This is a genomic window from Streptomyces sp. NPDC033966 (genome assembly GCF_055575955.1).
In genome coordinates, this window is record NZ_JBVIRQ010000007.1 from 252,461 (window position 1) to 365,724 (window position 113,264).

At 73.0% G+C, this 113,264-nt stretch carries 96 protein-coding genes, 1 pseudogene and 1 riboswitch (2 of these 98 running past the window's edge); of the genes and pseudogenes, 39 read left to right on the plus strand and 58 right to left on the minus strand.

Features of this window, described 5'->3' with window-relative positions:
• From ACZ518_RS21845 to ACZ518_RS21910, 14 genes are all read left to right on the plus strand, one after another.
• On the plus strand, positions 1-793 hold the 3' portion of the coding sequence (locus tag ACZ518_RS21845) for a TldD/PmbA family protein (protein WP_469114660.1). The gene continues 641 nt to the left of window position 1, outside the view; 793 of the gene's 1,434 nt are visible here — the last part of the coding sequence; its start codon lies beyond the left edge, outside the window; the stop codon is at positions 791-793.
• Entirely contained in the window at positions 790-2,142 is a 1,353-nt protein-coding gene (locus tag ACZ518_RS21850) for a metallopeptidase TldD-related protein (protein WP_469114661.1), read from the plus strand. The genes ACZ518_RS21845 and ACZ518_RS21850 overlap by 4 nt, the downstream gene beginning before the upstream one ends.
• Positions 2,139-3,086 (plus strand): ABC transporter ATP-binding protein, encoded by a 948-nt coding sequence (locus ACZ518_RS21855; protein WP_469114662.1) that lies wholly within the window; start codon positions 2,139-2,141, stop codon positions 3,084-3,086. The genes ACZ518_RS21850 and ACZ518_RS21855 overlap by 4 nt, the downstream gene beginning before the upstream one ends.
• Positions 3,083-3,877: a hypothetical protein gene (locus tag ACZ518_RS21860; RefSeq protein WP_469114663.1), complete on the plus strand. Its 795-nt coding sequence runs from the start codon at positions 3,083-3,085 to the stop codon at positions 3,875-3,877. Before ACZ518_RS21855 ends, ACZ518_RS21860 begins: the two co-directional genes overlap by 4 nt.
• 3 nt (positions 3,878-3,880) lie before the next feature.
• Positions 3,881-4,675, plus strand: a complete 795-nt coding sequence (locus ACZ518_RS21865) for an ABC transporter permease (RefSeq protein ID WP_469114664.1) — start codon at positions 3,881-3,883, stop codon at positions 4,673-4,675.
• Positions 4,676-4,742: 67 nt separating this feature from the next.
• The gene (locus ACZ518_RS21870; RefSeq protein WP_469114665.1) at positions 4,743-6,014 is read left to right on the plus strand and encodes a hypothetical protein; all 1,272 of its coding nucleotides are present in this window, start codon (positions 4,743-4,745) and stop codon (positions 6,012-6,014) included.
• A 46-nt stretch (positions 6,015-6,060) separates the two neighbouring features.
• Positions 6,061-7,011, plus strand: a complete 951-nt coding sequence (locus ACZ518_RS21875) for a hypothetical protein (protein WP_469114666.1) — start codon at positions 6,061-6,063, stop codon at positions 7,009-7,011.
• Complete coding sequence (locus tag ACZ518_RS21880; protein ID WP_469114667.1) at positions 7,008-7,319, plus strand: (2Fe-2S)-binding protein; 312 nt, start codon at positions 7,008-7,010, stop codon at positions 7,317-7,319. Before ACZ518_RS21875 ends, ACZ518_RS21880 begins: the two co-directional genes overlap by 4 nt.
• Positions 7,306-8,292: an acetylxylan esterase gene (locus ACZ518_RS21885; protein WP_469114668.1), complete on the plus strand. Its 987-nt coding sequence runs from the start codon at positions 7,306-7,308 to the stop codon at positions 8,290-8,292. The genes ACZ518_RS21880 and ACZ518_RS21885 overlap by 14 nt, the downstream gene beginning before the upstream one ends.
• Entirely contained in the window at positions 8,289-9,263 is a 975-nt protein-coding gene (locus ACZ518_RS21890; RefSeq protein WP_469114669.1) for a hypothetical protein, read from the plus strand. Before ACZ518_RS21885 ends, ACZ518_RS21890 begins: the two co-directional genes overlap by 4 nt.
• Entirely contained in the window at positions 9,260-9,916 is a 657-nt protein-coding gene (locus tag ACZ518_RS21895; RefSeq protein WP_469114670.1) for an MOSC domain-containing protein, read from the plus strand. The genes ACZ518_RS21890 and ACZ518_RS21895 overlap by 4 nt, the downstream gene beginning before the upstream one ends.
• Complete coding sequence (locus tag ACZ518_RS21900; RefSeq protein ID WP_469114671.1) at positions 9,913-10,578, plus strand: hypothetical protein; 666 nt, start codon at positions 9,913-9,915, stop codon at positions 10,576-10,578. The genes ACZ518_RS21895 and ACZ518_RS21900 overlap by 4 nt, the downstream gene beginning before the upstream one ends.
• Positions 10,575-11,288 carry an HAD family hydrolase gene (locus ACZ518_RS21905; protein WP_469114672.1) on the plus strand — a complete coding sequence of 238 codons (714 nt, stop codon included), beginning with the start codon at positions 10,575-10,577 and terminating at the stop codon, positions 11,286-11,288. The genes ACZ518_RS21900 and ACZ518_RS21905 overlap by 4 nt, the downstream gene beginning before the upstream one ends.
• Positions 11,272-11,751: a CYTH domain-containing protein gene (locus ACZ518_RS21910; RefSeq protein WP_469114673.1), complete on the plus strand. Its 480-nt coding sequence runs from the start codon at positions 11,272-11,274 to the stop codon at positions 11,749-11,751. The genes ACZ518_RS21905 and ACZ518_RS21910 overlap by 17 nt, the downstream gene beginning before the upstream one ends.
• 380 nt (positions 11,752-12,131) lie before the next feature.
• Here the strand turns inward: ACZ518_RS21910 and ACZ518_RS21915 are convergent, their stop codons facing one another.
• The gene (locus tag ACZ518_RS21915; RefSeq protein WP_469114674.1) at positions 12,132-13,463 is read right to left on the minus strand and encodes a class I SAM-dependent RNA methyltransferase; all 1,332 of its coding nucleotides are present in this window, start codon (positions 13,461-13,463) and stop codon (positions 12,132-12,134) included.
• Between the two features lie 105 nt (positions 13,464-13,568).
• Positions 13,569-15,623, minus strand: coding sequence for an APC family permease (locus ACZ518_RS21920; RefSeq protein WP_469114675.1), 2,055 nt, complete (start codon positions 15,621-15,623; stop codon positions 13,569-13,571).
• A 210-nt stretch (positions 15,624-15,833) separates the two neighbouring features.
• Between ACZ518_RS21920 and ACZ518_RS21925 the strand changes: the two genes are divergently transcribed.
• Positions 15,834-16,502 carry a potassium channel family protein gene (locus tag ACZ518_RS21925; protein WP_469114676.1) on the plus strand — a complete coding sequence of 223 codons (669 nt, stop codon included), beginning with the start codon at positions 15,834-15,836 and terminating at the stop codon, positions 16,500-16,502.
• Positions 16,499-17,161, plus strand: a complete 663-nt coding sequence (locus ACZ518_RS21930) for a potassium channel family protein (protein ID WP_267032211.1) — start codon at positions 16,499-16,501, stop codon at positions 17,159-17,161. Before ACZ518_RS21925 ends, ACZ518_RS21930 begins: the two co-directional genes overlap by 4 nt.
• A gap of 97 nt (positions 17,162-17,258) precedes the next feature.
• Here ACZ518_RS21930 and ACZ518_RS21935 read toward each other — a convergent pair whose 3' ends face one another.
• The 7 genes from ACZ518_RS21935 to ACZ518_RS21965 form a co-directional block, all read right to left on the minus strand.
• Positions 17,259-18,017, minus strand: coding sequence for a DUF3159 domain-containing protein (locus ACZ518_RS21935; protein WP_469114677.1), 759 nt, complete (start codon positions 18,015-18,017; stop codon positions 17,259-17,261).
• A 3-nt stretch (positions 18,018-18,020) separates the two neighbouring features.
• Positions 18,021-18,440, minus strand: coding sequence for an OB-fold nucleic acid binding domain-containing protein (locus tag ACZ518_RS21940; protein WP_125816976.1), 420 nt, complete (start codon positions 18,438-18,440; stop codon positions 18,021-18,023).
• 43 nt (positions 18,441-18,483) lie between these two features.
• Positions 18,484-19,170 carry a response regulator gene (locus ACZ518_RS21945; protein ID WP_469114678.1) on the minus strand — a complete coding sequence of 229 codons (687 nt, stop codon included), beginning with the start codon at positions 19,168-19,170 and terminating at the stop codon, positions 18,484-18,486.
• Positions 19,167-21,749 (minus strand): DUF4118 domain-containing protein, encoded by a 2,583-nt coding sequence (locus ACZ518_RS21950; RefSeq protein ID WP_469114679.1) that lies wholly within the window; start codon positions 21,747-21,749, stop codon positions 19,167-19,169. Before ACZ518_RS21950 ends, ACZ518_RS21945 begins: the two co-directional genes overlap by 4 nt.
• A 195-nt stretch (positions 21,750-21,944) precedes the next feature.
• Entirely contained in the window at positions 21,945-22,721 is a 777-nt protein-coding gene (locus tag ACZ518_RS21955; protein ID WP_469114680.1) for a DUF3710 domain-containing protein, read from the minus strand.
• A 1-nt stretch (position 22,722) separates the two neighbouring features.
• A complete protein-coding gene (gene dut / locus ACZ518_RS21960) occupies positions 22,723-23,262 on the minus strand; it encodes a dUTP diphosphatase (RefSeq protein ID WP_469114681.1) in 540 nt (179 codons plus the stop codon).
• Complete coding sequence (locus tag ACZ518_RS21965; protein ID WP_469114682.1) at positions 23,262-23,846, minus strand: PaaI family thioesterase; 585 nt, start codon at positions 23,844-23,846, stop codon at positions 23,262-23,264. Before ACZ518_RS21965 ends, dut begins: the two co-directional genes overlap by 1 nt.
• Positions 23,847-23,904: 58 nt before the next feature.
• Here ACZ518_RS21965 and ACZ518_RS21970 point away from each other — a divergent pair, with 58 nt between their 5' ends.
• Entirely contained in the window at positions 23,905-24,375 is a 471-nt protein-coding gene (locus tag ACZ518_RS21970) for a DUF3093 domain-containing protein (RefSeq protein ID WP_469114683.1), read from the plus strand.
• Between the two features lie 19 nt (positions 24,376-24,394).
• Here ACZ518_RS21970 and ACZ518_RS21975 read toward each other — a convergent pair whose 3' ends face one another.
• The 4 genes from ACZ518_RS21975 to ACZ518_RS21990 all read right to left on the minus strand — a co-directional run bounded on the left by ACZ518_RS21975 (position 24,395) and on the right by ACZ518_RS21990 (position 27,922).
• Complete coding sequence (locus ACZ518_RS21975) at positions 24,395-25,330, minus strand: hypothetical protein (RefSeq protein WP_469114684.1); 936 nt, start codon at positions 25,328-25,330, stop codon at positions 24,395-24,397.
• A gap of 8 nt (positions 25,331-25,338) precedes the next feature.
• Positions 25,339-25,635, minus strand: coding sequence for a DUF4193 domain-containing protein (locus ACZ518_RS21980; protein ID WP_469114685.1), 297 nt, complete (start codon positions 25,633-25,635; stop codon positions 25,339-25,341).
• A 384-nt stretch (positions 25,636-26,019) separates the two neighbouring features.
• A complete protein-coding gene (locus ACZ518_RS21985) occupies positions 26,020-27,264 on the minus strand; it encodes a sensor histidine kinase (protein WP_469114686.1) in 1,245 nt (414 codons plus the stop codon).
• A 4-nt stretch (positions 27,265-27,268) separates the two neighbouring features.
• The gene (locus tag ACZ518_RS21990) at positions 27,269-27,922 is read right to left on the minus strand and encodes a response regulator transcription factor (RefSeq protein WP_007267046.1); all 654 of its coding nucleotides are present in this window, start codon (positions 27,920-27,922) and stop codon (positions 27,269-27,271) included.
• A gap of 319 nt (positions 27,923-28,241) precedes the next feature.
• Here ACZ518_RS21990 and ACZ518_RS21995 point away from each other — a divergent pair, with 319 nt between their 5' ends.
• Positions 28,242-28,409, plus strand: a complete 168-nt coding sequence (locus ACZ518_RS21995; RefSeq protein ID WP_164720975.1) for a hypothetical protein — start codon at positions 28,242-28,244, stop codon at positions 28,407-28,409.
• A 126-nt stretch (positions 28,410-28,535) separates the two neighbouring features.
• On the opposite strand, the gene ACZ518_RS22000 is transcribed toward ACZ518_RS21995, so the two are convergent.
• A complete protein-coding gene (locus tag ACZ518_RS22000; protein WP_469114687.1) occupies positions 28,536-29,339 on the minus strand; it encodes an inositol monophosphatase family protein in 804 nt (267 codons plus the stop codon).
• Positions 29,340-29,348: 9 nt separating this feature from the next.
• Positions 29,349-30,515, minus strand: coding sequence for a ferrochelatase (locus ACZ518_RS22005; protein ID WP_469114688.1), 1,167 nt, complete (start codon positions 30,513-30,515; stop codon positions 29,349-29,351).
• A gap of 168 nt (positions 30,516-30,683) precedes the next feature.
• Between ACZ518_RS22005 and ACZ518_RS22010 the strand changes: the two genes are divergently transcribed.
• Both ACZ518_RS22010 and ACZ518_RS22015 read left to right on the plus strand, forming a co-directional pair.
• Complete coding sequence (locus ACZ518_RS22010; RefSeq protein WP_469114689.1) at positions 30,684-31,943, plus strand: MFS transporter; 1,260 nt, start codon at positions 30,684-30,686, stop codon at positions 31,941-31,943.
• Positions 31,891-33,222 carry a D-arabinono-1,4-lactone oxidase gene (locus tag ACZ518_RS22015; protein WP_469114690.1) on the plus strand — a complete coding sequence of 444 codons (1,332 nt, stop codon included), beginning with the start codon at positions 31,891-31,893 and terminating at the stop codon, positions 33,220-33,222. The genes ACZ518_RS22010 and ACZ518_RS22015 overlap by 53 nt, the downstream gene beginning before the upstream one ends.
• 7 nt (positions 33,223-33,229) lie before the next feature.
• Here the strand turns inward: ACZ518_RS22015 and ACZ518_RS22020 are convergent, their stop codons facing one another.
• Positions 33,230-34,117, minus strand: a complete 888-nt coding sequence (locus tag ACZ518_RS22020) for a hypothetical protein (RefSeq protein ID WP_469114691.1) — start codon at positions 34,115-34,117, stop codon at positions 33,230-33,232.
• A gap of 532 nt (positions 34,118-34,649) precedes the next feature.
• Between ACZ518_RS22020 and sepH the strand changes: the two genes are divergently transcribed.
• Positions 34,650-35,681 (plus strand): septation protein SepH, encoded by a 1,032-nt coding sequence (sepH, locus tag ACZ518_RS22025; protein WP_469114692.1) that lies wholly within the window; start codon positions 34,650-34,652, stop codon positions 35,679-35,681.
• Positions 35,682-35,727: 46 nt separating this feature from the next.
• On the opposite strand, the gene ACZ518_RS22030 is transcribed toward sepH, so the two are convergent.
• Entirely contained in the window at positions 35,728-36,561 is an 834-nt protein-coding gene (locus ACZ518_RS22030; RefSeq protein WP_469114693.1) for a sulfurtransferase, read from the minus strand.
• Between the two features lie 176 nt (positions 36,562-36,737).
• Between ACZ518_RS22030 and ACZ518_RS22035 the strand changes: the two genes are divergently transcribed.
• Positions 36,738-37,526 carry a VOC family protein gene (locus ACZ518_RS22035; RefSeq protein ID WP_469114694.1) on the plus strand — a complete coding sequence of 263 codons (789 nt, stop codon included), beginning with the start codon at positions 36,738-36,740 and terminating at the stop codon, positions 37,524-37,526.
• Here the strand turns inward: ACZ518_RS22035 and ACZ518_RS22040 are convergent.
• Both ACZ518_RS22040 and ACZ518_RS22045 read right to left on the minus strand, forming a co-directional pair.
• Positions 37,523-38,302, minus strand: coding sequence for an SGNH/GDSL hydrolase family protein (locus tag ACZ518_RS22040; protein ID WP_469114695.1), 780 nt, complete (start codon positions 38,300-38,302; stop codon positions 37,523-37,525). The genes ACZ518_RS22035 and ACZ518_RS22040 overlap by 4 nt on opposite strands.
• A complete protein-coding gene (locus ACZ518_RS22045) occupies positions 38,289-38,861 on the minus strand; it encodes a PadR family transcriptional regulator (protein WP_469114696.1) in 573 nt (190 codons plus the stop codon). The genes ACZ518_RS22040 and ACZ518_RS22045 overlap by 14 nt, the downstream gene beginning before the upstream one ends.
• Before the next feature lie 98 nt (positions 38,862-38,959).
• Here ACZ518_RS22045 and ACZ518_RS22050 point away from each other — a divergent pair, with 98 nt between their 5' ends.
• The 4 genes from ACZ518_RS22050 (at position 38,960) to ACZ518_RS22065 (ending at position 41,222) form a co-directional block, all read left to right on the plus strand.
• On the plus strand, positions 38,960-39,391 hold the full coding sequence (locus tag ACZ518_RS22050; RefSeq protein WP_469114697.1) for a nuclear transport factor 2 family protein: 432 nt from the start codon (positions 38,960-38,962) through the stop codon (positions 39,389-39,391).
• Between the two features lie 124 nt (positions 39,392-39,515).
• Positions 39,516-39,932 carry a hypothetical protein gene (locus ACZ518_RS22055; RefSeq protein WP_469114698.1) on the plus strand — a complete coding sequence of 139 codons (417 nt, stop codon included), beginning with the start codon at positions 39,516-39,518 and terminating at the stop codon, positions 39,930-39,932.
• A complete protein-coding gene (locus tag ACZ518_RS22060; protein WP_469114699.1) occupies positions 39,929-40,261 on the plus strand; it encodes a winged helix-turn-helix domain-containing protein in 333 nt (110 codons plus the stop codon). The genes ACZ518_RS22055 and ACZ518_RS22060 overlap by 4 nt, the downstream gene beginning before the upstream one ends.
• Before the next feature lie 214 nt (positions 40,262-40,475).
• Positions 40,476-41,222 carry a VOC family protein gene (locus ACZ518_RS22065; protein ID WP_469114792.1) on the plus strand — a complete coding sequence of 249 codons (747 nt, stop codon included), beginning with the start codon at positions 40,476-40,478 and terminating at the stop codon, positions 41,220-41,222.
• A gap of 33 nt (positions 41,223-41,255) precedes the next feature.
• Here the strand turns inward: ACZ518_RS22065 and ACZ518_RS22070 are convergent.
• The 5 genes and pseudogenes from ACZ518_RS22070 to ACZ518_RS22090 all read right to left on the minus strand — a co-directional run.
• Positions 41,256-41,363, minus strand: a pseudogene (locus tag ACZ518_RS22070) (6-pyruvoyl tetrahydrobiopterin synthase); the annotation flags it as partial.
• Positions 41,364-41,506: 143 nt separating this feature from the next.
• Positions 41,507-42,157: a thymidine kinase gene (locus tag ACZ518_RS22075; protein ID WP_469114700.1), complete on the minus strand. Its 651-nt coding sequence runs from the start codon at positions 42,155-42,157 to the stop codon at positions 41,507-41,509.
• A 60-nt stretch (positions 42,158-42,217) separates the two neighbouring features.
• Positions 42,218-43,423: an alkaline phosphatase family protein gene (locus ACZ518_RS22080; protein WP_469114701.1), complete on the minus strand. Its 1,206-nt coding sequence runs from the start codon at positions 43,421-43,423 to the stop codon at positions 42,218-42,220.
• Positions 43,423-44,019 carry a DUF5998 family protein gene (locus tag ACZ518_RS22085; RefSeq protein WP_405978225.1) on the minus strand — a complete coding sequence of 199 codons (597 nt, stop codon included), beginning with the start codon at positions 44,017-44,019 and terminating at the stop codon, positions 43,423-43,425. The genes ACZ518_RS22080 and ACZ518_RS22085 overlap by 1 nt, the downstream gene beginning before the upstream one ends.
• Positions 44,020-44,066: 47 nt before the next feature.
• On the minus strand, positions 44,067-46,853 hold the full coding sequence (locus ACZ518_RS22090; protein WP_469114702.1) for a bifunctional acetate--CoA ligase family protein/GNAT family N-acetyltransferase: 2,787 nt from the start codon (positions 46,851-46,853) through the stop codon (positions 44,067-44,069).
• 210 nt (positions 46,854-47,063) lie between these two features.
• Here ACZ518_RS22090 and ACZ518_RS22095 point away from each other — a divergent pair, with 210 nt between their 5' ends.
• Complete coding sequence (locus ACZ518_RS22095) at positions 47,064-47,345, plus strand: HPr family phosphocarrier protein (RefSeq protein WP_469114703.1); 282 nt, start codon at positions 47,064-47,066, stop codon at positions 47,343-47,345.
• A 244-nt stretch (positions 47,346-47,589) separates the two neighbouring features.
• Here the strand turns inward: ACZ518_RS22095 and ACZ518_RS22100 are convergent, their stop codons facing one another.
• From ACZ518_RS22100 to ACZ518_RS22115, 4 genes are all read right to left on the minus strand, one after another.
• A complete protein-coding gene (locus ACZ518_RS22100; protein WP_469114704.1) occupies positions 47,590-48,255 on the minus strand; it encodes a GntR family transcriptional regulator in 666 nt (221 codons plus the stop codon).
• 169 nt (positions 48,256-48,424) lie between these two features.
• Entirely contained in the window at positions 48,425-49,237 is an 813-nt protein-coding gene (locus tag ACZ518_RS22105) for a M23 family metallopeptidase (RefSeq protein ID WP_469114705.1), read from the minus strand.
• 12 nt (positions 49,238-49,249) lie between these two features.
• A riboswitch (cyclic di-AMP (ydaO/yuaA leader) is annotated at positions 49,250-49,409 on the minus strand.
• Positions 49,410-49,626: 217 nt separating this feature from the next.
• A complete protein-coding gene (locus ACZ518_RS22110) occupies positions 49,627-50,994 on the minus strand; it encodes a M16 family metallopeptidase (protein ID WP_469114793.1) in 1,368 nt (455 codons plus the stop codon).
• A gap of 20 nt (positions 50,995-51,014) precedes the next feature.
• A complete protein-coding gene (locus ACZ518_RS22115; RefSeq protein ID WP_469114706.1) occupies positions 51,015-52,364 on the minus strand; it encodes a M16 family metallopeptidase in 1,350 nt (449 codons plus the stop codon).
• A 227-nt stretch (positions 52,365-52,591) separates the two neighbouring features.
• Between ACZ518_RS22115 and ACZ518_RS22120 the strand changes: the two genes are divergently transcribed.
• Together ACZ518_RS22120 and ACZ518_RS22125 are read left to right on the plus strand one after the other, a co-directional pair.
• On the plus strand, positions 52,592-55,048 hold the full coding sequence (locus ACZ518_RS22120) for a DNA gyrase/topoisomerase IV subunit A (RefSeq protein ID WP_469114707.1): 2,457 nt from the start codon (positions 52,592-52,594) through the stop codon (positions 55,046-55,048).
• A gap of 121 nt (positions 55,049-55,169) precedes the next feature.
• Positions 55,170-57,284: a restriction endonuclease gene (locus tag ACZ518_RS22125; RefSeq protein WP_469114708.1), complete on the plus strand. Its 2,115-nt coding sequence runs from the start codon at positions 55,170-55,172 to the stop codon at positions 57,282-57,284.
• On the opposite strand, the gene ACZ518_RS22130 is transcribed toward ACZ518_RS22125, so the two are convergent.
• Positions 57,281-58,441: a CobW family GTP-binding protein gene (locus ACZ518_RS22130; RefSeq protein WP_469114709.1), complete on the minus strand. Its 1,161-nt coding sequence runs from the start codon at positions 58,439-58,441 to the stop codon at positions 57,281-57,283. The two genes, ACZ518_RS22125 and ACZ518_RS22130, sit on opposite strands and share 4 nt — an antisense overlap.
• Positions 58,442-58,455: 14 nt before the next feature.
• Positions 58,456-59,622, minus strand: coding sequence for a citrate synthase/methylcitrate synthase (locus ACZ518_RS22135; RefSeq protein ID WP_469114710.1), 1,167 nt, complete (start codon positions 59,620-59,622; stop codon positions 58,456-58,458).
• A 55-nt stretch (positions 59,623-59,677) separates the two neighbouring features.
• Here ACZ518_RS22135 and ACZ518_RS22140 point away from each other — a divergent pair, with 55 nt between their 5' ends.
• From ACZ518_RS22140 to ACZ518_RS22150, 3 genes are all read left to right on the plus strand, one after another.
• Positions 59,678-60,904, plus strand: coding sequence for a citrate synthase (locus ACZ518_RS22140; RefSeq protein ID WP_469114711.1), 1,227 nt, complete (start codon positions 59,678-59,680; stop codon positions 60,902-60,904).
• Between the two features lie 129 nt (positions 60,905-61,033).
• Complete coding sequence (locus ACZ518_RS22145; RefSeq protein ID WP_469114712.1) at positions 61,034-62,650, plus strand: ATP-binding protein; 1,617 nt, start codon at positions 61,034-61,036, stop codon at positions 62,648-62,650.
• Positions 62,647-63,348 (plus strand): DUF7342 family protein, encoded by a 702-nt coding sequence (locus ACZ518_RS22150; protein ID WP_469114713.1) that lies wholly within the window; start codon positions 62,647-62,649, stop codon positions 63,346-63,348. The genes ACZ518_RS22145 and ACZ518_RS22150 overlap by 4 nt, the downstream gene beginning before the upstream one ends.
• 7 nt (positions 63,349-63,355) lie before the next feature.
• Here the strand turns inward: ACZ518_RS22150 and ACZ518_RS22155 are convergent, their stop codons facing one another.
• The 3 genes from ACZ518_RS22155 to ACZ518_RS22165 all read right to left on the minus strand — a co-directional run bounded on the left by ACZ518_RS22155 (position 63,356) and on the right by ACZ518_RS22165 (position 67,793).
• Positions 63,356-64,948: a solute symporter family protein gene (locus tag ACZ518_RS22155; RefSeq protein WP_469114714.1), complete on the minus strand. Its 1,593-nt coding sequence runs from the start codon at positions 64,946-64,948 to the stop codon at positions 63,356-63,358.
• Positions 64,945-65,487 (minus strand): DUF485 domain-containing protein, encoded by a 543-nt coding sequence (locus ACZ518_RS22160; protein WP_469114715.1) that lies wholly within the window; start codon positions 65,485-65,487, stop codon positions 64,945-64,947. Before ACZ518_RS22160 ends, ACZ518_RS22155 begins: the two co-directional genes overlap by 4 nt.
• Positions 65,488-65,672: 185 nt before the next feature.
• The gene (locus tag ACZ518_RS22165) at positions 65,673-67,793 is read right to left on the minus strand and encodes a DNA gyrase/topoisomerase IV subunit B (RefSeq protein WP_469114716.1); all 2,121 of its coding nucleotides are present in this window, start codon (positions 67,791-67,793) and stop codon (positions 65,673-65,675) included.
• A 447-nt stretch (positions 67,794-68,240) separates the two neighbouring features.
• Between ACZ518_RS22165 and ACZ518_RS22170 the strand changes: the two genes are divergently transcribed.
• Positions 68,241-68,474 carry a DUF7455 domain-containing protein gene (locus ACZ518_RS22170; RefSeq protein ID WP_007267009.1) on the plus strand — a complete coding sequence of 78 codons (234 nt, stop codon included), beginning with the start codon at positions 68,241-68,243 and terminating at the stop codon, positions 68,472-68,474.
• Between the two features lie 234 nt (positions 68,475-68,708).
• Here ACZ518_RS22170 and ACZ518_RS22175 read toward each other — a convergent pair whose 3' ends face one another.
• From ACZ518_RS22175 to ACZ518_RS22205, 7 genes are all read right to left on the minus strand, one after another.
• Positions 68,709-69,563, minus strand: a complete 855-nt coding sequence (locus ACZ518_RS22175; protein ID WP_469114717.1) for a serine protease — start codon at positions 69,561-69,563, stop codon at positions 68,709-68,711.
• A 202-nt stretch (positions 69,564-69,765) separates the two neighbouring features.
• A complete protein-coding gene (locus ACZ518_RS22180) occupies positions 69,766-71,337 on the minus strand; it encodes an RNA polymerase sigma factor (RefSeq protein ID WP_469114718.1) in 1,572 nt (523 codons plus the stop codon).
• A gap of 393 nt (positions 71,338-71,730) precedes the next feature.
• Positions 71,731-72,672, minus strand: coding sequence for a FadR/GntR family transcriptional regulator (locus tag ACZ518_RS22185; protein WP_469114719.1), 942 nt, complete (start codon positions 72,670-72,672; stop codon positions 71,731-71,733).
• Positions 72,673-72,819: 147 nt separating this feature from the next.
• Positions 72,820-74,835, minus strand: a complete 2,016-nt coding sequence (locus ACZ518_RS22190) for an ATP-binding cassette domain-containing protein (protein ID WP_469114720.1) — start codon at positions 74,833-74,835, stop codon at positions 72,820-72,822.
• A 161-nt stretch (positions 74,836-74,996) separates the two neighbouring features.
• Positions 74,997-75,743, minus strand: coding sequence for an NUDIX hydrolase (locus ACZ518_RS22195; RefSeq protein ID WP_405978244.1), 747 nt, complete (start codon positions 75,741-75,743; stop codon positions 74,997-74,999).
• Between the two features lie 117 nt (positions 75,744-75,860).
• The gene (locus tag ACZ518_RS22200) at positions 75,861-77,837 is read right to left on the minus strand and encodes a glycogen debranching N-terminal domain-containing protein (RefSeq protein ID WP_469114721.1); all 1,977 of its coding nucleotides are present in this window, start codon (positions 77,835-77,837) and stop codon (positions 75,861-75,863) included.
• Between the two features lie 479 nt (positions 77,838-78,316).
• Complete coding sequence (locus tag ACZ518_RS22205; protein ID WP_469114722.1) at positions 78,317-79,579, minus strand: DUF4192 domain-containing protein; 1,263 nt, start codon at positions 79,577-79,579, stop codon at positions 78,317-78,319.
• Between the two features lie 124 nt (positions 79,580-79,703).
• On the opposite strand from ACZ518_RS22205, the gene ACZ518_RS22210 reads away from it, so the two are divergent.
• Positions 79,704-81,863 (plus strand): RecQ family ATP-dependent DNA helicase, encoded by a 2,160-nt coding sequence (locus ACZ518_RS22210; protein WP_469114723.1) that lies wholly within the window; start codon positions 79,704-79,706, stop codon positions 81,861-81,863.
• Positions 81,864-82,078: 215 nt separating this feature from the next.
• A complete protein-coding gene (locus tag ACZ518_RS22215) occupies positions 82,079-82,708 on the plus strand; it encodes a hypothetical protein (RefSeq protein ID WP_469114724.1) in 630 nt (209 codons plus the stop codon).
• A gap of 222 nt (positions 82,709-82,930) precedes the next feature.
• Here ACZ518_RS22215 and ACZ518_RS22220 read toward each other — a convergent pair whose 3' ends face one another.
• The 3 genes from ACZ518_RS22220 to ACZ518_RS22230 all read right to left on the minus strand — a co-directional run bounded on the left by ACZ518_RS22220 (position 82,931) and on the right by ACZ518_RS22230 (position 85,178).
• Complete coding sequence (locus ACZ518_RS22220) at positions 82,931-83,596, minus strand: hypothetical protein (RefSeq protein WP_469114725.1); 666 nt, start codon at positions 83,594-83,596, stop codon at positions 82,931-82,933.
• Positions 83,597-83,655: 59 nt separating this feature from the next.
• On the minus strand, positions 83,656-84,366 hold the full coding sequence (locus tag ACZ518_RS22225) for a ribonuclease HII (protein ID WP_469114726.1): 711 nt from the start codon (positions 84,364-84,366) through the stop codon (positions 83,656-83,658).
• A gap of 206 nt (positions 84,367-84,572) precedes the next feature.
• On the minus strand, positions 84,573-85,178 hold the full coding sequence (locus ACZ518_RS22230; RefSeq protein ID WP_469114727.1) for a TetR/AcrR family transcriptional regulator: 606 nt from the start codon (positions 85,176-85,178) through the stop codon (positions 84,573-84,575).
• A gap of 140 nt (positions 85,179-85,318) precedes the next feature.
• Between ACZ518_RS22230 and ACZ518_RS22235 the strand changes: the two genes are divergently transcribed.
• Positions 85,319-86,872: an MFS transporter gene (locus ACZ518_RS22235; RefSeq protein ID WP_469114728.1), complete on the plus strand. Its 1,554-nt coding sequence runs from the start codon at positions 85,319-85,321 to the stop codon at positions 86,870-86,872.
• A 148-nt stretch (positions 86,873-87,020) separates the two neighbouring features.
• Here ACZ518_RS22235 and ACZ518_RS22240 read toward each other — a convergent pair whose 3' ends face one another.
• The 4 genes from ACZ518_RS22240 to ACZ518_RS22255 form a co-directional block, all read right to left on the minus strand.
• On the minus strand, positions 87,021-87,935 hold the full coding sequence (locus tag ACZ518_RS22240) for an ADP-ribosylglycohydrolase family protein (RefSeq protein WP_469114729.1): 915 nt from the start codon (positions 87,933-87,935) through the stop codon (positions 87,021-87,023).
• Between the two features lie 11 nt (positions 87,936-87,946).
• A complete protein-coding gene (locus tag ACZ518_RS22245; RefSeq protein ID WP_362461526.1) occupies positions 87,947-88,606 on the minus strand; it encodes a histidine phosphatase family protein in 660 nt (219 codons plus the stop codon).
• 73 nt (positions 88,607-88,679) lie between these two features.
• The gene (locus tag ACZ518_RS22250) at positions 88,680-89,285 is read right to left on the minus strand and encodes a YdbC family protein (protein WP_469114730.1); all 606 of its coding nucleotides are present in this window, start codon (positions 89,283-89,285) and stop codon (positions 88,680-88,682) included.
• A gap of 32 nt (positions 89,286-89,317) precedes the next feature.
• On the minus strand, positions 89,318-90,163 hold the full coding sequence (locus tag ACZ518_RS22255) for an arylamine N-acetyltransferase family protein (RefSeq protein WP_469114731.1): 846 nt from the start codon (positions 90,161-90,163) through the stop codon (positions 89,318-89,320).
• A gap of 67 nt (positions 90,164-90,230) precedes the next feature.
• Between ACZ518_RS22255 and ACZ518_RS22260 the strand changes: the two genes are divergently transcribed.
• A complete protein-coding gene (locus tag ACZ518_RS22260) occupies positions 90,231-91,190 on the plus strand; it encodes a DUF1152 domain-containing protein (protein WP_469114732.1) in 960 nt (319 codons plus the stop codon).
• A gap of 134 nt (positions 91,191-91,324) precedes the next feature.
• Here the strand turns inward: ACZ518_RS22260 and ACZ518_RS22265 are convergent, their stop codons facing one another.
• Both ACZ518_RS22265 and nrdR read right to left on the minus strand, forming a co-directional pair.
• Entirely contained in the window at positions 91,325-94,207 is a 2,883-nt protein-coding gene (locus ACZ518_RS22265) for a vitamin B12-dependent ribonucleotide reductase (protein ID WP_469114733.1), read from the minus strand.
• A gap of 136 nt (positions 94,208-94,343) precedes the next feature.
• On the minus strand, positions 94,344-94,859 hold the full coding sequence (nrdR, locus tag ACZ518_RS22270; protein WP_125816927.1) for a transcriptional regulator NrdR: 516 nt from the start codon (positions 94,857-94,859) through the stop codon (positions 94,344-94,346).
• Between the two features lie 548 nt (positions 94,860-95,407).
• On the opposite strand from nrdR, the gene lexA reads away from it, so the two are divergent.
• Positions 95,408-96,199, plus strand: a complete 792-nt coding sequence (gene lexA / locus ACZ518_RS22275; RefSeq protein WP_125602045.1) for a transcriptional repressor LexA — start codon at positions 95,408-95,410, stop codon at positions 96,197-96,199.
• A gap of 159 nt (positions 96,200-96,358) precedes the next feature.
• Here the strand turns inward: lexA and ACZ518_RS22280 are convergent, their stop codons facing one another.
• From ACZ518_RS22280 to ACZ518_RS22300, 5 genes are all read right to left on the minus strand, one after another.
• A complete protein-coding gene (locus ACZ518_RS22280; RefSeq protein WP_469114734.1) occupies positions 96,359-98,329 on the minus strand; it encodes an ATP-dependent DNA helicase in 1,971 nt (656 codons plus the stop codon).
• A gap of 52 nt (positions 98,330-98,381) precedes the next feature.
• Positions 98,382-100,238: an IucA/IucC family protein gene (locus ACZ518_RS22285; protein WP_469114735.1), complete on the minus strand. Its 1,857-nt coding sequence runs from the start codon at positions 100,236-100,238 to the stop codon at positions 98,382-98,384.
• Between the two features lie 155 nt (positions 100,239-100,393).
• Positions 100,394-101,068 carry a GNAT family N-acetyltransferase gene (locus ACZ518_RS22290; RefSeq protein ID WP_469114736.1) on the minus strand — a complete coding sequence of 225 codons (675 nt, stop codon included), beginning with the start codon at positions 101,066-101,068 and terminating at the stop codon, positions 100,394-100,396.
• Positions 101,069-101,099: 31 nt separating this feature from the next.
• Complete coding sequence (locus tag ACZ518_RS22295) at positions 101,100-103,019, minus strand: IucA/IucC family protein (protein ID WP_469114794.1); 1,920 nt, start codon at positions 103,017-103,019, stop codon at positions 101,100-101,102.
• Positions 103,020-103,737: 718 nt separating this feature from the next.
• A complete protein-coding gene (locus tag ACZ518_RS22300; RefSeq protein ID WP_469114737.1) occupies positions 103,738-105,171 on the minus strand; it encodes a diaminobutyrate--2-oxoglutarate transaminase family protein in 1,434 nt (477 codons plus the stop codon).
• A 262-nt stretch (positions 105,172-105,433) separates the two neighbouring features.
• Here ACZ518_RS22300 and ACZ518_RS22305 point away from each other — a divergent pair, with 262 nt between their 5' ends.
• Positions 105,434-106,609: a trypsin-like serine peptidase gene (locus tag ACZ518_RS22305; RefSeq protein ID WP_469114738.1), complete on the plus strand. Its 1,176-nt coding sequence runs from the start codon at positions 105,434-105,436 to the stop codon at positions 106,607-106,609.
• A gap of 100 nt (positions 106,610-106,709) precedes the next feature.
• Here ACZ518_RS22305 and hflX read toward each other — a convergent pair whose 3' ends face one another.
• From hflX to dapF, 4 genes are all read right to left on the minus strand, one after another.
• Positions 106,710-108,215, minus strand: a complete 1,506-nt coding sequence (hflX, locus tag ACZ518_RS22310; RefSeq protein ID WP_469114739.1) for a GTPase HflX — start codon at positions 108,213-108,215, stop codon at positions 106,710-106,712.
• Between the two features lie 248 nt (positions 108,216-108,463).
• Positions 108,464-109,990 carry a M1 family metallopeptidase gene (locus ACZ518_RS22315; RefSeq protein ID WP_469114740.1) on the minus strand — a complete coding sequence of 509 codons (1,527 nt, stop codon included), beginning with the start codon at positions 109,988-109,990 and terminating at the stop codon, positions 108,464-108,466.
• A 277-nt stretch (positions 109,991-110,267) separates the two neighbouring features.
• On the minus strand, positions 110,268-112,343 hold the full coding sequence (locus ACZ518_RS22320; RefSeq protein WP_469114741.1) for a RelA/SpoT family protein: 2,076 nt from the start codon (positions 112,341-112,343) through the stop codon (positions 110,268-110,270).
• Between the two features lie 140 nt (positions 112,344-112,483).
• On the minus strand, positions 112,484-113,264 hold the 3' portion of the coding sequence (gene dapF / locus ACZ518_RS22325) for a diaminopimelate epimerase (protein ID WP_469114742.1). The gene runs 95 nt beyond the window's last position; only the last 781 of its 876 coding nucleotides appear in the window; the start codon falls outside the window, past its right edge; its stop codon occupies positions 112,484-112,486.

Here is a 113,264-nt window from a genome sequence, read left to right on the forward strand (position 1 = left end):
GGACAGCGGGCCCACCACCCCGCAGGACGTCGCCCGCGTGGCCCTCGGCCATGCGCACGACTCCGCACGGGCCGCCCTGCGCGGCCGCCACCGTACCCCCGTCGTCTTCGGCCCGACCGCGGCCGTCGGCTTCCTCCACGAGCTGGTCGGGCACGCCCTGGAGGGCGACAACTTCGCGATGAGCAGCGACTACATCACCGCGCTGCGCAAGCCCGGCGCGGTCCCCGACCTGCTCACCCTGCACGACGACGCCACCCTCGCCGACGGATACGGCTCGTACACCATCGACGACGAGGGCACCGAAGGCCGCACCACCGTCCTGGTGGCCAACGGGGAGATCGGCTCGCCCCTCACCTCGGTACGCGCGGCCCAGCGCCACGGCTACACCCCCACCGGCAACGGCCGCCGCCGCGACTACCGCGAACTGCCGCTGCCCCGGGCCAGCAACACCGTGGTTCCGCCCGGCACCGAAGACCCGGCCGCGCTGGCCGAAACCTCCCGCGAGGGCCTGCTGCACGTCGGCTGCCTGGGCGCCGGGATGATCAACCTCGCCACCGGAGAGTTCTCCTTCGCGGCCCTCAACTGCACCTACCTCACCCCTGACGGGCACCGTGTCCCGGTCCGCGACGTCAGCCTGTTCGGCGACGCCCTGGACACCCTGCGCCGGGCCGAGGCGGTCGGTTCGGACTTCGGCGGCGACAGCATCACCTGCGGAAAGCAGGGCCAGATGATCGGGATCGGTCTCTTCTCGCCCTCGATGCGCTACTCCGCCCTGGATTGGAGCGCGGCATGAGAGTGCTGGAGACCAGAACCGCCGAGGCCCTGGCCACCACGGCCGCCGTCGAAGCCGCTCTGCGCACGGGCGAGCACGCGTCCACCCACCTCGAACGGACCACCCGGCGCCGGCTCACCGTCGACCCGGCGGGCCGCAAGCGGCTCTTCCACGACGACGCCGGCTTCGGCGGCTTCGTCCGCCTCGGCCACGCCGGCCGGGAGCTGTACCTCAACGCCGGGCAGCTCAGTGAACAGGGAACGGCCGCCCTCCTCGCCACAGGACGCCGGCTCCTCCATCTCGGCAGCCCCCTGCCCGCCACCGAGCGGACCCCGGCCCACCACCGCGCCGCTGCCTCGGACGGCGGCTGGCAGACCACCACCGGTCGGCTCGACATGGCCTCCGCCGCCGCAGGCGCGGCCGACCTCCGTGATGCCGTCGCCGCCCGGCTCGGCGCCGGACAGCACCTCGGCGCCCTGCAGATCTGCGACCAGCTGCGCGAGTCGGTCCACGCCCACACCGCGGGCACCCCCGTCCGGGACCAGTGCTACGGGGTCGAGCTGACGGCCGTCGCCACCAGCGCCGACGGCACCCGCGCGGTCTCCGCCTCCCGGTACGCCACCGGGCTCGACGCGATCGACCCGGCCTGCCTGGGCCGCGAACTGAGCCTCATGGAGACGGGCATGTGCGCGGGCGAGCGCCCCTACGAAGGCCCCCGTGTCGTCTTCGCCCCCACCGCCACCGCCCAGCTGCTGCGCGCCCTGACGAGCACGATCCTGCTCAACCCCCTCACCCGTCCGGCGCCCCTGATCACCTCGCTCGTGGACGAGGGCCCCCGCCCCGACGCGTGCGGCGCACGCTCCTTCGACTGCGAGGGCACGGCCACCGGAGCCACCGCCCTCGTCGGCCCGGACGGCGTCCAGCACACCGTCGCCACCCGCAAGGCACACGCCGGCGGTGAGGGCGCCGAAGCGGCCACGGCCGGCCGGCTCACCGGGCACGCCTGGTGGAACCCGCTGAAGAACTTCCCCCAGCTCGGCGCAGGCAACGTCCGCCTGACCCCGGCAGGCGCGGGCGCCGGCCTGCTGGACGGCGAACGCTGCGTGGTCGTGGACGCCCGCACCCTGGGCGTCGAGGAGTTCCGCTCCGGCGGACAGCTCGCCTTCCGCCTGCTGGCCGCCCGCGCGGTGGACGGCGTCCCTCAGGAAGCCTTCCGTCCCATGTCCGTCGAGGGCGAGGCCATCGACTTCCTCGCGTCCGTCACGGCGGTCGGCGAGCACGTGTCGTACTTCCCCGGACAGATCTCCGCCGGTGGCGGATACCTGGAGATGGATCTCAGCCGGGTCACCTCGAAAGCGAGAGAACGATGAACACGCTCGGCAAGGGCCTCGAAGCCCGGGGACTCGTCCGTGAGTTCACGACCAAGGACGGCATCGTGCGCCGGGCGGTCGACGACGTCACGCTGACCGTCGGCCCCGGCGAACTGGTCTCCGTCCTCGGCCCCAACGGCGCGGGCAAGACCACCACCGTCAAAATGCTCACCGGCCTGCTGCTGCCCACCTCCGGCACCGTGCTGATCAACGGGCACGACGTCGTGCGTTCCCGCCGCCGCGCCTCCCTGGCCTGCGGATTCAGCCTCGGCGGCGACACCGGCCTGTACCCGAGGCTGACCGCCCGCCAGAACTTGGAATTCTTCGGGCTGATGTACGGCCTGCGCGGCGCGCGGCTGGAGGCCCGGGCCGCGCTGCTGCTCGACGAGGTCGTCCTCGCCGACCGCGCCGGTGACCTCGTAGGCTCCTTCTCCCGTGGCATGAAGCAGCGCCTGCACCTGGCGCGTGCCCTGCTCCACGACCCGGCCGTGCTCATCCTGGACGAGCCGTCCGCCGGCCTCGACCCCCAGTCCGCCGCCGCCATGCGCGCCCTCGTGGCACGGCTGGCGGGGGAGGGCCGCAGCATCCTGCTGACCACGCACGACATGCGCGAAGCCGAGGAACTCAGCAACCGCGTCGTGCTGATGAAGGGGGGCCGCGTCCACACCGAGTCCACGGCCGCCGAACTGCGGCTGACCGCCGCCGAACGCCTGGGACACGTGGTCAACGCCGTCTTCTCCGCCGCGCGGATCCCCGACGGGATCAGCGACTGCCCCGGGCTGATGTCCACCGACCAGAACGGCGCCGCCCTCACCCTGCGGGTGTCCGACGGGGCCGCCGCCGTCCAGTGGCTGCTCGCCACCTTCCCGGGCATGACCAGCAGCGTCGCCGTCACCCCGCCCACCCTCGAAGAGGTCTTCCTCGACATGGTGGCGACCTCATGACGGCCCTGACCCCCCACTCGGCCGAGGCCGCCGGCCGCCTCGGATGGCCCCTGCCCACCTTCCTGCGGGCCATGGCAGACCAGCTGCGGATGCACGCCTCCAGCCCCATGGCCGTCTTCTCCACGCTGGCCATGCCCTGCGTCTTCGCGTTCGTCGTGCACGCCAATGCCACCGGCGCCGCCCGCGAGACTTCCGGTGACATGGCAGTGGGCTCCGCGGGCATCGGCATGCTCGACTCGATCATCGTGCTCGTCGTCGTCAGCCTGCTCGGCGAGAAGCAGTGGAAGACGCTCTACGCGGCCCTCGGCAGCCCCGGCGGCCTCGTTCCGGTGGTCCTCGGCAGACTGACCGGCACCGCCGTCCAGTCGCTGACCGCCCTGCCGGGCACGCTGGTCGTCCTGCTGCTGCTGTTCGGCCTCGGCGACGGCTTCGACTGGGCGCGCTGGCTCGCCGGCGGAGTCCTGCTGGCCTTCGCGACCGCCTCCGTGGTGGGCCTGCTCGGCTTCGCGGTGCTGCGCTTCCCCTACTCGGCCGGCATGACGAACGGACTGACCGGCCTGGTGATGGCGCTCAGCGCGCTCATCGTCCCGCAGTCCGCCCTGCCGGGCCCGGTCCAGAAGCTCGCGCTCGTCATCCCGCAGTCCCACGTCATGGCCTGGGTCCGCGGCGGTGGTACGGGCGAACTGCTCGCCGCCCTCGCCCTGACCGGCGTCTTCTGCGGACTTGTCGTCCTCGCCGTCCGGCGGCTGGAGAGCAACGCTCGCCGCCAGGCCCTACCCCTGGAGGCGTAACCCATGGCCCCCCTCACGGAGGACCGCCAGGGCAGCGCCGCCGGCGCCGCCCTGCACGGCGCGGCGCTCTCGTACCGCGCCCTGTTCACCTGGCTCAACCCGCTCGGTTACCTCAGCTCCCGCATCGTCCGCCCGATCGGCACGGCGATCGCGTTCATCTCCCTGTCCACGCACTACGGGGCGGCCGCCGGGCGCATGCTCGTCGCCTGCAGCCTGCTGGCGGGCGCCGGCGCCGTCGTGTACGGCATGGCCCTGTCGATCGGGAACGAGCGCTCGTTCGGGACCCTGGGGATCTGGCTGGCCTCACCCCAGAACAAGCTGGCCTCGGCCTGCCAGCGGGCGCTGCCGCACATCGTGGACGGAATCGTCGGAGGACTGTGCACGTACCTCGTGTGCTGTTTGCTCTACACCACCCTGCCGATGGGAGTGGCGGAGTTCTCCGGCCTGCTGGCCGTCGGCGTACTGACCACCGCCGGTTTCGGCCTGTCGCTGTCGGCGCTCGCCCTGGTCATCGAGGACCTGTTCGTGGGGCCGAACACGGCGGAGCTGATCCTCATGATCCTGTCCGGCACCCTCGTGCCGCAGGACCGGCTGCCCGGCTTCCTGGTGCCCGTCAGCCAGGCCATGCCCCTCAGCCACGCCATGAGCGCGGTCGATCGGAGCCTCGCGGGCCGGGCATACGGGGCGGCCGTGCCGGCCGAACTGCTCGTCGGAGCCGTCTGGTTCGCGGTCGGCGTGCTCTTCCTGCACCTGGCGGTGCGCCGCGCGTCCGCCCGCACCGCGCTCGGCAACGCCTAGGGCCGTCGAGCCCGGCCTGATCCGAAAGACAGGCCCTTAGAACACCCAAGAGAGAAAAGTGAGCGACATGTCTACCTTCAGCCCCTCGGCGAACGCCTGGATCGACCCGCGCGGAGCCTTCGCGGCGACCGCCGGCCGACGTGACGGCCTGATCGTCCGGGACGGCCTGACCCCCCGTCCGCTGGCCGTCGACGAGCCCTACTTCGTGCCCTCCCTGCCGGTCGAGGTGCACTGCCACGGGCTGGGAGACGTCGACTTCTCCAACTTCGCGGAGATCGACCTCCACGCGGTCGACAAGCACGCCGCGTCCGAGGGCCTGCTGTGCATCCCCACCCTCTACCTCCAGCAGGAGCGGCTCGACGGCTTCGTGGAGTTCATGCGGGGCTTCGCCGCGCTGAAGGCCGACGGACAACTGCCGTTCATCCCCGCCATCGCCCTGGAAGGACCGCTCGTCGCCAGCTTCGGCGGCACCCCGGCCTCCTCGGTGTGGGCGCCCTCCAAGGAAGAGTGGGAGAAGCTCGCGAGCTGTGGTCCCCTCGGCCTCGTCTACATCATGATCTCCCCGGATGCCCTCCAGTCCAGCTCCTACCTCGCGGCCCAGTTCACCCCGGACCACCCCCCGCTGGAGTGGATCGTCACCCGCCTCGTCGAGAACGGCATCCGGCCGGCCCTGGGCCACTTCGCCAAGGAAGACCCGCAGATCGGCGCCGACTGCATCGAAGAAGTGCTCGCGGCGGCCGAAGCTGCCGACTGCCCGCACACCGGCGTCCGTGTGGTCACCGACCACCTCTTCAACGAGATGCCGCTGCTGATCAAGCACGCATTCCGCACCTCCAAGGCCCGCGCCAACCGCGACGCCCTGCTGGCGAGCTACGACCTGCCGTCGTGGAACCTCGCCGACCTCCACGAGCAGGTCGGCCCCGTACCGGCCGCCATCATGCGCGGCGCCCACCAGGGCCGCATCGCCGCCTGCCTGAACTTCGACGGCGAACACGTCGACTTCGCCATCGCCAAGCGCGCCATCGAGATCGTCGGCCCCCACAACATGATGCTGATGACCGACCGCAGCGACACCGCGCGCCTCGCCGGCCAGGACCTCCACCAGGAGGCCGGCAGCGACCTCTGGTACCAGGAGCAGGGCGTCGTCGCCGCCGGCACCCAGCCGATCGACCAGCAGATCGCCAACGTCAGGGCCCTGGGCGTCGGCGAGAGCGACATCTGGCACCTGGTCTCCTTCACCGCCTACCGGACCTTCTTCCCGGAGATCGACCTCACGGGAACGCAGTTCGGTCACGGCTGCCACGTCGACGCCGAGCGCCGTCGCATCGCCCTCCTCTGAGCACGGCGCGACCGCGGACCGTAGTGAAAGCAAAGCAAGGAGCACCATGATGGGGACGACGGGGAACCCCGGCGAACGCATGCACGACATACCGCCGCGGCTGCTGGCGGCGATCACCCGCTCACCGGTCAAGGCCCGGCTCTTCGGCGCGGACACCTATCTGCGCGAAGCCGCCTGGACCTTCGGCGACCACGTGGACGACGTGCTCGGCACCGCCCTGTGCGTGCTCAAGCCGGACGCCGCCGTCGGACGCCGCTACGGCACGGCCATGGAAGCGCTGCGCGACCACGGCTTCCGGCCCGTTGACGTCCTTCGGGTGCGCCACAGCAGGCTGACGATCCGCGAGACCTGGCGCTTCCAGCTCAACTTCGCCGACCGCGAGCGGATCGCCACCATGGACCTGTACCTGCGGTCCCTGGACAGCGTCCTGCTCGTCCTGCACGACGAACGCCACCGGCCGGGCGCCGTCCCCGCCTCGGTCCGGCTCGCCTCCCTCAAGGGCCCCGCCACCGCTGAGCTGCGCCGCCCCGAGCACCTGCGCGAGCGGCTCGGGGCGCTCAACGGCCTGTTCAACTTCGTGCACACCGCCGACGAACCCATCGACGTCCTGCGCGACCTCGGACTGCTGCTGGAAGAGGGGGACCGGATCCGCGTGCGCACGCGCATCCTCGCCCGCCACGACGCACGCGAGGAAGCGCGCCGGGTCTTCGACGCGATCGAGAACGCGACGCCGCCGCACGACCTCGACCCGGAACACAGCTGGCAGCGGCTGACCCGGTCCGCCGCGCCCGCCGGTGAGGCCGCCCGCGCCAGGGCGGCGGGGAGGACCGTCACCGCGACCGAACTGCTGCGCGCCGCCCAGCACTCCGACGCGGACCCGGCCGACCTTTGGGACCTGCTGTCCGTCCTCACCACGACCGTACGGTTCAACACCCCGGGCATCGAGCGGCTCTTCCCCAACGTCCTGCTCAGCGCCTGGCAGGAGGACCCTCGATGACCAGCCCCCACGTGTGCGTCTGCCACCGCGTCACCGAGGACGAGATCATCGGCTTGATCCGGAGCGGGATCACCACCGCCGACGGCATCGGCGAGCAGTGCGGGGCCGGCGAGGGCTGCGGCGACTGCCGCGAGATGGTCGACGAGCTCATCGAGGACTTCGCCGAAGACCTCACCCACGGCTCGGCCGGGGACCTCCGCCCGGACCCGGCCGAGGACCCCTCCCAGGACGCCGGCCTCGTCACGGCCTCGACGGACGGCCACGGGAGCCACCAGCACGCGCGGGCGGTGACCGGTGCCCGCCACTGACGACCACGAGCAGCCCGCACCGTTCTGGCGCACCACGCTGGAAGAGGCCGCGGCCTTCCCCCTCGCCACCGAAACCGTCAGGCAAGCCACCCCGCTGCCCCGCACCGCGGTGTACGACCTTTCCTTCGCCGGCGCCCACGGCCACCGGATCAGCGGCTGGCTCCTCCTGCCCGCCGACAGCCCCCGCCCCCTGCCCTGTGTGGTGCAGTACCTCGGATACGGCGAAGGCCGAGGCCACGCACTCGACCGGCTGCTGTGGCCGGCCCTCGGCTACGCCACCCTCGTCGTCGACACCCGCGGCCAGAGCGGCGCCGGCGGCCGCCGGGGCGCCACCCCCGACCCGGTCGGCCTGACCCACCCGCAGGTCCCCGGCTTCACGACGCGCGGCATCCTCGACCCCCGTACCTACTACTACCGCGACGCGTACACCGACGCGGTACGAGCGGTCGAGGCCGCCGCCTCCCACCCCGCCGTCGACCCCGCACGCATCGCCACCGCCGGCTGCAGCCAGGGCGGCCAGCTCGCCCTGGCCGCCGCCGTGCTGAGCCCCCTGGTCGCCGCGGCGCTCGTGGAATCACCGTTCCTCTCCGCCGTCACCGACCTGGCCCGCCTCCCCGACCGGCAGCCCTACCGGGAGCTCCTGCGCTTCGCCGAGTCCTACCCCGACCTCGCCCCGCGCGCCCTGCGGACCCTGGGCCTGTTCGACGTGGCCCGGCTCGCCGCCCACGGCCGCTGCCCGGCACTGTTCTCCGTGGCCGGGCGCGACCTGCGCTGCGCACCGGAAACCGGGTACGCCGCCCACGCGAACTACCCGGCCCAGAAGGAGCTCCTGACCTGGCCGACGGCCGAGCACGCCGCTCCCAACACCCCGCTGCGACTGGCCGAGGCCCGGTTCCTCGCGGCCGTCTTCGCCCGGCCGCCGGCCGGGGCCCGCACCCCCGCCTTCTGGCAGGAAGGACACGACCAGACATGAGTCTGCTGCGCTCCGACAGCCCGCCCGTCGACAGGCTGACCGAGGTCGGCGCCGACATCCGCGATGCCGTCACCTGGTCCCGGGAGAAGGCCGACCTGTACGCGGTCGACCAGTACTTCCGCGAGGCGTGCTGGACCTTCGGCGACATGACCGGACAGATGCTCGGCGTCGCGCTGTGCATGCTCAAGTCCGAGGCCACCGCCGGCCGCCGGCTGCGGCCCGCTCTGCGCATCCTGCGGGAAGAGGGCTTCCACCCCGTCGACATGGTGCGCTTCCGGCACGACCGGCTCACGATCCGCGAGGTCTGGCGCTACCAGTTCAACATCGCCTCCCGCGAGCGCATCGAGGCGATGGACGTCATCCTGCCCAGCACCGACACCATCGCCCTGGTCCTGCGCGACGAGCGCTGGACCCCCGGCGCCCTGCCCGCCGCGGTCCGCCTCAACGCGCTCAAGGGACCGGCCGACCCGGCCCTGCGCGGACCCGAGCACCTGCGCCACCGGCTCGGCGTCGTCAACGGGCTCTTCAACTTCACGCACATCTCCGACGAACCGGCCGACGTGCTCCGCGAGATCGCCGTGATCTGCGACGAACCCCGGCGCGAACTCATGCGCCGCCGCATCCTGGACGGGCACGACGCCCGCCTCGAGGTGCTCACCGCCTTCCAGGACCTCGAAAGCCGCCACCCCGCGCACGACTTCGACCTGGAGGCCAGCTGGGGACGGCTCGCCGAGGCCCCCGGCCCGCTCGGCGAACCCGCCCGCCGGCGCGCCCAGGGCACACCGCCGCCACTCGCCGAAATCCTCGAACTGACCCGCGCCACCCCCGTGGACAGCCCCCACCGCTGGGACCTGCTGACCGTGGTGACGCATCTGCTGACCGTGATGAACACCCCCGGCGTGACGCCCACCGTCCCCAACGTCACCCAGGCATGGCGGCCGGCCGGCCACCCGGCGGGAGCCGCCTCGTGAGCGCCGTGCTGGCCACCGTCAACCTCGGCGTCGAGCGCACCGGATCCTGGACGGACGTCGGCCGCAGCGGCATCGACAAGCGCCCCGTCCCGCACCGGGTGACGGCACGCACCTGGGGCCTGGAAGGCGACCTGGTCGCCAACCCCAAGGTGCACGGCGGCCCCGACAAGGCCGTCTACGCCTTCGCCCGCGAGGACGCCGTCTTCTGGGAACACGAGCTCGGCCGCGAGGTCCACCCCGGAAACGTCGGCGAGAACTTCTCCACCACCGGCCTGGACATCACCGGCGCCGAAGTCGGGGAACAGTGGGCCATCGGGGACGCCGTGTTCGAGGTGATCAGAGCCCGCAAACCCTGTCGCGTCTTCGCCGGCTTCTGGGACGTACCGGACCTCGTCACCCGGTTCATCGCCCATGGCGCCCCCGGCGCGTACCTGCGCGTGCTCAAGGAGGGCACCGTCGGTGCGGGCGACCCCATCGAGATCGTCAAGCGCCCGGGCCACGGCGTCACCATCGGGCTGATGCTGCGCGCCCTGACCACCGAACGGCACCTGCTGCCCCGCTTCCTCGACGCCCCGCAGATGCTTCCCAAGCACCACGAAAAGGCCCGCCAGTGGCTGGCCGCCCACCACGAGACGGAAAGTGTGACGCGATGACGACGACCACCCCGCAGCCGCTGATCGACCCGGCCCGGCTGGCCGCGCTGGACTGGAGCGACATGCCGGCCCTGCACGGCCCCATGGAAGAGCTCCTCGGCGAGCTGGTGTCCTCCCCGACCTGGCTGAACGACGCCTTCGACCACGTGCTGCGCACCCCCGAACTCCTCGCCCAGTGCGAGCGCCTCCAGGAACTCGACCGTGTCGTCCTCGTCAACGACAAGGCCAGCGACGTACGCGTACGGCTGCACGTCTTCACCGGCAGCGGCTTCGACCGCCCCCACAACCACCGGTGGAGCTTCGGCAGCCGCATCCTCCACGGCAGCTACCAGCACCACCTCTTCGGCGACTACGAGAACCTGGACACCTCCACCCGCATCGGCGCCCCCGCCCTGGTCCGCGAGGAGACCGCCGGATCCGGCTACGTCATCCGCCACACCATGGTCCACACGGTCAGCTCCGCGCCCGGCACCACCTCGCTGATCGTCCGCGGCCCCGCGGAGAAGGACCGTTTCGTGGTGATGAACCGCGACACCGGCGAGGCCTGGTGGCAGTACGGCCAGAAGGCGGAGAAGCCCGAGGACCAGGCCAAGCGGCGGCTCGGGGCGGAACGGGTCGAAGAGATCCGCCGCCTCCTGATCAGCCAGGGCTGCATCCGTTGAGCGCGCACCCGGCCGAACCGGTCGAACTCGTCATCTTCGACTGCGACGGCGTCCTCGTCGACAGCGAGCCCATCGCCGTCCGCACCCATGTCGCACTCGGGGCGGAGCTGGGCTGGCCGCTGACCGAAGCCGAGGTCATGGAGCGCTTCGTGGGCCGCTCCACCACCTCCATCGGCGAGCAGATCGCCGAACGCGTCGGCCCCGCCACCGCCCGGATCTGGGACGAGCGCTTCCGCGAGATGCACGCCCAGGCCGTCGACACCGGCCTTCAGGCCGTCGACGGGATCGAGGAAGCACTCGACGGCCTGCACGCCGCGGGGCTCGGCCCACAGCAGTGGTGCATCGCCTCCAGCGGCAGCCACGACAAGATGCGGCACACCCTGGGCCGCGTCGGCCTCTACGACCGGTTCGACGGCCGGATCTTCAGCGCCCACGAGGTCGAACGCGGCAAGCCCGCTCCCGACCTCTTCCTGCACGCCGCCCGTTCCATGGGCGTGGAACCGGCGCGCTGCGCGGTCGTCGAGGACAGCCGCTTCGGCATCCAGGCCGCCGGGGCCGCAGGCATGCGCGGCTTCGGCTACGCGGGCGGACTCACCCCCGCCGCGTGGCTGACGGCGCCTCACACGGTCGTCTTCACCGACATGCGCCGGCTTCCGGCGCTGATTGCCGTACCCCGGCAGGAGGAGACCGGCCGTGCCCCTGGAAATTGAGCGCAAGTTCCTCCTCGACGGCTTCACGCCGCCGCCCGGCGCGCACGCGCAGCCCATCGAGCAGGGCTACATCGCGATCACCCCGGACGGCACCGAAGTGCGCCTGCGCAGCATCGACGGCGCCTACGTCCTCGGCGTCAAACGCGGCACCGGCTCCCTCGCCCGCACCGAGGTCGAGTGCCCGCTCACCCGGGCGGAATTCGAGGAACTCTGGCCGGCGACGGCCGCCGCCCGTCTGGTGAAGACCCGCTACACCGTCCCCCTGGACACCACCGTGGCCTCCGTCGACGTCTACGCGGAGTCCCTCGCGGGCCTGTGTACCGCCGAAGTCGAGTTCCCCTCGCTGGAGGCGGCCGAACACTTCGCCCCGCCGTCGTGGTTCGGCCCGGAGGTCACCGGAGCCAAGCCCTACAAGAACCGCACCCTGGCCACCGAGGGCCGCCCTCCGCAGCCCGGCCTCTGAGGCCGTGGAACGCGACGACAGCGAGCACCGGCCAGGCCCCTCGCGTTCCCACTGTTGGCGTGCGATCTCACTCGAAGCCGGCGCCGGTACCCGGACAAGAGGTCGCCGAGCCGGGTCGCATCGCGCGAGCCGGCGTCTCCGGTCTCCGGTCTCATTCGGGTGAGGCCGCTCGGCGACAAGCACAGCCGGGAGTCACATGGAGGAGCACCTCGCGCGGGCGGGATCACGATCTGCCGTGCGAGGCACCCTTCCATGACCGATGGCCTACCAGGAGTCGACGACCGCGTGCGTCAAACGTGCGTCACGAGCGCCGAATCCGCGTCGGGACATCGCCCGTAACGCCCACGGCGCAGATCACGCACACTGCCCTGACGCGCAGGTCAGAGGCCCTTTCCAATGGGTTCGAGGATCGCGACGCACTCCACGTGGTGCGTCATCGGGAAGAGGTCGAAGACGCGCAGCGTGCGGACCTTGTAGCCGGCTTCCTTGAAGTAGCCGAGGTCGCGGGCCAGGGCCGCCGGGTCGCAGGCGACGTACGCGATGCGGCGGGCCGAGAGGCTCGCGATGTGGCGGACCGTCTGCTTGCCCGCGCCCGCGCGGGGCGGGTCCAGGACGACCAGGTCGCACTCGGTGATGCCGGTCTTCGGAAGGGCGGTGTCGACCTTGCCCTGTTCGATGCGGACCCGGGGGAAGTCCGCCAGGTTGTGGCGGGCGTCCTCCACCGCGCGCTTGCCCGACTCGATGCCGAGGACCGCGCCCGTCTCGCCGAGGCGCTCCGCGAGCGCGCCCGCGAAGATGCCGACGCCGCAGTAGAGGTCGAGGGCCATCTCGCCCTTGCGCGGCATCAGGCCCTGCATGACGGCCTTGATCAGGGTGTCGGCGGCCTGCGGGTGGACCTGCCAGAAGCCGCCCATGCCGACGCGGTACGTACGGCCGTCGGCGCGCTCGCGGACGAAGGGGCGGCCGTGGACGCGGTGCGTGGAGCCGTCCTTCTCCTCGACCCGGAGGACGGAGACCGGCTTGTCGAGCTCCACCAGGGGGAGGCGGCCGCCCGGGCGGGGGGTGAGGACGACCTGGCGGTCGCTGGAGCCGGAGGCGGCGATCGCCTCGACCGTCTCCATCTGGGGCCAGTCCTGCTTCTCGATGCCGAGTTCCGAGACTCCCGGGGCGGCGATCATGCAGTGGTCGACGGGCTCGATGTCGTGCGAGCGGTGCTTGCGCAGGCCCGCCCGGCCCGTCTCGTCGATCGCGAACTGCACGCGGGTGCGCCACTGCGGGACCTGGCCCGCGGGCAGCTTGTCGCCCTCGGCCGGCATGACGGTGCCGTCCCAGCCGGCCTCCTCCGGGGTGAGCCCGGCGAGCCGCTTCAGCTGCTCGGCGACGACCTCGCCCTTGAGCCGGCGCTGCGCGCCCGGCTTGGCGTGCTGCCAGTCGCAGCCGCCGCACTTGCCGGGGCCGGCGTACGGGCAGGGGGCCTCGACGCGGTCCTTGGAGGCGGTGAGGACGGTGATCGCGTCGGCGCGCAGGAAGCGGGAGTCCGCCTCGCCCTCCGTCACGCGCGCGATGACCTTCTCGCCCGGCAGCGTGTGGCGGACGAACAGCACACGGCCGTCCGAAGTGCGGGCGATGCAGTGGCCGCCGTGCGCGACGGGGCCGACCTCGACCTCGTACTCCTCCCCGACCAGTGACTGCTTCTCGTTCTGCTCGGTCATGGTGAGGGGGCTCCAAGGAAAGTGGATCGAAGAAAAGAAACGGCCGGAGGACCGACCCACCAGTTTACGTGGATCTCCTCCGGCCGTTCGCCACCGGCTCCGCGGCTACTTCGCCGCCGGGTCCTTCGCCCTCGGCCTCGGCGTGTCGACGGGGCCGCGGCGCACCGCGCCCGGAGCGTTCCACTCCTGGCGCTTCTTCGCCCGCCGCTTGGCGAGCTCCGAGGACTCCAGCTGGTAGGGCACCGAGGTGACCATCACGCCGGGCGTGAACAGCAGCCGGCCCTTGAGGCGCAGCGCGCTCTGGTTGTGCAGGAGGTGCTCGTACCAGCGTCCGACGACGTACTCGGGGATGTAGACGCTGACCGCGTCGCGCGGGTTCTCGCTGCGCAGCCCCTTCACGTACTCGACCACCGGCCGGGTGATCTCGCGGTAGGGCGAGTCGAGGATCTTCAGCGGGACGTTGATCCCGCGCCGCTCCCACTCGGCCCGCAGCGCCTTGGTCTCGGCCTGGTCGACGCTGATGCTGAGCGCCTCCAGGGTGTCCGAGCGGGTCAGCTTGGCGAAGGCCAGGGCGCGCAGGGTCGGCTTGTGGACCTTGGAGACCAGGACGATCGAGTGGACCCGGGAGGGGCGCACGCTGTCGTCGCTGGGGCCCTCGTCGGCGGCGATCTCGGTGGCGACGCGGTCGTAGTGCTTACGGATCGCGCTCATGGTGCCGTAGAAGATCAGCATGCCCAGCAGGGCGACCCAGGCGCCGTGCGTGAACTTGGTGGCGAGGACGACGACCAGCACCATGCCGGTGAAGAAGGCGCCGAAGGTGTTGATCGCCCGCGAGCGGATCATCCGGCGGCGGGCGGCCTGGTCGCGCTCGGTCTTCAGGTGGCGGTTCCAGTGCCGGACCATGCCGATCTGGCTCAGCGTGAAGGAGACGAACACGCCGACGATGTAGAGCTGGATCAGCTTGGTGGAGTCGGCGTCGTAGATCCACACCAGCAGGATGGCCGCGCCCGCGAGCAGCACGATGCCGTTGGAGAAGGCGAGCCGGTCGCCGCGGGTGTGCAGCTGGCGCGGCAGGTAGCGGTCCTGGGCGAGGATCGAGCCGAGCAGCGGGAAGCCGTTGTAGGCGGTGTTCGCGGCCAGGAACAGGACGAGGGCGGTGGCCGCGGCGAGCACCACGAACAGGAAGCTGCCGTTGCCGAAGACGGCCTCGGCGACCTGGGAGATCACCGGGTGCTGGACGAACCCGTCGCCGACCGGTACGCCGTTCTCCAGCAGGTTGGTGGCGGGTGCCTCGGTCATCTTCACGTCGGTGGCCATGGCCAGGCCGATGATCCCGCAGAACATGGTGACGGCCAGGCCGCCCATGAGGGCGAGGGTGGTGGCGGCGTTCTTGCTCTTGGGCTTGCGGAAGGCCGGTACGCCGTTGCTGATCGCCTCGACGCCGGTCAGGGCGGCGCAGCCGGAGGAGAAGGCGCGCAGCAGCAGGAAGACCAGCGCGAAGCCGGCCAGCCCCTGGTGCTCGGCCTTGATCTCAAGGTTGGCGGTCGGGGCCTCCATCGTGTCGCCCATCACGAGGCCGCGCCAGGCGCCCCACGCGATCATCACGAACACGGCGCCGACGAACACGTACGTCGGGATGGCGAAGAGCTTCCCGGATTCCTTCACTCCGCGCAGGTTCATCAGCGTGAGCAGCAGGATCATGACGATCGCCGAGAGCACCTTGTGCTCGATGACGAAATCGACGGCGGAGCCGAGATTCTCGACTCCGGAGGAAATGGAAACGGCGACGGTGAGGACGTAGTCGACGAGCAGGGCGCTCGCCACCGTGAGGCCGGCCTTGGGTCCGAGGTTGGTGTTGGCCACCTCGTAGTCGCCGCCGCCGCTGGGGTAGGCGTGGACGTTCTGCCGGTAGGAGGCGACCACGGTGAACATCAGCACGACGACCGCGACCGCGATCCAGGGGCTGAAGTGGTACGCCGACACACCCGCGATGGACAGGACCAGCAGAACCTCACCGGGGGCATATGCCACCGAGGAGAGTGGGTCGGATGCGAACACAGGAAGGGCGATCCGCTTGGGGAGGAGCGTTTCCCCGAGGCGGTCGCTGCGCAGCGCCCGGCCGATCAGGATCCGTTTGGGCACGTCGGTCAGTTTGGACACGCAGAGGATCGTAAGCGTTCGAAATGTGGCTGACGAACCCCCTGCCCCCTATCCACACCAATGCGCCTCCAATGAAGCACCTGCCTGACCCCAAATGGTCACACTGGTGACCACCCGTGTGTAGCTTGGGCCATGGTCTGAGACCCTGATTAGCCAGAGCATGCAATGAGGCTGGAAACCAGCGAGCAGCTGTCAGCCGGAAGGACGGCCGTGCACATCGTCATTATGGGCTGCGGAAGGGTGGGCTCCGCCCTCGCGCAGACCTTGGAACAGCAGGGGCATACGGTCGCCGTGGTCGACCAGGACCCCACCGCATTCCGCCGGCTCGGGGCCTCGTTCGGTGGCCGCCGCGTCACCGGTGTCGGCTTCGACCAGGACACGCTGCGGGAGGCCGGGATCGAGGAGGCGGGCGCCTTCGCCGCCGTCAGCAGTGGTGACAATTCCAACATCATCGCAGCCCGCGTGGCCCGCGAGATGTTCGGCGTGGAGAACGTCGCCGCCCGCATCTACGACCCCAAGCGCGCCGAGGTGTACCAGCGCCTGGGCATCCCCACCGTCGCGACCGTGCGGTGGACCGCCGACCAGATGCTGCGCCGGCTGCTCCCCTCGGGCGCGGAGCCGCTGTGGCGTGACCCGAGCGGCGGCGTGCAGCTCGCGGAGGTGCACACCTCCGCGGCCTGGATCGGCCACAAGGTCAGCAAACTGCAGGAGGAGACCGGCGTCCGTGTCGCGTTCCTCACCCGCCTGGGCGAGGCGATGCTGCCGACTTCGCAGACCGTCCTCCAGGAGGGCGACCTCGTCCACGTGATGATGCGCACGGACGAGATCGACAAGGTCGAGGCGGCCCTCGCCGAGGGCCCCGAGGAGGCACACGCATGAGGGTCGCGATCGCCGGAGCCGGGGCCGTGGGCCGCTCCATCGCGGGCGAGCTGCTGGAGAACGGCCACGAGGTGCTCCTCGTGGACAAGGCGCCGACCGCCATCTCGGTGGAGCGGGTACCGCAGGCGGAGTGGCTGCTGGCCGACGCCTGCGAGATCACCTCGCTCGACGAGGCGGCGCTGCAGCGCTGCAACGTGGTCATCGCCGCGACGGGCGACGACAAGGTGAACCTGGTCGTCTCGCTGCTCGCGAAGACCGAGTACGGGGTCCCGCGCGTGGTGGCCCGCGTGAACAACCCGAAGAACGAGTGGCTCTTCAACGAGTCCTGGGGCGTCGACGTCGCGGTGTCCACGCCGCGCCTGATGTCGGCCCTGGTCGAGGAGGCCGTCAGCGTCGGCGACCTGGTGCGGCTGCTGCGCTTCAGCCACGGCGACGCCAACCTCGTGGAGCTGACCCTGCCGGCCGACTCCTCGGTCGCGGGCACCCAGATCAGCGAGATCTCCTGGCCGGAGGACACCTCCCTGGTCACGATCATCCGCGGCAACCGGGTGCTCACCCCGCACGGCGAGGAGACCCTGGAGCCGGGCGACGAGCTCCTCTTCGTGGCCGCCCAGGCCCGCGAGGAGCAGCTGGAGGAACTCCTCCAGGCGCGTCGCTAGCAGCGCACGCGAAGCACGCGAAGCACAGGAAACATGGCAAAGGGGCGGGGTGACCGGATGGCCACCCCGCCCCTCCTCACGTCCTCAGGTGCCGTCCTCAGGCCCGCTTGTGGCGGCCGGACTGCCCGGACTGCCCCGGCTGCGCGGCCTGCGCGGCCTGCGCCGCCTCCTCGGCCTCGTACTCGGCGATCACGTCGATCGGCGGCGGCGCCTTCGCCAGGAAGACCCAGGTGAAGTACACGGCCAGCACCATCGGCGGCAGCTTGAGCGCGATGAGCACCCAGCCCAGCTGCGTCTCGTCACCCCACCAGTACAGCGGGAAGAGGATCGCGTACTTCGCCAGGAAGATGAGCCCCCAGGCCAGGCTGGCCTTGGTGTACGCCTTCTTGCGCCCCGGGTTGCGGGTGCGCCAGGAGAGGTTCTCCTTGAACACCGGCCCCAGGATCACCCCCAGCAGCGGGAACCCCACCAGCGCCGAGAGCGTGAACGCCAGGCCCAGGCAGACCCCGTAGATCATGCCCGGCAGGTAGAAGCCCTTGGCACTGCCCGTGAAGAGGGCGAAGGCCACGCCCACGCCGACGCCGAAGACACCGCTGAAGGCGTGCTTCACGGTGTCCTTGCGCGCCAGGCGGACGATCACCAGCAGCACCGCGACGACGCCCGCCGCGATGGCGGACATCTTCACGTCCTTGTTGATCGTGTAGATCATCACGAAGAGCAGGCCGGGGAGCATCGTCTCCACGGTGCCCCGGATGCCGCCGAAGGCGTCGAAGAGCGCCGCCTGCGTGACCGCGCTCTGGTCGTCGGCGGGCGCGGCGCCCGGGTCCGGCGTGGTCGGTTTGTCGAGTGACGTCACCGGTCAGTGCTCCTGTCCGAGTGGGCGGAGTTCGTACTTCGGGTTGAACAGCACCCGGCGGCCGTGGCTCATCGAGATGCGGCCCGAAGCGATCATGCGCCGCCCGGGTTCGATTCCCACGATCGAGCGACGCCCGAGCCAGACCACGTCCAGCGCGGCCGAGCCGTCGAACAGCTCGGCCTCCAGGGCGGGCACGCCCGCCCGCGGCCGCAGGGTGACGGTACGCAGGGTGCCGGTCACCTTCACTATCTGACGGTCGTGGCAGTCGCAGATCCGCGTGCACCCCGCGGCTTCTGCGTCCTCCTGCAGCTCCGCCGAATGCAGCTCCTCCTGGGAGGTGGACAGCCGCTCTATCATCCGGCGGAACCGGCCCGCCGGCCTGGCCGGTTTCGCGGGCTTCTCGGGACGCGGTTCAGCACTCATACAGGAAGCCTACCGGCGCCCCCGCCGCCTCTCGTAGCCCCCGCTACTTCTCGAAGCGGTACCCCATGCCCGGTTCGGTGATGAAGTGCCGGGGGTGCGAGGGGTCCGCCTCCAGCTTGCGGCGCAGCTGGGCCATGTAGACCCTCAGGTAGTTGGTCTCGGTCCCGTAGGAGGGCCCCCAGACCTCCTGGAGCAGCTGTTTCTGGCTGACCAGCTTCCCGCCGTTGCGCACGAGCACCTCCAGCAGGTGCCACTCGGTGGGCGTGAGGCGTACGTCGCGCCCCTCGCGCACCGCCTTCTTGGCGGCGAGGTCCACCGTGAAGCCCTCGGTCGAGACGACCACCTCGTCCTCGCCGGTCCCGGCGGCCGGCTCGGCCCGGCGGACGGCGGCGCGCAGCCGGGCCAGCAGCTCGTCCATGCCGAAGGGCTTGGTGACGTAGTCGTCGGCGCCCGCGTCGAGGGCCTCGACCTTCTCGTCGGAGCTGTGCCGGGCGGAGAGCACCAGGATCGGCACCCGCGTCCAGCCGCGCAGCCCCTTGATGACCTCGACCCCGTCCATGTCGGGCAGGCCCAGGTCGAGGACGACCACGTCGGGGTGGCGGGCGGCCGCGAGTTCCAGGGCTCCCGCCCCGTCGGCGGCCGCGTCGACCTCGTACTTGCGCGCCTTGAGGTTGATCACGAGGGCTCGGACGATCTGCGGCTCGTCGTCCACCACGAGCACCCGGGTCATCGGGGACCTGCTTTCTGTCGTTCGGGGAGGTCCCCGGCTTCGGTCGGTTCGGTTCCGGCGGGGTCCGGCGGGCCGCCGGAGGGCGCCGCCCGCAGGGTGAGCACCATGGTCAGCCCGCCGCCGGGGGTGTCCTCGGCGGCGAGCGTGCCGTCCATGGCCTCGGCGAAGCCCCTGGCCACCGCGAGCCCCAGGCCCACTCCCGCGCCGCGCGGGGCGTCGCCGTGCCGCTGGAAGGGGGCGAATATCCGGTCCTTGGCCTCGTCCGGGACCCCGGGCCCGCGGTCGACGACGCGGACCTCCACCCGGTCTCCGAGGAAGCTGGCCGCGACCAGGACCCGTTCTCCGGCGGGACTGTACTTGACGGCGTTCTCCACCACGTTGGCCACGGACCGCTCCAGCAGCCCAGGGTCCACCGCCACCATCGGCAGGGTCTCCGGCACGTCGAGCAGCACGCTGTCCTCCGGTACGCCGCCCAGCGCCATCGGGACCACCTCGTCGAGGTAGATCTCCCGGATCAGCGGGGTCACGGTGCCGGTCTGGAGCCGGGACATGTCCAGCAGGTTGCCCACCAGGTGGTCGAGCCGGTCGGCGCCCTCCTCGATCCCGGCCAGCAGCTCGGCCCGGTCCTCCTCGGACCACTCCACGTCGTCGGAGCGCAGGGAGCTGACGGAGGCCTTGATGGAGGCCAGGGGCGTACGCAGGTCATGGCTGACGGCGGCCAGCAGGGCGGTCCGGATCCGGTTGCCCTCGGCCAGCCGGCGCGCTTCCTCGGCCTCCCCCACGAGCCGCTGCCGGTCGAGCACCACGGCGGCCTGGGCGGCGAAGGCGCCGAGCACCCGGCGGTCGTCGGCGGGCAGCACCCGCCCGGACAGGGCCAGGGCCATGTGGTCGCCGATCGGCATGTCGACGTCGGCGTCCTCGGGCCGGTCCGCCGGCCGGGGCCCGACGCTGCCGGCCGGGGTCCAGGGCTCCACCTCGCCGGCCCGCTCCAGCAGGGCCACCGACTCCATCGTGAAGGTCTCCCGCACCCGCTCCAGCAGCGCGTCCAGGGCGGTCTCGCCGCGCAGCACGCTCCCGGCCAGGGTGGACAGGACCTCGGACTCGGCGCGCAGCCGGGCGGCCTGGTGCGTGCGCCGGGCGGCGAGGTCCACCACCGAGGCCACCGATACGGCAACCCCGAAGAACACGGCGATGGCCATGATGTTCCTGGGGTCGGAGACGGTGAACCGGTGCAGCGGCGGCGCGAAGAAGTAGTTCAGCAGCAGCGAGCCGAAGGCCGCCGAGGCCAGCGCCGGCCAGAGCCCGCCCAGCAGCGCGGCCGCGACCGTCAGCGCCAGGAAGAGCAGCATGTCGTTGGCGAGGCCGGGGTCCGCGTCGATGTTGGTCAGCAGCGCGCACAGCAGCACGGGGAGGACCATGCCGACCACCCAGCCGGCCGCGATCCGGGGCCGGCCGAGCCGGGCCGCCGAGCGGGCCACGGGAAGCCCGCGCCCCCGGGCGACCTCGTCGTGGGTGACGATGTGCACGTCGAGGTCGGGCCCGGAGTCGCGGGCGACGGTGGCGCCCACCCCGGGCCCCAGCACGTACTGCCAGGCCTTGCGGCGGCTGGAGCCCAGCACGATCTGGGTGGCGTCGACCCCCCGGGCGAAGGCGAGGAGGGCCTCGGGGACGTTGTCGCCGATCACATGATGAAACGTTCCACCAAGATCCTCGACCAGGGTCCGCTGCACCGCGAGCTCCTTGGGCGAGGCCGAGGTCAGCCCGTCGCTGCGGGCGATGTAGACGGCGAGGACCTCGCTGCCGGAGCCCTTGGCCGCCATCCGCGCGGCCCGGCGGATGAGGGTGCGGCCCTCGGGGCCGCCGGTGAGGCCCACCACGATCCGCTCACGGGCCTGCCAGGCCGAGCGGATGTCGTGGTCGCCCCGGTACTGCCTGAGGTACTCGTCGGCCCGGTCGGCGACCCACAGCAGCGCCAGCTCCCGCAGCGCGGTCAGGTTGCCCGGCCGGAAGTAGTTCGAGAGGGCCGCGTCGACCTTGTCCGGCTGGTAGATGTTGCCGTGCGCCATGCGCCGGCGCAGCGCCTGCGGTGACATGTCGACCAGCTCGATCTGGTCGGCCCGCCGCACCACCTCGTCCGGCACGGTCTCGCGCTGGCGCACCCCGGTGATCTTCTCCACCACGTCCCCGAGGGACTCCAGGTGCTGGATGTTGACGGTGGTCACCACGTCGATCCCGGCGCGGAGCAGCTCCTCCACGTCCTGCCAGCGCTTCGCGTTGCGCGAGCCGGGGACGTTCGTGTGCGCGAGCTCGTCCACCAGGGCCACGGCGGGGCGCCGGTCGAGCACCGCGTCCACGTCCATCTCGGTGAAGGCGGCCCCGCGGTACGAGAGCTCCCGCCCGGGCACCCGTTCGAGGCCGTGCAGCATCACCTCGGTGCGCGGCCGCCCGTGGTGCTCGACGAAGCCGATGACGCAGTCGGTGCCCCGTTCCACCCGGCGGTGGCCCTCCGAGAGCATGGCGTACGTCTTGCCCACACCGGGTGCCGCGCCGAGGTGGATCCTTAGCCTTCCGCGTCCCATGCGCTCATTCTCTGGGACGTTCCCGCTGTTCACGTACCGAAAGGGCGTCCGCCGGACATCCCTGACGCATCCCTGACGCGCCCGCCGGTGCCCCGGGCGCGCGAAGGCCCGCGGGCCCCGCCCCCTGGGGGAACGGGGCCCGCGGGCCGGAAAGACGCCCTCGGGCCGTGCCTTTCGGATGGGGCCGGGTCCCGGTCAGCGGACCTCGGTGATCTCCGGGCCGCGCTCCAGCTGGCCCATGCCGCCGGAGAAGCGGGAGCCCTCCTGCTCCTCGGCCGTCTGCACGCCGTCCGGCACCATCTGGGCGTCGTTCGGCAGCTTCAGGACGATTGGGTCGCGCGGGGCCATCGGGCCGTCGCCGCGGACGACGACGGTCTCCCGGAAGATCTGCTCCAGCACGCCGGCCGACTCGGGACGCACCGCGCCCTGGCCGGAGATGACGCCGCGCAGGAACCAGCGGGGGCCGTCGACGCCGACGAAGCGCACCAGCTGGGCGCCGGTCTGGCCGTCGGGCAGCGGTACGGGAACCTGCGCGCGCAGCTCCCAGCCCAGCGGGCCGTCCACCTCGTCGATGATGCCGCCCTGCTGGGTGATGCCCGAGGCGATCTCGTCGCGGACCTCGCCCCAGATGCCCTCCTTCTTGGGGGCGGCGAAGGCCTGCAGCTGCACGGCGCTGTCGTTCAGGACGACCGTGGCGGCCACGATCGCGTCACCCGCGACCTCGACGCGCAGCTCCATGCCCTCGACGCCGGGCACGAGGATGCCGCCCAGGTCGACCCGGCCGTCGGCCGGATTGCCGAGCACCTCGGAGACGTCCCACGGGCCGTCGGGCCGCGGGGCGGGGGGCAGGTTGAGCCTGCGGGGCGCGGCGGAGTCGTCGCCGGCCTGCTCGTCGGCAGCCACGCCGTTCACGACCTGCTCGGCCGCGCCGCCGTCATTGGCGGAGTCGTTCTTCTTGCGACGTCCGAACACGTCACTGTCCTTCCCGGTCGGATACGACCGAAGCGTAGCCATTCCCACCCTGCTGCTGACCAGCCCCGGATCCGGCCACGGCCGCATGACCGCCGGTGGAGCCGAACCCCCCGTCGGCCCGGGCCGAGCCGGGAAGTTCCGCCACCTCGTGGAAGCGCACCTTCTCGACCCGCTGGACAACCAGCTGGGCAATGCGGTCGAAGCGCTCGAACCGGACGCTCTCGCGCGGGTCGAGATTGACCACGATCACCTTGATCTCCCCACGGTACCCGGCATCCACCGTCCCCGGGGCATTCACGAGCGCGAGCCCGCAGCGGGCCGCCAGGCCCGAGCGCGGGTGCACGAAGGCCGCGTACCCGTCGGGCAGGGCGATGGAGACGCCGGTGGGCAGCACGGCCCGCTCCCCGGGCTCCAGCTCTGCGGCCACGGTGGTCACCAGGTCGCAGCCGGCGTCGCCGGGGTGACCGTAGGCCGGGATGGGCACCTCGGGGTCGACGCGCCGGATCAGCACGTCGACGGGAGCGTGGTTGTTCTGGGACATCAGGGGTTCACCTCGAAGGCGCGTGCGCGCCTGACCTGGTCCGGGTCGGACATCGCCGCCCGGATCTCCTCGGGCCGACCGTTGTCGATGAAGTGGTCGACCTTCACCTCGATGAAGAGCGCGTCCGCGCGGACGGCGACGGGGCCGTCCGGGCCGCCTATCCGGCCCACGGCGGTGGAGTAGATCTTCCGGCCGGCGACGGCGGTGACCTCGGCCTCCAGGTACAGCACGGTGTCCACCGGCACCGGGCGTACGAAGTCGGTCTCCAGCCGGCCGGTCACCGCGATGACGCGCAGCAGCCAGTTCAGGGAGCCCAGCGTCTCGTCGAGCGCGGTGGCCAGGAGGCCGCCGTGCGCGAGACCGGGTGCGCCCTGGTGGGCGGGCTTGACGGTGAACTCGGCGGTGACGCGGACGCCCTCGCCCGCGCGGGCCTCCAGATGGAGCCCGTGGGGCTGGCCCCCGCCGCAGCCGAAACAGTGTTCGTAGTGCGCGCCGAGGAGCTCCCCGGGTGCCGGGGCATCGGGGTGCCGGACCGGTGCGGAGGCATCGGCCGGGGGCGTCAACGCCGTGTTTCGTCCACTCACAGGCGCTGACCTTACCCGCGCGGCTACCCGCCGGTCGCCCCGTGGGAGGCTAGGTCCCATGCAGCCCTCCCCCGCGCACCACGACGAACGCCTCTCCGCCCCCCGCTCCTGGTGGGGCATAGCGGCCCTGACCGGCCTGGCGTGCGCCCTGATGCTGCTGCCGCTCGGCACCCTGCCGCTGCTGGCGGGGCTGGTCGGCGGCGCCGCGCTGACGGGGATGCTGGTGAGCTCGTACGGCTCCGCGCGCGTGCGCGTGGTGAACGGCGCGCTCGCGGCCGGCGACGCCCGGATCCCGGTGACGGCCCTGGGCGAACCCGAGGTGCTGGAGGCGGAGGAGGCACGCGCCTGGCGCACGTACAAGGCCGACACCCGGGCCTTCATGCTGATGCGCAGCTACGTCCCCACGGCGGTCCGGATCGAGGTCACCGACCCGGCGGACCCGACCCCGTACGTGTACGTGTCCACGCGCGAGCCCCAGGCCCTCGCGGCGGCCGTACGCGCGGCGAAGACCGCCGCGGCGCAGGCCTGACCGGCTCCGGCGGCAGGGTTCAGCCCCGCCCGTCCGGGCGGCGTCCCTCGATGGCGGCCCTGGTGGCCTCGGGAAGGGCCCCGGAGGGGTGCTCCAGGGGCGGCAGGGCGGGGAGGGTGTCCCACGGCACGGCACGGCTCCGCAGGTCCCCACGGACCTTCTCGGCGAGTTTCCTGGTGTCCCGGCGGTTCATGACCGCTCCGACGGCCGCGCCGACCATGAACGGCATGAGGTTCGGCAGGTTGCGGAACATCCGCTTCATGATCTGCTGGCGCAGTTCGCGCTTCATCTGCCCGCCGAGCGCCGCGTTCAGCGTGGTCGGCTTGGTCAGGTCGATCCCCCGCTCCTGGGTCCAGGAGGTCAGGTAGGCGAGGCTGCGGTCCTTCAGGGCGCCCGGCGGGCGCTGCCCGTAGACCTCGTGCAGCTCGGCGATGAGCTTCAGCTCGATCGCGGCGACCGCGGTGATCTCCGCGGCCAGCTCCGCCGGCATCGCGGGCGGGACCGGCAGCATGGCCGCGGCGCCGATGCCGGCGCCCACGGTCGAGGTGCCGTTGGCGGCCCCGGCGATCAGCTTGTCGGCCAGTTGGTCGGGACCGAGGTCCGGGAACTGCGCCCGCAGGGTCGCGAGGTCCCGTACCGGAACGCGCGGGGCGTTCTCGATGATCAGGTCGGTGATGTACAGGGCGGCGGCCTTCGCGCTCTCGCCGCCCTTGCGCACACCGTTCTTGACGGCTTGCATCCGACGCGTCCCGGACCCGCCCCGGGACTCCTCGTCCGCCACTGCGGCCGACGGCACCGCTGCGGCGGTGTCGGACGGCACCACAGTCGTTCCGAAGGACTGGCCGCCGGTGTCCGCGGGGCCCGTTTCCGGGCCCGTGGTCACCGCGCGCGCCTGCGCCTCCGGATCGCCAGATTTCCGGAAGCGTCGCTTCCGAAAGGGCGTCGAGCCGGTCACGGCCGTCCTCAGTCGCAGTCGCGGCAGATCGGCTGGCCGTTCTTCTCACGCGCCAGCTGGCTGCGGTGGTGAACCAGGAAGCAGCTCATGCAGGTGAACTCGTCGGCCTGCTTGGGCAGCACCCGGACGGCCAGCTCCTCGTTGGAGAGGTCGGCACCCGGGAGCTCCAGGCTCTCGGCGCCGTCGAAGTCCTCGATGTCGACGTTCGACGTGACCTTGTCACTGCGCCGGGCCTTGAGTTCTTCGATGCTGTCGTTGTCGACGTCGTCGTCGGTCTTGCGTGGGGTGTCGTAGTCCGTTGCCATTTTGTCGCTCTCCCCCTCTGGGATTTAGCGGTGTCTCAGCGCACGTAACGCGCGAGAGGCCGGACTTGTGCCCGACCTGAGGCGGAGATTTTGCCTCACATCAAGGTCTGTTACTCAATCGACACCCAGCCGCGTACCCGAAGGACTCCGTGGCCGGGATGTCGAGCGGGACCGTACACGGTCAGGGGGCCGTCTTGCACAAACGCCACCCCGTGTATTTCCCGCCATCAGGGGGGCCGGAAACCCGGACTTCCCGGGCTTTCCGGCCACCTTGGGGTCACAGAACGCGCATGACCCGACACTCGACACTGTGATCGATCACACAGGAACCGGCCGCCGCGGCCGTTACCGCGTTCCGCTGACGGCGAACAGGACCCGGGTGGATCAAAGGGGCAACGTGACACGCATCACGAGGCCACCGCCCTCCCGGGGCGTCGCGAGGATGCGGCCGCCGTGTGCGCGCGCCACGGAGCGCGCGATCGACAGACCGAGCCCCACACCCTTGTCGCTGCCCGTTCGCTCCGTACGCAGCCGTCTGAAGGGCTCGAAGAGGCTGTCCACCTCGTACGCGGGAACCACGGGACCCGTGTTCGAGACGACGAGCACCGCCTGGCCGTGCTGGGCCTCGGTCGTGACCTCCACCCAGCCGCCCTCCGGCACGTTGTACCGGACGGCGTTCTGCACCAGGTTGAGGGCGATCCGCTCCAGCAGCACGCCGTTGCCCTGGACGACGGCCAGCGCGCGCTCGCCGCGGATCTCCACGCCCTTGGCGAGGGCCTCGCCGCGGGCCTGGTCGATGGCGCGCGAGGCGACCTCGGCCAGGTCGACCGGTTTGCGCTCGACGATCTGGTTGTCGCTGCGGGCCAGCAGCAGCAGTCCCTCGACCAGCTGCTCGCTGCGCTCGTTGGTGGCCAGCAGGGTCTTGCCCAGCTGCTGGAGCTCCACCGGCGCTCCGGGGTCCGAGAGGTGGACCTCCAGCAGCGTCCGGTTGATCGCCAGCGGGGTCCGCAGCTCGTGCGAGGCGTTGGCCACGAAGCGCTGCTGGGCGGTGAAGGCCCGCTCCAGGCGGTCGAGCATCTCGTCGAAGGTGTCGGCGAGCTCCTTCAGCTCGTCGTCCGGCCCGTCCAGCTCGATCCGCCGGGTCAGGTCGGAGCCCACCACCCGGCGGGCGGTGCGGGTGATCTTGCCCAGCGGCGAGAGCACCCGGCCGGCCATCGCGTAGCCGAAGGCGAAGGCGATGACGCTGAGGCCCAGCAGGGCCATCAGGGACCGGCTGAGCAGGTCGTCCAGGGCGTGCTTGCGCTGGTCGAGGATGCACTGCGCGATCGCGGCGTTGAACTGGTCGATCGACTGGTCGATGCCCACGCCGGAGCAGGTGGTGCTGGAGACCTCGACCTTCTGGCCGCCGACGATCTTGAAGGGGAGCGCGTTGCCCTCCCTCAGGGCCTGGGCGGCCAGCAGGTAGATGATCGACAGCAGCAGGATCCCGGCGATCAGGAACATGCCGCCGTACAGCAGCGTGAGCCTTATCCGGATGGTCGGCCGCAGCCAAGGGAAGGGACCCTCGGGCTGGCCGGGGTCCCAGGTCGGTTTCGGTGGCGCCGCGGGCGGCGCCGGGGTCGGGGCCACCGGGTCAGATCCGGTAGCCGGAGCCGGGCACGGTCACGATGACGGGCGGCTCCCCGAGCTTGCGGCGCAGGGTCATGACGGTCACCCGGACCACGTTGGTGAACGGGTCGGTGTTCTCGTCCCAGGCCTTCTCCAGCAGCTGCTCGGCGGACACCACGGTCCCCTCGCTGCGCATGAGCACCTCCAGCACCGCGAACTCCTTCGGCGCCAGCTGCACCTCGCGGCCCTCCCGGAACACCTCGCGGCGGTTCGGGTCCAGCTTGATGCCGGCCCGCTCCAGCACGGGCGGGAGCGCGACGGTGGTACGCCGGCCGAGGGCGCGTACGCGGGCGGTCAGCTCGGTGAAGGCGAAGGGCTTGGGAAGGTAGTCGTCGGCCCCCAGCTCCAGGCCCTCGACGCGGTCGCTGACGTCACCGGAGGCAGTGAGCATGAGCACGCGCGTGGGCATGCCCAGCTCGATGATCTTCCGGCAGACGTCGTCGCCGTGCACCAGCGGAAGGTCCCGGTCGAGCACGACAACGTCGTAGTCGTTCACCCCGACGCGCTCCAGCGCCGCGGCACCGTCGTACACGACGTCCACGGCCATGGCCTCCCGGCGCAGGCCCGTGGCCACCGCATCGGCGAGCAGCTGCTCGTCCTCGACGACGAGTACGCGCACGTCGTTTCCTTCCTTCGAGCCCCTCGGGGCACACGTGTGTTGCGCCTCCATCCTGCCGGTTTCGGCCGTAAACCGGCTGTAAGGCGCCCCTGGGGCCTGTCCGGCCCCGATCCGCCGGACGGGCCCCAGGGCCCTCCGGGGGCGTGTGTACGGCGTGGAAGCGGCGTGTGGGCCCGGTGGAAGTGAGGATTCCCTCGCCTTACGAGGTTTCTGGGCCCAGGGTGCCGGGGAGGACGAGAGCACACCCCAACCACACCCTGACGCGGCGGACTGCTCCGTGCTCTCCGCCGCCGACCCACGCAGAGGGGGCGCACCCACCATGGACGCATTCACCGCGGGTCTCCTGCAGCGCATCAAGGCCACGCAGTCGGACCTCAGCAAGGCCCGTGAGACGGGCGACGACTACCTCGCGGATGTGGAACAGGCCGAGCTGGAAGACCTCCAGCGACTCGCCGCAGAACACGGCGTACCGGTTTCCGCCGCCTGACCCAACGGCACCTCCGAGCTCACAGCGCACCCACCGGGCCCCGGCCGCCGAGAGGCGGCCGGGGCCCGGTGCCGCCGGCGGCGCGCCGCCGGCCGTGCGCTCGGGCGGCCGTGCGCTCGGGGGCGGTCAGTCGTGCCAGGCCCCGGCTTCCTCCAGCAGCCGCTGGAGCGGGGCGAAGACGGCCGGGGTGGCCGCCAGCGCCAGCTCCCCCGAGGCCGGCTCCGACGGCAGCCCTCCGGTCAGGGCGCCCGCCTCGCGGGCGATCAGCTCGCCCGCGGCCAGGTCCCAGGGGTTCAGCCCGCGCTCCCAGTACCCGTCGAGGCGCCCCGCGGCGACGTCGCACAGGTCGAGCGCCGCCGAACCGCCGCGCCGGATGTCCCGCACCAGCGGGATCATCCGTCCGGCGACCTCGGCCTGGTGGGCCCGCCTCGTCTGGACGTACGCGAAGCCGGTGGCGATCAGCGCCCGGTCCAGCGGCGCGGCCGCCCGGCAGGCCAGCCGGGCGGTGCCCGACCAGGCCCCGCCGCCCAGCACCGCGTGGTACGTCTCCCCGCGCATCGGCGCCGCGACGACGCCCACCACGGTCTCGCCCAGGTACTCGGCCGCGATGGACACGCCCCAGCTCGGGAGCCCGTAGAGGTAGTTCACGGTGCCGTCCAGCGGGTCGACGACCCAGCGCACCCCGCTCGTGCCGGGGCTGTCCGCGCCCTCCTCGCCCAGCAGCCCGTCCGCGGGCCGGCGCTCGGCCAGCAGGTCGGTGATCAGCTTCTCGGCGGCGATGTCCATCTCGGTCACCACGTCGATCGGGCTGCTCTTCGTCGCGGCCACCGCCAGATCGGCCGGCCGGCCGTCGCGCAGCAGCTCCCCGGCCCGCCGGGCGGCCTCCAGGGCCACGTCCAGCAGCTCGGCCTTCAGGTCTTCCGGGATCACGCTTTCCCCCTACGCGTACGGGCTGTCCGCGCCGGCGGCGGCCGGCCGGGGCGCGCGGGCCGGGCAGCAGCCCACCGCGCACAGGTCGTGGCTCTGCCCCAGGGTGCCCACCCAGCACTCCTGCGGCCGCTCCCCGCGCTCACGGGCGGCCCGCTCCAGCACGAGTTCCCGTACCGCGCCGGCGAAACGGGGGTCGGCGCCCACGGTCGCCGAGCGCTCGGCCGGCAGGCCCAGCTCGGCGGCCTTGGCCATGGCCTCGGTGTCGAGGTCGTACAGGACCTCCATGTGGTCGGAGACGAAGCCGATCGGCACCATGACCACGGCGGGCGCGCCGTCGGCGTGCAGGGCCTCCAGGTGGTCGCAGATGTCCGGCTCCAGCCACGGGATGTGCGGGGCGCCGCTGCGGGACTGGTAGACGAGCTGCCAGGGGTGCTCGGTGCCGGTCTCCGCCGCCACGGCGTCGGCGATGACGCGGGCCACGTCGAGGTGCTGCTTGACGTAGGCCCCGCCCCCGCCGCCCTCGGTGTGGTCCTCGACCGGGCCGGAGGTGTCGGCCGCGGAGTCGGGGATGGAGTGGGTGGTGAAGGCCAGCCGGGCGCCGTCCCGGACCCCGGCGGGCAGTGCCGCGAGCGAGGCCAGCACCCCGTCGGTCATGGGCCGCACGAAGCCGGGGTGGTTGAAGTAGTGCCGCAGCTTGTCCACGCGCGGCAGCTCCAGGCCCTCTTCCGCCAGGGTGGCGAGCGCGTCGGCGAGGTTCTCGCGGTACTGGCGGCAGCCCGAGTACGAGGCGTACGCGCTGGTGGCGAGGACGGCGATGCGGCGGCGGCCGTCGCGCACCATCTCCCGCATCACGTCGGTCAGGTAGGGGGCCCAGTTCCGGTTGCCCCAGTAGACGGGCAGGTCCAGCCCGTGCTCGGCGAAGTCCTTGCGCAGGGCGTCCAGCAGCTCGCGGTTCTGCGCGTTGATCGGGCTGACCCCGCCGAAGCCGAAGTAGTGCTGTCCGACCTCCTTGAGCCGCTCGCGCGGGATGCCCCGGCCGCGCGTGACGTTCTCCAGGAACGGCACGACGTCGTCGGGTCCCTCGGGGCCGCCGAAGGACAGCAGCAGGAGGGCGTCGTAGGGGGCGGCGAGGCCTTCGGCCGCAGGCGTGTCGGGGGCACGGAGCTGGTCTGACATGCCTCGAATCCTGCCACCAGGGGTCCGCCGGGGAGAACCGGCCGGTCCGTATCCCGGACGCGGCGTAGGTAAGGTGACCCTAAGTTGAAGCGTTGATTTTTCCCCATGCGGGTGCCTTGTCGGCAGTCGTAACCTGTATGGGCCTCTGACGTCCCTTACGGAGCGACCTTGCCCAGTCCCTACCGCGCGATCTTCGCGGCCCCCGGCACCAGGGGGTTCAGCGCCGCCGGCCTCGTCGGCCGGCTGCCGATATCCATGGTCGGCGTCGGCATCCTCACCATGATCTCGGAGATGACCGGCCGCTACGCGATGGCCAGCGCCCTCACCGGCACCCTGGCCCTCGCCGCCGCGTTCGTCGGCCCCCTGGTCTCCCGCCTGGTGGACCAGTACGGACAGCGGCGGGTGCTGCGCCCCGCGACCCTGATCTCCACCGCCGCCGTCACCGGCCTGGTGCTGGCCGCCGCCAACGGCCTGCCCGACTGGACCCTCTTCGTCTTCGCCGCCGTCGCCGGCTGCGTGCCGAGCGTCGGCTCGATGGTCCGCGCCCGCTGGACCGAGCTCTACCGCGACTCCCCGCGCGAGCTGCACACCGCGTACTCCTTCGAGTCCGTGATCGACGAGGTGTGCTTCATCTTCGGCCCGATCCTCGCCATCGGCCTGTCCACCACCTGGTTCCCCGAGGCCGGGCCGGTGATCGCGGCCGGCTGCCTGCTCGTCGGGGTCTGGCTGCTCACCGCCCAGCGCTCCACCGAGCCGGCCCCGCATCCGCGCACCCCCGACGCCGACCGCGCCTCGGCCCTGCGCTCCCCCGGCCTCCAGGTCCTGACGGCCACCTTCGTGGCGACCGGCGCGATCTTCGGCTCCATCGACGTGTCCACGCTGGCCTTCGCCGAGGAGCAGGGCAGCAAGTCGTCCGCCAGCTTCATCCTGGCGATCTGGGCGGCGGGGTCCTGTATCGCCGGAGTCGTCTTCGGCCTGCTGCACCTCAAGGGCAGGGCCGAACGCCGCTGGGTACTGGGCATCTGTGCGATGGCCGTGAGTATGATCCCCCTCCTACTGGCCGGGAACCTTCCGTTTCTGGCCGTGGCGCTCTTCGTCTCGGGCCTCGCCATCGCTCCCACGATGATCACCACGATGGCCCTGATCGAAGCGCACGTACCACGCGCGAAGCTCACCGAGGGCATGACCTGGATCAGCACCGGCCTGGCGGTCGGGGTCGCGGTCGGCTCCTCGGTGACCGGTCTGGTCATCGACGCGGCCGGGGCCCAGCGCGGGTACGTGGTCTCGATCTCCTCGGGAGCGGCCGCGGCGGCGGTGGCGTTCGCGGGTTACCGCCGGCTGACGAGGCCGGCGCAAGGGGAGGAGCCTGCCAGCGATGGCGACGTCGGGGACAGCAGCAGCGAAGAACGCACCGGCCACGTGGCGTAACTGGGCGGGCAACGTCCGCGCCACGCCCGCGCGCGTGGTGACTCCGGGCTCGGTCGGGGAGCTCCAGGAGGCGGTCCGCCGGGCCGCCGGGGAAGGGCTGCGCGTGAAGGCGGTCGGCACCGGCCACTCCTTCACCGCGGCGGCCGCGACCGACGGGGTGCTCGTACGGCCGCAGGCGCTCAGCGGGATCCTGTCGGCCGACCGGGCGGCGGGCACCGTCACCGTGGCGGCGGGCACCGCCCTCAAGGACCTGAACCGGGACCTGGCCCGGCAGGGCCTCTCGCTCACCAACATGGGCGACATCATGGAGCAGACGGTCTCCGGCGCCACCGGCACCGGGACGCACGGCACCGGCCGTGACTCGGCGTCCATATCCGCCCAGATCCGCGCGCTGGAGCTGGTCACGGCGGACGGCAGGCTGATGACCTGCTCGGAGAAGGAGAACCCCGAGGTCTTCGCGGCCGCCCGGATCGGCATCGGGGCCCTGGGCATCGTCACCTCGATCACCTTCGCGGTGGAGCCGCTCTTCTTCCTGACCGCCCGTGAGGAGCCGATGCGCTTCGAGCAGGTGGCCTCCGAGTTCGACCAGCACGTCGCGGAGAACGAGCACTTCGAGTTCTACTGGTTCCCGCACACCGGCAACTGCAACACCAAGCGCAACAACCGCAGCCAGGGGCCCGCCGCCCCGCCCGGCGCGGTCAGTGCCTGGATCGAGGACGAGCTGCTCTCCAACGGCCTCTTCCAGGCCGTCAACTCCCTGGGCCGTGCCGTCCCGGCGGCCATCCCCTCGATCGCCCGCGTCGCCAGCCGCGCCCTGTCCGCGCGCACCTACACGGACATCCCCTACAAGGTGTTCACCAGCCCGCGCCGGGTGCGGTTCGTGGAGATGGAGTACGCCCTCCCGCGCGAGCGGGCGGTCGAGGCGCTGCGGGAGCTCAAGGCCATGGTCGACCGCTCCGGCCTGCGGATCAGCTTCCCGGTGGAGGTGCGCACGGCTCCGGCGGACGACATCACGCTGTCCACCGCCTCGGGGCGGGAGACGGCGTACATCGCGGTGCACATGTACCGGGGCACCCCGTACCAGGCGTACTTCACGGCGGCCGAGCGGATCTTCACCGCCCACGGGGGCCGGCCGCACTGGGGCAAGGTGCACAGCCGGGACGCGGAGCAGCTCGCCGCGGTCTACCCGCGCTTCGCCGAGTTCACCGCGCTGCGGGACCGGCTGGACCCGGACCGGCTGTTCGGCAACGACTACCTGAGGCGGGTCCTCGGGGACTGACCCCCGCTCAAGAAGTGCTGGGCGACGGCTCCCGGCCGCCTCCGGCGCCGCCGGAGCCCGGGGTCGGGCCGGGCTTCGGGGGCTGCTTCGAGGGGGTCGGTGCGGGCGTCGGCCCCGTCGGCCCCGTCGGCTCCGTCGGCCCGGAGGGGGTGGGGGCGGGGGACGGGCCCTGGCCGCCGGGCGAGCGGGAGGGGCTCGGGGAGGTCCCGGATCCCGGGGTCTTACCGTCCGTCCCGTCCTTCCCCTCCGTGCCGCTCCCGCCTTCCTCGCCGCCGGGCCCGCCGCGCCGGCCCGTCCCGCTGCCGTCGCCCTCCGGGTGCGGCTCCCGCGGGGCGGGCTTGTGGTCGGGGGCGGTGCGGGAGCCGCCCGACAGGAGGGTGCGGCCGTCGCTGCTGACGGAGGTGCCCGCGAAGGCCTCGTACGTCCCGAGGCCGCCGAGGGCGAGGGCGAAGGCGGCCCCGGAGGCCACCGCCGTGCGCTTCCAGCCCCGTACGCGGGTGCCGTGCACGGTGGCCTCCCCGAACTCCCCCGGTGGTGGGGCGGCGGGGCCCGGCTCCCCGTCGGCCGGCGGGATCTGACGGGCCCTGGGGCGGGCGCCCTCCCGCAGCTGGTCTCCGGTGCGGCGGAACAGGTGCTGGATGACGGGCCCGCCGGCGGTGGCCACCACGCTGACCACGCCCGCGCCGAGGATGGTCCCGTAGACGCCCATCGTGGAGGCGAGCAGGGCGGCCGCGACGGTGGCGAGGGAGCTGCCGGCGACCTGGGTCACGCTCAGGTCGAGCTTCCTGCGCCCCTGTTCCGCCTGTTCCGCCTGTTCCGCCGGGTCATGTGGTCCCCGCGGATCCGCCGGGTGGTCCGCCCGCGTCTGGTTCGCCGCCTTCTGACCCATCGCCATCCGCCGTGTGTCCCGCCTCTCGCGCCTCTCCTCTTCCAGCAGTTACTGACCTCTGAGCGAAATGGAAAGTTCCGTTTCTGCGGATTCTGTGAAGCAGGACACCCGAAAACGGCAGCGTCCGCAGGTGGACCCGGATGCCGACCCGATTCCGGGCAGGCCAACTGCCGCCGCCCGGGACAAGTTCGGCGGCGCGGCGGTCCACCCGGGTGGCCCGAATGGAGTACTGTGGCGAGCCCTGGGACCGTCCTTCCTTCCGGATGTCCGGACCCGGGAGAGGGGGCCGGCTGATGGAGAAGCGGCGCTCAAGACCGGTGATGCCGCGGTATCGCACGGGTTCCTGCTGCGCACAGTAACCACTTGGTCACTGTGCGTGCCCAACAGGTAACCGTGCCATAACGTCGATCAAGGGCGCATGCCCGACACGCCGGTTTAACTCGGCAAGGTTGTGGCAGGCTGCACCCGGGCAGGCCACACTCGACTAGCGGAAGCAGCGACGCACGTGACGTCGGCAGGCACCACCCGGGAGGTCCCCATGCCCGAACTGCGTGTCGTGGCCGTCTCGAATGACGGAACACGACTGGTGCTCAAGGCTGCGGACAGCACGGAGTACACGCTTCCGATCGACGAGCGGCTGCGGGCTGCCGTGCGCAATGACCGCGCACGCCTGAACCAGATCGAGATCGAGGTGGAGAGCCACCTCCGCCCCCGCGACATCCAGGCCCGCATACGGGCCGGTGCCTCCGCGGAGGAGGTCGCCCAGCTCGCCGGCATCCCGGTCGACCGGGTACGCCGCTTCGAGGGCCCGGTGCTGGCCGAGCGCGCCTTCATGGCCGAGCGGGCCCGCAAGACCCCCGTACGCCGCCCCGGCGAGAACACCGGACCGCAGCTCGGCGAGGCCGTGCAGGAGCGCCTCACGCTGCGCGGGGCCGACAAGGACTCCGTGCTGTGGGACTCCTGGCGCCGCGACGACGGCACCTGGGAGGTGCTGCTGGTCTACCGGGTGGCGGGCGAACCGCACTCGGCGAGCTGGTCGTACGACCCGCCGCGCCGGCTGGTCGTCGCCGTGGACGACGAGGCCCGCTCCCTGATCGGCGAGGCCGACGACCTGCCCTCCACCCCGGAGCCGAGCTTCCCGTTCGTGCCGAGGATCGCCCGGCTGCCCCGGGACCGGCCGCTGGACCGCGCCCTGGACCGGCAGCTGGAACGGCCCGACAACCGGCCCGCCCCGCCGCCCCCGCCGGAGCCCGAGGAGGAACGGGACACGCTGACCAGCCTGCTGGAGGCGGTCCCGAGCTTCCGGGGCGACCTGGTGGTGCCGGACCGTACGGAGGCTCCCGCCGAGGAGCAGGAGTCCGAGGAACCCCCGGCCGCGGCGGCATCGGCGGGCGCCGGCGCGGCGTACGCGGACGTGCTGATGCCGCGTACGGTGGCGGGCCACCGCGAGCGGCTGACCGGTACCACCGACCGGCAGGCCGAGGCCGACGGGGTGCGGCCCGGGCGCCGGGCGGCCGTGCCCAGCTGGGACGAGATCGTCTTCGGGACCCGGCGCAAGAAGCAGGAGTAGCCCGCGCGGCGGCGCCCCCGAGGGGGCGCCGCCGGCCGCGGACGCGTCAGGGGTTGGGACCGGTGGCCACGGGCCGCTCCGGGTCCGAGGACCACTGCGACCAGCTGCCCGCGTACAGGCTGGCCGGAATCCCGGCCACCTCCAGCGCGAGGACCTCGTGCGCCCCGGAGACCCCGGAGCCGCAGTACACGCCGACCGCCGTGTCCCCCGCGGCGCCGAGCGCCGCGAACCGGGCGCGCAGCTCCCCGGCCGACAGGAACCGGCCGTCCGGGCCGACGTTCTCGGTGGTCGGGGCCGACACCGCGCCCGGGATGTGCCCGCCGACCCGGTCGATCGGCTCGACCTCGCCGCGGTAGCGCTCGCCCGCCCGGGCGTCCAGCAGGAGACCCGTACGGGCCAGCGCGGCCGCGTCGTCGGCCTCCAGCAGCCCGAACGCTCCCGGGTTTGGCTTGAAATCGCCCTCGCGGGGGGTCGGCGCGTCGGTGGTGAGCACGCCGCCCGCCGCCGTCCACGCGGCCAGGCCTCCGTCCAGTACGCGCACGTTCCGGTGACCCGTCCAGCGCAGCAGCCACCAGGCGCGGGCGGCCGCCCAGCCGAGACCGCCGTCGTACACGACCACGGGCGCGTCGGCGCGCACCCCGGCACGGCGCATCGCGGCGCCGAAGTCCTCCGGGTCGGGGAGCGGGTGACGGCCGCCCGTCCCCGGCGGACCTGCCAGTTCGCGGTCCAGGTCGACGTAGACGGCACCGGGGAGGTGCCCCGCTTCGTAGGCGGGGCGCTGGTCGGGGCCGCCCAGCTGCCAGCGGACGTCCAGGAGGGCCGGCGGGCGGGAGCCGGCGAGCTCGCCCCGCAGTTCGGAGGCCGAGAGAATCGCAGTCATGGGCCCATCTTCCTCCCCGCCCTCGAACCCGTGTAACAAGCCCGACATCGACGGGGCGCAGTGATTCGGACATCTCTGTTCCGCGTCCCTCTCACGCGGCCGGTCGGGGCGCACGGGGTGCCGCGGAGTGCAAGCATCTGCGGGGAACAGGGACACGACGGCGGGAGACGGCTGACATGACGGAGGCAGCGGGGGCTTCGCGGCGCACGCCCGGCACACCGTGCTGGGTGAGCCTGATGGTGCACGGCCTGGGGAGCACGGAGGACTTCTACGCCGACCTCTTCGGCTGGGAGTACGAGCCCGGCCCCACCCAGTTCGGCCCGAGCGTCCGGGCCTTCCTCGACGGCCAGGAGGTCGCCGGGATCGGCGAGATGCCGCCGGACCGCCACCTTCCGGTGGCGTGGACCCCGTACTTCGCCACGGACGACGCCGACTGCACCGCAGAGTCCATCCGGTCCTGCGGCGGCACGGTCGCGGTGGGCCCGCTCGACGCGGGGGCGGCGGGGCGGATGGCGATCTGCTCCGACCCGCTGGGCGCGATCTTCGGGATCTGGCAGGCGGACGGGCACCCCGCGGCCCGCCGGACGGGGGCGGCGGGCACCCCGGTGTGGAACGAGCTGCTCACCCAGGAGTCCTCGACGGTCGGCAAGTTCTACGAGCACGTCTTCGGCCACGAGGCCGAACGGCACCCGGACGTCTCGGCCGCCTTCGACTACCTGACGCTGCGCCTGGGCGGCCGTCCGGTCGCCGCGGTCCACGGTGTCGGCCGGTCGCTGCCGCACGACCGCGGGCCGCACTGGATGACGTACTTCGAGGTGGCGGACCCCGACGCGGCCGCCGCCCGGGTGACCGAGCTGGGCGGCCGGCTCGTCACCCCGCCCCGGGAGCGGATCACGGGCCGGCTGGCCGTGGTCGCGGACCCGGAGGGGGCGGTGTTCGCGCTGGTGCGGACGTCCCGGGACTAGGCCGTGTGGAGGGGCAGCAGCTGCGGGCGCTTCGCGGTGCGGCCGTCTCCGGAGGAGGTGCCGCGCAGCCGGCGGCCGAGCCAGGGGCCGAGGAACCCGGCCACCCAGGCCGCCTCGGCGGCGACGGCCCCGACGAGCGCGCGGGGCGGCCGGGGCGGCAGCGGCTCCTTCCAGGCACCGCCGCTGCCGGGCAGCTCCAGGGCCTCGGCCAGGGCGGCGGCGATCCGGGCGTGGCCGAGGGGGCTGGCGTGCAGCCGGTCGGCGGTCCACAGCCGCGGGTCGGTGGCGACGGCCGCCCGGCCGGTCTCGGCGACCACCACCCCGTGGCGGGCGGCCGCGGCACGGATGCGGGTGTTGAGCTCGCTCACGCGCGGGCTCAGCGGCCTGGCCAGGGGGGCGATGCGCGCCACGTCGGGGAAAGTCACGGTGGCCACCCGGGCCCCGGCGCCGGTGAGCGCGGCGAACACCTCCTCCAGCTCCCCGGCCACCTCGGCGGCGTCGAACCGCGGCCGGAGCAGGTCGTTGACCCCGGCGACGACGGTCGCGACGTCCGGCCGCAGCTCCAGGGCGGGCCCGAGCTGTTCGGCGCGGACCTGTCCGGCGAGCCGGCCCCTGACCGCGAGGTTGGCGTACCGCAGCCCGGGGGCGGCGGACGCGAGGTGACCGGCGAGGCGGTCGGCGAAGCCGCGCAGGCCCACCGTGTCGTCGCCGTCCCCCAGACCCTCGGTCTGGCTGTCGCCCAGGGCGACGTAACGCAGGAAGTCAGCCTTCCGCACGGGTGATCCCCTCCCTCTTCCCGAGCACGTCGGCGGTGCGCAGGCACCAGTCCCGGTGGCCCTCCTCGAAGGCCACTCCGCGCAGGCAGGTCAGGTAGCCGCCGATCCGTTCGCCGCGCAGCAGGAACGCGTCCTCGTCCAGCTCGCCGCGCATGTCCCGCAGCAGCCCGCGCAGCGTCTCGATCTTGGCCTCGGCGGCGGCCGCCCGTTCCACGAGCTGCTCGATGACCGGGGCGGTGCCGATGCGGTCGGCGCTCTGGACCTTCACGAGGAGGTCGTCGCGGATCGAGGAGGGCTTGGACGCCGCCCCGGCGAACCGCTCCAGTTCGGCGCGGCCGGTGTCGGTGACCCGGAACAGCCGCTTGTTCGGCCGGGACTCCTGCACCACCTCCCGGCCCGAGACCAGTCCGTCCGCCTCCAGCCGCGCCAGTTCGGCGTAGAGCTGCTGGGGCAGGGCGTGCCAGAAGTTCGCGACGCTGATGTCGAAGGCCTTCGCCAGCTGGTAGCCGCTGTACTCGCCGTCGAGCAGTGCCGCCAGTACCGCGTGCCGCAGGGCCATGGCCACTCCCTCTTCCCTTTCCGTGCCAGCACCGGCACCATACTCAAAAATATGACTACTCGCATTCTTGAGTAATCACCGACAGAAGGAGGGGCCACATGGGGAACGTGGAGACCGCCGAACGCTTCCGCGCCGCCGTGGAGCAGCGCGATCTCGCCGCGCTGGACGACCTGTTCACGGAGGACATCCGGCTCTACAGCCCGGTGAAGTTCAAGCCGTTCGAGGGCAAGGCCGCCGTCCTGGGGCTCTTCGGCGTGCTGCTGCGCACCTTCGAGGACCTCCGCTACCTCGGCCGGCTGGACGGCGATGCCGAGACCACCTCGGGCGGCGGGGAGGCCCCGACGGTGATCCTGCCCTTCCGCGCGCTGGTCGCGGGCAAGCAGATCCACGGCATCGACCAGCTCCAGCTGGACGCGGCGGGCCGGGTGAAGGAGTTCACGGTGATGGTCCGCCCCCAGTCCGCCGTCCAGGCCCTGGGCCAGGCGGTCTTGGCCGGGCTGATCGCCGACGGCCTCGCACCGGAGGTCTGACGGCGGGTCACCACCGCTACGGGGCGGGCCCGCAGCCGTCTCCCGGCAAGTACTTGCTATATTGGCAAGTACTTGCCGGGAGATCGCACAGGGAGTCGCCCGGCCACCACCCGGGGGAACCGTCATGAGCGAACAGGCCGCCGCCGCCGCGGCGTTGAAGGGGGTCGCACGGATCGAGGCGGGCGCACGGCAGCGGAGCCGGTGGCTCACCGGCTACCTGTGGGTCTTCGCTGGCTGGCAGCTCGCCCTCGTCCCCGCCGTACTGCTGTGGCACGGGCGGACGGGCACGCTCGTCAGCACGCTCGCCAACGCGGTCGTGGTGATGGGGCTGTCCGCGTTCACCATGCGGCAGCCGGTGGTCCCCCGGGGCCACGGCCGCCGCCACCTCCGCGCGATCGGCGTGTGGGCCGCCGCGTACGTGCTGTCCCTCGCGCTGGGTCTCACCGTCTTCGCCGACAGCACCGCCTTCGCCGCCGCGGCCGCCCTGCTGTGCGCGCTGCCGCCCGCCGCGGCGGCCTGGCGGGAGGTCCGCGCGGCATGACACCGCCCCCCGGCAGCCCGGCCGACCGGACCCCGCACCCGCGCCACGCGCTCGCCCCGCTGCTCTCCTCGGCCGTGCGCCTGTCGATCGTGGCGGCCCTCGCACCCGTGGAGAAGGCCGAGTTCGGCTACGTACGGGACCTCGTGGAGATCACCGACTCCGCGCTGTCGAAGCAGGTCGCGCGCCTGGAGGAGGCCGGCTGGGTCACGGTCGAGAAGGGGCGGGTCGGGCGCATGCCGCGGACCTGGCTGCTCCTGACCGGGGAGGGCCTGGCCGGCTACCGGCGGCACGTCGCCGCCCTGACCGCCATCGCGGGCCCGCCGCGCTGACCGCGGCGTGTCGCCGTCCGGCCGGCCCCGCCGCGGTACGAGGATGTGGCCGGCGTTTCCGCACCTGACGGAGCGCGCCCAGGCGGCTACGCACCGCCCCGGGGAGCCGCCCACGAGTACTGTGGAAGGGTTTCCGGGGGCGCACCGGCGGATGGGGTTCACCGTGTCGACATCGAGTCACGAAACGTTCGGCGCGCCCTGCTGGGTCAGCCTCATGGCCCGGGACCTCGACGCGGCGAAGGAGTTCTACAGCGCGGTCCTCGGATGGGAATTCGGCCCCGCCCGCCTGGGCGAGGCCTTCGCCGTCGCCTTCGCCTCGGGGGTCCCGGTGGCCGGGATCGGCGCGCTGCCGCCGACGCTCAGCATCCCCGTCGCCTGGACCCCGTACTTCGCCGTGGAAGACGCCGACGTCACCGCGGCGCGCATCAGGGAGCGCAGCGGGACCGTCGCCGTCGGCCCCCTGTCCTTCGGCACCGGCCGGGCCGCGCTCGCCTCCGACCGGGACGGGGCGGTCTTCGGGATCTGGCAGGGCGAGGCCATCCCGGACTGGGGCATGGGCGGCGAAGCGGCGCCGGCCTGGCTGGAGCTGCACACCCGGAACGCCTTCGACTCGGCCATCTTCTACGGCGAGGTCCTGGAGTGGGCCTGCGACCACGCCGGCTGCTGCGAGGTCGCCTACGTGGAGGAGGACGACCGCATCCTGCTCCGCCGCGCGGGCCGGACCGTGGCCCGCCTGCACGGCGGGACGCTCGCGGAGGCTCCCGACCCGCACCTGAGGCCGCGGTGGCGCGTCCACTTCCGGGTTCCCGACCTCGACGCCGCCGTGGAGGCCGCCACCGCCCTCGGCGGCAGTACCGGCCCCACCCCGGACCCCGGCGCCTTCCCCCACGAGCGCACCCTGCGGGACCGCGACGGCGCCCTGTTCAGCATCGTCGGCCCGGCCGCACCCGGCCGCTTCTGACCCGGCCCGGGCGCGGCCCGGGCCGCGATCCCCTCAGCCGGGCCGGTACTCGGCCCAGGTCATGGGCGTCTCGGAGATCCTGACAGCCGTGAGCTCGGGGATCCGTTCCGTCCAGAGGTCGTAGATCCGTACGGCGCGGTTCTCCGCCGAGGCGGGCCCGCTTCGGCAGGCGCCGCCAGCGGTAGATCATCCGGGTTCGTCCTGCCCGTGACTCGGCGAGACCGGCTCATCCGGATGGCGCTGTACGGCGTTCACCGCGACCACGCGGGCACCGGGAAGGACGGTCAGGCGTGGTTGACGGGGAGGACGTCCGGGGAGAGGCTGCCCGCGTGGGCGGACGCGGAGGTCATCAGGCGGCGGTGGTGCCGGCGGCAGAGGACCTCGTAGCCGATCTCCTCCGCCGGGCGGTTCACGTCGCCGACCACCACCTGCGCGCCCTCGACCACCATCTGCCCGCCCACCGTACGGGCGTTGTGCGTGGCGCGGGCCCCGCACCAGCACAGGGCCTCGACCTGGAGCTGCTCGATCCGGTCGGCCAGCTCGATGAGCCGCTGCGAGCCGGGGAAGAGCTTGGTGCGGAAGTCGGTGGTGATGCCGAAGGCGAAGACGTCCATGTGCAGGTCGTCCACGACGCGCGCCAGCTGGTCGATCTGCTCGGGCGCGAGGAACTGGGCCTCGTCGACGATCACGTAGTCCGCCTTGCCGCCCGCCGAGAGCTCCCGCACCAGGTACGCGTAGACGTCCATGACGTCGGTGACCTCGACGGCGTCCGTCACCAGACCCAGGCGCGAGGACAGCTTGCCCTCGCCCGCCCGGTCCTGGCGGGTGAAGATCACGCCCACCAGGCCCCGCGCGGAGCGGTTGTGCGTGATTTGCAGAGCCAGCGTGCTCTTTCCGCAGTCCATCGTTCCGGAGAAGAACACCAGCTCGGGCATAGGAGGTACGGGACCTTTCGGGTCGGGGTGGGAGAGGAGGGCGGGGCGGAGCGGGGCCGGTCAGGTGCGGATTTCGAGCAGCGGGACCAGCTGCTCGGCCGCGGTCATGGATCCGTGCATCCCGGTGAGCGCCGACTCGTTGGGCTCGTTGCGGGAGGCCGTGATCGCGACGTCGGCCTGGGCCGCGGCGATCACGTCGCCGATCCGCCCGAGGACCCGCTCGTCGCACTCCCCCGGCGCCCCGAACCAGCCCAGCTGCAGGGCCTCCTCGCGGCTCGCGACCCAGAAGCGGTCACCGAGCACCTCGCGCCACACGGTCAGTACGTCGGCCTCGGCCCCCGGCACCGCGTACACGTGCCGGGCCCGGCCCTCGCCGCCCAGCAGGGCCACGCCCGCGCCCAGCTCCCAGTCCTCGTCGAAGTCGATCCGGGAGTCCTCGTCGAAGGGCACGTCGACCATGCCGTGGTCGGAGGTGACGTACAGGGCGGTGCGCGGCGGCAGCTGCTCCGCGAGGCGCTGCACGAGCCGGTCGACGTACATGAGCTGGCCGCGCCAGGCGTCGGAGTCCACGCCGTGGCGGTGTCCGGCGCCGTCGAGTTCGCTGAAGTAGGTGTACACGAGCGAGCGCTCGCCGGCCGCGAGCTGGATCGCCGCGAGGTCCATCCGCTCCTCGCCGGTCATCCGGCCGTGGAAGGTGCCGCCGCTGAGCGCGATCTTGGTGAGCGGGGTGGTCTGGAAGTTCGGCGCGGACACCTGCGCGGTGTGCACCCCGGCCGCGTCCGCGAGCTGGAACACCGTCGGGTACGGCTGCCAGGGCTTCGGCGGGGTCCACGGGTGCCAGCGGAGCTGGTTCATCAGCGCGCCGGAGGCCGGGTTGCGCACGGCGTAGCCGGGCAGGCCGTGCCGGGCGGGCGGCAGACCGGTGCCGACGGAGGCCAGGGAGGTGGCGGTGGTCGCCGGGAAGCCGGACGTGATCGGCAGTCCGGTGCCGCCGCGCGAGCTCGCGAGGAGGGAGGTGAGGAACGGGGCCTCGTCCGGGTGGGCCTTGATCTGCTCCCAGCCCATGCCGTCGACCAGGAACACGCAGTTCCGGTCGGCCGGTGCCAGCTCGGTGATCCCGGCGGCGAGGCCGGGGACGCCCTGGCCGGCCGCGAGGGTCGGCAGGAGGTCGGCGAGGGAGCCGGAGCCGTACTGCGGGACCGGGGCGCCCCCGAGGTCGAGCAGTTCCGGCTCGTCCTGCCAGTTCGACGGTACGGAGTACGACATCAGCGGGCGGGACCGGAGGTTGCCGCCGTCGCCTCGCTGAGCGCCTGCGCGAAGACCAGCGCCTGGCGCACCGTCTCGGGGCCGTCGCCGGCCTCGCTGACGCGCAGGCTGAGGTCGTCGGCGGTGGAGTTGCCGGTGTAGCCGTGGTCGGCGTCGCAGTTCTGGTCGCCGCAGGCGGCGGGCTCCAGGTCGATGCGCGAGACCGCGCCCCAGCCGATGGTCAGGACGACCTCGCGGGGCAGCTGGCCGGGGGTGTACGACTCCGGGTTGGCCACGACGCGGCTGAGCACCACGGAGGAGATGCTGGAGAGCTTGACCGACTCGGTGGAGGTGGTCGCGTACGGGGACGGCGAGCCGGCGTCGGCGGCCTGCTCGTCGGTGTGGCTGACGATGAACCGGTTGCCGGTCAGGACCAGCACGGTGACGTGCCGGCGCACCTCGTTGGAGTCGAAGGTGGTCTCCTGGTGGACCAGGTACGACGAGATCGGCTCGCCGCCCACCGCGGCCTCCACCGCCTCGGCCACGAGGGCCGGGTAGTAGCCGCTGCGCTCGATGGCCGCGCGCAGTCCCTGGGTCGTCGTACCGGATTTCGCCATGAGGTCCATCCTAAGGCCCGTACGGGCTCCCCCTGCCTGCCGTGCGCTCAGTAGCTCGGCAGCGTGCGCGGGCCGAGGTCGGTCCGGGCGGGCGGGTGGGCCACGCGGACGGTGGCGCTGAGTACGGAGAGGCCCTCGGTGGCGACGACGACCGGCTCCAGCGAGACCCCGGTCACTTCCGGGTGGTCGTCCACCAGCCGGGACAGCCGCAGCAGCAGCTCCTCCAGGGCGGGGGTGTCGACGGGGTCGCTGCCGCGCCAGCCGAAGAGCAGCGGGGCGGCGCGGATGGAGCGGATCAGGGCGGCGGTGTCCCGGTCGGTGGCGGGGACCAGGCCGTGGGCGGTGTCGCCGAGCAGCTCGGAGGGGACCCCGGCGAGCCCGAAGGAGAGGACAGCTCCGGCGGCGGCGTCGACGGTGGCGCGGACGACGGTGTCCACTCCGCGCGGGGCCATCGTCTGCACCACGGGCTGTAGCTCGGCCGGCTTGCCGAGGGCCTCGGTGAGCTCCTCGTACGAGCGCCTGAGCTCGGCCTCGGTGGTGAGGTCGAGGCGTACGCCGCCCAGGTCGGCGCGGTGGCGCAGGTGCGGGGCGGTGGTCTTGAGGGCGACCGGGTAGCCGAGGACCCGGGCCGCGCGGACGGCGGCGTCGGGGCTGGGGGCGGGGAGGGTGGGCAGCACCCGGATCCCGTAGCGGCCCAGCAGCCCGCGGGCGTCGGGCTCGTCCAGGGTCAGCGCGGCCCCCTCCTCGACGCCCGCCAGCAGAGTGGCGAGCCGGGCGGCGGCGCCCGCCTCGTCGATGTCCTCGTACTCGGGGACCTGTCCGGTCTCGGCGTTGTCCCGGCGCCACCGGGCGTACCGCACGGCTTCGGCGACGGCCTTCACGGCGCGCTCGGCGGCCGGGTAGGCGGGGATCCGGCCGGCCCCGTCGAGGGCGGGCGCGCCGCCGTCGGCCGGTACCTCGGCGGGCGGCGGGGGCGCTGCGGGCGGCGTGTCGCCGGCCGCGGCGGAGAGGGCTTCGACGAGGTCGCCGAGTTCCACGTGGACCACGGCGACGGGCTTGCCGGGGACCTCGGCGACGGCCTCCCGCAGCGCCTGCGCGAGGTCGTCGGCGAGCTCGCGGTCGCTCACGGACGGGATGGCGGTGACGACGACGGCGTCGCAGTCGTCGGAGGCGAGTGCGGCGCGCAGGGCGGTGCGGAAGTCGGCAGGGCCGGCGGCGGTCGTCAGGTCCAGCGGGGGCAGCGGGCGCAGCCCCTCGGTCAGGCAGGCGTCGTAGGTGAGGACGCCGAGGGACTCGGAGTTGCCGAGGATCGCCACCCTGGGGCCGGCCGGCAGCGGCTGCCCGGCCAGCAGCCGGCCGACGTCGACCAGCTCGGTGACGGTGTCGACGCGGATGACGCCGGCCTGGCGGAGCAGCTCGGAGACCGTGGCCTCGGGGAGCCGGGTGCCGGGGACGACGTGTCCGGCGGGGGTGTGGCGGCCGCCCAGGGCGACGACGACGGGCTTGGCGGCGACCGTGCGGCGGGCGAGGCGGGTGAACTTGCGCGGGTTGCCGAGGGTTTCCAGGTACATCAGGGCGACGTCGGTGGCCTCGTCCTCGTACCAGTACTGGAGGATGTCGTTGCCGGAGACGTCGGCCCGGTTCCCGGCCGAGACGAAGGACGACAGTCCCTCGCCGCGCCGCAGCAGGGCGGACAGCAGGGCGATGCCGATCGCTCCGGACTGGGTGAACAGGCCGATCCGGCCGCGCGCGGAGGCGGGGGCCGGGGCGAGGCAGGCGTTCAGCTCCACCTCCGGGGCGGTGTTGATCACCCCGAAGGCGTTGGGCCCGATGAGCCGCATCCCGTACGAGCGGACCTGCCGCACCAGTTCGCGCTGGCGGGCGAGTCCGGCCGGGCCGCTCTCGCCGTATCCGGCGGACAGGACCACCAGCCCCTGCACCCCGTGCTCGCCGCAGGCGGCCACGGCGTCCGGGACCCGGTCCGCGGGGACGGCGATCACGGCGAGGTCGACGGGGGCGCCGATGTCGGCGAGGCCGCGGTAGGCCCGTACGCCTTCGAGGAGGTCGCCCTCCATGCCGGGGGCGCGGGCCTCGTTGACGGCGTAGAGGTGTCCTCGGAAGCCTCCGTCGCGCAGGTTGCGCAGGACGGTGGCGCCCACGCCGGCTCCGGAGCGGCTGGCGCCGATCACGGCGACAGAGCCGGGGGCGAGGAGGCGCTGCACGGAACGGGCCTCGGCGCGCTGTTCGCGGGCGCGCTGGACGGCGAGGGACTCGGCGGTGGGTTCGAGGTCGAGGGTGAGGTGGACGGAGCCGTCCTCGAAGCTGCGCTTCTGCTGGTAGCCGACGTCCGTGAACACCTTGATCATCTTGGTGTTGGCGGGCAGCACCTCGGCCGCGAACCTGCGGATCCCGCGTTCCCGGGCCACCGCGCCGATGTGCTCCAGGAGGGCGGAGGCGACCCCGCGGCCCTGGTGGGCGTCCTGGACGAGGAAGGCGACCTCGGCCTCGTCGGCGGGGGCGGAGGCGGGCCGTCCGTCGGGGCCGATGCGGTCGAAGCGGACCGTGCCGATGAACTCCCCGCCGATGGTCGCGGCGAGGCCGACCCGGTCGACGTAGTCGTGGTGCGTGAAGCGGCGGACGTCGCGGTCGGAGAGGCGGGGGTAGGGCGCGAAGAAGCGGTAGTACTTCGACTCGTCCGAGACCTGTTCGTAGAAGCTGACCAGGCGGCCCGCGTCCTCGGTGGTGATGGGGCGGATCCGGGCGGTGCCGCCGTCGCGCAGCACGACGTCCGCTTCCCAGTGGGCCGGGTACGAGGGGTCCGACGCGGTGGTCATGGGGCCACCTTAAGGGGCGGTCCGGCCAGGTGTGCGGGTGCGGTGGGCGGCCCGCTGGGCGAGCGCGCGGCGAATGCGGCGCACCGGTGCGAACCAGTGCAAGCTGGGGAGGGTCGAACGGCGGTGGATGCGGGCCGAAGGTCGGTCCGAGCATTCCGGGCGGCGTGAGAGACTGGTCTAGACAACCCGTAGAACCTGAAGGGCATCACCATGGCAGAGCGCCGCGTCAACGTCGGCTGGGCCGAGGGCCTGCACGCTCGTCCCGCCTCGATCTTCGTCCGGGCGACGACCGCCTCCGGAGTCCCGGTGACCATCGCGAAGGCCGGCGGCGACCCCGTCAACGCCGCGTCGATGCTGGCGGTCCTGGGTCTGGGCGCCCAGGGCGGCGAGGAGATCGTCCTGACTTCCGACGCCGAGGGCGCGGACGCCGCGCTCGACCGCCTCGCGAAGCTGGTCGCCGAGGGCCTCGAGGAGCTCCCCGAGACCGTCTGACCCTTCGGGTCCGGTAGCCCGGAAGCCGCGGTCCCCACCACCCCGGGGGCCGCGGCTTCCGCGTTTCCCCTTCGGGGAATCTGCGAATGATGCGCGCCGGAATCGAGCCACGGGCGCGCAGAAGCGGACGCATGAAAACGGACGCACAAAAGCGGACACACAAAAGCGGACGCGTGAAGGCGGGACGCGAATTCCACCGGCGCCCGGGAGCGCCCGGATATTCCTCCGTTGTATACGGGATCTGTTAATTCGGAGCGCTCGCCGTGTTTACGGCAGGTTGCGGATTCCTCACCCTCGGCCGGTGCGCCCCGGCCGTCCGCTGCGCGTGCAGCGCGGTCAGGGACCTGGCCCGCTCCGCGTCCCCGCGCGCGACGGCGTCCACGATCGCGGCGTGCTCGGCCCAGCACTCCGCGGGCCGCACGGGGGCCTCGACCGCGTACATCCAGGCGATCTTGTGCCGGGTCTGGGTCAGCAGGGCGATCAGCCCCGGACTGGCCGAGGCCTGGGCCAGCGTCTCGTGGAACCAGCTCCCCAGGGAGCGCAGGTCCTCCCCCTGGGCCCGCCCGGCCCGCTCCCGGCCCAGCCTGACCAGTCCGCGCAGCACCTTCAGGTGGCCGTCGGTGCGCCGGCGGGCGGCCCGGGAGGCGGCGAGCGGCTCCAGCAGCATCCGCAGCTCCAGGAGGTCGGCGGCCTCCTGTTCGGTCGGCTCGGCCACGCAGGCGCCCGCGTGCCGCCGCGTGGTGACGAAGCCCTCGGACTCCAGGGTGCGCAGCGCCTCGCGGACCGGGACGCGCGAGACCCCGTAACGGCGGGCGAGCACCTCCTCGGTCAGCCGGCTGCCCGGCCCGAAGAATCCGGAGACGATATCGTCGCGAATCGCTGTGCACACCGCGTGCGCCGGAATACGCAAGGCCGGACCTCCGCTGGTTTCGGTTCGGTTTATCGTGGCCGTACTGCGACTCTATTGCAACACGCGGCAATTTTCCGAGCGGGGGCGGAAATATGAAGGATAAAACGAGGAAGGCCCCGGCTCTGTGAGCCGGGGCCTTCCTCGGTGAAGCGCGCTGTGCGGGTGCGGGTCAGATGCCCACGCCGTGGTTGCGCAGGTACGTCAGCGGGTTGATGTCCGTGCCGTACGTGGCACCGGTGCGGGCCTCGAAGTGCAGGTGCGGGCCGCTGGAGTTGCCGGTGGAGCCCGACAGGCCGATCTGCTGGCCGGCGCCGACCGTCTCGCCGACGGAGACGCTGAGCGAGAGCAGGTGCCCGTACTGGGTGTAGGTGCCGTCGTTGTGGCGGATCACGACGTTGTTGCCGTAGGCGCCGCCCCAGCCGGCCTCGACGATGGTGCCCGCGCCCACGGCGTGGACGATGCTGCCCTCGTCGGCGTGGAAGTCGATGCCCGTGTGGCTGCCGGAGGACCACATGCCGCCGCCCGCGCCGTACTGGGTGCTGACGTACGAGCCGTCGACCGGGGCGACGAAGGTGTTGAGGCGCTTGCGGGCCTCTTCCTTGGCGGCCTTCTCGGCGGCCTCGCGCTCGGCCTTCTCCTTGGCCTCGGCGGCCTCGGCGGTGCGCTTGGCCTCGGCGGCCCGCGTCTTCGCCTCGGCCTCGGCCTGCGCCTGCGCGGCGACGGCCTCGGCGGCGCTCTGCTGGGTCGCGGCCTGGACCTCGATGTCGTCCTGCAGACCGTCGGCGACGACGATCGCGTTCTGACCGGTGTCCTCCATGGACGGGCCGCTGCTGTTGTCCGCCGCGAAGGCCGGAGCGGCCAGGGTGCCGACCACGCCCGTGGTGGCGAGGGCGGCGATGCCGGCGTAGCCGGCGGTCTTGCGGCTCAGACGGCTGGAACCACGGTGCTTACCAGAACCGGCGGCACGACTGCCAAACGCCATGAAGGGGGTGATCCTTTCCTTCCCTCTCGCCTACCGGGTTAGCTGACGGGTTCGGAGCAGGAAGGTCTCCTACGGGCCTCCTCTTGCGAGGGGGTCCGATTCACCCCAGGGACACATGTGGGTCCCCGGCTCCCCAGGCTCGCGCCTGACGGGGACTCGGCGATCGCTGTCCGGTGCCGCGGATGCGGCGGGTACAAACTGACGAACAGCACGGCCGACGCTAGGCGGATCATCAGTCAATCGCCAAACAGACGAGCGCTTTTGTTGCGTACGCCACACCGCATACCTGCAACCACGCCACCAAACGGACAAAGGGGGCTCCGGTGGATGTTCCACCGGAGCCCCCTTGTCACGGGCCGGATCCCGGCCCGTCCCGGGCCTCGCGCCGCTCAGTTGGAGACGACGGTGACCTCACCGATCCCGAGGGCCAGGACGGGCTCCTCGATCTGCGCGGCGTCGCCCACCAGGACGGTGACCAGACGGTCCACCGGGAAGGCGTTCACGACGGCCGAAGTGGCCTCCGCCGTACCGGTTTCGGCCAGCCGCGCGTACAGCCGCGCCTGGTAGTCGTCCGGCAGCTCCTGCTCCACCTGGTCGGCGAGCGTGCCGGCGACCGAGGCGGCCGTCTCGAACTTCAGCGGGGCTACGCCCACCAGGTTCTGCACCGCCACATCCCGCTCGGCGTCGGTCAGTCCGCCCTCCGCAAGGGTCCGCAGCACCTTCCACAGGTCCTCCAGCGCCGGACCCGTGTTGGGGGTGTCCACCGAACCGCTGATGGCGAGCATCGAGGCGCCCTTGCCGTCGGCGGTCGAGCGCAGCACCTGCCCGAAGGCGCGGACGCCGTAGGTGTAGCCCTTCTCCTCGCGCAGCACCTTGTCCAGGCGGGAGGTGAGGGTGCCGCCGAGGCAGTACGTGCCGAGCACCTGCGGGGCCCAGACGATGTCGTGCCGGTCCGGTCCGATCCGGCCGATCAGCAGCTGCGTCTGGACGGCGCCCGGCCGGTCCACGATGACCACGCGGCCCGTGTCGTCGGCCGTCACCGGCTGGACCGGGCGGGGCGCGGCGGTGTTGCCGGTCCAGGCGCCCAGGGTGTCCGCCAGCAGGACGTCCAGGTCAATGCCGGTCAGGTCGCCGACGACCACCGCGGTGGTGGTGGAGGGCCGTACGTGGGCCTCGTAGAAGGCGCGTACGGCCCCGGAGTCGATCCGCGCGACCGTCTCCTCGGTGCCCTGGCGGGGGCGGGACACGCGCAGCGCGGCGGGGAACAGCTCCTTGGAGAGCTCCTTGGCGGCGCGGCGCTGCGGGTTGGCCAGCTCGTGCGGGATCTCGTCGAGCCGGTTGCGCACCAGGCGGTCGACCTCGCTGTCGGCGAAGGCGGGCGCGCTCAGGGCCTCGGCGAGCAGGGCAAGCGCCTTGGACAGCCGGGAGGCCGGGACCTCCAGGGAGACCCGCAGGCCGGGGTGGTCGGCGTGGGCGTCGAGGGTGGCGCCGCAGCGCTCCAGCTCGGCGGCGAACTCCTCGGCGGAGTGCTTGTCGGTGCCCTCCGACAGGGCGCGGGCCATGATGGTGGCCACCCCGTCGAGGCCCTCGGGCTCGGCGTCCAGCGGGGCCGCGAGGTTGACCTCGACCGCCACCACCTGCTGGCCCGGGCGGTGGCAGCGCAGCAGGGTCAGGCCGTTGGGGAGCGTGGAGCGCTCCGGGGCCGGGAAGGCCCACGGCTTCGCCTCGCCGGCCTGCGGCCGCGGGTGGAAGGTCATCGTGACGGCTGCGGTGTCGCTCACTGCTCCGCCCCCTCGTTCTCGTCGTGCTGCTCGGTCTCGTGGGCCTCGGCGCCGGCCAGCGGCTCGTAGACCAGCACCGCGCGGTTGTCGGGGCGCAGCCTGGCCGCGGCCACGGCCTGCACCTCCTCGGCGGTGACGTCCAGCACCCGCTGGACGGCGGTCAGGGCGAGCTGGGGGTCGCCGAAGAGCACCGCGAAACGGCACAGTTCGTCGGCGCGGCCGGCCACGGTGCCGAGCCGGTCCAGCCACTCGCGCTCCAGCTGCGCCTGCGCGCGCTCCATCTCCTCGGCCGTCGGGCCCTCGGCGGCGAACCGCGCGAGCTCCTCGTCGACGGCCGCCTCGATGGCGGGCACCTCGACGCCGCTGGAGGTCTTGACGTCCAGCCAGCCCAGCGAGGGCGCGCCGGCCAGGCGCAGCATGCCGAACCCGGCCGCCACGGCCGTCTGGTCACGGCGTACCAGGCGGTTGTGCAGGCGGGAGGACTCCCCGCCGCCCAGCACGGTCAGCGCCACGTCGGCGGCGTCGCACTCCCGGGTGCCGTCGTGCGGCAGGCGGTAGGCGGCCATCAGCGCACGCGCCGGGACCTCCTCGACGATCTCCTCGCGCAGCTGCCCGCCCATGATCTCGGGGAGCGAGCCGTCGCGCGGCGGCTGCTTGCCGTCGTGCGCCGGGATGGTGCCGAAGTACTTCTCGATCCAGGCGAGGGTCCGCTCCGGGTCGATGTCGCCCACGACCGACAGCACGGCGTTGTTGGGCGCGTAGTACGTACGGAAGAAGTTGCGCGCGTCCTCCAGGGAGGCGGCGTCCAGGTCGGCCATCGAGCCGATCGGGGTGTGGTGGTACGGGTGGCCCTCCGGGTAGGCGAGCGCGGTCAGCTTCTCGAACGCGGTGCCGTACGGGACGTTGTCGTACCGCTGGCGGCGCTCGTTCTTGACGACGTCGCGCTGGTTCTCCATGGACTCGTCGTCCAGGGCGGCCAGCAGCGAGCCCATGCGGTCCGCCTCCAGCCACAGGGCGAGCTCCAGCTGGTGCGCCGGCATGGTCTCGAAGTAGTTGGTGCGCTCGAAGCTGGTGGTGCCGTTCAGCGAGCCGCCGGCGCCCTGGACGAGCTCGAAGTGCCCGTTGCCCGGTACGCTCGCCGAACCCTGGAACATCAGGTGCTCGAAGAGGTGAGCCAGACCGGTCCGCCCCTTGACTTCGTGTCGCGAGCCGACGTCGTACCAGAGGCAGACGGCGGCGACCGGAGTGAGGTGGTCCTCGGACAGCACCACGCGCAGGCCGTTGGCCAGCCGGTGCTCGGTCGCTGTCAGGCCGCCGGAGGCCTGAGCTGTGGCCGTGTGACCCATGGGCATGTGGTCCCTTCGATCGCGATGCAGAGATTTCTGTCAGACCTGCCACTGTATGCAAGCGCACCGACGGCCGGATAAGTTCCCGGGTCACTCCCCCCGACTCCGTACGGGGGACCCCCGGGGTCGGAGTCCGCGTTGTCGGTGCCTCGGGCCACAATGGTCCGCGTCAACCACGCCAGATCCCCCCAGTACACCCCGAACCTTGGTTAAGGAGCCGCGCAGCGATGGCCCGCCGCAGCACGAAGACCCCGCCGCCGGAGGATTTCGAGGAGAAGATCCTCGACATCGACGTCGTCGACGAAATGCAGGGCTCCTTCCTCGAGTACGCGTACTCGGTGATCTACTCCCGCGCCCTGCCCGACGCCCGCGACGGCATGAAGCCGGTGCACCGGCGCATCGTCTACCAGATGAACGAGATGGGCCTGCGGCCCGACCGGGGGTACGTCAAGTGCGCCCGCGTCGTCGGCGAGGTCATGGGCAAGCTGCACCCGCACGGCGACGCGTCGATCTACGACGCCCTCGTGCGCATGGCCCAGCCCTTCTCGATGCGGCTCCCGCTGGTCGACGGCCACGGCAACTTCGGCTCGCTCGGCAACGACGACCCGCCGGCCGCGATGCGCTACACCGAGTGCCGGATGGCCGACGCCACGTCGCTGATGACGGAGTCGATCGACGAGGACACCGTCGACTTCACCGCCAACTACGACGGCCAGGAGCGCGAGCCCGTCGCCCTGCCGGCGGCCTACCCCAACCTCCTCGTCAACGGCGCCTCCGGGATCGCCGTCGGCATGGCCACCAACATGGCCCCGCACAACCTGGGCGAGGTCATCGCGGCCGCCCGGCACCTGATCCGGCACCCGGAGGCGGACCTGGAGGCGCTGATGCGCTTCGTGCCGGGCCCCGACCTGCCGACCGGCGGCCGGATCGTCGGCCTGTCCGGGATCAAGGACGCGTACGAGAACGGCCGCGGCACCTTCAAGATCCGTGCGACGGTCTCCGTGGAGGACGTCACGCCGCGCCGCAAGGGCCTGGTCGTCACCGAACTGCCCTTCACCGTGGGTCCCGAGAAGGTCATCGCGAAGATCAAGGACCTGGTCGGCTCGAAGAAGCTCCAGGGCATCGCCGACGTCAAGGACCTCACCGACCGCTCGCACGGCCTGCGCCTGGTCATCGAGATCAAGAACGGCTTCCACCCGGAGGCCGTCCTGGAGCAGCTGTACAAGCTGACGCCGATGGAGGAGTCCTTCGGCATCAACAACGTCGCGCTGGTCGACGGGCAGCCGCTGACGCTGGGCCTCAAGGAGCTGCTGGAGGTCTACCTCGACCACCGCTTCGATGTCGTGCGCCGGCGCAGCGAGTTCCGCCGGGGCAAGCGCCGCGACCGGCTGCACCTGGTCGAGGGCCTGCTCGTGGCCCTGCTCGACATCGACGAGGTCATCCGGATCATCCGCGACAGCGACAACTCCGCGCAGGCCAAGGAGCGCCTGATGGAGCGCTTCTCGTTGAGCGAGGTCCAGACCCAGTACATCCTGGACACCCCGCTGCGCCGCCTGACCCGCTTCGACCGGATCGAGCTGGAGTCCGAGCGCGACCGGCTCACCGGCGAGATCGACGAGCTGACGGGGATCCTGGATTCCGACGCGGAGCTGCGCAAGCTGGTCTCCTCGGAACTGGCCGCGGTCGCCAAGAAGTTCTCCACCCCGCGCCGCACCGTCCTGCTGGAGTCGGCGGGCACCTCGGTGGCGGCGGTCCCGCTGGAGGTCGCGGACGACCCCTGCCGGGTCCTGCTGTCCTCCACCGGGCTGCTGGCCCGTACGGCGAACGCGGACCCGCTCCCCGTCGAGGAGGGCGGCTCCCGCGCGAAGCACGACGTGATCGTCTCGCAGGTCGCGGCGACCGCCCGGGCCGACGTGGGCGCCGTCACCTCGTACGGGCGCCTGCTGCGGCTCGCGGTGATCGACCTGCCGCAGCTGCCGGACACGGCCGCGGCGCCGAACCTGGCGGGCGGCGCCCCGGTCTCGGAGTTCCTCTCCGGGCTGGAGGCCGACGAGACGGTGGTCTGCCTGCTCTCCCTCGACGAGTCCTCGCAGGGCCTGGCGCTGGGCACCGAGCAGGGCGTGGTCAAGCGGGTCGTGCCCGACTACCCCGCGAACAAGGACGAGCTGGAGGTCATCACCCTCAAGGAGGGCGACCGGATCGTCGGCGCGGTCGAGCTGCGGACGGGCGAGGAGGACCTGGTCTTCATCACCGACGACGCCCAGCTGCTGCGCTACCCGGCCGGCCAGGTGCGCCCCCAGGGCCGCCCGGCGGGCGGCATGGCGGGCATCAAGCTCGCCGAGAACGCCAAGGTGATCCACTTCTCCGCGGTGGACCCGGCCCGGGACGCCCTGGTGTTCACGGTGGCGGGCTCCCACGGCACGCTGGACGACTCTGTGCGCTCCGGCAAGCTGACCCCGTTCGACCAGTACCCGCGCAAGGGCCGGGCCACCGGCGGCGTGCGCTGCCAGCGGTTCCTGAAGGGCGAGGACACGCTGACGCTGGCCTGGGCGGGCAACGCCCCGGTCCGCGCGGCCGCGGGGAACGGCTCCCCGGCCGCGCTGCCGGCCCCGGACCCGCGCCGCGACGGCTCGGGCACCACCCTGCCGGCCGCCGTCGAGTCGCTGGCGGGAGCCGCGCTGTAGCCGTGTGACGGGGGCGGGCGGAGCGGGTGGCCGGGGTGGACGGATGCGTTCTCCGGGTCAGCCGCCCCGCCCGCCCACTACTGTTTTCCCGGTACACGCGGGTGGGGGGAGAACAGAGCTGATGACTCGTCGGTCCAGCGGTTTGATCGGCGTCTGGGCGGAGGCCCAGCGACAGCAGCAGCAGACGCAGGTGATCCAGATGCGCGAGGCGGAGCGCCGGGAGCGGGCCTACGAGCGCGAGGCCGCCCGGGACCGGCGCGAGCAGCAGGCGGCGTACAAACAGCACCGCGAGGCCGAGGCGCGTCGCCTTACCGAGCAGCTCGACGCGCAGGTGGCGGCCCTGCAGGGACTGCTGGCCTCGGGCTGCCGGGCGCCGGCGTTCCGGATGGCCGCCCTGGTGCGGGCCGAGCAGCTCCAGCCGTTCGACCCCGGCGGCCTCGGGCATCCCGTTCCCATGCCGCAGCTGGCGCAGTTCCATCAGCAGAGCGGCGGCTGGGCCCTCGGCTCGCGCGGCCGGGCGGAGCGGGAGGCCCACGACCGGTACACCCAGGCCTGGCAGGCCGCGCACGCCGCCGAGCAGGAGCGCCTGCGACAGCTGGCGGCGTACCGGCAGCAGTACGACCAGTGGGCGGTGGAGCAGCTCGCCGGGATCCGTCGGCACAACAGCGGCCTCACCGATCTGGCCGACTCCCTGCGCGCCGGCGAGCCCGACGCGGTGGTCGAGTACTTCTCGGCGGCCCTGTACGCCTCCACCGCCTGGCCCGGGGAGCTGCCCCGGCAGGTGTCGGCGGCGTACGACCCCGCGGCGCGCCAGCTCGTACTGGACTGGGAGCTGCCCCGGTACGAGGTGGTGCCGGAGGTGAAGGCCGTTCGGTACGTGCCGAGCACGGACCAGGACAGGGAGACGGCGCGGCCGGCCACGCAACGCCGGGCGCTGTACCGGGACCTGCTCGCCCAGTGCCTGCTGCTGGTGCTGCGCGAGCTGTTCGCGGCGGACGAGTTCGGCGCCCTGGACTCGGTGGTCGTCAACGGGTTCGTGGACGACCACGATCCGGTGACGGGCCGTGAGGCGCAGCTCGTACTGGCGACCGTGCAGGCGGCGCGCAGCGCCTTCTCCGCGCTGCGGCTGGAGCAGGTGAGCGCGGTGGACTGCCTGGTCGAGGGGCTCCGGGGGCAGTTGTCGGCGCGCCCTGACCAGCTGACGGCGGTTCGGGCGGGCCGCCGGCCGGGCGAGGTCGGCGGGGACATCGTCAGCCACGGCGGGCACGCCGCGGGCGGCGAGGACGAGCCCGACCTCTTCCAGATGGACCCGATCGCGTTCGAGAACCTGGTCGCGGAGCTCTTCCGGGCGATGGGCATGGAGGCGGTGACCACGCAGCGGTCGGGCGACGGCGGCGTGGACGTCGAGGCGCTGGACCCGGCCCCGATCCGGGGCGGGCGGATCGTGGTGCAGGTCAAGCGCTACCGCAACACCGTGCCGCCGACGGCGGTACGGGACCTGTACGGCACGGTCCAGGACGCTGGGGCGAACAAGGGGGTGCTGGTCACCACCTCGTCCTTCGGGCCCGGGTCGTACACCTTTGCCAACGGCAAGCCGCTGGAGTTGGTTCCCGGGGCCGAGCTGGTGGAGCTGCTGCACCGGTACGGGCTGCGGGGCCGTCTGGGCGGCGGCCCCGTGCCGGCCCAGCGGACCTCCGGGGAGGCGGCTGCGGCCGCCACACCCACCCTGGCCGATCCGTCTCCCGCCCCCGCCGACCACAACGTGCTGGGCATGTACTGGACGGGGACGGTGGCCCTCGACGTGTGCGCTCTGGTCTGCACGGGCGGCCGGGTGCTGAGCGAGGACCACTTCGTGTTCTTCAACAACCCCCGCACCCCGGACGGCGCGGTCCGCTCCCGCCCGCACTCCGCCCCCGACAAGGCGGCGGTCGAGGTTGCCTTCGACGCGCTGCCCGCGCAGGCCGACCGGCTGGTGCTGGTGGCCGCCGTGGACCCCGAGGTCAACCCGGACGCGGACCTGTCGGGCTTCACCGACGCCGGCATCCGGCTGCTGGACGCCGCGGGCGGGGAGCTGGGCCGTCTGGAGGTCTCCGACGGCCGCTCCGGCGAAACGGCCCTGGTGCTGGGCTCGTTCCGGCGGCGGGCGAACGGGGACTGGGACTTCGTGGTCGGCGGCAAGGGCTACCGCGGCGGCCTGGAGGCCCTGCTGGGCGACTTCGGCATCGAGGTGGCCTAGGCCGGGGTGTCCTGGGCCGGAGCGTCGTCCGGCCCCTCCCCGGGCGGGGTGTCGCCCTCCGCCGAGGGGTCGCCCTCCGCCGAGGGGTCGTCCCCGCGGTCCGCCGCCGCGACGTAGCGCAGGACGCCCCACATGCTCTCCGGCGGGGCCTGTCCGGGGAACTCCTCGCGGCAGGCGTCCAGCTCGCGCAGCAGGCCCGGCCCGTCCGTGCCGGAGCCGATCAGGACGAGCTGCGTGCGGCGGCGCTCGCCCCGCCCCCAGGGGCCGGGGCTGAACCTCAGGAAGCGGCCGACCGCGTGGACCTCGTACCGTTCCTGGTGGCCGGGCACGCCGAACCAGACGAATCCCTTGATCCGGTAGAGGCCGGCCGGGCGCCGGTCGAGGAAGTCGATGAAGCGGCGCGGGGACAGGGCCTGGCCGGAGGTGAACTCGACGCTCTCGTAGCGGGCGTGGGCGTGGTCCGCGTGCGCGTCGGGGCCGGCGTGGCCCTCGTCATCGGCGGCCTCCGCGATCAGGTCCTCGAAGGACAGCTGCCCCCGCGTCTCGGTCCAGGGGCGGCGGTCGAAGAGCAGTTCCGGGTCGATCCGCCCGTGGTCGGCGCCGACCAGGGGCGTCCCCGGGGCGCAGAGCGCGGCGATCTCCCCCTCGATCCGGGCGCGTTCGGCGGGGTCCACCCGGTCGGTCTTGTTGAGCACCACCAGGTCGGCGACGGACAGGTGGCGGTCGGTCTCCGGGTGCGCGGCCCGGGTCCGGTCGAACTCCGCGGCGTCGACGACCTGCACCAGGCCGCCGTAGCGGATCGCGGGGTTCTCGTTGGCGATCAGCATCTTGACCATCTCCTGGGGCTCGGCGAGCCCGCTGGCCTCGATGACGATCACGTCGATCCGGTGGACGGGGGCGGCGAGCCTGTCCAGGTACGCGTCCAGCTCGCTGCCGTCGACGGCGCAGCACAGGCAGCCCCCGCCGAGGGAGACCATCGAGTCGCCGACCTGTCCGGCCACCGACATCGCGTCGATCTCGATCGAGCCGAAGTCGTTGACGACGACCCCGATCCGGGTGCCGCCCCGGTTGCCGAGGAGGTGGTTGAGGACCGTGGTCTTGCCGGAGCCGAGGAATCCGGAGAGGACCACGACGGGAATGGGCTGGACGCTGTTCACCCGGACGATCGTAGTCAGCCCGCGACGGGTACCGGCTGCGGCGGGGTGGGTCCGGTGTAGCGCGCGGCCGGACGGATGATCTTCGAGTCGGCGGCCTGCTCCAGGACGTTCGCGCTCCAGCCCACCACCCGGGCCGCGCAGAAGGTCGGGGTGAACATCTCGCGCGGAAGCCCGCACAGCTCCATGACCACGCCCGCGTAGAACTCCACGTTGGTGTGCAGCTCCCGGCCCGGCTTCAGCTCGGCGAGGATCTCCTCCACCTGCCGTTCGACCTCGACCGCGAAGTCCACGAGCGGCCCGCCGAACTGCCGGGCGATGTCCCGCAGCATCCGCGAACGCGGGTCCTCGGTGCGGTAGACGGGGTGCCCGAAGCCCATGATCCGGTCCCCGGCCAGGACCCGCTCCCGGATCCACGGCCCGATGCGCTCCACCGTGCCGATGGCGTCCAGGGTGTCCAGGGCCCGGCTGGGCGCCCCGCCGTGCAGCGGGCCGGAGAGCGCGCCGATCGCCCCGGTCAGGCAGGCCGCGACGTCGGCACCGGTGGAGGCGATGACACGGGCGGTGAAGGTGGAGGCGTTGAAGCCGTGGTCGACGGTGGAGATCAGGTACCGCTCGACGGCGCGGGCCTTGACGGGGTCGGGCTCCTCGCCGGTGAGCATCCACAGGTAGTTGGCGGCGTACGGCAGGTCGTCGCGCGGCTCGACCGGCTCCAGGCCCTGCCCCAGCCGGTGCAGGGCGGTGAGCAGGGTGGGTACGGCGGCGCAGGCGGCGAGCGCGTCGGCGGCCCGGCGCCCGGGGTCGAGGTCGTACACCGGGCGGAAGCCGGAGCGCGCGCCGAGCAGCGAGAGCGCGGTGCGCAGGCCGGCGAGGGGGCCGGAGGGGGCGGTGGCGCCGGCGAGGGCGGGGAGCGCGTCGCGGACCTCGGCGGGCAGGTGCCGCAGCGGGGCGGTCTCGGCGGCGAAGGCGGCCCGCTCGGCGGCGTCCGCGGGGAGCGCGCCGCGGAACATCAGGTGCCACACGTCCTCGAAGGTGCGGCTCTCGGCGAGCTCGACGGCCGAGTACTGGCGGTAGTGGTAGAAGCCCTCGCGGCCCCGGACGTCACCGAGCTGGGTTTCGGTGACCACGACTCCCGCGAGACCGCGGGGTACTTCGACGGTGGTGTTCATGGATTGACCATCCATCCTTGATTGGATCGATGTCAATATTGATTGAATCAATATATGTAGGCTGTGCGTCATGAGCGAAGACGAGAGGCGGCTCACCACCCGGGAAGCCGCGCAGCTCCTCGGGGTGAAGCCCGCGACCGTGTACGCGTACGTGAGCCGGGGCCAGCTCGGCAGCCGCCGCGACGCGGTCGGGCGGGGCAGCACCTTCGACGCGCGGGAGGTGGAGGCCCTGGCCAGGCGCAGCCGACGGGAGGCCGCGGCGCCCGCCGGGGAGCTCTCCGTGCGCACCTCGCTCACCCTCATCGAGGCCGACCGGTACTTCTTCCGCGGTGTCGACGCCGTCGAGCTGGCCTCGCGGTACCCCTACGAGGAGGTCGCCGAGTGGCTCTGGACCGGGAGCCTGCCGCACGGGGCCCGGTTCACCGCTCCCCCGGAGGCGCTCGCCGCCGCCCGGAGGGCGGTGGCCGCGCTGCCCGAGCACAGCGGGCCCCTCGACCGGCTGCGGGTCGCGGTCGCCGCCGCCGCGGTGGTGGACCCGCTGCGCTTCGACCTGTCCGAGGAGGCGGTACTCGGCTCCGCGCGCTGCCTGATCCCGACGCTGGTCGGCGCCCTGCCCGAGGCGGAACCGGCCCGGGCGCCCGGAAGCGACGGCCGGCTCGCCCGGGCACTGTGGTCCCGGCTGACCGGGCTCGATCCGGACCCCGTGGCCGTCGACGCCCTGGACCTGGCGCTGGGCCTGCTGGTCGACCACGACCTCGCCGCCTCCACCCTCGCGGTACGGGTGGCGGCCTCGGCGCGGGCCCATCCGTACGCGGTCGTCTCGGCCGGGCTCGGCGCGCTGGAGGGCCCCCTGCACGGGGCGGCCGGACGGCTCGCGCACCGGATGCTGGCGGAGGTGCTGGAGCGGGGCGGCGCCACGCCCGTGGTGGCGGAGCACCTGCGCGCGGGGCGCCGGGTGCCCGGGCTCGGCCACCGGCTCTACCGGGGCGAGGACCCGAGGGCGCGGGCGCTGTTCGGGCACCTGGAAGGGCTCCCGCAGGCGGCCCCGGCCCTCGGCGCGGCACGGGACGTGGCGGCGGTGATGGCCCGGCACGGGCTGCACGCCAACGTGGACCTGGCGCTGGCCGTGCTGACGGTGTCCTGCGGAATGACCGCCGAGGCCGGTGAGACGGTCTTCGCGGTCGCCCGGACGGCGGGCTGGATCGCGCACGCGCTGGAGGAGTACCAGGAGCGCCCCCTGCGCATGCGCCCGAGCGGCCACTACACGGGCCCCCGCCCGCCCCGCCCGCTGCCCTGACCCGGCACGCCCCGCCCGGCGCCCCCGGGACGGCGCCGCCCGGCGACGGCCCCCTACCTCGTCCCGGGTGGGGCTTCTCATAGACGGGGGAAATTCCGCTTCCGCCCCCGCCGACCTACGGTGCTAGTCATGCGGTTCCTCCCCACGGGCGCTCGGCGCCTCGGGCTGCCCAGACGGGCCGTCTCGCAGATCCTGCTGACCCAGCTGGCCATCGCGGCCGGGGTCGCCGTCCTGGCGACCGGGCTCTTCCTGGCCCCCCTGAGCGGACAGCTGGACGACCAGGCGATGCGGCGGGCCCTGGCCATCGCCCAGAGCACGGCCGCGGACCCTTCCCTGGCCGCCGACCTCCTGCGGTCGGAGCCGACGGCGGACAGCCCCGTGCAGTCCGCGGCCGAGCGGATCCGCAGGGCGACCGGCGCCGAGTACGTGGTGGTCCTCGACCTCCACGGCATCCGCCGCTCCCACCCCAGCCCCGACCGGATCGGACGGCCCGTCTCCACCGACCCGAGCGACGCGCTCGCCGGCCACGAGGTGATGGAGATCGACGAGGGCACCCTGGGCCGCTCCGCCCGGGGCAAGGTCCCCCTCGTCGCCGCCGACGGGGAGGTCGTCGGCGCCGTCTCCGTCGGCATCGCCTACGACAGCGTCCGCGACCGGCTGCTCGGCGCCATCCCCGGACTGCTCGCCTACGCGGGCGGTGCCCTGGCGGCCGGTGCGCTGGCCGCCTGTCTCCTCTCCCGCCGGATCCAGCGGCAGACCCGCGACCTGGCCTTCTCCGACATCGCCGGCCTCCTCGCGGAGCGCGAGGCCATGCTGCACTCCATCCGCGAAGGCGTGATCGCCCTCGACCCGGACGACCGGGTGCGGCTCGTCAACGACGAGGCCGCCCGGCTGCTGGGCCTCCCCCCGGACAGCGCCACCGCCCTCGCCGGCCGGCCGCTGGACGCCGTCCTGGGCACCGGCCGCACCAGCGACGTCCTGACCGGCCGGGTCACCGGCCGGGACCTGCTCACCGTCCAGGGCCCGCGGGTCCTGGTCGCCAACCGGATGCCGACCGCCGACGGCGGAGCCGTCGCCACCCTGCGCGACCGCACCGAGGTGGAACGCCTGGGCCGCGAGCTGGACTCCACCAAGGGCCTGATCGACGCCCTGCGCGCCCAGGACCACGAGCACGCGAACCGCCTCCACACCCTCCTCGGCCTGCTCGAACTGGGCCTGCACGAGGAAGCCGTCGACTTCGTCAACGAGGTCGTCGGAGTCCACCGCACCACCGCCGAGCAGGTCACCGAGAAGGTCCACGACCCCCTGCTCGCCGCCCTGCTGGTGGGCAAGGCCACCGTCGCCGCCGAGCGCGGCGTCGCGCTGCGCCTCGCCCCGGCCGCACTCCTCCCCGACCGCCTGGTGGACCCGGGCGGCCTCGTCACGATCCTCGGCAACCTCGTGGACAACGCCCTGGACGCGGCGGCCGGCTCGGCCGCGCCCCTGGTCGAAGTGGACATCCGTGCGCAGGGGCGCACCGCCGTGCTGCGGGTGCGCGACAGCGGCCCGGGAATCCCCGCCGGCCGGGACGAGGAGATCTTCACCGAGGGCTGGTCGACCAAGCAGCCCGAGGCCCACCGCGAGCGCGGGCTGGGCCTGGCCCTCGTACGCCGCCTCGCGGAGCGGCAGGGCGGCAGCGCGCGGGCCGGGGCGGCAGAGGACGGAGGGGCGGAGTTCTCCGTCGTGCTCCCGGAGGCCCTGCGATGAACGAGACCCCGATCCACGTATTGGTCGTCGACGACGACATGCGTGTTGCCAGGATCAACGCGGCGTATGTGGCGAAGGTTCCCGGTTTCCGGGCCTGCGGCGAAGTCCATTCGGCGGCCGAGGCCCTGGACTTCCTCACCGCCCGCCCGGTCGACCTGGTCCTCCTCGACCACTACCTCCCCGACGAGAACGGCCTCGACCTGGTGCGCCGCCTGCGCCAGCTCGGCCACCACACCGACGTGATCATGGTCACGGCGGCCCGGGACCTGGCCACCGTCCAGGCGGCCATGCGGCTCGGCGCCCTCCAGTACCTGGTCAAGCCGTTCACCTTCGCCGGGCTGCGCACCAAGCTGGAGGCCTACGCCTCCCTGCGCCGCTCCCTCTCCGGCGGCGGCGAGGCAGAACAGGCCGAGGTCGACCGGATCTTCGGCGCCCTCGCCGCGGCCGGCACCCCGAACGAGCTGCCCAAGGGGCACTCCCCCACCACCGCGGAGCTGGTCCGCCAGGTACTGCGCGCCGCCGAAGGCCCCCTGTCCACCCAGCAGATCGCCGACCGCGCCGGCATCAGCCGGCAGACCGCCCAGCGCTACCTGAAGCTCCTGGACCGGGCCGGCCGCGTCACACTGGCCCTGCGCTACGGCGAGACCGGCCGCCCCGAACACCGCTACGCCTGGCGCCCCTCGGACGGCGTCGGTTAGGGGGATGTCACACCGCGCCGGCCCCCGTCAGGGAGCGGACCTCCGTCTCGGCGTGCTTGCGCTCGTCCGCCTCCTCCGCGGAGGTCATGGTGCCCAGCCAGCCCGCCAGGAAGCCGAGCGGGATCGAGACGATGCCCGGGTTCTGGAGCGGGAAGTACTGGAAGTCCACACCCGGGAAGAGGGATTCGGGGCTCCCGGAGACGACGGGCGAGAGGACCACCAGCAGCACCGCCGGAACGAGCCCGCCGTACACCGACCAGAGCGCCCCCCGCGTGGTGAAGCCCCGCCAGAACAGCGAGTACAGCAGCACCGGCAGGTTCGCCGAGGCCGCCACGGCGAAGGCCAGCCCCACCAGGAAGGCCACGTTCAGGTCCTGCGCGAGCAGCCCCAGCGCGATGGCCACCGCCCCGATCCCGACGGCCGCGATCCGCGCCACGGCCACCTCGCTGCGCTGGCGGGCGTGGCGGCGCTTGAGGGAGGCGTACAGATCGTGTGCGACGGAGGCCGACGAGGCCAGGGTGATCCCGGCGACCACCGCGAGGATGGTCGCGAAGGCGATGGCGGCCACGATCGCGAACAGCACCGCGCCCCCGGTGGACTCGGCACCCCCGCCCAGGAAGGCCGCCAGCAGCGGTACGGCCGTGTTCCCGGAGGCGTTGGAGGCCCGCACCTCGTCGGGCCCGACCAGCGCGGCCGCCCCGAAGCCGAGGACGACGGTCATTAGGTAGAAGCCCCCGATCAGCGCGATCGCCCACACCACCGACCTGCGGGCGGCCCGCGCGGTCGGCACGGTGTAGAAGCGCGACAGGATGTGCGGCAGCCCCGCGGTGCCCAGGACCAGCGCGAGGCCGAGGCTCATGAAGTCGACCCGGGCCGTCCAGTCCCCGCCGTACTTGAGGCCGGGGCTCAGGAAGCGGGACCCGTGGCCGCTGCGCTCGGCGGCGCCGGTGAGCAGCTGGTCGAGGTTCCCGTGGAAGCGGAGCAGGACGAGCACGGTCAGGGCGACGGCCCCGCCCATCAGCAGCACCGCCTTGACGATCTGGATCCAGGTGGTGGCCCGCATCCCGCCGAAGGTCACGTAGACCACCATCAGCGCCCCGACCCCGATCACGGTCAGGGTGCGCGCGGCGGGGCCCGAGTCCGAGAGCAGCAGGCCCACCAGGCTGCCCGCCCCGACCATCTGCGCGACCAGGTAGAGCACGGAGACGACCACCGAGGAGGTGCCTGCGGCGATCCGGACGGGCCGCTCGCTCATCCGGGCGGCCACCACGTCGGCGAGGGTGAACCGCCCGCAGTTGCGGACCAGTTCGGCGACCAGGAAGAGCACCACCAGCCAGGCGACGAGGAAGCCCACGGAGTAGAGCAGGCCGTCGTAGCCGAAGAGGGCGATCAGCCCGGAGATCCCCAGGAAGGAGGCGGCGGACATGTAGTCGCCGGCGATGGCGAAACCGTTCTCCATGGGGGAGAAGAGCCGCCCGCCCGCGTAGAACTCCTCGGCGGAGCCGTGCCGGTTGCGGCTGACCCAGGTCGTGATGCCGAGGGTGACCGCGATGAAGGCGCTGAAGAGGATCAGCGCGAGGGTCTGGTGCTCGGTGGTCACGCCCGCTCCCCCCGGACCGTCCTCGTCCGCGGCCTGCCGCCCTCCTGCTCGGGGGCGGACGCCCGGCCCTGTGCGCGCTCCTGTACGCGTTCCTGCTCGAAGACCGTCCAGCGCAGGTCGAGCGCGGCCCGGTCCCGGCGCAGCCGCGCGTGCCTGGAGTACGCCCAGGTCAGCAGGAAGGTGCTGAGGAACTGTCCGAGGCCGGCCAGCAGGGCCACGTTGACCGCGCCGGCCACGGGCCGGGCCATGAGCCCCGGTGCCGCGGTGGCGGCGACCACGTAGGCGACGTACCAGAGGAAGAAGCCGGCGGTCGCGGGGACGACGAACCTCCGGTAGCGGCCGCGGACCTCCTGGAAGGCGGCGCTGCGCTGCACTTCGAGGTAGATCTCGGACGCGCCGGGCGCCGCCCGGCCTCCGGGGACCGGGGCGACCTGGGCCGGGACCGTGTCCGCGCCCTCGCCCCAGCCCACGGCCAGTGCGTCGTACCAGGGGTCGTCCAACCGGATCGTTCCGGCATCACGACCTTCGTGCTTGTCCACCGAACTCTCCTTGTCCGCCGCCGCATTGGCCGCGTGCCCACAAGGATGTGCCGGATGGTCGGTTTCCGGACTGATGTACCGGTGCTCTTCACCCCTTCAGGTGATGGAACGAGCGGCACCGGTGTGCCGGAACGCCGTTTCCGCATCCGCGGTACCGGCCGTGGCCGGCCGGTACCGCGGAAGGGTCAGGCGTCGATGCGCGAGCGGTCGAGGGTCGCCGCGGAGCCGGTGATGAACTCCTTGCGCGGGGCCACCTCATTGCCCATGAGCAGGTCGAAGACCTGCTCGGCGGAGTCCAGGTCGCCGATGTTGATCCGCCGCAGGGTGCGGTGGCGGGGGTCCATGGTGGTCTCCGCCAGCTGGTCCGCGTCCATCTCGCCGAGGCCCTTGTAACGCTGGATGGCGTCCTTGTACCGGATGTTCTTGCGCTGGTACTCCAGCAGGGTCTGGCGCAGCTCGTTGTCCGAATACGTGTAGACGTACTTGTCCTGGCCCTTCTTGGGCTGGACCAGCTCGATCCGGTGCAGCGGCGGCACGGCCGCGAAGACCCGGCCCGCCTCGACCATGGGGCGCATGTACCGCTGGAAGAGCGTGAGCAGCAGGCAGCGGATGTGCGCCCCGTCGACGTCGGCGTCGACGAGGAGGACGATCTTCCCGTAGCGGGCGGCGTCGATGTCGAAGGTGCGGCCGGAGCCGGCTCCTATGACCTGGATGATCGCGCCGCACTCGGCGTTCTTGAGCATGTCCGAGACCGAGGACTTCTGGACGTTGAGGATCTTGCCCCGGATCGGCAGCAGCGCCTGGAACTCGGAGTTCCGCGCGAGCTTGGCCGTACCGAGGGCGGAGTCCCCCTCGACGATGAAGAGCTCGCTGCGGTCCACGTCGTCGCTGCGGCAGTCGGCCAGCTTGGCCGGCAGCGAGGAGGACTCCAGCGCGGTCTTGCGGCGCTGCGCCTCCTTGTGCTGGCGGGCCGCGATCCGGGTCCGGGCGGCCGCGACGATCTTCTCCATCACGGCGCGGGCCTGCTGCTTGTCGTCGCGCTTGGTGGAGGTCAGGAAGGCCTTGAGCTCCTTGGCGACGACGGCGGCCACGATCCTGGTGGCCGCGGAGGTGCCGAGCACCTCCTTGGTCTGGCCCTCGAACTGCGGCTCGGCGAGGCGGACGGTCACGACCGCCGTCATGCCCTCCATGGCGTCGTCCTTGACCACGTCGTCCTCGGCGACGCGCAGGAGCTTCGCGGAGCGCAGCACCTCGTTCACGGTCTTGGTGACCGAGCGTTCGAATCCGGAAACGTGGGTGCCGCCCTTGGGGGTGGCGATGATGTTCACGAAGGACTTGACGCCGGTCTCGTACCCCGTGCCCCAGCGCAGGGCGATGTCCACGCCGAGCTCACGGGTGACCTCGGTGGGGGTCATGTGGCCGCGGTCGTCGAGGACCGGGACGGTCTCCTTGAAGGTGCCGGTGCCGGTCAGGCGCAGCACGTCGCAGACGGCCTTGTCCTGGGCGAGGTACTCGCAGAACTCGCTGATCCCCCCGTCGAAGCGGAAGGTCTCCTCGGTCTTGCCGGCGCCGTCGATGCCGCGCTCGTCGCGGACGACGATGGTCAGGCCGGGGACGAGGAAGGCGGTCTGGCGGGCTCGCTGGTAGAGGTTCTCCAGGGAGAGCCGGGCGTCCTTGAGGAAGATCTGTCGGTCGGCCCAGTAGCGGATCCGGGTGCCCGTCTTGCCCTTGGCGATGCGCTTGGCCTTGCGCAGGCCGTTCGCCGGGTCGAAGGGGCTCTCGGGGCCCTGCTCGGTGAAGAAGCCGGGGACGCCGCGGCGGAAGCTGATGGCGTGCGTGGAGCTGTTCCGGTCGACCTCGACGTCCAGTCGGGCGGAGAGGGCGTTGACCACGGAGGCGCCGACGCCGTGCAGGCCGCCGGAGGCCGCGTAGGAGCCCCCGCCGAACTTGCCGCCGGCGTGCAGCTTGGTCATGACGACCTCGACGCCGGACAGGCCGGTCTTGGGCTCGACGTCGACCGGGATGCCGCGGCCGTTGTCGCGGACCTCGACCGAGGCGTCGTCGTGGAGGATCACCTCGATGTGGTCGCAGTAGCCGCCCAGGGCCTCGTCGACGGAATTGTCGATGATCTCCCAGAGGCAGTGCATCAGGCCTCGGCTGTCGGTGGAGCCGATATACATGCCGGGGCGCTTGCGAACGGCCTCGAGGCCTTCGAGGACGAGCAGGTGCCGCGCGGTGTAGTTGGAGCCGTCCCGGTCTGCTCCGGACAGCAGCGCGCTGGAAGGCACGGACGTGTCGGCGGTCACGCAGTTCGCTCCTCGCTGAATTTCTTTTCTGGCCCGGTGGGGCTCAGGGGTGGCTGGGTCGCCGGTCGAAGGGTACCGAGGCCTGGTAGAGCCGATGCAACGCCACCCTCGTGGGTTCCACAGCCTAGTGCAGATCCGCACGGATGTTCGATCCCCCGTGAGGGTGAAGCAAACATCACGTTCCCTTCGACGCATGAACCATTTAGGGTTCGGGCACGTCCTCATGAACAACCGGCACTCACGCCGGAGGGGACGAGAACTGCTACAAGCGAACGACTGACAACGCGAAACCGTAAAGCAACGCAATACGGCTCCTTCGCCGCCAACCGGCAGCAGCCGGCCAGCTTCGGAAGGAAGTTTCGAGGAAAAGCCGCGAGCGGGAACGTTTTCGGCCTGGTTGGATGTTGACCCTGGTACGACAGCTCGTCGAGCTAGAGAAGAGGCGACGTGACTACTGTTCTGACACCCGCGACCCCGCTGACGGCCGCTGACCGATGCGACCGTTGCGGCGCCCAGGCATATCTGCGCGTCGTCCTCCTGAGCGGTGGTGAACTGCTCTTCTGCGCCCACCACGGGCGTAAGTTCGAGCCGGAACTCAAGAAGATCGCCGCGGAAATACAGGATGAGACCGAGCGGCTTACGTCCGCTCCGGCCGCCAGCGCGGCCGACGAGGACCGCTGACACAAGGCCTGAACCTCGCATCCGACGAGCCAGGACCGGCAAGGCCGGTCGACGGGCGGCATCTCTGAGACCCAGGGACGCCGCCCGTCCTCATGTCCGCGGCCGCCTGGGGAACGTCCGCGGCCACCCTCGGCCACGCGGCGCCCCCTCCGACGCCCGCCCCAGGCGGCCCCAAGGCCCCTTGCGGGGGCCTGCGGGGCGCCTGGAGCCCCTCCGGGCCCCCCGCGTGACGTCCTAGGCCCCGCTCGGCCGTACGCGCCTCTCGGAGCCGTTCACGAAGCCGACGAGCGGTGCGATCCGGGTGTACACCCCGGGGCTGTCGGCGCGCCCGCAGCCACGCCCCCAGGACACCAGCCCGATGAGCCGCCCCTGCGCGACCAGCGGTCCGCCGCTGTCCCCCTGGCAGGCGTCCTTGCCGCCCTCGCTGTCGCCCGCGCACACCATGGAGTCCTCCCGGTACTGCCCGTCCGAATCCCCCGGGTACGCCCGGTGGCAGACCTCGTCGGCCAGTACGGTGACCCGCGCCGCCCGCAGCCCGTAGGCGTAGTCGCCGAAGCCGCTGGTGTCGCCCCACCCGTACACGGCCGCCTCGGTCCCCGCCCCGTAGGCGGAGTGGCCGGCCCCGGCCATGGGGAGCACGTGGTCCGCCGGCACCGCTTCGGCCAGCTCCAGCACGGCGAGGTCCCCGGCGTTGGTCCCGGGATCGTAGGCGGGGTTGACCCGGGCCCCGACCACCGCGATCTCCCGGCCCTCGGGCGCGCGGAGCTCCGTACGGCCGGTGATCACCCGGAAGTCGGCGACGGATTCGACCGGCCCGCCCAGCACCTGGCGGCCTAGGCAGTGGGCCGCCGTCACCACGGTGGTCGGCGCGACGATGACACCGCCGCAGAACTGCCCGTCACGGATACCCCCGAACCGGTCACGGCTGGCCAGGGCCACCACCCAGGGGCTGTCGGCGACCCGTACCGGGCTCCCGCCTATGACGACGCTGTCCGCGGCCACCCTGGGCGCCTGGGCCAGCGGCGCCGCGGCCGCTCCCGCCACCAGGGTCAGAGCGCCCGCCAGGGCACGGGCGAAGGGACGACGCATGAGGCCTCCTGACTCTGAGTGTGCTCGATTACACCCAGAGTGGGATGACCGGAGGACATGCGCACCTGCTGCCCGGGCCCGCCCGGGAGCGTGCACCGGCGGTCGAAGGGCCGCCGAGGACCGCCCGGCGTACGCTCGACGCCCGGTCGGGGCCGACCCGGGCCGGGAGCAGGCCCGCCCCCGGGCCGGCCCGCGGACCGGATCAGTCCAGGTAGTCGCGCAGGACCTGCGAGCGCGACGGGTGGCGCAGCTTGGACATGGTCTTGGACTCGATCTGGCGGATGCGCTCACGGGTGACCCCGTAGACCTTGCCGATCTCGTCGAGGGTCTTGGGCTGCCCGTCGGTCAGTCCGAAGCGCATCGAGACCACGCCCGCCTCGCGCTCGCTCAGCGTGTCGAGCACCGAGTGGAGCTGCTCCTGCAGGAGCGTGAAGGACACGGCGTCGGCCGGGACGACGGCCTCGGAGTCCTCGATGAGGTCGCCGAACTCGCTGTCACCGTCCTCGCCGAGCGGAGTGTGCAGGGAGATCGGCTCGCGGCCGTACTTCTGGACCTCGATGACCTTCTCGGGGGTCATGTCGAGTTCCTTGGCCAGCTCCTCCGGGGTGGGCTCGCGGCCCAGGTCCTGGAGCATCTGGCGCTGTACGCGGGCGAGCTTGTTGATCACTTCGACCATGTGCACCGGGATGCGGATGGTGCGGGCCTGGTCGGCCATGGCCCGGGTGATCGCCTGCCGGATCCACCAGGTCGCGTACGTGGAGAACTTGTAGCCCTTGGTGTAGTCGAACTTCTCGACCGCGCGGATCAGACCCAGGTTGCCCTCCTGGATCAGGTCCAGGAAGAGCATGCCGCGGCCGGTGTAGCGCTTGGCCAGCGAGACCACGAGGCGGAGGTTGGCCTCCAGCAGGTGGTTCTTGGCCCGGCGGCCGTCCTCGGCGATGATCTCCAGCTCGCGCTTGAGCTTGGGGGCCAGTTTGTCGGAGTTCGCCAGCTTGTCCTCGGCGAACAGGCCCGCCTCGATGCGCTTGGCGAGCTCGACCTCCTGCTCGGCGTTGAGGAGGGGGACCTTGCCGATCTGCTTGAGGTAGTCCTTGACGGGGTCGGCGGTGGCACCGGCCACGACGACCTGCTGCGCGGGGGCGTCGTCCTCGTCGTCGGAGATGACGAAGCCCTTGTTCTCGCCGCCCTCGTCCTCTTCCTCGGCCTCCGCCTTCGCGGCGTCGGGGCCCTCGTCGAGAGCCTCCTCGCCGCCCTCGTCGGCGTCCTTCTTGGCGGCGGTCTTCTTCGCCGCCGTCTTCTTCGCGGCGGTCTTCTTGGCGGGTGCGGCCTTCTTGGCCGCCGTCTTCTTGGCCGCCGTCTTCTTCGCGGCGGGCTCGGCTGCGGGCTCCCCGGCGAGCGCGTCGGCGGTCTCGGGGTCCGCCGCCCCCGCCTCCGCGACGGTGTCGGCCACTGCCGGGGCGGCCGTCGTCTTGGCCGCGACGGTCTTCGTCGCCGTCCGCTTCGCGGGAGTCTTCGCTGCGACGCTCTTGCGTGGGGTGCGCTTGGGCGACTCCGCGGCACTGACCATCAGCGTCACACCCTCTTCCTCGAGGATCTGGTTGAGGCTGCGCAGAACATTCTTCCACTGGGTCGCAGGAATCTGGTCAGCCTCGAAGGCCCGACGCACGTCATCGCCGGCGATCTGCCCCTCGGCCTTGCCCCGCTCGATGAGCGCCATCACAGACTCGGAATCGGCGATCTCCGGCGGGAGCGTACGGGATGTGCTGGCCGACACGAACAACCTCTCGGAACGATGGGAACGGCTTCCGACCCCGGCGTGGTGCTGGACCGGAGCCGACGACCACCGACTGGGGATGGGCCGGGGGCGCGGGCAGGGGCCGGGGAGCTGCACAGCATCCCCAAGGGCTGCTGTCTTCCCTCCGTCGGCCATCACCTCTTAGGTCATCGCGTGACGTCGCGGAGCGTTACGCCCAATCTTCGTGTCCCGAGTGCACCCCTTCGTGGCCTGCGTCACACCGCGTGCGCGGCCGTGCCGGTCCCGCGGTCGTCCGCACGCGCCCGGGACCGCCGCACGCAGCCCGCGGGCAGGGCCCGCATGCCGCTGTCGCCGGGCCCGAAGGGGCCCGGCGACCGGTGGTGCGCTCCCACGCCCCCGTGCGTCGGAGCGTCAGTGCTCGCGCGGGGCGGGGACCACGCGCTCGACCTCCGGATGCACCGTCAGGAGCTGGCGCATGGCGTTCTCGGCACCCGTGCCGTCGCCGGAGGCCAGGGCTTCCACCATCCGCGCGTGGTGTGCCACGCCGGCCTCGCTGGGGCGGTCGCAGGCGGTGATGGGGCTCCCGGAGACCTGGAGGGCGGCGGAGACGATGCCCGAGAGGTGCTCCAGCATGCGGTTGCCCGCGACCTGGATCAGCAGCGCGTGGAATTCGTTGTCGGCGCGGGCGAAGGTGATCGCGTCGCCCTGGCCGAGGGCGTGGCCCATGATCTCGACCATGTCGGAGAGGCGCTGCTGGACGTCCGGGCGGTCGTGTCCGGCGGCGAGGCGCGCGGCCAGGGGCTCGATCGTCCAGCGGAGCTCGTTGAGCTCGCGGCGCTGGTCGTCGCGCTGGGGGCCGAAGGCCCGCCACTCGATGATGTCGGGGTCGAGGAGGTTCCAGTCGGCGACCGGCCGGACCCGGGTGCCCACGTTGGGGCGGGCGCTGACGAGGCCCTTGGCCTCCAGGACCCGCAGCGACTCGCGGACGACGGTACGGGAGACCTCGAAGCGCTGGCCGATCTCCTCGGGGACCAGCGGCCGGTCCGCGCCGAGATCGCCGGAGACGATCATCTGGCCGAGCTGCTGGACGAGTTGGCCGTGCAGTCCGCGGCCGCGGCTGCCGGCCGCCCGGCGTCCGACGCGGCTCAACTCGACGTCGGCGCCGTCCCAGTGGGGTGGTCCGACCCGGTCGGAGCCGGCGGCCTCCGCGTAGGGGTAGCGGTCGAGTTCGCCCGGGCCGGCGAGGCCGGTGTCGGCATGGCGGGCGGCGGTCATCATGGTGTGCGCAAGGGTACTCACGAATCCTTTGTCGGCCGTGCTTCCACCACCCTTGAGGTCTTTGGTGAAAAGCACACGAAAGGGTGATCGGTGCCACCTACGCAATTGACGCCTTATCGTAAGGAACCGGGCTTTTTGCGGGGAGTTGCGGTCCGCTTCGCCTGATTCCGCGCGAAGCGGACTTCTACGGTCGCCCCGCAGTCGCCTACCGCATCGGAACGATCACCAACGGACTCGGGCGCGCAGTCCTGTGAACCCATAGGCGCACAACAGGACCATCAACGACAACACCAGCGCGGTGCCCACGGGTTGGGCCATCACCCGAAGGGCCCCCAGCACGAGGCGGTCGCCTTCCGGGGGCCAGGGCGCGGAGGCCAGGGCGCGGAGCCGGGAGGCGACTCCGCTCGCGGGGTACGCGGACTGCCCCTCCAGGGCCTTGCGCACGAGCGGCACGACCGCCACCGGTACGGCGAGCACGGCGCCCAGGCCCGCGAGGGAGGACCGGAACACCCCGGAGGCGAGCACTCCGGCCCAGGCGCAGCCGACCAGCAGCCCGGCCCAACTCGCGGCCGGGGCGAGCCACTCGGCAGGGGCGCGCAGCGGGGCGGTCCCGAAGACGAGGCGGAGCGCGGCGGCGTCGGCGGTGACCGCGAGGGCCCCGAGCACGAGGGCGAGGGCGGCGCACACCCCGAGCTTGGCGGTGAGCAGCCCCAACCGGCGCGGCACGGTGCCCCGGTCGGCGGCGAGGGCGGGATAGCGGTACTCCTCCCCGAAGGCCAGGGCCCCCAGCAGTCCGGCGCCGAGCGCGGCCGGGGGCAGCGGGAACAGCTCCGGCCAGGCGGCGAGGATCCGGTTCTGAGGGGTGTGGCCGGCGCGGGCGAGCACGAGGGCGGTGGCGGCGGAGACGGCGACGACCAGGGCGGCGGTGAGGAAGGGGGTGGCGGTGCCGAAGGCGCGGCGCAGCTCGTAGCGCAGCGGTCGCAGCGGGCCGCCCAGCCGTCGCACTGCCGGGGCCGGGCGCGCGGGCCGGGCATGGCGGGCCCGCCGCGCGAGGGCCCGCGTGCGCCCGGGGGACTCGGGGGCGGGCTCCGGGGCGGACTCCAGGGCAGGGGCGGACGGGGCTTCGCCGGCCGGTTCGGCGCGTACCCCGGCGGCGGGGCCGGGGACGTTGGCGGCGGGAACGTTGGCGGCGGGGGCGGTGTTGGCGCGGGGTTCCGCCGGGACGCCCGAGTCGCCTCCGGCGGTGCCGGCGCCCGGGCCGGTGCCGACCTGCGCGGCGGCTTCCACCCGGGCCTCCGCACGGGCCTCCACCCGGATCCCCGAGCCGGTCCGGGTGCGGGCCTGCGGCACGGGCGGGACGGGCGCTCCGGTGTCGCCCGTCTCGTCCGCGAGCTGGTGGACCAGTACTCCGTGGCGGAACGCGGCCTCGCCCACCTCGGCGCAGCTGCTCCCGTACACCGAGAGCCGGCTGCCGCTCTCCTCGACGATCTCCACCACCCGGTGCGCGGCCCGGGCCTCCCGGCCCAGCACGTCGGCCAGCCGGGCGGCGTGCGGGGTGCGCACGGCGACCCTGGGCCGCAGCCGGGTGCGCGCGAAGTCCGCGGCGTCCTGGTCGGCGACGAGCCGGCCCGCGGCGATGGAGACGACCCGGTCGGCGCTTCGGGCGGCTTCCTTCGCGTCGTCGGTGGTGAAGAGCACGGCGCCGCCCAGGGAGGCGTGGCCGCGCAGCAGGCCGTGCAGCCAGGCCCGCTCCCGGGGGGCCAGCCCTGCCGTCGGCTCGTCGAGGAGCAGGGTGCAGGGGTCCGCGAGCATGGCCGCCGCCAGCCCGACCCGGCGGTCCATCCCGGCCGAGAGCGAGCCGAGCCGCTGGTCGCGCAGGCCTCCGATGCCGACGACCTCCATCATGGCGTCCGCCCGGGAGGCCGGGACGCCGACGGCGGCGCAGAGCATCCGGAGCTGGTTGCGGACCGTCCGCGACGGGTGCCCGGGGACGTCGCCGAGGAGGACCCCGACCTCGCGGCCGGGATGCGGGATCCGGTGCAGCGGGCGGCCGCGGAAGTAGGTGACGCCGCGGCCCGGTTCGAGTTCGAGCATGAGCCGCAGTGCGGTGGTCTTGCCCGAACCCCGCTCTCCGAGCAGGGCGGTAACGCACCCCGGGCGGGCCTCGAAGGTGAGGTCGTGCACGAGGGGCGGGAGATCTCGACGGGGTGTGCTGGTGAGTCCGATGGCCTGGAGCATCGCTTCTCTCGCGGGGTGTGAGACCGCTTTGCGGCAGCGTGAGTACCGCATGCAAGATAACGCGATATGTCCGATTTTCTACGCACCCGGCCCGAGTCCGTACCGATATGGCCGCAGGCCGGCCCCCGGACGGCGGAGGCCGCCGCCGGGACTCCGGCGGATCAGACCTCCGGGCGCAGCATGGGAGGGTTGAGCAGGGTGGCCCCGCCGGCCCTGAACAGCTGGGCGGGCCGCCCGCCCTGACGGGTGGTCGTGCCCCCGGCGGGCACCAGGAACCCGGGGGTCCCGGTGACCTTGCGGTGGAAGTTGCGCGGGTCGAGCGCCACGCCCCACACGGCCTCGTACACCCGGCGCAGCTCGCCGACGGTGAACTCGGGCGGGCAGAACGCGGTGGCCAGCGAGGAGTACTCGATCTTCGAGCGGGCCCGCTCGACGCCGTCGGCGAGGATCGTCGCATGGTCGAAGGCGAGCCCGGCGGAGGCCTGGTCGGGGCCTTCGAGGAGTTCGTCGACGGGGGCCCAGCGGGCGCTGTTGGCGTCGCCTCCGGCCCGCGGCGCGGGCAGGTCCGGGGCGAGGACCAGGTGGGCCACGCTGACCACCCGCATCCGGGGATCCCGCTTCGGGTCCCCGTAGGTGGCGAGCTGTTCGAGGTGTGCGCCGTTGTCCACGCCGGGCGCGGCCGGGTCGTGCGCGCACAGGCCGGTCTCCTCGGAGAGTTCCCTGGCAGCGGCGCCCGCCAGGTCCTCGTCCCCGCGCACGAAGCCGCCGGGCAGCGCCCAGCGCCCCTGGAACGGCTGCTCACCCCGTCGGACGACCAGCGCGCAGAGCGCATGGCGCCGCACGGTGAGCACGACCAGGTCGACGGTGACGGCGAAGGGCGGAAAGGCCGACGGGTCGTAGGGCGACATGCCGCGATCATAGTCGTCTGCCTGACGATAAACAGTCGTTTCGTGATCCCGAGGACGGTGATCTGGACCCCAGTGCGGATCCTCCCGAGCACCAGGGGCCACCGTGCGGGCCTCTTCTCAGCCTCCCAGCTGGAGCCCATCGGCCGCCTCCTCCACCATGCCGACGCCGAGGCGGCTGATCCTGACGGTGAAGGGCTCCCCCGCCACCCGCAGCCCGGCGAGGCGCAGGGCGCCGAGCGGGGCGCCCGCCCTGGGGGCCACGGCGACGGCACCCGCCGGGACGTCCGGGCGGATACCGGCGAGAGCGGTGAGCGCGTGGATCCCGGCGGCCGCGGCCACCGCGGCGGGCCGGCAGGCCGCCGGATGGGGCAGGGGCGCGCTGCCCGCGGTGCGCTGCTCGGCGGCGTGCATCTCCGGCAGCCGGTACCCGAAGGCCTGCGCCGCGTCGAGCAGGCCCCGCAGCAGACCGGCGGCCTCCTTCTCGAAGCCCGCCTGGGCCAGCCCAGCCACCGCGACGGCGCTCTCGTGGGCCCGGACCGCTCCCGACCTGTGGCCGAACGGGTTGTGCCCGGGCTCCCGGGCCGCCATGCTCCGCAACCCCCATCCCGAATCCATGGCGGGGGCTCCGAGCAGCCGGGCGAGCTGTTCGGTGCGGACGGGGTCCAGCAGCCCGGGCGCCATCCGGCCCCCGCCGAGCAGGCCCGTGTCCAGCAGGTGCGCGGCGGCTCCGGTCAGCCGGGGCAGCGGCCGGCCGTCGGGGTGCAGGGCGGCGGCGGGACGGCCCCCGTCCGGGCCGTCGATCCAGAACCGGGCCCGGAACCTCTCCCGCAGGGCGGCCGCCCATTCCCGCCACTCCCCCGCTCCGCCGCGCCCGCACCCGTCCAGCAGGTCGGCGCCGAGCAGCGCGGCCCGGTGCGCGTGGGCCTGGGTCTCGCAGCGCCGGGGCCCCGGGTCGGGGTCGGCCAGGAAGCCGTCCTCCCCCAGCGCTCCGCGCAGCCAGTCCAGGCAGCGCTCCGCGACGGGCAGCAGCCGGGCCACCTCATCCTCGGGCAGGCCCCACCGCCGGGCCTCGGCGAGCACAGCCGGGAAGCCGAGGGTGGCTTCGGTCCCGGTGCACCCGGGCGGCAGCTGCGGCCCGGCGGCCCGCAGCGGACCCGGGATCTTCCCCGCGTCCCGGCCCCGGCCCCCGGTCTGTCCGCGGGCCAGGATGCGCAGCGTGGCGGCGGCCAGTCCGGTGCCGAGCGGCAGCGCCATCCGCGCGGCCCACAGCGACTCCGCCGGGGCCGGCCCGAGCCGCCACGGCACTCCTGCCGCCGCGAAGGCGTCGCCGGGTTCGGCGGGGTCCCGCAGGAGCAGGGCCCGGAGGTCTTCGACGCTGGTGCGGAACCACGCGTCGGCCCTCGGGTCGTCCCCCTCGGCGCGGGCTGCGGCCAAGGGGTTCGCCACCTGCCCGGCGGGGGCCCGCGCGGCGCGGTCCCGGGTGGTCCGCAGCTCGATGGTGCGGGACTCGCCGGGGCCGAGATCGAGCTCCCACCGCAGCAGCCCGGCCGAGGCGAGGACGTCGTCGGGGGCCGGCTCGGCGGTGGTGACGGCCAGGGCGTCCCCGGTGCTCCAGCGGAGGCCGGCCGCGTGCACCCCGGCGGCCAGCTCCGGCCCGGCGCGGCCGGCCGCCACCGCAGCCAGTTCGGCCAGGTCGGTGCCGAGGGAGACCTCCACGGGCAGGCGCAGGGGGCGGGCGGCGAAGCTGCGCACGGTGATGCGCTCGGTGCCGTCGGCGTGGCGGATCCGTTCGACCCCGATGTCGGGGTCCGGTCCGGGCTCGACACCGGTGCGGACAGTGGCGGTGAAGGCCGCCCGGTCGGCGCCGGTGCTGCGGCCCTGGACGGCGACCGGGTCCCGCCCGGCGACGCGCAGCACGCAGCGGGAGAGCAGCCTCCGCCCGGAACGGTAGATCCCGTCGATCCCCCGCCCGGTCAGCTGGCCGTGCTCGGGCGAGATGGCCAGGCAGGGTGCGGCGACGCAGATGACCGCCCCGTGCACCGGCGGGAGCTCGGGCCGCCGCCCGGTACCGGCGGCGGCCGTCTGCCCGGGCACCCCGGCGCCGGCCCGCCCCCCGCCGCCGCCCAAGACCCCGGCACTCGCACCCGCCGCGGGACCCGCATCGGCGCCCCACCCCGCCCCGGTCGACCCCGCCCCGGCACCGGGCGGCGGCCCGGGCGGCGCGGCGGCCCCCGGCACCTGACCGGCCGGGCCCACCGGGCCCACCGGGCGGTCCGGCGGGCGCTCCGCCTGGTGTCCGGGCGCGGATTCCGGCCCGCGGGGCGCTGGGGTGGCAGGGGGCCCGGAAGGGCCGCTTCGGGGTACGGGGGGAGCCATGTGCCGCCTTGTCTGCGCTCCGGCCGGTTCTGCGGGGCGGCGGCGCGGCCGGGCCCCCACCACCCTCCAGCTGAACGCCCCCACCCCCGCCCGGGTCACGGGCCCCGGTGGCGGCTGCCCGCACCGGGCGGGCCGACTTCGGCGCGGGGCCCGGCCCGTGGGCCTCCACCAGCCCCCCGCCAGGCCCTGCCGGGCGCTCACTGTCCGCTCCCCTCGGTGCGGCGGGCGGCGCGGCGGCGCTGTCCGGTGCGGCGGCCGGGCGGGCGGGCGGCTCCGGCGGGCCGCTTACGGCCCGGCTCCCGGCGCCTGCGCTCCTCCCGCAGGCACTCCCGCAGCCCTTCGGGGTCGATGCCCTCGTTGCAGGCGTGGTGGAGGAGCTGGGCGAACCGGTACTCGGCGTCGGCCCGCAGGGCCAGCCCGAACGCGATCCGGGCGGTCGGCTCGTCCCCGGTGGACCACGAGACCCAGCCGGCCAGGGTCAGCGGGGCCGCGGCGTGCTCCCCGTAGGCGCCGACGCAGCGCCTGGCCAGCGCCCGCCACAGCCTCAGGGCGGGCGCGGCTTCTTCGTCCTCCATCCATTCGGCGGCGATGTCGCGGATCTCCCGGTCCTGGAGTCCGAGGATCACGGCGGCGGCCTCGTCGTGGCCGAGCAGCGCGTCGTCCCAGTCGTCGGCGCGGGGCCCGCCCTCGGCGGGCGGCGCGAGGGTCAGGCGCCTCATCAGGGTCCGTGCCAGGTCGAGGGTCTGCGCGCCGACCTCCTCCCGGGTCGCCCCGTCGAGGATCTTCGGCACCAGGGCCGTGGCGGCCCGCTCCAGTGCCTCTTCCTGCTCGGCGGCCCAGGCCCCGCCGAGCGGGGTCAGCCGGCCCTCGATCTCCTTGAGGGAGCCCCTGACCTGGAGCCCCGCGAAGGTGGCCGCGGCGGCCATCACCGAGGTGCCGGGCGGTGCCAGCGGGTTGCCCTCGGCCGGGCAGCACGCGTCGTCGCCGCAGGTGTAGGACCAGTAGCGGCCGGCGGAGAGGCACAGCGCCTCCAGGACCGGCACGTCCAGGGCGCCGCAGGCGATCCGCAGCCGCTGGGCGAGCGGCCGCAGCCGGGTCATGACCCGCTGCCCGCTCTCGCCGCCCCGGGGGTCCTGGCAGAGGAAGACCACGATGCCGTCGGGCTTGTCTCCGCGCCGTTCGCTGCCGCGGATGAGGCATTCGGCGACCTGCCGGGCGGTGTCCTCCCATTCGGCGGGGGCGAGGGGGATGCCCACGCGCAGGCGGCCGCCGAAGCGTCCGTTCTCGCCGTGCACGGCGACCATGACGAGGGAGTCGGTGGGGTGGAAGCCGAGCATGTAGGGCAGCGCGTCGGCCAGTTCCGCCGGGCTGCGCAGGGTGATCTGGGGTTCGGTGGGGACTCCGGACCGGCTGATGGAGGGCCGTCCGGACGGGCTGGGTGATTCGTGGTTCGTCGTCATGCGTCCGACGGTCCCGTGCCCGGTCCGATCCGGAAACCCCTGTGGATAACCCGTTCGATCTTCAATTTCCACAGGTCCGGATCCTCATTGGCGCGATGTCAGAGCCATCGGGTTGCATGGGGGTATGAACGCAGACCTGAGGTCCTCGGCCGATTCCGTACTCGCCCGTCTCGTGGGCGACCCCACGGGCACCGCGCGGCTGCGCGAGGACCAGTGGCGGGCGATCGAGGCCCTCGTCGCGCACAAGCGGCGGGCCCTGGTCGTCCAGCGCACCGGCTGGGGCAAGTCCGCGGTCTACTTCGTGGCCACTTCCCTGCTGCGGGCGAGTGGCGCCGGCCCGACCGTCATCGTCTCCCCGCTGCTGGCGCTGATGCGCAATCAGGTCGAGGCCGCCGCGCGTGCGGGCATCCACGCGCGCACCATCAACTCCGCCAACCCGGAGGAGTGGGAGGGCATCCAGGCCGAGGTGGCGGCGGGCGAGGTGGACGTCCTGCTGGTCAGCCCCGAGCGGCTCAACAATCCGGACTTCCGCGACCAGGTGCTGCCCAAGCTGGCGGCCGCCACGGGCCTGCTCGTGGTCGACGAGGCGCACTGCATCTCCGACTGGGGGCACGACTTCCGTCCCGACTACCGCCGGCTGCGCACGATGCTCGCCGATCTTCCGCCGGGCGTGCCCGTGCTGGCGACGACCGCCACCGCCAACGCCCGGGTGACGGCCGACGTCGCGGAGCAGCTCGGCACGGGGGCCGGCACGGACGCGCTGGTGCTGCGCGGGGCGCTGGACCGCGAGAGCCTGAGCCTGGCGGTCCTGGCACTGCCCGACGCCGCGCACCGGCTGGCCTGGCTCGCCGACCACCTCGCCGAGCTGCCCGGGTCGGGGATCATCTACACGCTGACGGTGGCGGCCGCCGAGGAGGTCACCGCCTACCTGCGCCACCGCGGGCACACGGTGTCCTCGTACACCGGCAAGACGGAGAACGCCGACCGCGAGCAGGCGGAGAGCGACCTCCAGGCCAACCGGGTCAAGGCCCTGGTGGCGACCTCCGCCCTGGGGATGGGCTTCGACAAGCCCGACCTGGGCTTCGTGGTGCACCTGGGCTCGCCGTCGTCCCCCATCGCCTACTACCAGCAGGTCGGCCGGGCCGGCCGCGGGGTGGAGCACGCCGAGGTGCTGCTGCTGCCGGGCCGTGAGGACGAGGCGATCTGGCAGTACTTCGCCTCGGTGGCCTTCCCCCCGGAGGAGCAGGTGCGCCGCACGCTGGACGTGCTGGCGCAGGCGGGGCGCCCGCTCTCGCTGCCCGCGCTGGAGCCGTTGGTGGACCTGCGCCGCACCCGGCTGGAGACGATGCTGAAGGTGCTCGACGTGGACGGAGCCGTGCACCGGGTGAAGGGCGGCTGGACCGCCACCGGCGAGCCCTGGACGTACGACTCCGAGCGGTACGCCTGGGTCGCCCGCCAACGGGCCGCCGAGCAGCAGGCGATGCGGGACTACGCGGCCACGACCGCCTGCCGGATGGAGTTCCTGCGCCGCCAGCTCGACGACGGGGAGGCCGCCCCCTGCGGCCGCTGCGACAACTGCGCCGGCGCCCGCTTCACGGCGGACGTCTCGGGCGCCGCCCTGGACACCGCGCGGGGCGAACTGGGCCGCCCCGGGGTGGAGCTGGAGCCGCGCAGGATGTGGCCGACCGGGCTCGCGGCGGTGGGTGTGGACCTCAAGGGGCGGATCCCGGCCGGCGAGCAGTCGTCGACCGGGCGCGCCCTGGGCAGGCTGTCCGACATCGGCTGGGGCAACCGGCTGCGCCCCATGCTGGCCCCGCAGGCGGCCGACCAGCCCGTTCCGGACGATGTCGCGCAGGCCGTGGTGGCCGTGCTCGCCGACTGGGCCCGGGGTCCCGGCGGTTGGGCCTCGGGGGCCGCTGATGCTCCTGCCCGGCCGGTCGGCGTGGTCGCGCTGCCTTCGCGCAGCCGCCCGCAGCTGGTCGGTTCCCTGGCCGCGCGCATCGCCGAGGTGGGGCGGATCCCCCTGCTGGGGACGCTGGAGTACACGGATCAGGCGCCGCAGTTCGGGCTGCCGTCCTCGAACAGCGCCCAGCGGGTCCGCGGGCTCCACCAGGCGTTGACCGTGCCGCCAGCCTTGGCGGCGAGCCTTTCCGAGGTCCGGGGTCCGGTGTTCCTCGTCGATGATCGCGCGGAGAGCGGGTGGACCCTCGCGGTGGCCGCCCGGCTGCTGCGCCGGGCGGGGGTCGAGGGGGTGTTTCCGCTGGTGCTCGCGCTCCAGCCGTAGCGGAATGCGTCATCTTCGGCGTGGCGGGGCAAGGATATGAGCGGCATACCGGCGAATTCCGGTCCGCGGCCGCAAATGCTCATTGCCCCATCCTCGCGGGCCACGCGAGAATCGGAGTGCTCCCGCTCGGCTCGTCGGCACTCTCCTGGGCCGCGCTGCGGCGCGCCCACACCTCAGCCGTGCCCGTACGCGGGCGTGTACCCGAAGGGAGGACCATGACCTTCGGATTCGCCCCGTCCTCGTCCACGTCACTGGCAACGGCGGCCGGTGGCGCGAGCCGGCACGGCAGACTGCTCGAACCCTCCGAGTGGACGGCGGCGGGGGTTCCCCTGCTCCGCAATCCGCGCGAGGTGGTCAGCGGGCTGCACTCCCGGCACAGCCCGGCGCCGTCCACCGCCGTCATAGCCGTGCTCGGTCCCGAGGAACAGCTCGTCGCGAGCGCCTCGTTCGTGCAGAAGTCCGCTTCGGCGGACGGCTGGGAGTACCGCAACGCGCTGCTGTCGCGACTGCGCCGGGTCATCCCGCACGACCTGCGGCGCCGGACCCCGGTCCGGACGGCGGTGCTGATGTACTGCCGTGACGGCGACGAGCGCTGGACCGAGGAGGACGGCGCCTGGATGTGGGGGCTGCGCGACGCCTGCACCCTGCACGGGCTGCGCTGCGGCGCGTACATCACGCTGACCCGCGGCGGCTGGCAGGTGGTGGGTGAGGGCCGGGTCGGGCGTCGTCCCGGTTCGGACTCCCGGCCCGAACCGCTGGGCGCCCTGACCCCCGAGCTCACGCCGTTGACCCTGAGCACCGTGGGCGGCGCGTCGGAGCCCCTGCGCCGGACCGCCGCGCGCTGAGGAGGCCGCGGCCGGCGGGTGGGTCCGGGGCGCCGGCAGGACCCTGACACCGTCGGCGGCAGGACCCGTACGCGTCGGAAGCCGTACCGCGCCGCCGTGTACGAGCGGGGGCAGCCCTGACGGCCGTACTCCCGGGAAGGGGGTACGGCTGGCCGGGCTCCGGACTTCAGCGGGGCCGGCCCATGGCCCGCCCCGCCCCTCGCCCGCGCGGGATACGGGGCGTCAGACGCCCGCACCCAGCACGGAGTTGATCTGCTTGACGTCGCCGCACACGATCAGCAGCGCACCCGCCCGGGCGAGCGCCACCGGCAGTGCGGTGGAGATCGCCGCGGCCGGTCCGCCGTTGGCCGCGAAGACCACGACGGTGCGGCCCGAGGCGCGCTGCAGGTGCGCCGCGTCCGCGTAGAAGACGTCGTCCCCGGCGTCGTGCTGGGCCCAGTAGGAGGCCTCGCCGAAGGACAGTTCGTGGGCGGCCCACGGGTGCGGGTCGCCGGTGGTGATCATCAGGATCTCACCGGGCGCGCGCCCGGTGTCGAGCAGCAGGTCCACGGCCTCCTCCGCCGCGTCCAGCGCGCCCTCGGCGGAGGCCGGGATCAGCTGGACCTGCGGGACCGCCGCCGAGACGGACGGCGCGGTGGGGGCTGCGGGAACGGGTCCGGGGGTGGTCTCGGCCGCGCGCGGCGCGGGCGGACCGGGCCGGGGGGCGACACCCGCGCGGCTCGCCGCGGCGGGGGAGGGACCGGGGCGTCCGGGCCGGGGAACGGCTACGGGACGCGGACCAGGTACAGGGCGGGGGGTCTGCGCGGTGCGGCTCGCGGCCGGCGTGACGCGGGGACCCTGGGCACTCTCGTGAATCTGAGGCTCCTCGATGGCGGGGGTGAGAGGCATGAGTTGATATCTATCAAACACCGGTACGAAACGTACCGGTCGGTGGCACGTGGGTGCGATCAGAAATCGAAGCCGAGTTGGCCTCCGTTTTCCAGCTCCAGGGCTTCCTCGCTGCGGCGCACCTTCTTCAAGTGCCGCCACTGGGGCAGCGCGTCGAGGTAGGACCACGAGAGCCGGTGGTACGCGGTGGGCCCGCGCACCTCCAGCGCGGCCCGGTGCACCGGCGAGGGGTAGCCCGCGTTCGCGGCGAAGGCGAAGTCCTCGATTCCGTCGCCCGGTTCGCCGAGTTCGGCCATCATCCTGTCGCGCCGGACCTTGGCGATCACCGAGGCCGCGGCCACGGCGACGCAGGACTGGTCGCCCTTGATGACCGTACGGACCCGCCAGGGCGGGCCGAGGTAGTCGTGCTTGCCGTCGAGGATCACCGCGTCGGGCCGCACCGGGAGCGCCTCCAGCGCGCGCACCGCCGCGAGCCGCAGGGCCGCCGTCATCCCGAGTTCGTCGATCTCCTCCGGGGAGGCGTGTCCGAGGGCGTGGGCGGTGACCCAGTCCTCCAGGACCTCGAGCAGCACGTCGCGCCGCTTCGGGGTGAGCAGTTTGGAGTCGGTGAGCCCCTCGGGCGGCCGGCGCAGGCCGGTGATCGCCGCGCAGACGGTGACGGGACCGGCCCAGGCCCCTCGTCCGACCTCGTCGACCCCGGCGATGACCTTGGCGCCGGTGGTTGCACGGAGGGAGCGCTCGACGGTGTGGGTGGGTGCTTCGTACGGCATGGCGCCAGCAAGGTTACGCCGCCCCGCGCCGCCTGCACACCCCGGCCCGGGGCTAGCGGCGCTTGGGTCTCTCCAGGGGGCCGCGCGGCGTGCGCGCGGCGGCCCGCCCGGAGCCCCTCCCCCGATTTTCGCGGGGTGCCCGTACGGGCCCAACCGCGGGCGCCGACGGGCCCGGCCGCGGGCCGCCGGCCGGGCTTCCCGAGGGTTCACGCGCGGAGCATCGGCACCATCACCCCGTCGATCATCTCCGCGAGATCGACGTCCGGCCATTCACTTCCGCACACCTTCGCGCGGTACATGAGCATCGCCGGAATCACATCGGTGAGCATGGGGCTCGTGGCGTCCGCCCGGACGTCTCCCCGCTCGATTCCGCGCTGGATCAGCTCACGTATCACCTCGTGCGCCGGCTCGTGCAGGCCCTTCCAGATCACCTCGCGGAACAGGCCGGCATGGGCGTGGTCGCATTCGTGAAGGACCGCACGTAGGGCCACCCCGGCCTGGGAGCGCATCACGTCCCGCATCCGCACGCACAGCTGGTACAGGTCCTCGCGTACCGATCCGTGGTCGGCGATCTCCCCCAGCGCGGGCAGCCCCGTCCGCAGCACCTCCGCCACCAGGTCGGTCTTGGTGGGCCAGCGCCGGTAGACGGCCGCCTTGCCGGTGTGTGCCCCGGCCGCGACCGCCTCCATGGTGAGGGCGTTCCAGCCGACGGTGCTCAGCTGCTCCAGCGCCGAGTCCAGAATCGCCCGTTCGAGCGCCGGCCCCCGCCTGCGCACCGGCGCCGCCCCCGCCGACCAGCCCGAACCCGCCATACCCCTACCTCCGACCGGCCCGCGCGTTTCCCGCGCACATTTTCAGCCTTAGTGAACGCTTGCGTTCCCTACATCCGGGCTCCTACCGTGGACCCGCAGTGAACGAATGCGTTCACTATTTCACTTCGGGGGGATCCACAGTGACAAGCGCTCAACTCGCCGCGCCCCGGATACCGGGGGCCGCCCGGCGGCCCGGACGTCCAGGGGTGGCGCTCGCCGTCATCGCCGCCTGCCAGCTCATGGTCGTCCTCGACGCGACCATCGTGAACATCGCGCTCCCGCACATCCAGACGGCCCTCTCCTTCTCCACCACCGACCTGTCCTGGGTGATCAGCGCCTACACCCTCGCCTTCGGCGGACTGCTGCTGCTCGGCGGCCGGGCCGGCGACATCCTCGGCCGGCGCCGCGTCTTCGTGACCGGAATCCTGCTGTTCACCCTGGCCTCCCTGCTCGGCGGATTCGCCCAGGAACCCTGGCAGCTGATGGCGGCCCGCGCCCTCCAGGGCGTCGGCGGGGCCATCGCCTCGCCGACCGCGCTCGCCCTGATCACCACGACCTTCGCCGAAGGCCCCGACCGCAACCGTGCCTTCGGGGTGTTCGCCGCCGTGTCCGCCGGCGGCGGCGCCGTCGGCCTGCTGGCCGGCGGCATGCTCACCGAGTGGCTCGACTGGCGCTGGGTGCTCTTCGTCAACGTGCCGATCGGCGTGCTCATCGCCGTGCTCGCCCCGCTCTACATCAACGAGTCCGAGCGCCACCCGGGCCGCTTCGACGCCGCCGGCGCGCTCACCTCCACCGCCGGGATGACCTCGCTCGTCTACGGGTTCATCCGCGCGTCCGAGGACGGCTGGCGCGACTCGCTGACCCTCGGCTCCTTCGCCACCGCCGTCGTCCTGCTCGGCCTCTTCGTGCTCATCGAGTCGCGCGCCCCCGAACCGATCATCCCGCTGCGGATGTTCGCCGACCGCAACCGCGCCGGCACCTACCTGATCATGCTCGGCCTCGCCGCCGCCATGTTCGGCATGTTCTTCTTCATCGTCCAGTTCGTCCAGAACGTGCTGGGCTTCTCGCCCATCCAATCCGGCGTCGGCTTCCTGCCGGTGACGGTGGCCATCATCGCCGCCGCCGGGCTCTCGCAGCGCTTCCTGCCGCGCCTGGGCCCCAAGCCGTTCATGGTCACCGGCTCGGCGCTCACCGGGATCGGCCTGGCCTGGCTGACCTTCATCCGCACCGACAGCACCTACCTGTCCGGCGTGCTCGGCCCGATGCTGCTGTTCGGCTTCGGCATGGGCCTGAACTTCGTCACCCTCACCCTCACCGCCGTCTCCGGCGTGGCGCCGCGGGAGGCGGGCGCGGCCTCCGGGCTGCTCAACGCCAGCCAGCAGGTGGGCGGTTCGCTCGGCCTGTCGATCCTGGTCACCGTCTTCGGCACCGCCGGGCGCGACGAAGCCGCCAAGCAGGTCCCGGACTTCATGGCGCACGCCGAACCGGGGCAGCTGGCCGCCTTCGAGCAGACCGGGCGGCTTCCGGACCCCTGGGGGGACCTCGTCCTCACCCAGGGCATCTCCACCGCCTTCATCGCCGCCGTCGCCATGGCGGGGCTGGCGCTGGCCACCGCGCTGCTGGTGATCCGGGTGCGCAAGAGCGACCTGGAGGCCCTGAGCGGAGCCGCCGCCGAGGCCGGCCCCGCGGCCTGAGCGCGCGGCCCCGTACGAGCCGTACGGCCACCGCCGCGACAGACGTACGAGGAGCACCGGGCGCGGAGCCGTCCCCGCGCCCGGCACCCGCCCCCGCCCGCCCGGCACCGGCGCCACCCGGCCGGGCCCCTTCAGCAGTCGGTACCCGTCAGCCGGGCAGGCCGGGCAGCCACGCCGGGAGCGCCTCGGTGCGGTCCAGCCAGGCCTGCGGCAGCGCCGCGTCCCCGCGCCCGCCCAGTACCCCGCCGACGATCGCGCAGGTGGTGTCCACGTCGCCGCCCACCTGGGCGGTGGTCCAGAACGCCCGCTCGAAGTCGTCCAGCGCCCGGGCCGCCGACCACAGCGCGAAGGGCACCGTGTCATGGGCGCTCGTGCGCCGCCCGCAGCCCAGCACCGCGGCGACCGTCGTCGCGTCGCCGTAGTCCAGCATGTCCCGCGCCCTGCGCACGCCCGCGCCGACGGCGCTGCGCGGCACCAGCGCGATCACCCCGTCCAGCAGGTCCGTGGCGGTCGGCACCCCGGCCGGGGACGCCGCCAGCGCGGCCGCGGCGGCGACGGCCATGGCCCCGCACACCGCCTCGCGGTGCTGGTGGGTGGTGTAGGCGGAGATCTCCGCCTGGTGCGTGGCCTGCTCGGGGTCGTCCGCGTACCAGGCGCCGAGCGGGGCGATCCGCATGGCGGCGCCGTTGCCCCAGGAACCCTGCCCGTTGAAGAGCTCGGCGGCCAGCGTCCGCCAGTCCTCGCCCTCCCGGACGAGGCGCAGCATCCGGTTCACGGCGGGCCCGTAGCCGCGGTCGAAGTCGTGGTGGACGGCGAAGGAGGCCGCCAGCGCGTCCTGGTCGACGCGGCCGTGCGTGGCGAGCACGGCCACCACCGAGCAGGCCATCTCGGTGTCGTCGGTCCACTGCCACGGCTCGCTGCCGGCCGGCAGCTCGCGCCGCTTCAGCAGCGGATAGTTGACGGGAACGAAGTACTGGGAGCCCAGGGCGTCCCCCAGGGCCAGCCCTCGGAGGCTGGACAGGGCGCGTGCGTAACGCGTTTCGGAAGTGGAATCAGCGGTCATCGCGCGTCACTTTAGCCGTCCAGGTCATAAGGCTCGGGTGTGGTCCACCGCTCAAACGGGCGGTCCATCCGGTACCGGCCGTCGGGTCCGAGCAGCAGGACACGGTATTCGCCGTTGCCCGGGTTGGACAGGGCCTCGAACTCGGCCACCGACCAGTGGAACCAGCGCATGCAGAACAGCCGCATCGTCAGCCCGTGGGTGACCAGCAGGACGTTCTCGGGATGGTCGGGGGCCTCGAAGCTGCGGTAGAGGCTCTCCAGGAAGGAACCGACGCGGTCGTACACGTCGGCGCCCGACTCTCCCTGCGCGAAGCGGTAGAAGAAGTGCCCGTACGCGTCCCGGTACGCCTTCTGGAGCTTCACGTCGTCGCGGTCCTGCCAGTTTCCCCAGTCCTGCTCGCGCAGCCGGGGCTCCTCCCGCATGCGTACCCGAGCCGGGTCCAGCCGCAGCTCCCGGAAGGTCTGCAGGGTGCGGCGGTAGGGGGATACGTACGCGCTGATGCTCTCCTCGCCGAAGAGCTCGCGCAGCCGCTCCCCGGCGGCCGCGGCCTGCTCGTGGCCGGTGCGGGTCAGCCGCAGGGCGTGGTCGGGCTCCCGCTCGTAGACCGTGTCATCGACGTTTCCCTCCGATTCCCCGTGCCGGACAAGGACGATGCGCCGTGGTCGAACCATCCCCCGACCCTATTCGGCCGCCGGGGCGGGTACGCCCCGGGCACGCCGGTCGGGGGCGGCGCTTGTCCTACGGTCATACCGTCCAGCCGGGTTCGAGGTCGACGACGTCCCCGGTGAGGGCCTCCACGTCGGCCTCGGTCTGGGCGCGCAGCGAGAGCCGCTCGACCCGCTCCTGCCGGTACTTGCCGTGCTCCGCCGCGGCCCGCCACATCGACAGCACCAGGAACTCCCGGCCGGGCGCCTCCCCGAACAGGCCCCGGATCATCCCGGGCGACCCCGCCATGGCGGGGTTCCACACCTTCTCCTGCATCAGCGCGAAATGCTCCACGCGCCCTTCCCGCACCCGGGTGTGGGCGACGCGCACCACGTCGGCATCGCTGAAGCGCGGCTCGAAGCCGGTCTTCACGTCGAAGCGGTGGTCGAAGAGCGTGACCCGGGCATCGGTGTAGGTGCCGTTCTGCGAGGCCGCCAGTCTGTCGTGCGAGCGGGCCATGAAGGAGTCGTAGAAGGAACGGCTCTCCCAGAACGCGAAGACATGCGCGACCCCCTGCCGGCCTCTGCTCCAGCCGCCGCCCTGCCCCCGGAATCCCGGTTCGCCGGGCAGCCCCGCCCACTTGCGCTGCCCGCGCTCGAACCCGCGTCGGTCCGTCACCGTGCAGCGAATCCACTTGACCAGCACCGCGCCATCGTACGGGCCGGGCGCGGTCCGGGTCAGTCCCCGGAGCGGTGGATCCGTACCAGTTCCGCCCCATCCCGCTCGGGCAGCCGAAGCCCGAACTCCCGGTCGAGGAGGGCGAGCAGCCGGTCGGAACCCACCGGTTCCCGCTCGGTCCGCCCGTCGGGGAACAGGCGCGTCAGCTCGCGCCCGACGAGCGTCTTGCGCACGGCGTCCCCCGGGAGCTGCACGATGGTCTGCCCGACGAAGGAGGACCGGGGGTGCGTCGAGCTGTAGTGGTTCAGCACGACGTAGTCCACGGGGTGGTACCGCTGCGGGGAGAAGGCGTACAGGTCCCGCCATTCCTCCCCGCGGCGGGCCCGGAGCACGAGGACGCCTTCCTCCTCCCCGCGGACGGCGTACGTCCACGGGCCCTGGCGGACCTCGGTCCCGGGCCGCGCGAGCGGGACGGGCTCGCGCGGGCCCATGTAGCCGAATCCGGCGTCGCAGAGCCACGGTTCGCCCCCGACGGTGACGACGAGCACCGCGTGCGTCACCGCCAGCAGGGAATCGCCCCGCGTGCGGTTGCGGGCACCGCGCCCGGACACCTCGAAGCCGATCCGCTGCAGGGCGGCGGCCAGCAGCGAGTTCTGCTCGTAGCAGTAGCCGCCCCTGCGGGCGCGTACGAGCTTGTCCTCCAGGGCCTTGACCTCCAGCTCCACGGGGCGGCCGAGCAGGACGTCCAGGCTCTCGAAGGGGATGGCGGCGGTGTGGGCCCGGTGCACCTCGTACAACGTCGCGAGGTCCGGCCGGAGTTCCCCGGCGGACCGGCCCGTCCCGCCGCCGGCGAGCCCGATCCGCGCCAGGTACGCGTCCAGGTCCAGTTCGTCACCGCTCCACATGGCTCTCCGCTCCCCCGCAGTGAAATCCCCGAGCCCGTGCGTGCCCGGGCCCCGCACAATGATCGCCATGACCGCCCTGCACACCAACCCCCTCTTCGCCCGGCTGGCCACGGCGGAGCGCGTACTCGTCGCCGGCGCCGGCGGGGGCTTCGACGTCTACTCGGGCCTGCCCATCGCGCTGTCGCTGCTGCACCAAGGCAAGGAGGTGCACCTGGCGAACCTCTCCTTCACCACCCTCGCCGGCCTGCCCTCCGAGGAGTGGGCCGCCCCCGACCTGGCCGCCGTCACCCCCGACTCCGCGCCCCACCTGTCCTACTTCCCGGAGCGGACCCTCGCACGGTGGCTCCGGCTGCACCGCTACCCCTCGACGGTGTACGCCTTCCCCCAGGTCGGGGTGCAGCCGCTGCGCGCCGCCTACCGGGCGCTGATCGACCTGCACGGGATCGACGCGGTGGTGCTGGTCGACGGGGGCACGGACATCCTGATGCGGGGCGACGAGGCGGGCCTCGGCACGCCCGAGGAGGACCTGACCAGCGTGGCGGCGCTGGCCGCGCTGAACGACGTACCGGAACGGCTCGTGGTGTCGGTCGGGTTCGGCGTGGACGCGTACCACGGGGTCAGCCACGCCCTGGTCCTGGAGAACATCGCGGCGCTGGAGCGGGACGGGGCGTACCTCGGCGCGTTCTCGATCCCGCGGGCCACTCGGGAGGGGGCGCTCTTCCTGGACGCGGTGGCCCACGCCCAGGACCACACTCCGGACCGTCCGAGCATCGTGGCGGGTTCGATCGCGGCAGCGGTCCGCGGCTCCTTCGGTGACGTCCGGTTCACCGAACGCACCCGGGGCAGCGAGCTCTTCGTGAACCCCCTGATGTCCCTGTGCTTCGCCTTCGAGCTGCGCGGGCTGGCCGACCGCTGCCTCTACCTGGACCGCATCGAGGACACCCACCTGATGCGCCAGGTCCACTCCAGGATCGCGGAGTTCCGGGAGGACCTGGTCACCCGGCCCTCCCGGGCGATCCCCCACTGACGGCGGCCGGCCCGGCCCGGCGCCGAGGCGGGCGCGGGTGAGGGTACGGGTACGGCGAAGGGGACCGGCCATGGGCCGGTCCCCTTCGTTCGTGTTCCGCGGATCAGCTCCGCGGGTCAGCTACCCGCGCGGGGTCAGCTGCAGCCGCTGGTGGAGCCGCAGCCCTCGCAGATGTAGCAGGAGCCGGCGCGCTGCATCTTCGTACCGCAGGAGAAGCAGAGCGGGGCGTCGGCGGAGACGCCCATCTGCATCTCGACCAGCTCAGCGTTGCTGTGCGCCGTCTTGGGGGCCGGGACCGGGACGATGGCCACGGGCTTGGCCACGGCGGCGAGGGGCGCCGACTGGGCGAGGGACTCGGTGTCGAGCTCCTCCTCGTCGAGCGGCTCGTAGGAGCCGGTGTCGAGGTGGCGCTGACGCTCCTCGGCGGAGTGGATGCCGAGCGCCGAGCGGGTCTCGAAGGGCAGGAAGTCCAGCGCCACGCGGCGGAAGATGTAGTCGACGATCGACTGCGCCATGCGCACGTCGGGGTCGTCCGTCATACCGGCCGGCTCGAAGCGCATGTTGGTGAACTTCGCGACGTACGTCTCCAGCGGGACGCCGTACTGCAGGCCGACGGAGACGGCGATCGAGAAGGCGTCCATCATGCCCGCGAGGGTCGAACCCTGCTTGGACATCTTCAGGAAGACCTCGCCCAGGCCGTCGTCCGGGTAGGAGTTCGCGGTCATGTAGCCCTCGGCGCCACCGACCGTGAAGGAGGTGGTGATCCCCGGGCGGCCCTTGGGGAGGCGCTTGCGGACCGGGCGGTACTCGATGACCTTCTCGACCGCCGTGCGGATGGTCTCCTCGGCCTTCTCGGTGAGCTCGGCCTTCTCCTCCTCCTTCTTCTTGGCGGAGAGGGGCTGGCCGACCTTGCAGTTGTCGCGGTAGATCGCGAGCGCCTTGACGCCCAGCTTCCACGCCTCGAAGTAGATCTCCTCGATCTCCTCGACGGTCGCCGACTCCGGCATGTTGACCGTCTTCGAGATCGCGCCGGAGATCCACGGCTGGATCGCGGCCATCATCCGGACGTGGCCCATCGCGGAGATGGAGCGCTCGCCCATCGCGCAGTCGAAGACCTCGTAGTGCTCGGTCTTCAGGCCCGGGGCGTCGACGACGTTCCCGTGCTCGGCGATGTGGGCGACGATCGCCTCGATCTGCTCTTCCAGGTAGCCCATGCGGCGCAGGGCCTGCGGGACGGTGCCGTTGACGATCTGCATCGAGCCGCCGCCGACGAGCTTCTTGAACTTGACCAGGGCCAGGTCCGGCTCGACACCGGTGGTGTCGCAGGACATCGCGAGACCGATGGTGCCGGTCGGCGCGAGGACGGAGGCCTGGGCGTTGCGGAAGCCGTTCTTCTCGCCGAGGCGCAGGACGTCCTGCCAGGCCTCGGTGGCCGCGGCCCAGATCTCGTTGTCCAGGTCGTCGGTGCGCGGCGCGACGGCGTTGGCGTCGGCGTGCTGCTTCATGACGCGCTTGTGCGAGTCGGCGTTGCGGGCGTAGCCGTCGTACGGGCCGACGATGGCGGCCAGCTCGGCGGAGCGCTTGTACGCGGTGCCGGTCATCAGCGAGGTGATCGAGGCGGCGAGGGTGCGGCCGCCGTCCGAGTCGTAGGCGTGGCCGGTCGCCATCAGCAGGGCGCCGAGGTTGGCGTAGCCGATGCCGAGCTGACGGAAGGCGCGGGTGTTCTCGCCGATCTTCTGGGTCGGGAAGTCCGCGAAGCAGATGGAGATGTCCATCGCGGTGATGACCAGCTCGACGACCTTGGCGAAGCGCTCGGCGTCGAAGGACTGGTTGCCCTTGCCGTCGTCGTTCAGGAACTTCATCAGGTTCAGCGAGGCGAGGTTGCAGGACGTGTTGTCCAGGTGCATGTACTCGCTGCAGGGGTTGGACGCGGTGATGCGGCCGGACTCGGGGCAGGTGTGCCAGTTGTTGATCACACCGTCGTACTGGATGCCCGGGTCGGCGCAGGCCCACGCGGCCTCGGCGAGCTTGCGGAAGAGCGCCTTGGCGTCGACCTTCTCGATGACCTCGCCGGTCATGCGGGCACGCAGGCCGAACTCGGTGCCGTTCTCGACGGCCGTCATGAACTCGTCGTTCACGCGGACGGAGTTGTTGGCGTTCTGGTACTGGACGGACGTGATGTCGTCGCCGCCCAGGTCCATGTCGAAGCCCGCGTCGCGCAGGGCGCGGATCTTCTCCTCTTCCTTCACCTTGGTGGCGATGAAGTCCTCGACGTCCGGGTGGTCCACGTCCAGGACGACCATCTTGGCCGCGCGGCGGGTGGCACCGCCCGACTTGATCGTTCCCGCGGAGGCGTCGGCGCCGCGCATGAAGGAGACCGGGCCGGAGGCGTTGCCGCCGGAGGAGAGGAGCTCCTTGGAGGAGCGGATGCGGGAGAGGTTCAGGCCGGCGCCGGAGCCGCCCTTGAAGATCATGCCCTCTTCCTTGTACCAGTCGAGGATCGACTCCATGGAGTCGTCGACGGCCAGGATGAAGCAGGCGGAGACCTGCTGCGGCTGGGGCGTGCCGACGTTGAACCACACCGGGGAGTTGAAGCTGAAGATCTGGTGCAGGAGGGCGTAGGTCAGCTCGTGCTCGAAGATCTCCGCGTCGGCGGGGGACGCGAAGTAGTCGTAGTCCTCGCCGGCCTTCGTGTAGGTCTTCACGATGCGGTCGATGAGCTGCTTCAGACCGGTCTCGCGCTGCGGGGTGCCGACCGCGCCGCGGAAGTACTTGCTGGTGACGATGTTGACCGCGTTCACCGACCAGAAGTCGGGGAACTCGACGCCGCGCTGCTCGAAGTTGACCGAGCCGTCGCGCCAGTTGGTCATGACGACGTCACGGAGCTCCCAGTTCACCTCGTCGTAGGGGTGCACGCCGGGGGTGGTGTGGATGCGCTCGATCCGCAGGCCGCCCTTGGCGGCCTTGGTCCCCTTGGCGCGGGAACCACGTGCCGAGCTGCTCGCCGTCTCTGTCATGCCGCCTGCCTCCCATATGCGGGCAAAAACGCCCTAAAGTGCCAGCGTTATTCCGCGGCACAGTGCTGTGTGTCTTGTATCTACGAATCTCGCCCCACTGGCCGGCCGGGCCGCGCTGCACTGCGGCCCCGAGCGGTCAGTCGGCGGCGGAGGCGGGCACGGGGACGACCGCGGGGGTCCCTCCGGGCTCGCACTCGTGGGGGTGAGGCCGCGGCTCGCGGAGTTCCGCGATGGCGGTCTCGAAGTCTTCAAGGGTGTCGAACGCTTTGTAGACGGATGCGAACCGCAGGTAGGCGACGAGGTCGAGTTCCTGCAACGGGCCGAGTATGGCCAGACCCACGTCGTGGGTGGTCAGCTCGGCACTCCCGGTGGCGCGCACCGCCTCCTCGACCCGCTGGCCGAGCTTGGCGAGGGCGTCCTCGGTGACTGGCCGCCCCTGGCACGCCTTGCGCACGCCGGAGATGACCTTGGTACGGCTGAAGGGCTCGGTGACCCCGCTTCGCTTGATCACCATCAGCGAGGCCGTCTCCACCGTCGTGAAGCGACGGGAGCAGTCGGGGCACTGACGGCGCCGGCGGATCGACGTTCCGTCGTCGGTGGTGCGGCTGTCGACGACGCGGCTGTCGGGGTGCCTGCAGAAGGGGCAGTGCATGGTTCCCTCACCCTCCTCTTGGCACGACTGAATCACCCCACGGAGCCCCTAAACGACGGAGAGCGAGTCTCCGCCGGGGGCTCGTGAAGCAGCCACAAGCATATGCGATCCCCGGAGCCTCGGCGGACCGAGGACCACAACTTCTGGGTGGCCGCGCCCATCCAACCACTAGATCTTGGGTTGCGCCGGATTTACGCCGCTCCGCGTGTCGCGGTGTCCGATGGCCGGATACGGGGGCTCCCGGTGCCACACTGGGCCCATCGCCGGGCCCCGCCGGGCATGGCCGATCCAACCGGGAAGGGTACCGTAAGCAGCGGGCGCGGAGCCGAACCCGCGTTCGGCCGGACCGGCACCGAAACGCATTCCGGTTGGGCGCCGCCGGCCACCGCGGCAGTACGGCGCCGGGCACCCAAACCGGCCACCCATACACCCGCCGATCTAACCCAGGTGGGGGATCCCCGTTTTTTCACTCGAACGTGTGTTTGGCGCAACCTTTCGAAAGCTACTACCGTTGTCCAGCTAGGGAGAACATTTCGAGAGGGGCCGACGTGACCACCACCGCAGACAGTGCCACCATCACTGCCCAGAACCGCTCCCAGAGCCGACTCGAGCCGGTGCATGCCATGAATGACGCAAGTCAGAACCAGGAGGCGGAGGCGGTACGCCCCGCGCGCTCCCTGCCAGGGCGACCTCCAGGCATCCGCGCCGACAGCTCCGGACTCACGGACCGGCAGCGGAGGGTGATCGAGGTCATCCGGGACTCCGTGCAGCGCCGCGGCTACCCGCCGTCGATGCGCGAGATCGGCCAGGCGGTCGGCCTCTCCAGCACCTCTTCCGTGGCGCACCAGCTCATGGCCCTGGAGCGCAAGGGCTTCCTGCGGCGCGACCCGCACCGGCCCCGCGCCTACGAGGTCCGCGGCTCGGACCAGCCCAGCTCGCAGCCCACGGACACCACCGGCAAGCCCGCCGCCTCCTACGTTCCCCTGGTCGGCCGGATCGCGGCCGGCGGGCCGATCCTGGCCGAGGAGTCCGTCGAGGACGTGTTCCCGCTCCCCCGCCAGCTCGTCGGCGACGGCGAACTGTTCGTCCTCAAGGTCGTCGGCGACTCGATGATCGAGGCCGCGATCTGTGACGGTGACTGGGTCACCGTCCGCCGTCAGCCCGTCGCGGAGAACGGCGACATCGTCGCCGCGATGCTGGACGGCGAGGCCACCGTCAAGCGCTTCAAGCGGGAGGACGGCCACGTATGGCTGCTCCCGCACAACGCCGCCTACCAGCCGATCCCCGGCGACGAGGCGACCATCCTCGGCAAGGTCGTCGCCGTGCTGCGACGGGTCTGATCCCGGCCCGTCGCCCCTCAGCCAGCTCCGGGACCCACTGCGCCGGTCCCGGAGCTGTCGCATGCCCGCAGGCGCCGCCTCCCCGCGTGCCGCCGCATCCCTGGACGGCCCCTACCTGTACCTGGCCCTGCCTGGCCCTGGCCTGATCCTGTTCGCTCGCTACTTGCCGTCGGCCTTCGCGCTCGCGTCGATGGCGGCCAGCGAGCGGCGGACCTGGTTGCGGTCCGTGGTGTACCAGAAGTCGGGCAGCGAGGCCCGCAGGAAGCTCCCGTACCGGGCCGTGGCCAGGCGGGGGTCCAGGACCGCCACCACGCCCCGGTCGCCGGAGGCCCGTACGAGCCGGCCCGCGCCCTGGGCCATCAGCAGGGCGGCGTGGGTGGCCGCGACCGCCATGAAGCCGTTGCCGCCGTTCTCCTCGACCGACTTCTGCCGCGCGCTCATCAGCGGGTCGTCGGGGCGCGGGAACGGGATCCTGTCCATGATCACGAGCTGGCAGCTGGGACCGGGCACGTCGACGCCCTGCCACAGGGACAGCGTGCCGAACAGGCAGGTCTTCGGGTCCGCCGCGAAGTTCTTGATCAGCTCGCCGAGCGTCTCCTCGCCCTGCAGCAGGATCGGGTTGTCGAGCCGCCCGCGGAGCTCCTCCGCGGCGGCCTTGGCGCCGCGCATGGAGGAGAACAGGCCCAGGGTCCGGCCGCCGGAGGCTTCGATCAGCTCCGCCAGCTCGTCCATCATGTCGCCGCGGGTGCCCTCCCGGCCCGGCGTCGCCAGGTGCTTCGCGACATAGAGGATGCCCTGCTTCGGGTAGTCGAACGGCGACCCGACGTCCAGGCCCCGCCACACCGGCACGTCCTCGCCCTCCACCCCTTCCGGAGAGAGGCCCAGGGAGGCCGCGACCCCGTTGAAGTCGCCGCCCAGTTTGAGGGTGGCCGAGGTGAGGACCACCGAGCGGTCCTCGAAGAGCTTCTCGCGCAGCAGCCCCGACACCGAGAGCGGGGCGACCCGCAGGGTGGCACCGAAGCGGTCGTGGCGCTCGTACCAGACGACGTCGTACTCAGAGCCGTTCGTGATCCGCTCCGCCACCGCGTGGACGGTCTCCACGGCGGCGAGGGCCTGCTTGCGGACGGCGTCCTCGTCGTGGACGGACTTGTCCCGCGTGGCACCGATCGCGGAGATCACGTTGCGCGCGGAGTCGCGCAGCGACATCAGTGCGTAGCCGAGGTCCTCGGGGATCTCCTCCAGGCGGCCGGGGAGCGCCAGCTCCATCACCCGCTCGAAGGTCTCCGAAGCGGTCTGCAGGGAGTCCGCCGTCTTCTCGTCGACCAGCTTGGCAGCACGCTTCACGGCCCGGTTGACCTGGCCGGGGGTGAGCTCGCCGGTGGCGACACCGGTGACGCGGGAGACCAGCTCATGGGCCTCGTCCACGATCAGCACCTCGTGCTGCGGGAGCACCGGGGCGCCCTCGATGGCGTCGATGGCGAGCAGCGCGTGGTTGGTGACGACCACGTCCGCGAGCTTGGCCCGCTCACGGGCCGCCTCCGCGAAGCACTCGGCCCCGTACGCGCACTTCGTGGCGCCCAGGCACTCCCTGGAGGAGACCGAGATCTGGCTCCAGGCCTTGTCGGAGACGCCGGGGGTGAGGTCGTCGCGGTCGCCCGTCTCGGTCTCGTCCGCCCAGTCGCGCAGGCGCAGCAGGTCCTTGCCGAGCTTGCTGGTCGGGGTGGCCGCCTCGAACTGGTCGAAGAGGCCCTCCTCCTCGTCCTGCGGAACGCCCTCGTGGAGGCGGTGCAGGCACAGGTAGTTGGACCGGCCCTTGAGCATGGCGAACTGCGGCCGCCGGCGCAGCTGCGGGTGCAGCGCCTCGACGGTGCGCGGCAGGTCGCGCTCGACGAGCTGGCGCTGGAGCGCGAGCGTGGCCGTGGCCACGACCACGCGCTCGCCGTGCGCGAGGGCCGGCACCAGGTAGCCGAGGGACTTGCCGGTGCCGGTGCCGGCCTGGATCAGCCGGTGGGAGTTGTCGTCGATCGCTTCGGCGACGGCTTCGGCCATGGCCACCTGGCCGGGCCGCTCCGTGCCGCCGACGGCGGAGACGGCGGCGTGCAGCAGGTCGGGGAGGGAGGGCTTCGTCATAGCACTGACAACCCTACGGGGCGCCACCGACAGCAGCCGCATCGATCACTCTTCAGGGGCCGTGGAGGGGGTTGGGCACGGTGCCGTGGACGACGGCGCCCGGGCGGTCGGGGCGGTCGCGGTATCCGTCCGCGTGGAGCCGGTTCCGGTTGAGGCAGAGCCGGTCGATCCGCTCCGTCAGCAGGTCGAAGAGGCGGTGGCGGTCCTTGTCCTCGGGGAAGCGGGCCTGGTGGCGGAGGATCTCCGCCCGTACGAGGGACCAGAACTCGTCCTCGGGCACGCCGAGCCGGTCCTCGCACAGGGCGGACAGGTAGCGGAAGACGCCGATGAACAGTCCCGAGTGGATGAACTGGGTGAGGAAGCCGGGCGGCTCCGTGAGGAGCGCGGCCCGGACCTCGTCGGGCATGGACGCGTGCTCGGGCAGGGGCGTACTGCTGACGTTGACGTCGTCCACGAAGTCCTTGACCGCGAGGCGGACGGGGACGTCCCGCTCGTCGAAGATCACGACGGTGTTCTCGCCGTGCGGGGAGAACACCGTGCCGTAGCGGTAGAGGAAGTGCAGCAGCGGGGGCAGCAGGGCGGCGAAGAGGCTGCGCAGCCAGGCCACGGGGGTGAGGCCGGAGCGGGCGACGAGCTCGGCGGTGAAGGAGCGGCCGCGCGGATCGACGTGGAGGAGGGAGGCGAGGGTGCGGGCGCGCTCACCGGGGGCCAGCCGGCCGGTCAGCGGCTCCCGCCAGATCGCTCCGAGGAGTTCCCTGTACTGGTAGGGGACCTCGGGGAGCCCGTCGTAGACGGGGTGGCGGACGGTGACCGAGGCGACCTCTCCGAGCAGCACGACCCGGCATTCGTCGCGCAGGAAGGGGTCGGCGTCGCGGAGCGAGTGGATCCAGGCGGTGACGGCGGGCGCGGCCACGCTGAGGTCGCTGGGCAGACCGCGCCAGACGGTGGTGTTGAAGACGGACAGCGGGAGTTTGACGCTGTGCCGGTCGGGGCGGGTGAGGTTGAGGAAGGTACGGATCGACTGCTGCGGGATCCTGTCGTCCGGGTCGGCGGGGAGCGGCACGAGGGCGCCGGAAGCGAGGGCGGGGGCGAAGAGGGGGAGGACGATCTCGTCCCACTGCCAGGGGTGGACGGGGAGGTAGAGGTAGCGGAGCGGGTCGAGGCCCCGGTCCCGCAGGGTCCGGTCGAACGCCGCACGGGTGGCGGGGTCGAGCTCGGCCGCGTAGAGCCGCGCCGGTTCTTCCAGGCCTGCGGTGCCCCGGTACTCGGCCAGGGATGTGTGGGCGGCGAGCCACGGCAGCCGCTGCCGGGTGCGCGCCTCGGGGGCCCAGGCGGCGGCGTCCGCGGCGGACCATCCGACGCGGCCCTTGTTGAGGACGAGCCAGGGATGGCCGGTCTGGTGTCCTTCGAGCGCCGCGTAGTCCAGGTCGGCGAGGACGTCGGCGGTGAGCGCGTGGTGGTCGAGCCGGGCGTCGGCGGCGAGGGTGGAGCTGAGCTCGTGGATCAGGTGGCCGAGGGTCGGCCCGTCGAGGCGCAGCAGGGTGCGGGCCCGGACGAGGAAGCCGTACGGGTCCCCGAACGCGATCGGGGGCTCCGTCGAGGGGGCCGGCGGGGTCAGCGTGATCGTGTCCGGCGTGACCTGCCAGCTGCCGTAGGCGCGCCGGCGGGCGCGGAAGCCCAGGCCGCTGCCGTCGTCGAGGGTCAGGGTCCAGGCGTCACCGGCGGCCGAGGGCACCGGGACGGGGCGGACGATGTCCTCGTACGCGAACTCGCCGAGCATCTTGGCCAGCAGTCTGCGCGCCGCGAAGTCCCAGGTGGGCTGGTTGAGTTCGGGGGGTGTGCACGGGTGCTGGGGCGACGGGGGGAAGGCGTGCCCGGCGGAGTCGGGGGCTTCGGGGAAATTCGGCACGTGACTCCTCGGATATCGGGAACCTTGCTGAGCTACGCGGAGTTCTGGAGATGAGAGCTGTGAAAACCGAATGCCGAGAACCGAATGCCGAGAACCGAATACCGAGAATCGAAGACGCGAACCGGGTCGGGATGAGCGGGATGACCGGGCGGCGATCAGAGCAGATTGCGCAGCGCCCGCTCACGGATCATCAGGGCGGCTCGTTTCTCGGGGAGGTCCATTTCCGTGGAATAGCGGAATCCGGCGTTCATGAAGGCTGATACGGAGGGGGTGTTGCGAATGTCCGGTTCCGCGATGACGCGTGTGCATCGGGGGCGGTTGTCGAAGACGAGCTCGGTGACGGCGCGCAGCAGCGTGGTGCCCAGGCCCCGGCCCCGGTTCGTGCCGTCTCCGATGAGCAGGTGGATACCCGTGTCGTGGGAGCGCGCCGGGTAGTGGCGGGAGACCGGGTCGAGATCGGCCCGGTAGATCTCCCAGTAGCTCATGGGGCTGCCGTCGAGGAGACCGAGGCAGGGGATGCTGTGGCCGTCGCCGTCGAGCTGGGCGCGCAGGTGGGCCTCGGTGACGGCGGGGGATCCGTCGAGCTCCCAGTAGGCGGCCACGTCGGGGTCGTTCATCCAGCCGGTGAGCAGTTCCAGGTCCCGGCCCGGCCGTACGGGTTCGAGGCGGAAGGCCCCTGCCGGTGTCGGGGACGCGCCCCAGCCCGCTGGTGAGTCGAGGAGGTCCGCCTCGGCGAGCAGCGGCAGCAGTCCGACGGTGAAGCGGTGCGCGGTGGCCTGGTGGGAGGCGGGGCCGCCGGCGGTGCTCGTGGTGGTGTCCGTGGGAGGCATCGGGGCTCTTCTCGGTGTCGCTGGGAGCGCGTCAGTCGTGGAGGGGGTTGGTGATGGTGACGTAGACGGACTGGGTGTCGACGGGGCCCACGAGCTCGTCGAGCCCGCCCAGGCGGGTGAGCAGGTTCGCCTTGCAGCGCAGGGTGGGTGAGTCGAGGAGCCGTGCGGGGACGGGGCCGAGGCCCGCGGCCTTGCCGAGGAAGCGGCGGAAGGCGGCGAGGAGCACCCGCTCGTCGGCGAGCCGCTGCGATCCGAAGGCGCCGATGAGGCCGATCACGTTGTTGATGCCGAGGTAGTAGGCGAAGCGTTCGTCGGTGACGGCGTCCGGGACGAAGGTGTCGCTGGCGCCGCCGATGCCGGGGAGGCGTCGTTCCAGTTCGGCTCGCCGGGAGTCGCGGAAGTAGTAGCCCTGGTTGTCGCGGAAGCGGCCGCCGACGGGCCAGCCCTCCCGGTCGAGGAGCACCAGGGTGTTCTGCTGGTGCGCTTCGAGGGCGATGCCGGCGAGGGCGTCGAAGGCGAGTACCGGCAGGACCACGTGGTCGAGGTAGCGCAGGAACCACTCGGCGGCGACGGCGGAGACGGGCCGCCCGGTGGTCACCGCGAGCCGGGAGAGGGTGTCGGCGAGCCGGGAGCGCATCGTGGTCCGGCCGGGCCACGGGCGGAGGGATGTCAGTGCGGCAACGCAGACGGCGTCGTCGTCGGAGCGGAAGGGGTTGTGGCGCAGTACGGCGTCGAATCCCCGGACGGGGGTGCCGTCCAGGGCGTCGACGGCGACCCAGGCGGGGTCACGCACGATGTCGAAGCCGGGGTGGGCGGTCTGCCACTGCTCTGCGAGGCCGGTGCGGAGCAGCCGGTGGACCTCGACGCCGCGGTGGAGTTCCTTGCGGAGGTTCTCGCGGCGGGAGTTGGTGATGCGCAGGCCGAGGGAGAGCTTGAGCATCGCGGGGGCGCCGGGACGGTGGACGGTGCGGACGGAGGAGGTGGGGTACCAGGGGGTGCCGTAGGGGCCCAGGTCGGTGATAAGTCCCGCGTCCTGCAGGGCGGTGACGGCGGGGCGCTGGAGGAGGTCGCGGGCCTGCCAGGGGTGCAGGGGAAGGGCGGTGGTGCCGACGGGCACGGGGAGGTCGGGGGCGAGCCGGGCGAGGAGCTGTGCGGCGGAGACCGGGCGGCCCCGTTCGGTCCAGGCGGAGTCGGTGGCGAGGGCCTCGGGCGCGACCGCGATCCAGTGCAGGGGGAAGGAGCCGTGGAGTTCGGGCGAGTACTGGCGTACTTCGGTTTCGGAGAGTCCTTCGCGGCTCTTGGGGTCCGGTTGGAGGGGGTGGCCGAGGAGGAGTGACTGTTCGGCGGTGAGGAAGCGGTCGCCTGCGACGGGGGCCGGGCCGGTGGGGCGCCGGCGGCGGTCGGCGATGAACTCGGTGGTGCGGCGCACCGAGTCGGCGACCCGGCAGACGAGGTCGGTGCCACAGCGGCCGTCGCCCTCGCGGGCGAGCAGGGCCCCGAGGGTGACGGCGTCCACGGCGGGGGCGTGGGCGGGGGCGCCTTCGAGGCGGGCGGGGGCGAACCGGTGCCAGCCCGCTGGGGACCAGTAGCGGACGGGGACGAGCAGTGCGGCCCCCGACGCGGGGAGGGGGATGCGGAGCAGGGTTCCGACGGGCCCGTCGGGGCGGCCGATGCCGCTCTCGCGGACCCAGCACCGCAGCAGGTTCTCCACCGTCGCGGACTCGGCCGCGGTGGCCGGGTCGGGGTGGTCCAGCAGGTCGGGCAGCGCTGCCGGGTCGGGGCCGGCGGGTCCGGTGCCGCCCACCCGGGGGCGGAGGGTGCCGTCCTTCTGCCGGGGCACGGTGCCCGCCGGGGCGTGGACCGGGGTGGCCTGCGCCGCCGGGATTCCGGGCACGGGCGCGGGCTCCGCTCCGGCCCAGGCCCGCCCGGGGACCGCCTGCTCCCGGTCCACCGCCGGGGATGCCGCGGGCTGCTCGGAGTCCGGGCGGGGCCCCGGCGGTGGCTGCGCGGCGGCGGGCGCCTCGGGCTGCGGGGGGCCGGCGGGGTGCCCGGCGGCCGACGGCCGGTCGGAGCGGTCCGGCTGCGCCGGGGCGGGTGCCGGCGCAGGGCGCACCGGGGCCGGGCGGTGGCCGGGCGCGGCTGCGGGCTGGGCCGGAGAGGCGGCGGCCGGGCCCGGGGCGTTGCCGGCACCGGCTGCTGCCGGGTGTCCCGGACCGGGCGCGGCCGCCGCCCCCGCGTCGGCGGATGCCGCCTGCACGGGGGCTGGGGCGGGGGGCAGCCCGACGGAGGTGACCGCCGGGTCCGGGGCGGCGGGCGCCGGGCGGGCCGGGGCCGGCGTGAGGGGGGCGGTGGGCGGGTGCGCCGGAGGGGTAGTGGGCGGGTGCACCGGGGCCGGGTGGTGGCCGGGCGCGGCTGCGGGCTGGGCCGCAGAGGCGGCGGCCGGGTCCGGGGCGGCGGGCGCCGGGCGGGCCGGGGCCGGCGTGAGGGGCGCGGTGGGTGCGGGGGGCGGGGCCGGGCTGAGGGGGGCGGTGGGCGGGTGGGGTGGGGCCGGCGTGGGCGGGGGGCCGGCGAGGGGGGGCAGGGCGGGGTGGGTGCGGGGAGGGGTGTCCGGGGCGTCGGGGCGGGGGGTGGTGGAGGGGTCGGGCATCGAGGGGTCCTTCGGCGTGCGGTCAGTGGGGCCGGCGGGCGGCGGCGGGGATGGAGTCGGCCAGCCGGTCCAGGACGGCTGCGGCCTGTTCGTCGGTCAGGGTCAGCGGGGGCAGCAGGCGGACGACGCTGGAGTGGCGGCCTCCGAGCTCGACGATCAGGCCGCGGTCCAGGCACTCCTGGCGCACGGCGGCGGCGAGGGCGGGTGCGGCGGCACCGGTGTCGGGGTCGACGAGTTCGACGCCGATCATCAGGCCGCGGCCCCGCACGTCGCCGACGCACGGCTGCTCCGCCGCGAGGCCGCGCAGGGCCGTCAGCATCCGCCCGCCCAGGGCGGCCGCCCGCTCGGCGAGTCCGTTGCGCCGGACGTAGGCGAGGGTCGCGGTCCCCGCGGCCATGGCGAGCTGGTTCCCGCGGAACGTTCCGGCATGGGCACCGGGGGCCCAGACGTCCAGTTCGGACCGGTAGACGATCACGGCCAGCGGGAGGCTGCCGCCGATGGCCTTGGACAGGACCATCACGTCGGGTACCACCCCCGCGTGGTCGACGCCCCAGAAGGCGCCGGTGCGGCCCACCCCGGTCTGCACCTCGTCCGCGATCAGCGGGATGCCCCGGGCCGAGGTGATCTCCCGCATCCGGCGCAGCCAGGCGTCGGGGGCCGGGTGGACCCCGCCCTCGCCCTGCACGGGCTCGACGATCATGGCGGCGGGCCGCGGCACCCCGCCCTTGGGGTCGTCGAGCAGGGTCTCGGTCCAACGTGCCCCGAGCCGCGCGCCCTCGGCGCCGCCGACCCCGAACGGGCAGCGGTGGTCCTGCGGGTAGGGCAGCCGGGTCACCCGTACGTCGCCGGCGCCGCCCGAGGCCTCCAGGGCTCCGGCGGTCATGCCGTGGTAGGCGCCGGTGAAGGTGAGCAGCCCGGTGCGTCCGGTGGCGGCCCGGACCAGTTTCAGGGCGGCCTCGACGGCGTCGGTCCCGGCGGGGCCGCAGAACTGTACGCGGGCGTCGGCGGCCAGTTCCGCGGGCAGGTTCTCGAACAGCTCCGTGGTGAAGGCGTCCTTGACCGGGGTGGCCAGGTCGAGGACGTGCAGCGGAGCCCCCGAGTCGAGGACCCCGCGGATGGCTTCGAGGACGACGGGGTGGTTGTGCCCGAGGGCGAGGGTGCCCGCGCCGGAGAGGCAGTCGAGGTAGCGCCGCCCGTCGGCGCCCTCAATGGTCAGCCCGCGGGCCCGCACGGGGACGATGGGCAGCGAGCGGGCGTAGGTCCGGGCGGCGGACTCCCGGAGCGCCTGTCTGCGCAGGATCCCCTCCACGGAGGCGGGTCTCCGTCCGCCCTGTGCCGGGACCTGTTTCCCGGCGTGTGCCGGGGTCGGTGTCCCGCCCTGTGCCGGGTTCGGTGGTGCGGCCTCGGCTGCGACCCCGGCCGAGGCCTCGGCTGCGGTCGGTTCGGTCACGGCCACGACTTTCGGTCCTCCCGCAGGTTGCTCTTCCGGATCGCGCCTCGAACACGAACGCTGCTGCACCATCCCCCGTACGTACCAACGACGGTGACGGCTTCGGATCACGGGTGGGCCGAAGATCCTTGCGGTTCGGCCGGGCCGCCGCGGCAGGAACCATCGACCCGGCGCTCGCCGTCCTATGCCTCGGCGGCATAGTGGGGTGCTGCGATCCACCCCGATCGACTCCGTCTCAACACCTCGAAACTCCTGGGGGACTTACGACATGCGACCGAACCGACCGGTCACCGCGATCCTCTGCGCGGCCGCGCTCACGCTGACCGCCTCGGCCTGCGGACCCGGCGACGGGGAGGCCGGCGCCGACGCCAAGCCGACCGTGGCTGCGCCCCTGCCGTCCGGCGCTGCGGACGGGATCAAGATTCCGGACGAGCTCAAGGAGAGGCTCAAGCAGCACGGCTTCGACCTGGAGAAGTGGAAGGGGGGCGCGTGGAAGAACTGGAAGAAGGAGGACTGGCTCCGCGAGGCGGGCGACTACGTCAACCCGATCATCGACGGCCTCTGGGACCCGGACCGGATGCGTGACGCGGAGCAGCCGCAGCGCCCGGCCGTCGACCCGGACGCCGGCAAGGACCAGGGCGTCACCGACCCGACCCCGGCTCCGGTGGCCGCCCAGCCGGCGGCTTCGCCGTACCACACGAGCGTCCCGGCGTCCGGGAAGGTCTTCTTCGACGGCCCCGAGGGCTCGATGGTCTGCTCGGCCACCGTGGTGAAGGACCCGGCCCACCCGGGCAAGTCCAACATGGTCTGGACGGCGGGCCATTGCGTGCACGCGGGCAAGGCCGGCGGCTGGTACCGCAACATCGCCTTCGTCCCGTCCTACAACAACGCGGGCAAGCCGGCGGCGGCGCTCAAGGGCGCGCCGCGCGAGCAGGTCGCCCCGTACGGCGTGTGGTGGAGCGACTGGGCGCAGACCTCGGACCAGTGGATCGCGACGGGCGGTCCGACGGGCGGCGCGGGTGCCCCGTACGACTTCGCGGTGCTGCACGTGACGCCGGAGAAGGGCGGCGGCAAGTCGCTGGAGGAGACGGTCGGTACGGCGCTGCCGGTGGAGTTCAACGCTCCGGCGGTGGGCAAGGTCGCGAGCATCACGGCGACGGGCTACCCGGCTGCGGCTCCGTTCGACGGGCAGAAGGCGTTCCAGTGCGCGGACAAGCCGGGCCGGCTGGCGCTCAAGCAGGCCGACCCGGTGATGTACCGCATCGGCTGCACGATGACGGGCGGTTCGTCCGGTGGCGGCTGGGTCGCGGCGGGTGCCGACGGCAAGCCGGCGCTGGTGTCGAACACCTCGATCGGTCCGGCGAAGGCCGGCTGGCTGGCCGGGCCGAAGCTGGGTCCTGAGGCCAAGGGCATCTACGACGCGGTGAGCGCCAAGTTCAAGTAGCCGGGCAGGCGGGCGTTCCGGGCCCGCCCTCATGACGGAGGGCCCCCCGCTGGTGCGGGGGGCCCTCCGTCATGAGGTGCGCCGTGACGGCGTCCTTGCTTCAGTGCTTCGCGGGCACGTACGGCGCCAGTTCGGCCGCCAGTTCCTCGTGGACCCGCGCCTTGAGCAGGGTGCCCTCCGGGGTGTGCTCCTCGGAGATCACCTCGCCGTCGGCGTGTGCCCGGGCGATCAGCGCGCCGCGGGTGTACGGCACGAGGGCCTCCACCTCGACGGCGGGCCTGGGCAGCTCGGCGTCGATGAGCGCGAGGAGTTCCTCGATGCCCAGGCCGGTGCGGGCCGAGACGGCGATGGAGTGCCGCTCGATGCGCAGCAGGCGCTGCAGGACGAGCGGGTCCGCGGCGTCGGCCTTGTTGATCACCACGATCTCGGGCACGTTGACCGCGCCGACCTCGCGGATGACCTCGCGGACCGCCGCCAGCTGCTCCTCCGGTGCCGGGTGCGAGCCGTCCACGATGTGCAGGATGAGGTCGGAGTCGCCGACCTCCTCCATCGTGGAGCGGAACGCCTCGACGAGGTGGTGGGGCAGGTGCCGGACGAATCCCACGGTGTCGGCCAGGGTGTAGACGCGGCCGGAGGGGGTCTCGGCCCGGCGCACGGTCGGGTCGAGGGTGGCGAACAGGGCGTTCTCCACCAGGACGCCCGCGCCCGTGAGGCGGTTGAGGAGGGAGGACTTGCCTGCGTTGGTGTAGCCGGCGATGGCGACCGAGGGGACCTTGTTGCGGCGTCGTTCCTGCCGCTTGATGTCGCGGCCGGTCTTCATCTCGGCGATCTCCCGGCGCATCTTCGCCATCTTCTCGCGGATGCGGCGCCGGTCGGTCTCGATCTTGGTCTCACCGGGGCCTCGGGTGGCCATGCCGCCACCGCCGCCGCCACCCATCTGCCGGGAGAGCGACTGGCCCCAGCCGCGCAGTCGCGGCAGCATGTACTGCATCTGCGCGAGTGCGACCTGCGCCTTGCCCTCTCGGGACTTGGCGTGCTGGGCGAAGATGTCGAGGATGAGGGCGGTCCGGTCGACGACCTTGACCTTGACCACGTCCTCCAGCGCGATGAGCTGGCCGGGGCTGAGCTCGCCGTCGCAGACGACGGTGTCGGCCCCGCTCTCGAGCACGATGTCGCGCAGCTCGCGGGCCTTGCCGGAACCGATGAAGGTGGCCGGGTCGGGCTTGTCGCGGCGCTGCATCACACCGTCGAGTACGAGGGCGCCGGCGGTCTCGGCGAGGGCGGCGAGTTCCGCGAGGGAGTTCTCGGCGTCCTGCACGGTCCCGGAGGTCCACACACCGACGAGGACCACGCGCTCCAGGCGGAGCTGGCGGTACTCGACCTCGGTGACGTCCTCGAGTTCGGTCGAGAGACCGGCCACGCGGCGCAGGGCCGCGCGCTCGGAGCGGTCGAACTGGTCGCCGTCCCGCTCTCCGTCGATCTCGTGGCTCCAGGCGACGTCCTCTTCCATCAGGGCATCGGCCCGAAGGCTCTCGGTGAAGCTCTGCGAGTCCCGCACGTTCTGCGCGTCCCGCGGGTCCTGGGAAGGGGAAGAAGAGGAGGTCATTGGATCCTTACGTCGATTCGATGGTGTCGCGCCGGCCGGTTGCGGCGCCCGGCCGGCTCGGCCAGGGCCAAAGGTACCGCTGTGCGTGACATAACACTGTCATGTCCAACGTGTGGTCCCGTCCGGAGATTCCCCGGAGCCGGATGCCCCGGAGCCGGACTCGCCGGGCGGGTCCCGCCGGGGGTGTCCCCGTCGGCCTCGCCGATGGTGTCATGCCCGTTCCCCGGCCGTCATACCGTTTTACGGCGCTACGGCTTCCCCAGGGCCTTCCCCGAGGCCTTCACCGACGCCTTCCCCGGGGTGTTCCCCGGGACAGGAGCGCCCGCCGCTGCCCGGCCGCCCCACTCCGGGTGCCCGGGCATCGCCGGGGTGGCCTCCCCGTACAGCCAGGGCCGCAGGAAGGCCGTGAGGTCGCGTCCCGCCTCCTGCGAGGCCAGGCGTACGAAGTCCTCCGTGCCCGCGATCCCGTCCTTGTGCTCCGCCACCCAGCGCCGCTCGAGCCGGTCGAAGGCCGCCGCGCCGATCTCCTGGCGCAGGGCGTAGAGGATCAGCGCGGCGCCGTCGTAGACGACGGGCCGGAACAGGCCGATCTTCTGGCCGGGGGCGGCCGCCTTCGGGGCGGCCGGGGGGCCGCCCTGGGCCCGCCACTGGTCGGAGCGCTGGTACGCCTCGCGCATCCGCCGCTCCAGGGGGTACTTGCCGAGCCCGTCCGCGTACAGGGCCTCGTACCAGGTGGCGTGCCCCTCGTTGAGCCACAGGTCGGACCAGGTGCGCGGGGTGACGCTGTCGCCGAACCACTGGTGGGCGAGCTCGTGGACCATGACGGCCTCCACGTACCACTCGGGGTAGCCGGCCGCTTCCCCGGCGAACAGGCCGTGCTCGAAGAGCGAGAGGGTCTGGGTCTCCAGCTCGAAGCCGGTCTTCGCGCGGGCGATCAGCACCCCGTAGTTCTCGAAGGGGTAGCGGCCGACGCGCTCCTCCATCCACGCCACGTGCCCGGCGGTCTTGGCCAGCCAGGGCTCCAGCCGCTCCCGGTCGGCGGCGGGCACGACGTCGCGCAGGGGCAGGCCGTGCGGTCCGGTGTGGTGGAGGACGGCGGAGCGGCCGATGGAGACCTGGGCGAGCTCGGTGGCCATCGGGTGCAGGGTCCGGTACGTCCACTCGGTGGCGCCGGCCGCCCGCGCGGCCGGGAGCGCGCCGGGCACCCCGTTGGCCACGGCCCTGTACCCGTCGGGGGCGGTGATCCGGAAGGTGAACCAGGCCTTGTCGGCGGGGTGGTCGTTGCAGGGGAACACCCGGTGGGCGGCGTCGGCCTGGTTGGCCATGGCGAGGCCGTCCTCGGTGACGACCCACCCGCCGTCGGAGGCGCGGCCGCGCGGGTCGCTGGTGTGCCGGACGGTGATGTGCAGCGGCGCGCTCGCCGGGACCGGGTGCGCGGGGGTCAGCACGAGGTCCTCCCCGGCGGCCTCGAACCGTGCGGGCTGCCCGTTGACCTCTGCGGAGGCGACCGTCCCGTGTGTGAAGTCGAGGTTGATCCGCTCCAGCGGTTCCAGGCTGCGGGCCTCGATGGCGGTGACCGCGTCGAGGGGGCTGCGGTTGTCCTTGTACGTGAGGGACAGGTCGTACGAGAGGACGTCGTAGCCGGGGTTGCCCAGCTCGGGGAAGAGCCGGTCGCCGATGCCCAGCGGCTTCGGCGGGGGCAGCACGGCGGCGACGAGGGTGAGGGAGGCCGCGGCGAGCAGGGAGGCGCGCAGGCGCGGGGAGGTGAGCTGCATCCACCACCGCTTACCAGCGCGTGTCCCGGGCCCGCGAGCGGCGCGCGACGACTCCACCCGAACGGGGCGTCGAGGCCGCGCGGCGGACTCCGTACGCCCCTGCGTACGCGCCCCTGCGCGCGCTGTCCCCGCAAACCCCGTGGAGCACCCCCCGGGCTCCCCCGAAGCCTTCCCCAGCCCCCTTGGTCCCCCCCGATCCCCCGATCCCCCGGTCCCCCCGGTCCCCGATCCCCCCGTACCCCCTGAAACCCGTCCGCCCCCTGAAGCCTCGGGGCTCCTACACCCGGCTGACGTCGTACACGCCGGGTACGTCCCGCATCGCCCGCATCAGCGCGGGCAGTACCGCCGCGTCGGGCAGTTGCAGCGTGTAGCTGTGGTGGACGCGCTGTTCGACGGGCGGCTCGACGGTGGCGGAGACCACCTCGACCCCCAGCCGGGCGATGGCCTCGGTCAGGTCGGCGAGCAGGTGCGGGCGCCCGAACGATTCGGCGTTGAGGGTGACCCGGCAGTCCGCCGTGGCCCGCCAGTGCACGGCGACCGAGGTGCGGCCCACGGAGCGCATCTGGGCCACGGCCGGGCAGTGCACACGGTGGACGGTGACGGCCCCGCCGCGTACGACGAACCCGGCGACCGCGTCCGGCGGTACGGGGGTGCAGCATCCGGCGAGGCGGACGTGCGCGTCGGGCAGGTCCGCGACGGCGTTGCCCCCGCCGCCGCGCAGCCCCGGCACGGACAGCGGCGCCCGGGGCGCGGCGGTGGCGGGGCCGGGGCCGTCGGGGTGGGCCTGGAGCCAGCTGCCGATGGCGATCCGGGCGGCCGGGGTCCTGGCGTGCTCCAGCCAGTCGGGGGCGGGCCCGGAGGAGGCGTCCTGCGCGAGGAGCAGCTGGACGGTGTCCCCGTCGGAGAGCGGGGAGGAGAGGGAGGTGAGGCGCCCGTTGACGCGGGCGCCGATACAGCCGTGGGCCGCCTCGCCGTGCTGCGCGTAGGCGGCGTCGATACAGCTGGCGCCGGCCGGGAGGCCCAGGGTGCCCCCGTCGGCGCGGAAGACGGTGATCTCCCGGTCCTGGGCGAGCTCGGCGCGCAGCACGCTCCAGAAGGTGTCGGGGTCGGGCGCGGACTGCTGCCAGTCGAGGAGCCGGGAGAGCCAGCCGGGGCGGGTGGGGTCGACGCGTTCCTCGTCGCAGTCGGCGGCGGCCTCGCCGGTGGCGTAGGGGTTGCCGAGGGCGACGACGCCGGCTTCGGCGACGCGGTGCATCTGGCGGGTGCGGACGATGACCTCGGCGACGTAGCCCTCGGGGACGGCGACGGCGGTGTGCAGCGACTGGTAGAGGTTGAACTTCGGTACGGCGATGAAGTCCTTGAACTCGGAGACGACCGGGGTGAAGCAGGTGTGGAGTTCGCCGAGCACCCCGTAGCAGTCGGCGTTCTCGGCGACGAGGACGAGGATGCGGCCGAAGTCGGAGCCGCGCAGTTCGCCGCGCTGGCGGGAGATGCGGTGGAGGGAGACGAAGTGCCGGGGCCGTACCTGGACCTCGGCGGTGATGCCGGCGTCGCGCAGGACGCTGCGGACGGATTCGGCGATGGCGGCGAGGGGGTCGTCCTCGCCCGCGCGGGCCGCGATGAGGGCGCGGGTGTGTTCGTACTCGTCGGGGTGCAGGATCGCGAAGACGAGGTCTTCCAGCTCGGTCTTGAGGGCCTGGACGCCGAGGCGTTCGGCGAGGGGGATCAGGACGTCGCGGGTGACCTTGGCGATGCGCGCCTGTTTCTCGGGGCGCATCACGCCGAGGGTGCGCATGTTGTGGAGCCGGTCGGCGAGTTTGATGGACATGACGCGGACGTCGTTGCCGGTGGCGACGAGCATCTTGCGGAAGGTCTCGGGTTCGGCGGCGGCCCCGTAGTCGATCTTCTCGACCTTGGTGACGCCGTCGACGATGAAGCAGACCTCGTCGCCGAACTCCTCCCGGACCTGTTCGAGGGTCACATCGGTGTCCTCGACGGTGTCGTGGAGCAGAGAGGCCGTCAGGGTGGTGGTCTCGGCGCCGAGTTCCGCGAGGATGAGGGTGACGGCGAGCGGGTGTGTGATGTACGGCTCACCGCTCTTGCGCATCTGGCCGCGGTGGGAGTGCTCCGCGAGCAGATAGGCCTTCCGCAGAATGGACAGGTCGGCGTCCGGATGGTGGGCGCGGTGGGCTTCTGCTACGTGCCCGATGGCGTCGGGCAGGCGGTCGCGGGACGTGGGCCCGAGCAGGGCCGCACGCCCCAGGCGGCGCAGATCTAGTCGGCTACGGCCTCGTCTGCGCAGCTCAGGGCGCATCTCGGCATGTGCTTCGGGGTTCGTGGCCTCTGCACTCATGGGCACCTCCGGCGGCTTCGACCGGCGGTGGCGGGCATGGGGTGAGCCCTCAGGGCCGGTGCCTGATGTTACCGACCCCACCACGTGGCGCAGTCCACCTCTCGCTCAGCGTGAAACGGATCACCCATGAGAGGGAATCTTCAGGCGAAAGCCGTTTCGGTGAGCCAGGCCGCTTCGAACTCGCCGGAGGCGACGATGACGGCCGGTCCGGTCATGTCGACGCGGCCGTCGGGGTGTTCGGTGATGACGAGGGTGCCGCCGGGCAGGTCGACCGTGTACGAGACCGGTTGCCCCGTCTCGGCGGGATCGGCTCCGTCCCGCCGGATGGCGGCGACGGCGACGGCGCACGCGCCGGTGCCGCAGGAGCGGGTCTCGCCGGAACCGCGCTCGTGGACGCGCATGGCGACGTGCCGCGGGCCGCGGTCGACGACGAACTCGACGTTGACCCCGGTGGGGTAGGCGGAGGCGGGGCTGAACGGCGGGGGGCTGTACAGGTTTCCGGCGTGGTCGAGGCTTTCGACGAACGCGACGGCGTGCGGGTTCCCCATGTTCACGTTCCGGGCCGGCCAGGAGCGTTCGCCGACGGAGACGGTGACCTCGCCCTCGGGGAGCAGCGCGCGGCCCATGGAGACGGTGACGTCGCCGGTCTTGTCGAGGTGGACCTGCTTGACGCCGCCGCGGGTGGCGATGGCGAGGTCGCCGGGCTCGATGTGGCCGGCGTGCTGGAGGTAGCGGGCGAAGACGCGGACGCCGTTGCCGCACATCTCGGCGACGGAGCCGTCGCTGTTGCGGTAGTCCATGAACCACTCGGCCTCGTCGGCCATGTGCGCGGCCTCGGGGTGGGCGGCGGAGCGGACCACGTGCAGCACACCGTCGGCGCCGATGCCGGCCCTGCGGTCGCACAGGGCGGCGACGGCGGTC

Excerpts from the sequence above, each read along its gene's own strand:
- nrdR (WP_125816927.1), bottom strand. The coding sequence starts at position 94,859 with ATGCACTGCCCCTTCTGCAGGCACCCCGACAGCCGCGTCGTCGACAGC.
- ACZ518_RS22075 (WP_469114700.1), bottom strand. The coding sequence starts at position 42,157 with ATGCCCGAGCTGGTGTTCTTCTCCGGAACGATGGACTGCGGAAAGAGC.
- ACZ518_RS22150 (WP_469114713.1), top strand. The coding sequence starts at position 62,647 with ATGAACGAGACCCCGATCCACGTATTGGTCGTCGACGACGACATGCGT.
- ACZ518_RS21940 (WP_125816976.1), bottom strand. The coding sequence starts at position 18,440 with ATGAGTGCTGAACCGCGTCCCGAGAAGCCCGCGAAACCGGCCAGGCCG.
- ACZ518_RS22095 (WP_469114703.1), top strand. The coding sequence starts at position 47,064 with ATGGCAGAGCGCCGCGTCAACGTCGGCTGGGCCGAGGGCCTGCACGCT.
- ACZ518_RS22260 (WP_469114732.1), top strand. The coding sequence starts at position 90,231 with ATGACCGCCCTGCACACCAACCCCCTCTTCGCCCGGCTGGCCACGGCG.
- ACZ518_RS22195 (WP_405978244.1), bottom strand. The coding sequence starts at position 75,743 with ATGTCGCCCTACGACCCGTCGGCCTTTCCGCCCTTCGCCGTCACCGTC.
- ACZ518_RS22125 (WP_469114708.1), top strand. The coding sequence starts at position 55,170 with ATGACTCGTCGGTCCAGCGGTTTGATCGGCGTCTGGGCGGAGGCCCAG.
- ACZ518_RS22190 (WP_469114720.1), bottom strand. The coding sequence starts at position 74,835 with ATGCTCCAGGCCATCGGACTCACCAGCACACCCCGTCGAGATCTCCCG.
- ACZ518_RS21915 (WP_469114674.1), bottom strand. The coding sequence starts at position 13,463 with ATGACCGAGCAGAACGAGAAGCAGTCACTGGTCGGGGAGGAGTACGAG.
- ACZ518_RS21900 (WP_469114671.1), top strand. The coding sequence starts at position 9,913 with ATGACGACGACCACCCCGCAGCCGCTGATCGACCCGGCCCGGCTGGCC.
- ACZ518_RS22240 (WP_469114729.1), bottom strand. The coding sequence starts at position 87,935 with ATGACCGCTGATTCCACTTCCGAAACGCGTTACGCACGCGCCCTGTCC.
- ACZ518_RS22290 (WP_469114736.1), bottom strand. The coding sequence starts at position 101,068 with ATGCCTCCCACGGACACCACCACGAGCACCGCCGGCGGCCCCGCCTCC.
- ACZ518_RS22055 (WP_469114698.1), top strand. The coding sequence starts at position 39,516 with ATGAGCGAACAGGCCGCCGCCGCCGCGGCGTTGAAGGGGGTCGCACGG.
- ACZ518_RS22175 (WP_469114717.1), bottom strand. The coding sequence starts at position 69,563 with ATGCGTCGTCCCTTCGCCCGTGCCCTGGCGGGCGCTCTGACCCTGGTG.
- ACZ518_RS22265 (WP_469114733.1), bottom strand. The coding sequence starts at position 94,207 with ATGACAGAGACGGCGAGCAGCTCGGCACGTGGTTCCCGCGCCAAGGGG.
- ACZ518_RS22220 (WP_469114725.1), bottom strand. The coding sequence starts at position 83,596 with ATGCCTCTCACCCCCGCCATCGAGGAGCCTCAGATTCACGAGAGTGCC.
- hflX (WP_469114739.1), bottom strand. The coding sequence starts at position 108,215 with ATGACCTCCTCTTCTTCCCCTTCCCAGGACCCGCGGGACGCGCAGAAC.
- ACZ518_RS22005 (WP_469114688.1), bottom strand. The coding sequence starts at position 30,515 with ATGTCAGACCAGCTCCGTGCCCCCGACACGCCTGCGGCCGAAGGCCTC.
- ACZ518_RS22105 (WP_469114705.1), bottom strand. The coding sequence starts at position 49,237 with ATGGCGTTTGGCAGTCGTGCCGCCGGTTCTGGTAAGCACCGTGGTTCC.
- ACZ518_RS21930 (WP_267032211.1), top strand. The coding sequence starts at position 16,499 with ATGAGGGTCGCGATCGCCGGAGCCGGGGCCGTGGGCCGCTCCATCGCG.
- ACZ518_RS22045 (WP_469114696.1), bottom strand. The coding sequence starts at position 38,861 with ATGGCCCTGCGGCACGCGGTACTGGCGGCACTGCTCGACGGCGAGTAC.
- ACZ518_RS22230 (WP_469114727.1), bottom strand. The coding sequence starts at position 85,178 with ATGGCGGGTTCGGGCTGGTCGGCGGGGGCGGCGCCGGTGCGCAGGCGG.
- ACZ518_RS22210 (WP_469114723.1), top strand. The coding sequence starts at position 79,704 with ATGAACGCAGACCTGAGGTCCTCGGCCGATTCCGTACTCGCCCGTCTC.
- dut (WP_469114681.1), bottom strand. The coding sequence starts at position 23,262 with ATGTCCCAGAACAACCACGCTCCCGTCGACGTGCTGATCCGGCGCGTC.
- ACZ518_RS22030 (WP_469114693.1), bottom strand. The coding sequence starts at position 36,561 with ATGACTGCGATTCTCTCGGCCTCCGAACTGCGGGGCGAGCTCGCCGGC.
- ACZ518_RS22255 (WP_469114731.1), bottom strand. The coding sequence starts at position 90,163 with ATGTGGAGCGGTGACGAACTGGACCTGGACGCGTACCTGGCGCGGATC.
- ACZ518_RS22120 (WP_469114707.1), top strand. The coding sequence starts at position 52,592 with ATGGCCCGCCGCAGCACGAAGACCCCGCCGCCGGAGGATTTCGAGGAG.
- ACZ518_RS22315 (WP_469114740.1), bottom strand. The coding sequence starts at position 109,990 with ATGCAGCTCACCTCCCCGCGCCTGCGCGCCTCCCTGCTCGCCGCGGCC.
- ACZ518_RS22090 (WP_469114702.1), bottom strand. The coding sequence starts at position 46,853 with ATGACCACCGCGTCGGACCCCTCGTACCCGGCCCACTGGGAAGCGGAC.
- ACZ518_RS22320 (WP_469114741.1), bottom strand. The coding sequence starts at position 112,343 with ATGAGTGCAGAGGCCACGAACCCCGAAGCACATGCCGAGATGCGCCCT.
- ACZ518_RS22060 (WP_469114699.1), top strand. The coding sequence starts at position 39,929 with ATGACACCGCCCCCCGGCAGCCCGGCCGACCGGACCCCGCACCCGCGC.
- ACZ518_RS22140 (WP_469114711.1), top strand. The coding sequence starts at position 59,678 with ATGAGCGAAGACGAGAGGCGGCTCACCACCCGGGAAGCCGCGCAGCTC.
- sepH (WP_469114692.1), top strand. The coding sequence starts at position 34,650 with ATGCCCGAACTGCGTGTCGTGGCCGTCTCGAATGACGGAACACGACTG.
- ACZ518_RS22085 (WP_405978225.1), bottom strand. The coding sequence starts at position 44,019 with ATGGCGAAATCCGGTACGACGACCCAGGGACTGCGCGCGGCCATCGAG.
- ACZ518_RS21865 (WP_469114664.1), top strand. The coding sequence starts at position 3,881 with ATGGCCCCCCTCACGGAGGACCGCCAGGGCAGCGCCGCCGGCGCCGCC.
- ACZ518_RS21890 (WP_469114669.1), top strand. The coding sequence starts at position 8,289 with ATGAGTCTGCTGCGCTCCGACAGCCCGCCCGTCGACAGGCTGACCGAG.
- ACZ518_RS22035 (WP_469114694.1), top strand. The coding sequence starts at position 36,738 with ATGACGGAGGCAGCGGGGGCTTCGCGGCGCACGCCCGGCACACCGTGC.
- ACZ518_RS22050 (WP_469114697.1), top strand. The coding sequence starts at position 38,960 with ATGGGGAACGTGGAGACCGCCGAACGCTTCCGCGCCGCCGTGGAGCAG.
- ACZ518_RS22110 (WP_469114793.1), bottom strand. The coding sequence starts at position 50,994 with ATGACCTTCCACCCGCGGCCGCAGGCCGGCGAGGCGAAGCCGTGGGCC.
- ACZ518_RS21945 (WP_469114678.1), bottom strand. The coding sequence starts at position 19,170 with ATGACCCGGGTGCTCGTGGTGGACGACGAGCCGCAGATCGTCCGAGCC.
- ACZ518_RS21850 (WP_469114661.1), top strand. The coding sequence starts at position 790 with ATGAGAGTGCTGGAGACCAGAACCGCCGAGGCCCTGGCCACCACGGCC.
- ACZ518_RS21950 (WP_469114679.1), bottom strand. The coding sequence starts at position 21,749 with ATGGGACGCGGAAGGCTAAGGATCCACCTCGGCGCGGCACCCGGTGTG.
- ACZ518_RS21880 (WP_469114667.1), top strand. The coding sequence starts at position 7,008 with ATGACCAGCCCCCACGTGTGCGTCTGCCACCGCGTCACCGAGGACGAG.
- ACZ518_RS21870 (WP_469114665.1), top strand. The coding sequence starts at position 4,743 with ATGTCTACCTTCAGCCCCTCGGCGAACGCCTGGATCGACCCGCGCGGA.
- ACZ518_RS22135 (WP_469114710.1), bottom strand. The coding sequence starts at position 59,622 with ATGGATGGTCAATCCATGAACACCACCGTCGAAGTACCCCGCGGTCTC.
- ACZ518_RS22020 (WP_469114691.1), bottom strand. The coding sequence starts at position 34,117 with ATGGCGATGGGTCAGAAGGCGGCGAACCAGACGCGGGCGGACCACCCG.
- ACZ518_RS21980 (WP_469114685.1), bottom strand. The coding sequence starts at position 25,635 with ATGGCAACGGACTACGACACCCCACGCAAGACCGACGACGACGTCGAC.
- ACZ518_RS22065 (WP_469114792.1), top strand. The coding sequence starts at position 40,476 with ATGGCCCGGGACCTCGACGCGGCGAAGGAGTTCTACAGCGCGGTCCTC.
- ACZ518_RS22115 (WP_469114706.1), bottom strand. The coding sequence starts at position 52,364 with ATGGGTCACACGGCCACAGCTCAGGCCTCCGGCGGCCTGACAGCGACC.
- ACZ518_RS21855 (WP_469114662.1), top strand. The coding sequence starts at position 2,139 with ATGAACACGCTCGGCAAGGGCCTCGAAGCCCGGGGACTCGTCCGTGAG.
- ACZ518_RS22015 (WP_469114690.1), top strand. The coding sequence starts at position 31,891 with ATGGCGACGTCGGGGACAGCAGCAGCGAAGAACGCACCGGCCACGTGG.
- ACZ518_RS21875 (WP_469114666.1), top strand. The coding sequence starts at position 6,061 with ATGATGGGGACGACGGGGAACCCCGGCGAACGCATGCACGACATACCG.
- ACZ518_RS22205 (WP_469114722.1), bottom strand. The coding sequence starts at position 79,579 with ATGACGACGAACCACGAATCACCCAGCCCGTCCGGACGGCCCTCCATC.
- ACZ518_RS21970 (WP_469114683.1), top strand. The coding sequence starts at position 23,905 with ATGCAGCCCTCCCCCGCGCACCACGACGAACGCCTCTCCGCCCCCCGC.
- ACZ518_RS22305 (WP_469114738.1), top strand. The coding sequence starts at position 105,434 with ATGCGACCGAACCGACCGGTCACCGCGATCCTCTGCGCGGCCGCGCTC.
- ACZ518_RS22080 (WP_469114701.1), bottom strand. The coding sequence starts at position 43,423 with ATGTCGTACTCCGTACCGTCGAACTGGCAGGACGAGCCGGAACTGCTC.
- ACZ518_RS22280 (WP_469114734.1), bottom strand. The coding sequence starts at position 98,329 with ATGACGAAGCCCTCCCTCCCCGACCTGCTGCACGCCGCCGTCTCCGCC.
- ACZ518_RS21995 (WP_164720975.1), top strand. The coding sequence starts at position 28,242 with ATGGACGCATTCACCGCGGGTCTCCTGCAGCGCATCAAGGCCACGCAG.
- ACZ518_RS21860 (WP_469114663.1), top strand. The coding sequence starts at position 3,083 with ATGACGGCCCTGACCCCCCACTCGGCCGAGGCCGCCGGCCGCCTCGGA.
- ACZ518_RS22215 (WP_469114724.1), top strand. The coding sequence starts at position 82,079 with ATGACCTTCGGATTCGCCCCGTCCTCGTCCACGTCACTGGCAACGGCG.
- ACZ518_RS22245 (WP_362461526.1), bottom strand. The coding sequence starts at position 88,606 with ATGGTTCGACCACGGCGCATCGTCCTTGTCCGGCACGGGGAATCGGAG.
- ACZ518_RS22225 (WP_469114726.1), bottom strand. The coding sequence starts at position 84,366 with ATGCCGTACGAAGCACCCACCCACACCGTCGAGCGCTCCCTCCGTGCA.
- ACZ518_RS22145 (WP_469114712.1), top strand. The coding sequence starts at position 61,034 with ATGCGGTTCCTCCCCACGGGCGCTCGGCGCCTCGGGCTGCCCAGACGG.